Source organism: Pseudomonas sp. 28 E 9 (assembly GCF_900004785.1).
GTDB lineage: Bacteria > Pseudomonadota > Gammaproteobacteria > Pseudomonadales > Pseudomonadaceae > Aquipseudomonas > Aquipseudomonas orientalis_A.
Genome location: NZ_CVTK01000042.1, coordinates 11,750 through 127,092, shown reverse-complemented (window position 1 = coordinate 127,092; position 115,343 = coordinate 11,750). Strand labels below are relative to the sequence as shown.

Genomic DNA, 115,343 nt, shown 5'->3' with positions numbered 1-115,343 from the left:
TCGAAGTGCACGGCCAGCGGCTTGTCGTTGGCAATCAATTCGGCGCCCAGGCTCAGCACGAACAGGATCAGGAACAGCCACAGCGACCACCAGCCACGCTTGTTCGCCTTGAACCGCTCGAACCGGCGGCGATTGAGGGGGGACAGGTTCATCTCAATGCTCCCGGCTGGCGAAGTCGATCCGCGGATCGACCAGGGTGTAGGTGAGGTCGCCGATCAGTTTCACGATCAGCCCCAGCAGGGTAAAGATAAACAGCGTACCGAACACCACCGGATAGTCGCGGTTGATCGCCGCTTCAAAGCTCATCAGGCCCAGGCCGTCGAGGGAGAAGATCACTTCCACCAGCAACGAGCCGGTAAAGAAGATGCCGATAAAGGCCGAGGGGAAACCGGCGATCACCAGCAGCATCGCGTTGCGAAACACATGGCCGTAGAGCACGCGGTGGTTGGTCAGGCCCTTGGCCTTGGCGGTGACCACGTACTGTTTGTTGATCTCGTCGAGAAAGCTGTTCTTGGTCAGCAGGGTCATGGTGGCGAAGTTGCCGATCACCAGGGCGGTCACCGGCAGGGCCAGGTGCCAGAAGTAATCGAGAATTTTGCCGCCCCAGCTCAATTCGTCGAAGTTGTTCGACGTGAGCCCGCGCAAGGGGAACCAGTCCAGGTAACTGCCGCCGGCAAACACCACGATCAGCAGGATGGCGAACAGGAACGCCGGGATCGCATAGCCGACAATGATTGCCGAACTGGTCCACACATCGAAGTGACTGCCGTGACGCGTGGCCTTGGCGATGCCCAGGGGGATCGACACCAGGTACATGATCAGGGTGCTCCACAACCCGAGGGAAATCGACACCGGCATCTTCTCCTTGATCAGGTCGATGACCTTGGCGTCACGGAAGAAGCTGTCGCCGAAGTCCAGCCGGGCGTAGTTCTTGACCATGATCCACAAGCGTTCCGGCGCCGACTTGTCGAAACCGTACATTTTCTCGATTTCCTTGATCAGCGCCGGGTCCAGGCCCTGGGCGCCACGGTAGCTGCTGGAGCCGGCCACCGAAACCTCGGCGCCGCCACCGGCAATGCGGCTGGTGGCACCGTCAAAGCCTTCGAGCTTGGCGATCATCTGCTCCACCGGGCCGCCCGGGGCGGCCTGGATGATGACGAAGTTGATCAGCAGAATCCCGAACAGCGTGGGGATGATCAGCAACAGGCGACGAACAATATAGGCCAGCATTCAATCGCCTCCGCTCGCCGCTTCGGCGCTTTGCGTGGTGTCCAGGGGAACCGCCGGTTTGACGTCGGGTTTGGCCCACCAGGTGGCGGTGCCGACGTCATAGCGCGGTGAGACTTTCGGGTGGCCGAGGTGGTCCCAGTACGCCACACGGAACGTCTTGATGTGCCAGTTGGGAATCACGTAGTAGCCAAACTGCAGCACGCGGTCCAGTGCCCTGGCGTGGGCAATCAGGCTTTTGCGCGAGTCGGCGTCGATCAGTTGCTCGACCAACTGATCGACGGCGGGGTCCTTGAGCCCCATGTAGTTGCGGCTGCCCGGTTTGTCGGCGCTGGACGACTTCCAGAACTCACGCTGCTCATTACCCGGCGAAGTGGATTGCGGAAAGCTGCCGACCAGCATGTCAAAGTCCCTTGAGCGCAGGCGGTTGACGAACTGCGACACGTCGACCCGGCGAATCACCAGGTCGATACCCAGGTCGGCCAGATTGCGCTTGAACGGTAACAGGATGCGCTCGAACTCGGTCTGGGCCAGCAGGAATTCGATGGTCACCGGTTTGCCGGTGGTGTCGACCATCTTGTCATCGACGATCTTCCAGCCGGCTTCCTGCAGCAACTGGTACGCCTGGCGCTGCTGCGCGCGGATCATGCCGCTGCCGTCGGTTTTGGGCGGTTCGAACGCCTGGGTGAAGACGTCGGCGGGGATCTTGTCGCGCAGCGGTTCGAGAATGGCCAGTTCATCCGGGCCGGGCAAGCCGGTGGCGGCCATTTCCGAGTTCTCGAAGTAACTGCGGGTGCGCGTGTAGGCACCGTTGAACAGCTGTTTGTTGCTCCATTCGAAATCCAGCAACAGGCTGATGGCCTTGCGTACCCGCACGTCCTGGAACATCGGTTTGCGCGTATTGAACACGAAACCCTGCATGCCGGTGGGGTTGCCGTTGGGGATTTCTTCCTTGATCAAGCGGCCCTGGGCCACGGCCGGAATGTTGTAGGCGTTGGCCCAGTTTTTCGCGCTGAACTCCAGCCAATAGTCGAACTGCCCGGCTTTCAGGGCTTCCAGGGACACCGTGCTGTCGCGGTAATAATCAGTGATGCGGTTATCGAAGTTATAGAAACCCTTGGCCACCGGCAGGTCCCTGGCCCAGTAGTCCTTGACCCGCTCGTAGCGAATCATGCGCCCGGCCTTGACCTCGGCCACCTTGTACGGGCCGCTGCCCAGCGGTATTTCCAGATTGCCTTTGGAAAAGTCGCGGTTGGCCCACCAGTGCTTGGGCAGCACCGGCAATTGCCCGAGGATCAGTGGCAGCTCGCGGTTGTTGGTGCGCTTGAATTTGAACAGCACCCGCAGCGGGTCTTCGGCAACCACTTCATCCACGTCGGCGTAGTAGGTGCGGTAGAGCGGGGTGCCGTCCTTGATCAGGGTCTGGAAGGTGAACACCACGTCTTCGGCGCGGATCGGGTGGCCGTCATGGAAGCGTGCCTCGGGGCGCAGGTAGAAGCGCACCCAGCTGTTGTCGGGGGCCTTCTCGATCTTGCCGGCCACCAGGCCGTATTCGGTAATGGGCTCGTCCAGGCTCTGCATCGCCAGCGTGTCGTAGATCAGCGGCAGATTGTCCGCGGGCACGCCCTTACTGATATACGGGTTGAGACTGTCGAAGCCGCCCATGGCCGATTCGCGGAAGGTGCCGCCTTTGGGGGCGTCGGGGTTCACGTAGTCGAAATGCTTGAAGTCGGCGGGGTACTTGGGGGGCTCGTTATAGAGCGTCAACGCATGTTGCGGGGCGGCCTGGGCCGCGCCGCACAGCAACAGGCCGGCCAATACAGTACTGCGCAAGGACATCATTGGGCTTTCTCCGAAGCTTTCAGCCACCACGCGCTCAAGCCCAGGCTGTAGGGCGGCGTGGTGACAAAGGCGAACCGGTTGCGGTACGCCAGGCGATGATAGTTGATGTACCAGTTGGGAATGCTGTAGTGCTGCCAGAGCAGCACCCGGTCCAGGGCGCGACCGGCAGCCAGTTGTTCTTCGCGGGTCTGTGCCGCGAGCAGTTGTTCGAGCAGGTGATCGACCACGGGGTTGGCGATGCCCGCGTAATTCTTGCTGCCCTTGATGGTGGCCTGGCTGGAATGAAAATACTGCCATTGTTCCAGCCCCGGGCTGAGGGTCTGGTTGAGGGTGACCAGGACCATGTCGAAGTCGAACTGATCCAGGCGCTGCTTGTACTGTGCGCGGTCAACGGTGCGCAGGCGCGCGTCGATGCCGATACTGATCAGGTTCTCGACATAGGGCTGCAGGATGCGCTCCAGGTTCGGATTGACCAGCAGGATTTCCAGGCGCAGCGGTTGCCCGTCCTTGTTCAGCAGGCGTTGGCCGGACAGCTTCCATCCGGCCTCGCCAAGCAGGGCCAGGGCACGGCGCAGGGTTTCACGCGGGATGCCGCGACCGTCGGTCTGCGGCAGGCTGAAGGCCTGGGTAAACAGGTTGGCCGGCAACTGCTCGCGGTACGGCGAAAGCATCAGCCACTCGTGCCCGACCGGCACGCCCGTGGCCGAGAACTCGCTGTTGGGGTAGTAGCTCAAGGCGCGTTTGTAGGCGCTGCTGAACAGGGTGCGATTGGTCCACTCGAAGTCGAACATCAACCCCAGGGCTTCGCGCACCCTGGTCTGGCTGAAGGCCGGTCGCCGGGTGTTGATGAACAGGCCCTGGCTCTGGGTGGGAATCCGGTGGGCGATCTGCGCCTTGATGACCTCACCGCGATTCACTGCCGGGAAGTTGTAGCCGGTGGTCCAGTTTTTTGCCTGGTGCTCGATATAAATGTCGAATTCGCCCGCCTTGAAGGCTTCAAAGGCGACGTCGCTGTCGCGGTAGAACTCCACCTCGACCTTGTTGTAGTTATACAACCCCTGGTTGACCGGCAGGTCCTTGCCCCAGTAATCCTTGACCCGTTCGAACACCAACTGGCGACCAGGAGTGACCTTGCTGATACGGTACGGCCCGCTGCCCAGCGGCGGTTCGAAGGTGGTGGCCTTGAAGTCGCGATGTTTCCAGTAATGCTGGGGCAGCACGGGCAGCTCGCCCAGGCGCAGGATCAGCAGCGGGTTGCCGGCGCGCTTGAATACAAAGCGGATGCGATGGCGATTGAGCACATCGACCCGCGCCACTTCCTGCAGGTTGGTACGGTACTGCGGGTGGCCTTCGGTCAACAGGGTGCGATAGGAAAATGCCACGTCATCGGCGGTAATTGGCGTGCCATCGTGAAAACGCGCTTCGTGGCGCAGGTTGAACACCACCCAGCTGCGGTCTTCGCTGTATTCCACCGACTGGGCAATCAGGCCGTAGCTGGAAGTCGGCTCGTCACCGGACGGCGCGTACTGGCCGGTGCCGACCATCAGCGGCTCGTTGAGCTCGTTGACGCCGTATTGCAGGAAGTTGGGGGTGGAAACCGGGCTGGAGCCCTTGAAGGTGTAGGGGTTGAGGGTGTCGAACGTGCCAAAGGCCATCACCCGCAGTGTGCCGCCTTTGGGCGCTGCAGGGTTTACCCAATCGTAATGGGTGAATTTGGCCGGGTACTTGAGCGTGCCGAACTGCGCGTAACCGTGGCTCTCGGTAATCGTCGCGTTCGCCGCAAAGCTCAAGGCCAGACTTATTAGTAGAAGGAGGGGACGCTTCAAGTCAGAGATCCGATCCGGGCGGCTTGGGCTTTATGATCGGTACAGTAACAGCTTGTTCCGGTTGGAAAAAGCCAGTTGGGACGATGGAGATCAATGTGGGAGGGGGCTTGCCCCCGATGGCGACCATAGGGCCGACCAAGATGCTGGATCAGACCGAGTACATATCCGTTTCTGCGGTAACGGCTGCTATGGGTTCCGCTTTTACAGCGGCTCACTTTTGAAAAGCCGGAATGCCGGCCCAGTCAAAAGTAAGCAAAACGCTCTTGCCCCACCACTCGGCACCTCGCTTGGGCTCGGTGTGCCCTCCCTCCGGCTGGAATCCGTGGGCCGCCGCAATGGGCCATCCATGGCCCAGTGCGGCTAACCCGGCGTCCTGCCGGGTTGCCCACGGATTCAAGCCTGCGTTCGGCCAGCGTGGTTTAACGGGGCGCCTAAGATCAAAAGCAGATCAAGATCAAGAGCGACTCGCTTCGCATCGTGGTTACCGTCGGCTGCTACGGTCTGAAACGTTGTGTAGATACCTATGCCCCGATAGCAGGCAGCCAGACAGCGATGTGTAAGCTGACACACCACCATCGGGGGCAAGCCCCCTCCCACATAGGTTCCTCGGTGTTTCTGAGGCCTCAGCGCGGGCCCGACACCACCAGCATCTGCCCAGGCTTCAATGCCTGGCCGGTACGCGGGTTCCAGCGCTTGAGGTGTTGCATCTCGACATTGAAGCGCTTGGCGACCATGTACAGCGAGTCGCCTTTCTTGACCTTGTACTGCACCGGCTTTTTCGCGGCGGCTTTGCGCGTGTCCTGCATCACCAGGGTCTGGCCGACCTTGAGCGCCTGGCCGTTGAGCTTGTTCCAACGCTGCAGGTCGTGCACATCGACCTTGTTGGCCTTGGCGATCAGCGTGAGGTTGTCGCCGTTGCGCACTTTGTAGCTGCGGGTACGCCCGGCAACCGTCTTGGTCTCGACTTCGTCGAACACCGGCTTTTTCGGGCGCATGCTCAACAACTCTTCGGGCTTCATCATCGACAGGGTGCTGGTGAGCAGTTGCGCCTTGGAGGTGGGCACCAGCAGATGCTGGGGGCCATCCAGGGTAGTGCGTTGTTTCAGGGCCGGGTTGAGCTGGAACAGCTCGTCTTCATCGATTTCCGCCAGCGCGGCGACCCGGGACAGGTCCATGCTTTGCTTGACTTCAACCACTTCGAAATAAGGCGTGTTGGCGATCGGGTTCAGGTTGACGCCATAGGCCTCGGGGGCCAGCACCACCTGGGACAGCGCCAGGAATTTGGGCACGTAGTCCTTGGTTTCCTGGGGCAGGGGCAGGTTCCAGTAGTCTGTCGGCAGGCCAAGCTTCTCGTTGCGCTCGATGGCCCGGCTGACCGTACCTTCACCCGCATTGTAGGCCGCCAGGGCCAGCAGCCAGTCACCGTTGAACATGTCATGCAGACGGGTCAGGTAGTCCAGGGCGGCAGTAGTGGAGGCGGTGATATCGCGGCGGCCATCGTAGGCGCGGGTCTGGCGCAGGTTGAAGTAGCGCCCGGTGGAGGGGATGAACTGCCACAAGCCGACCGCATCGCTGCGCGAATAGGCCATTGGGTTGTAGGCACTTTCAATCACCGGCAGCAGCGCCAGTTCCAGGGGCATGTTGCGCTCTTCAAGGCGCTCGACGATGTAATGAATGTAGAGGCTGCCGCGTTCCCCGGCGTTCTCCAGGAAGGACGGGTTGCTGGCGAACCACAGGCGCTGTTGCTCGATGCGCGGGTTGACGCCGACGCCGTCCTGCAATTGAAAGCCCCGACGCATGCGTTCCCAGACATCCTGGGGCACTTCGGGGCTGGGCTTCTCTGAAAGCCAGATAGGTTTTTGCTTGATCTTGGCAGCAAGATTGGGTTTGGGTTGCACGGTGGATTGTGCAGCGTAATGAGTCGATTGGCAGCCCGCCAGAGTTGCGGAAACGGCCACCGCCACGGCTTGAGCCAGGCGGGTCAATGCGTCTGAAGAAATGGATTTACGAATAGATGACGACATTGGCTGGAAGTAAGTTCCGGGCAAAAATGTCGGGCGATTCTAGAAAGCGCTTTGGTTCCGGTCAACCATTCAGAAATTTCGTATCAGATCGCTTCGGCTTAGAACTTATCTTTCCAGGCCCTCAAGCTAGCAAACACCTCGGCCCCAGAGCGGTTGTCGCGTCCATTCCGTTCGTCCGCTTTTTGTTTAACGGATGTTTCAGAGGTGCGCAGGAAAGGGTTAGTACGTTTTTCAAGCGCCAGGTTGGACGGCAGGGTCATCTCGCCACGCGCCCGCAACTGAGCGACTTGCGCCACCCGTTCAGCGATGTCGGTGTTATGCGGTTCCACGGCTTGGGCAAACTTGAGGTTACTTTGTGTGTATTCATGGGTGCAGTACACCAGGGTGTCGGCGGGCAGGGCGGCCAGGCGCTCGAGCGAGGTATGCATCTGCTCCGGCGTGCCTTCGAACAGGCGACCGCAACCGGCGGCAAACAGCGTGTCGCCACACAACAACACGCCTTGATGGTAATAAGCGATGTGGCCGAGGGTGTGGCCGGGCACGGCGTACACGGCGAAGTCCAGGCCGAGCACGGTGATGTGGTCGTTGTCCTGCAAGTCGACGTCCCGGGCCGGGATATTTTCGTTCGCGGGGCCGTAGACCTTGGCGCCGGTGAGCTTTTTGAGTTGCTCGACACCGCCGACATGATCATGGTGATGGTGAGTGACCAGGATGTCGCCGAGTACCCAGGAAGGGTTCTGCTCAAGCCAGGCGATGACCGGCGCGGCGTCACCGGGATCGACCACGGCGCAACGTTGGGTTCGCTCATCCTGTAACAACCAGATGTAGTTATCGGTGAAGGCGGGCAGGGCACTGATCTGTATCATTCTTCGATTCGCCAAGCTGAACACATTGGTGCATCTTAGAACGTCTAGGCGAATTGGAGAATGCAATGACTGATAAAGCGTTCGCCCAGGCCGATCCCGAGTGGCTGGCTCTGATCGGTGCCGCCCGCGAATGGCTGTCCGGGCCGCTGGGGCAATTGCTGCTGGATGAAGAGCGGCGCATGCTCGAACACGAGTTGGGCCGGTTCTTTGGCGGCTACCTGGTGCATTACGGCCCCTCGGCCGATTCGCCACCGAGCGCTCCGCAGGTACAACGCAATGTACGCCTGGGGGCGCCGTTGCCGGGCGTGGAAATCGTCTGCGAGGAACAGGCCTGGCCGTTGAGCGAACACGCCGCCGATGTGGTGGTGTTGCAGCACGGCCTGGATTTCTGCCTGTCTCCCCACGGTTTGTTGCGCGAAGCCGCGAGCAGCGTGCGCCCGGGTGGTCATTTGCTGATTATTGGCATCAACCCCTGGAGCAGTTGGGGCCTGCGCCACCTGTTCGCCCATGACGGTTTGCGCCAGGCGCGTTGCATTGCGCCTTCGCGGGTCGGCGACTGGTTGAACCTGCTGGGCTTCGCGCTGGAGAAACGCCGCTTCGGGTGCTATCGTCCGCCGCTTGCGTCCGCCAAGTGGCAGGGCCGTCTCGCTGGCTGGGAACGCCGCGCAGGCGCCTGGCAACTGTCGGGTGGCGGCTTCTATTTATTGGTCGCACGCAAGATCGTGGTCGGCCTGCGCCCGGTGCAGCAAGTGCGCCGCGAGCCGCTCGGCAAGCTGGTGCCAATGCCGCTGGCCAAGGTCAACCGCGAACAACGTCAACCGTAAAACCTCATTTTGATTCAGGCCGAATAACCGATGACCGATAGTGTAGAACTCTTCACCGATGGCGCCTGCAAGGGCAACCCCGGCCCCGGCGGCTGGGGCGCATTGCTGGTGTGCAAGGGCGTGGAGAAGGAGTTGTGGGGCGGCGAAGCCAATACCACCAACAACCGCATGGAACTGATGGGCGCCATTCGCGGCCTCGAAGAGCTGAAGCGGCGCTGCAACGTCCTGCTGGTGACCGACTCGCAATATGTGATGAAGGGCATCAACGAGTGGATGGTCAACTGGAAGAAGCGCGGTTGGAAAACGGCGTCCAAGGAGCCGGTCAAGAATGCCGACCTGTGGCAATTGCTCGATGAGCAATGCAACCGCCATGACATCACCTGGAAATGGGTGCGTGGGCATATCGGCCATCCAGGCAACGAGCGTGCCGACCAACTGGCCAACCGTGGCGTGGATGAAGTGCGCGGCTACAAGCAGAGCTGATGCCAGCTGACGTGTTAACATCGCGCCCCTTGAACACACTACACCGTTGAGAGCTGAACCCTGATGGCCATCCGATCCGTTGTACTCGATACCGAAACCACCGGCATGCCGGTGACCGATGGTCACCGGATCATCGAAATCGGTTGTGTCGAACTGATGGGGCGCCGTCTGACCGGTCGTCACTTCCACGTTTACCTGCAACCGGACCGCGACAGTGACGAAGGCGCGATCGGCGTCCACGGCATCACCGACGAATTCCTCAAGGGCAAGCCGCGCTTTGCCGAAGTGGCCGATGAGTTTTTCGAGTTCATCAACGGCGCCCAACTGATCATCCATAACGCGGCGTTCGACGTCGGCTTCATCAATAATGAATTTGCCCTGATGGGGCAGATGGACCGAGCGGATATTTCCCGGCACTGCTCGATCCTCGACACCTTGATGATGGCCCGCGAGCGTCACCCCGGCCAACGCAACAGCCTTGATGCCTTGTGCAAGCGGTATGGCGTCGACAACTCCGGGCGTGAACTGCACGGCGCCTTGCTCGACTCCGAGATCCTGGCTGACGTTTACCTGACCATGACCGGTGGGCAGACCAGCCTGTCGCTGGCCGGTAATGCAACCGATGGCAGCGGTTCGGCGGAAGGCTCGGGCAATCGCCCCTCGGAGATCCGTCGCCTGCCGGCAGACCGCAGGCCCACGCCTGTCATCCGAGCCAGCGAGCAGGATCTGGCCGAGCATGTCGCGCGGTTGGAAGCGATTGCCAAGGCGGCGGGCGCGCCGGCGTTGTGGACTCAGTTGACCCAACAGTAACCTTGGTTCAACGCAGTAAAATGTGGGAGGGGGCTTGCCCCCGATAGCGGTGGGTCAACCGACCTCAGTGTATGCTGGGCCGACGTCTTCGGGGGCAAGCCCCCTCCCACATTTGATCTTTGCTGCTTTAAGCATTTCGTTCGCTTACTGACTGGTATTAGGGCTTGCCCCCGATTACGGTGTGTGCGATCAACAGTTGATCCCCACCGTCTTCAAAATCTTCATTCGCCACATTCGCTTCCAGCCTCTACCCTGAGTGCAAGCCCTCAGGAGTAGGCGCGCTCATGTACAAAGACCTGAAGTTTCCCGTCCTTATCGTGCACCGTGACATCAAGGCCGACACCGTTGCCGGAGACCGGGTTCGAGGCATCGCCAGGGAGTTGGAGCAGGAAGGCTTCAGTATCTTTTCTGCCGTGGACTACGCCGAAGGGCGGTTGGTGGCGTCCACCCACCATGGTCTGGCGTGCATGCTGATCGCAGCGGAAGGCGCCGGGGAAAACACCCACTTGCTGCAAAACATGGTCGAGCTGATCCGCCTGGCGCGGGTGAGGGCGCCCAACCTGCCGATCTTCGCCCTGGGCGAACAAGTCACCCTGGAAAACGCCCCGGCTGACGCCATGAGCGAACTCAACCAGCTGCGCGGCATTCTGTATCTGTTCGAAGACACCGTGCCGTTTCTGGCGCGCCAGGTCGCCCGCGCTGCGCGCACCTACCTCGATGGCCTGCTGCCGCCGTTCTTCAAGGCCCTGGTGCAACACACCGCCGACTCCAATTACTCATGGCATACCCCGGGCCATGGCGGTGGCGTGGCCTATCGCAAAAGCCCGGTGGGGCAGGCGTTTCATCAGTTCTTCGGGGAGAACACCCTGCGCTCGGACCTGTCTGTTTCCGTCCCCGAACTGGGCTCGCTGCTCGATCACACCGGGCCGCTGGCCGAAGCCGAAGCCCGCGCCGCCCGCAATTTCGGCGCCGACCATACGTTCTTCGTGATCAACGGCACCTCCACCGCCAACAAAATTGTCTGGCACTCCATGGTAGGCCGCGACGATCTGGTACTGGTGGACCGCAATTGCCACAAGTCGGTGCTGCATTCGATCATCATGACCGGCGCGATCCCGTTGTACCTGTGCCCGGAACGCAACGAACTGGGGATCATCGGCCCCATCCCCTTGAGTGAGTTCAGCCCCGAATCGATCCGCGCCAAGATCGACGCCAGCCCGCTGGCCCGGGGCCGCCCGGCAAAGGTCAAGCTGGCGGTGGTGACCAATTCCACCTACGACGGCCTGTGCTACAACGCTGAACTGATCAAGCAGCAATTGGGCAACAGTGTGGAGGTGCTGCACTTCGATGAGGCCTGGTATGCCTATGCGGCGTTCCACGAGTTTTTCGCCGGGCGCTATGGCATGGGCACGTTGCGTACGCCGGACAGCCCATTGGTGTTCACCACGCACTCCACCCACAAGTTGCTGGCGGCCTTCAGTCAGGCATCGATGATCCATGTGCAGGATGGCGGTGCGCGGCAGCTGGACCGCGACCGTTTCAACGAAGCGTTCATGATGCATATCTCCACGTCGCCGCAATACAGCATCATCGCCTCGCTGGACGTAGCCTCGGCGATGATGGAAGGGCCGGCGGGTCGCTCGCTGTTGCAGGAAATGTTCGACGAGGCCCTGAGTTTCCGCCGTGCACTGGCCAATCTGCGTCAGCATATTGCCGCCGATGATTGGTGGTTTTCCATCTGGCAGCCGCCCTCGGTGGCCGGTATCGACCGGGTCGCAACGGCTGACTGGCTGCTGCACCCCCAGGACGACTGGCATGGTTTCGGCGACGTGGCTGAAGATTATGTGTTGCTGGACCCGATCAAGGTCACGCTGGTGATGCCCGGCCTCAACGCCGGTGGCGCCTTGAGCGATTGCGGGATTCCCGCCGCCGTGGTCAGCAAGTTCCTCTGGGAGCGTGGCCTGGTGGTGGAGAAGACCGGGCTGTATTCTTTCCTGGTGCTGTTTTCGATGGGCATCACCAAAGGCAAGTGGAGTACCTTGCTCACCGAGTTGCTGGAGTTCAAGCGCAGCTATGATGCCAATGCCAGCCTGGCCAGTTGCCTGCCTTCGGTATATGCCCAGGGCCCGGTCCGTTATCAAGGCCTGGGGTTGCGCGATCTGTGCAACCAGTTGCACAGTTGCTATCGCAGCAATGCGACAGCCCGGCACCTCAAGCGTATGTACACGGTGTTGCCGCAGATCGCGATGAAACCGGCCGACGCCTACGATCAGTTGGTCAGGGGGGAAGTGGAAGCCGTTTCCATCGATGCCTTGCCAGGACGCATCGCAGCCGTGATGCTGGTGCCCTATCCGCCGGGCATCCCGTTGATCATGCCGGGCGAGCGCTTTACCGAGTCAACGCGTTCGATCGTCGATTACCTGGCGTTCGCCCGCACGTTCGATAGCAGTTTCCCCGGCTTTGTCGCTGATGTGCATGGGCTGCAACATGAAGATGACGGCAGTGGTCGTTGTTACACCGTCGATTGCATCAAAGGTTAAGGAACGTTATGCAAGCTGTCATGAACCCGAAGTATCCAGGGCTCAGTGTGCGCGTCGCCGATGAAGGCTTCGACGCTTATGTATGGGGCAATGACTTCAGCTTCGAGGTCAGTGCCTATGGTGTGCCGCAGATGGACAAGCGTGTCGATCAGTGGCCGCTCGAACGCATCCTGCCGTACCGCAAGTGCTACGGCATCGACCCGGAAGAATTCGCCAGCTTTCGCAACGCGCCCGACAGCGCGATCTTCATGGCCTATCTGGATGATCGTGCCGTCGGACACGTCGTGGTCAGTACCAACTGGAACGGCTTTGCCCACGTTGACGAGCTGGCGGTGGCGCTGCCTGCACGGCGTCACGGTGTCGCCAAGGCGCTGTTGGATGTGGCGCAGTTCTGGGCACGCAAGAAAAACCTGCCGGGCATGATGCTTGAAACCCAGAACAACAACCTCGGTGCCTGTCGCCTGTATGAGCGTAGCGGGTATGTCATGGGGGGCATCGATCAACTGCGCTATCGCGGAATCGACCCGCAAACCCGTGAAGTGGCGATTTTCTGGTATCGGCTGTTCAAGACTGAAGTCGGCTCGATCTGAGGCGGCGTCTACACGGGTTTCATGTCGTTGGACAGCAGGTTTTCGGCCTTGTGGGTCACGATCTCCAGCAATGCGCTCAGGGCCGGTGACGGGGCTGCGCCGTACAGGGTCAGTGCATACAGGTTGACACAGATCGGTGGTGAAATCGGGCACACATCCAGCCCCGCGTCCCGTGCACCGAAGGCGGTGAACGGGTCGACCACCGCCAGGCCTTCGCCCGCCTCGACCATGCTGCGCATCATCTGGTACGTCTGCACCCGCGTCTGCACCACCGGCAGTGGGCGCAGGGCTTGCAGCTTGGCGTCCAGCAGGCGGCTCAACGGGTCCTGGCCCTCCAGGCCAATCATCGACTGCCCGGCCAGATCCTGCAGCGCGATGTACTTCTGCCTGGGTTTGAGCCAGCCATGGGGGGCGAGCAATTGCAGTTTGCCCTGGGCCAGTACGTTGCCTTGAATGTGCGGGTGCTCCGGATCGTGCAGGCTCAGGCCCACATCGGTTTCATGCAGCAACAGGCTGCGCACGATTTCCCGGGTCGGCTGGCTCGACAGGTTGCACGGCGTGTCCTGGAAGCGTCGGCGCAGCAGGGCGATGCTCTGTGGCAACAACTGGTTTGCCAGCGGCGGGGTGCACAGCACGCGCAAGGTCGGCGCGTGATGGTGTTTCAAGCGGCTGGCCAGGCGCTGTATCGGCTCCAGCGCTTCGTACAGGGGCGCGATCTGCGTCTGCAACTCCAGGGTTTCACGGGTGGCTTGCAGGCGCCCGCGGACACTGGCAAACAGCATGAAGCCCAGTTGCAGCTCGGCATCCCTGAGGGTGGCGTCTACCTCGCCCACGGGCAGTTGCAGCCACTCGGCGGCCGTGCCGAGGTGCCCGGTCTGCAAGATGGCCTGAATCACTTCGATATGACGTAAACGCATGGCCGGAGTCTATGTGCAGCGCGTTGGGGATTCAATGGCGCAGGCCTTTGTGCGCAAAAAAGACTGCGAGCGTCGCCCCGGTCTATGGCGTTGCGTCACGACCCTACTAGAATGCGGTGTCTGATCAGCAACGACCAATGCCGGTGACCCGGTACTTACAACAAAAACAGGTCTGGTCTCAAATGCCTCTACCCTCGACGCTCTTCGGGGTAACGGCCAAGCAACTCCTGGTCCTGGTGACCGTGGGGTGCATGGCGGCTTACTTCTTCAATAATCACGCCGAACACGCACCGGAGGACCTCGCACTTGAAGCGTTTATTCGCTCCCAGGAACAGGTCGGCGAGCAGGTGGGCGCCGTGTTGGGTATCACGTTGATCAGGCAGGTGCAGGCCTATCCCGCTTACGACCGGCCGGGCTACACGCGCTCGATGTATGCGGTTGAGGGGGAGAGGGGGCAGGTGGTGGTAACGCTCAAGCAAGGTGAGCAGGGCATTGAGGTGACGCAAATCCATAGCCCGTAGCAACCCCGGCCCGGTCGCCTGGACCGGACAGGAGGTCAGGGCCAAGTCTTATGAGGCGAGGGTGGTCTTCGATTCGCGTACGAGGATGGTGCCCGACTGAACCAATCTGAACTCATCACCCTCCAGCTTCTCCATCCGGTCGCCAATGGCCAGCTTGTAGGTGGTGGTAGGCGCCGAGCCAGCCAGGTCGCCGTGCGCCGGGTTGGATTCCTGGAACTCATGCACCGAATACACGCGGCCTTCCGCGTCTCTGGCATGAAACTGTCCGACTAGTACTGCTGCCATCTGTTTAGAACCTCTGGAGATAAACACTCGATTTGCGGTTCTGTAGACCGTCAGGGAGCGGGGTAGTTTACCTATAAGAAAAAAATACTATTCGTTTAACGTTTCAGACATTTCCCACACATGGGATTGCGCATCAACCTGTGCGGCATTCTCAAAACCCGCTGGTGCACGCGCAATGAAATCTTTATAACTACAGGCTCCTTTAGTCAGACGTCGGGAAACCTCAATGAGCAAGGTCTACACGATTGCCGTCCTGGTTGGCAGCTTGAGAAAAGACTCGATCAACCGCAAAGTCGCCTTGGCACTGGCCGAGTTGGCGCCTGCCAACCTGAAGCTGAACATTGTTGAAATTGGCGATTTGCCGCTCTACAACGAGGACATAGACGGGCCGGGCGCGCCGCAAGCCTACAGCACTTTCCGGCAACAGGTGAGTTCATCCGACGCGGTGTTGTTCGTGACGCCCGAATACAACCGTTCCGTGCCGGCGCCGTTGAAGAATGCCATCGATGTCGGGTCCCGTCCGTATGGGCAGAGTGCCTGGAGCGGCAAGCCCGGCGCGATCATCAGCGTATCGCCAGGCGCCATTGGTGGCTTTGGTGCCAACCATCACCTGCGCCAGTCCCTGGTGTTTCTTGATGTGTGGTGCATGCAACAGCCTGAAGCCTACCTGGGCGGAGCGGGCAGCGTGTTCGATGAGGCCGGCAAGCTGTCGGAAAAAACCCGGCCGTTCCTGCAGGCGTTTATCGATGCCTTCGGCAAATGGGTCGAAAAACAACAGGGCTGAATCGGACCATGAGTGCGGGGGCGGGAGGGGTTTGCCCCTCCCGCCGCTGGATCAGCGCAGCCAGTTGGTGCGCGCCAGCTCGATCACTTCATCGCCACGCCCGCTCATTACCGCCTTGAGCATATACAGGCTGAACCCCTTGGCCTGTTCGAGTTTGATCGTCGGCGGCATCACCAACTCCTGGGTGGCCGTCACCACATCCACCAGCACCGGGCCGTTGTGGGCCAGCGCTTGGCGCAGGGCCGGCTCCAGATCTTCGGATTGTTCAACGCGAATCCCCAGGATCCCCATGGCATTGGACATGGCCGCGAAATCCGGGTTTTTCAGCTCGGTGCCCGTGTCCAGATAGCCTGCGGCCTTCATCTCCATGGCGACGAAACCCAGTGATGCGTTATTGAACACGATCACTTTGACGGGCAGGTTCAATTGCGCCAGCGAAATGAAGTCCCCCATCAACATGGTGAAACCGCCGTCACCCGACATCGAGATGACCTGCCGACCCGGGAACGCCGCCTGCGCGCCGATGGCCTGGGGCATGGCGTTGGCCATGGAACCGTGGTTGAACGAGCCGATCAGGCGGCGCTTGCCGTTCATCTTCAGGTAGCGCGCGGCCCATACGGTCGGTGAACCGACATCGGCGGTGAAGATCGCATCATCATCGGCCAGCTCGCTGAGCAGGCGTGCCACGTATTGAGGGTGGATCGGTCGATCCGCCTTGGACGGTTGCGCCAGGTCATCCAGGCCCTGGCGCGCTTTCTCGTAATGCTTGAGGGAAGTTTCGAGGAAGCTGCGATCGGTCTTGCGGGTCAGGCGCGGCAACAGCGCGCCGATGGTCTCACTGACATCGGCGGCGATGCCCAGGTCCAGGGTGGCGCGTCGGCCCAGGGCCTGGGGGTCGCGGTCAACCTGGATAATTCTGGCGTCGGTCGGATAGAACTGACGGTAAGGGAAGTCGGTGCCGAGCATGATCAGCGTGTCGCAGTCGAGCATCGCGTGGTAGCCGGAGCTGAAACCGATCAGGCCGGTCATGCCCACATCGAACGGGTTATCCCACTCCACATGCTCCTTGCCGCGAAGCGCATGCACCACCGGCGCGCCGAGGGCGTCGGCCAACGCCACCACCTGGTCATGGGCACCGGCGCAACCGCTGCCGCACAGCAGCGTGACTTTCTCGCTGCTCTGGAGCATATCGCTCAAGCGCTGCAAGTCGGCCTCGGCCGGCAATGTGCGCGGTGCATGCAGCGCCGGCCAGGGCTTGAGCTTGTCGTCTACCTCCAGCAGCGACACGTCTCCCGGAATCACCACCACCGCCACGCCCCGATTGAGGATCGCCGAGCGCATGGCGCGATGCAGCACCTGGGGCATCTGCTCGGGGTTGCTCACCAGCTCGATAAAGTGGCTGCATTCCTTGAACAGTTCCTGGGGATGGGTTTCCTGAAAATAATTCAGGCCGATCTCCGAGGACGGAATCTGCGCAGCAATCGCCAGTACCGGCACATGGTTGCGATGGCAGTCGAACAGACCATTGATCAAATGCAGGTTGCCCGGCCCGCAACTGCCGGCACACACGGTCAGCTCCCCGGTGGCGGCGGCCTCGGCGCCGGCGGCGAACGCGGCCACTTCTTCGTGGCGCACATGCATCCACTCGATGCTGTCCATGCTGCGCAGGGCGTCGGTGAGCCCATTGAGGCTATCGCCGGTCAGGCCCCAGATGCGCTTGATGCCGGCCTGTTCAAGGGTGGTCGCCAGCTGCTGGGCCAGGTTGATTTTCGCCATGAAGCACTCCAATCGTCAGTGAGGTTGAAAAACTGCTGATCAGTAGGGGACAGTTCAATCACGGCGAATGCTCCGCGTTTAATGTGAAGATTGCGTCATGCTGGCGTGGTCAGTGAATCAAACCTGCACCAGCCCTAGCCAGCGCCAGACCACTTTTTCATTGTCTACGCGCGGCATCGGGGTGGCGTATTCAAATAGCCTCTCGGTACCGGGCTTGTAGTCGCATACCCATTTGCCCGGATAAGGACAGGCTTCGCCGCTGCGCGCGCGCATGCCGCTGACGGTCCACAGCCAGCGCACGTTCTGGCTTTCATGCCACGGTAGGCGTTCATTCAGTTGGACGGTGCACTCAACGCAGCGATCCGCCTCCATTTCCCAGCGACCGGCGCGCGGAGCGGGTTCGCCACTTTGGGCATGTCGGGCTGGCTCTGGGGGTGTTTGATCGGGATCGCGCTGCCACAGTGCCAGGCTGTCACTGGATTGCTGGGGGAGCGCTGGCAGCATTTCGCCTTGCTTGAACTCGCGGCGCGAATCAGCGACGCCGGGCACAAGCCACCAGCCGGCTTGAGTGCACGGCATGCCTGCAACCAGGTTGAGCGGCTGGGAGGCTTGAGCGGGGGCGGGCGGCTTTGGCTTGATCAATCGCGATGCTGATGTCGGCCAGTCGCTGTTGGCATCGAAGCGTGCCATCCAGCGTCGGCTGTCGGCGTCGGTGAAGCGCTCATTCGGGTCGCCGTCCCATTGGCCGAAGCCCAGTAAGCCCAGGTCGTCGTAGCGAATGGGCTTGAGCAGCTTGTTCAAGCGCATGGGCAGTTCGGGCACGCCGTGTTCGACGGGGTAAAGCTCGGGCTGTTCACCCAGCTCGATCCATTGGCCGCTGTGCAGTTCGGTGATGCTGATGCGGGGGTGGGCGAGTGCTTCACGTATCTGTTCACGGGTCAGGTCGAGTTTTTCGCGCCAGTGATCGGCCAGCAGGAAGGCCCAGGTGGGAGGGCGGATGCCGTTGGGTAGTTCGTCGTCCATGCCATAGGCGTAGTCGATATCAAGTCCGTAGAACGCTGGTGTAAGCGCTCTTTCCCAGGAGGTGACTTCCGCCCGCGTGCCATATTCCATTGGGTTGGCCATGGCGAAACCACTGTAGACCTGATGGGCCTTGAGCAGGTCAATGGTCTTGAGCACGAACTGACGCCAGGCATCACGATTGTCCAGCCACCATTGCCAGCGGTAATAAAAGACAATCCAGGAGTAAGCAGGAGTTCTTCCGTTACTTGCGTGCCGGCTACGCCAGAAGTGGCCCGATGTGGTGGGTGAGCTGGCATGGTTTGCTTCGTCGGTAAACCAGAATTCGAAGTAATCGTTGGCGTCGACATCCATCACTTGCACGCGAAGATCGGGTTCTTCCTCGGGATAAGGGTGAGGACGATCTGTGTCTTCATGCATGGTCATGGTGTAAGGATGACCAAGCAGTTGTTCGAAGGCTTCATGGATATCCACCATCAGCAGGGCGGCATCACGAGGGTTGTCGGGGGTGAAGTAGAAGCTAATGAAGGGGCTGACGCTATGACGGGCTACCTCATCAGTACCCCAGTCGGTGTTGGGCCACTCTTTAAGCTCTGCTATAAACTCATCACGCTCTTCTTCATCAAATAGTCTATGAGTGGTACTCACGTCTATCTCCTGTTTTTGTTGCCTTTAATTGTTGAGCTGTTCTTCTCATCTGCTGCGAAACCAACGCAGTCCTCCGGTACCCTAAGCAGCGCCACTTTTTCCTTGCCAATTTTCTCCGGGTTTATTCCCGACTCAGGTGTCATGAGGGCTACATACCTTTTCATTTGTTTTGAAACTGCCCAATCCCCCGGAAACTTGATCTCCACCGCCGCAAACACATTCTCGGTTTCAAACGGCTCCTGCCGGTACTCAACGACCACCAGGTCCGGCGCAAGCAAGCCCTTGGGCCGCGGCCAAAAAGGTTGCACGGCACTTCCAAAGCGCTTGGGCCGCGTGGACGGATCACCCAACAACGCCTTCCTGCTGTTGCCGTTGTAGTTGGGTTCCGCCTTGAGCGGGCTGCGCCACGCCAGCGCTTCGTCCACGGCCTCAAAAAACAACGAGGCGGTGAACTGCTTGAGGGCGATCTCGATGGTGGTTTGCACCGAATTGCCGGCGATTTTCTTGCGGATACGACGCGGCACCTTGATCGGCATCTGCAGCGCAACGGTGCAGACCTGACTGATCGCCGGGCGAAAAGGCACCTTGCGTTCGATGTACTCCTTGAACGTGATGTTCTCCTGGCCTCGTCGGGAAACCGTGCTGTTGCCGCCGCGATCCACCACGGCAAAGGTCGAACTCTTGACCTCGATTTCGCGGGTCATCGCTTCAATGGTGGCGCGAAGGGTTTGCTTGATCTGCTTTCTGCGCTCGGCAATCTGCAAGGCGAGCTGGGCCAGTTCGGCGGCGGTCTTGGTGTTTTCGAAGGCTTGATTGGCACGATAGGCGCGGTAGGCACCGTCGATAATCCGAGCGACAGCGGGGGCTAGGGGGCCGGGCATCAGTCGAGGTCTCCCCTGTGTTGATCCAGAAAGTCGTCGGGGAAAATAGCGGCGGCTTCGATGGATGAGCCTTCATCATCGAGGGCCATCAGATACGACTGCCAGGTCTCGGTGATTTGCTGGTCGTCGCGCATGATGGCCTTGTGGGCCTGCACGGGTCTGGATGCCTCGGTCACCGTCCACTCAGTTGCGCCCAAGGGACAGGTCAGGCCTTCGGCAAGGAGTGCCGCGCCATCGGTGATGCGATATCGATAGCCCGCAAAAGCACGTTGATCGTTTTTAAGTAATGTGTAGCGTCCCAGGAAGGCTCCTGGCGGTATCGGAGGTTGTGCTGGAATGCCCAGGGGATTGCCCGTACCGACCGAATCTGTGGCCACAGGGCCTTTGATCCTGATGGCCAGTCCATCGAGCGTAATGCCATTGCCATCGATCGTGATGCTGCCGCCGGGCGCTCTCAGCACAAGGCGCTCGCCCGACGCCACATCGAACACTCGGGTTTTTTGCTCAATGCGTTGTCCTGCCCGGAGGTGGTAACGGTTGCCCACGGTTTGCTCAACGTTGCCGCCAATCTGAACGTCATGGTCAGCAGCAATCCTGTCATGTCGATTGTTGGAGATTTCTTCGACTCGATTCCCGCCAATGCTGATGTGATGGTTGCGCCCCAGGTTGTCTGTTCGATCACGGCCCACTTCCAGATGCACGTCCTGAACGACCACAACGTGCTCGTCGTTGCCAACGCGTTCGCTGCGGTCACGACCGATCTCAATACGCTCGTTATGCTCGACCTTTTCGCTTCGGTCGTTACCCACGAAAGTGGTGGTGTTGTGCTTGATGTGAACGTTCTTGTCTTTTTCGGCATGGATAAACACTTCTTCCTGGCCGAGTTCATCTTCAAAGCGCAGCTCATTGAAGCCAGAGCCTTTATGCGTACGGCTTTTGATGGTCATGCGTGTTTTGTGTTTGGGCAGTTCATACGGCGGCAGATTGGTCTCGCGGTATGCACGGCCGGTGGCAATCGGCTGGTCCGGGTCGCCGTCGAGATAGCTGATGATCAGTTCCTGCCCGACTCGCGGTATCGCCATCGCGCCCCAGGTCGCCCCGGCCCAGCCTTGGGCCACACGAATCCAGCACGAACTCTGATCGTTGTTTTTGTCCGCGCGGTCCCATGGGAACTGCACCTTGACCCGGCCCCATTCATCGCAATAAATCTCCTCACCTGGCGGCCCAACCACCGTCGCGACCTGCGGGCCGTCGATGCGGGGTTTGTCACGTGGCGGCGCTTTCCAATCGGAGGTCCAGCGGATGGCGCTGGCGGTCATTTCATAAGAGGTGCCGTGGTCGCTGCCGAACGTCTCTTCCTCCAGGCTGGTGTGCTGTTTGCCTTCGTGGGTGACGGCAATGGTGCGCCAACGGTCGTTGAAGTCTTCGCGGGGATGCTCGTTGAGATCGAACGCCAGCCCCGGTTGCAGGCGTGCATCGTCACCGGCCAGGTGCGCGAGTTTGGCGTCATTGCGTAGCGCGGTCAGCCGGGTCTTGGTGAAGGGCTTGCCGGCAATATCGCGTTTGTAGCGGCCGGGGTAGTCGTAGCGTTCGTAGTCCTTGTGCTGGTTGTTCAGGTCCTGGTCGCCGGTGGCGGTGTGCTGTTGGTTGTAGCGCGGGTGGGTGAAGGTGTAGTCGCGCTGTACCTGGCGTGCGGTGCGTACTTGTTCGGTGTAGTGAAAACGGGTCAAAACCGGTTCCGTGGCATCGCCGCCGGCCATGGGTTGGTAGATCACGGGGCAATGTTTGTGCGTGCCGATAGTGCCCAGGCCGCCGACGCGGTCGGTGAGGACGAAGGTGTGGCCGTCGGCGCGGTGTTCGAAGGTGTAGAGCAGGCCTTCTTCGGCGGCGAGGCGGGCGATGAAATCGAGGTCGGTTTCGCCGGCCTGTACGCAGTAGTCGCGGCGTTGATGATCGAAGCAGATTTCGCTGCGCATGTCCGTCAGCCGATGCTCGGCCAGCACGCTGGTGATGATGTCGGGCACGGCCTGGCCCTGGAAGATGCGCCAGTTGGAACGCAGGTTGAAGCGTGCCAGGGTGGGTTCGATTACAGCGGTGTAACGGGTGCGGCGAAAGCCGGTGTCGCCCTGGGTGAACAGGCTGACCAGGCCGTGGACGTAACGCACGGGGGCTTCGCCACGCCAGATGGTGAACAGCCCAGCCAGATCCAGTACGCGATTGAAGTCGATAGCGCAATTGTGGCTGGCTAATTCAAGGGTGAGCTTGAACGGCTGGGACAAGCCTTCTTGAAGGCTGAAGGACACCACATCGAAGGCGTCGCCTTTCAAGGGTTCGAAGGTAAAACGCAGGTCATTTTGGCGTGGCATGGCGGCCTTCCTGGTCGGCTATGACTGAACAAGGCGCTACATCGCGAGGATTTTGTTCAGGGATACCAGCACTTCCTGAGTGATAGCATCCAGGCGAATGGAGTAGATCGTGTAGGCGACCGTCAGCACCACGGCGGCCATGGCCCATGGCGTCCACAGGGGCCAGGTGCGTTTGATTCGGTAGTTGCGCGGCGCGACGTTTTTCAGCGGGTCGGTCAGACGCTTGGGCGTTTCGCCGCGCAGGGGCCGTAATAGGCCGTGCAGTTGGTCGATGATCTTCTGTATTTCGTCATCGCCCTTGGCGTGGGCACCGTATTTGCCCTTCAGGCCGGTGATCAGGCATTGGTACATGAACTCCAACACATGCTGGTATCTGGCCGCTTCGGGAATCATGTTATTCATCACGATGAAGAATCGTTCCCCGCCCCAGGTTTCATGATGAAAGGCGTTGAGGAGCGAGTCCTGGCTCCACTCTGAAGATCTTCCCCATGGAGTACCCATGACCACTTCATCCACTAACAAACAAAGGCTGTAGGAGTAAGCCTTGAGCATGCCGGCGTCGTAGTCGAGCTGGTTGACCTCCTCCATGATTGCAGTGATATGGCTACGCACCGCCTGGTAAAGCGCAGGTACATTGTCATGCTGGTCCAAGCGACGCAGGCGAATAACCAACCCGATAAGGGGGCTGGCCGCATCGCACAAGGGGTTCCATGCCACGCCGCGAATGTCGAATTCGGGGTCCGACAAGAGCGTAGGGATGTCAACCGAGACCGGAGTGTACGGTCTGGTCAGCTGCGCAGGCGCAGTACGGGGTTGAGGGGCTTGGGTGTTGTATGGTTCCGACATGAGGCAGACCCTGTTCTAAGGTACTGCTATTAGAAACTTCGGCTTTATGACTTGTCATGTCGGACGGATTCGCTTCGTTTCGTGGCTCTTGGATGTAAGAAGTATCTCTATTTCAATGCGTTTGATTGGGATGTTAACGACAGTGCCGGGTCTGTCAGGTAATGCCGTAGTTCGTTTGCCAGCTAAGGCCGCATGCTCGCGCGGTACTGCCGCGTACGCCGCGCGGTAAACCACTGGTCACACACCAGCGCCAGCCACGGAGCGGCCTTGGCGTTGGGCAGGCGACCGCGGCTCAGGCGGCGCATCTGGTCGCGCACCAGGGCGAGGGTGGCGAGGGCGGCCAGGGGTTTGCGTTTCCAGTCGATGGGTTTGAGCTGCGGGTTGAGGTCGCGGCCCTCGCGCCAGTGCCTGATCAGTTGCGGCTCGAGGGTCAGGGCGGTGGCGATGCCGGCCATGGCAATGCCGCTGTCGAGCACGTGTTGCACGACGGGCAGACGACGGATACCGCCGGTGACCATCAACGGCATCCTGGCGATCGTGGCCAGTTCCTTGGCGAACTCCAGGAAGTACGCCTCACGGGCCAGGGTGCGGCCGTCCCGTGCTTCGCCCTGCATGGCCGGCGCTTCGTAGCTGCCACCGGACAATTCCAGCAGGTCGATGGGCAGCGGGTTGAGCAGTTCGACCACGGCGCGCGCATCGGCGGCATCGAACCCGCCGCGTTGGAAGTCGGCGGAGTTGAGTTTTACCGCCACGCAAAAGGATGGGCTGACGCTGGCGCGCACGGCGTGGATCACCTCGAGCAGCAGGCGTGGGCGGTTTTCCAGTGAGCCGCCCCAGCGGTCGGTGCGATGGTTGCTCAAGGGTGAGAGAAACTGACTCAGCAGGTAACCGTGGGCACCGTGGATCTGCACCCCGGTGAACCCGGCTTTCTCGGCCAGGCGGGCGCTGGTGGCGAAGCGTTGGATCACGTCCTGGATGTCGTCTTCGGTCATGGCCCTGGGCGTGGCGAACATCCTGGAAAAGCTGCCCAGGTCCAGCGCGATGGCAGACGGCGCCAGTGCCTGTTGGCCCAGATTGGCCATGGTCTGGCGCCCCGGATGGCTGAGCTGCACCCAGAAGTGCACGCCCTTGGCCCGCGCCACATCGGCCCATTCGCGGAAGCTGTCCAGGTGTTGCTCGTTTTCCAGCGCAACGCCACCGGGGCCGGTCATGGCGCGGCGGTCGACCATGACGTTGCCAGTGAGCAGCAGGCCGGGTTCACCCTCGGCCCAGGTCGTGTACAACTGCTTCAATTCGCGAGACGGTGCCTGATTCAGATCAGCCATATTTTCTTCCATCGCCGCCTTGGCGATGCGATTGGAAATAACCTGGCCGTTGGGCAGTTGCAAAGCTTCAAAAGGTGACATGAGTTGACTCCTGAGCGGGGGAGGCCTCAGGCTAAGCTTAAAGTTAACTTTAATGTCAAGCGGGCGTTTCGATGAATATTGGTGAGCTGGCAAAACAGAGCGGGTTGGCGGCGTCACGCATCCGCTTTTATGAGGCTGAGGGGTTGATCAGTCAGGTCGGGCGCCAGGCCAATGGTTATCGGCGCTATGCCCCTGAGGCGCTGCAGACGCTGCAATTGATCCAGAGCGCGCAGCAGGCCGGCTTTACCTTGCAGGAACTCAAGGCGTTGATGCCCGCGCCGGGGGAGCACAAGCGTGATGAGTTGATCGAGGCATTGGAGCGCAAGGTGGCGCAGATCGAGGTGATGCAGGCGCAGTTGGCCCATAGCAAGGCGCAGTTGCTGGGTGTGATTGATGCGGTGCGGGCGCAGCCGGAAGGCGTGCCTTGTTCCATGGGGCAGAAGCAGGTGCTGGCCTCGATTAAGCTGCCATCCTTGTAGGAGCGAGCTTGCTCGCGAAAAACTCACAGGCGCCGCGTTCATTCAGGAAGCACGCGTTATCGTTGAGGTTTTTCGCGAGCAAGCTCGCTCCTACAGTTGGGGCTCAGCGGCGGCGGAACAGTGGTAGCGGCTCGTCCGTTGCCGCCTGGTAGGTCACCGAAAAGTCCTTGAGGCTTTCCAGCGCTTCGTACGGGTCTTTGTCGGCGCGCAAGGCGAAGGCATCGAACCCGCAGCGGCGCAGGTAGAACAGCTGGTCGCGCAGCACATCGCCAATCGCGCGCAATTCGCCTTTGTACCCATAACGTTCACGCAGCAGGCGCGCGTTGGAGTAGTTGCGCCCGTCGGTGAAGGCCGGGAAGTTCAGGGCGATGACCTGGAAATGCTCGACGTCTTCACCGATTTCTTCGGCTTCTTCATCGGCATCCAGCCATACGCCCAGGCCGCCGTCGCGGGCCTTGAGGGCGTGGCCGTGTTCGCGCCACAGCGCCAACGGCACGATCAGGTCGTCGCAGTTGGAGATGCCGTCGAAGCTCGCGTCCTTGGGCAGCAGGTGCCAGGTTTCGTCGAGGACTTCGTTGTTCTTAATGATTCGCTGCATAGACGCGCTCCTTGAACAGGTCGATGCCGATGCGCTGGTAGGTGTCGATGAAACGCTCATCTTCGGTGCGCTGTTCGATGTAGACGTCGATCAGCTTGCCGATCACCTCGGGCATGGCTTCCTGGGCGAAGGATGGGCCGAGGATCTTGCCCAGGCTCGCATCGCGGCTGGCGCTGCCACCCAGGGACACTTGGTAGAATTCTTCGCCTTTCTTGTCCACGCCCAGGATGCCGATGTGGCCGACGTGGTGGTGACCACAGGCGTTCATGCAACCGGAAATGTTCAGGTCCAGCTCGCCGATGTCGAACAGGTAGTCCAGGTCGTCGAAACGGCGCTGGATCGATTCGGCAATCGGGATCGACTTGGCGTTGGCCAGGGAGCAGAAATCGCCGCCCGGGCAGCAGATGATATCGGTCAACAGGCCGATGTTCGGCGTGGCAAAACCACCTTCGCGCAGCTCGCCCCACAGGGTGAACAGCTGGCTCTGCTCGACGTCCGCAAGAATGATGTTCTGCTCGTGGGACGTGCGCAGTTGGCCGAAGCTGTAGCGTTCGGCCAGGTCGGCGACGGCGTCCAGCTGCTTGTCGGTGATGTCGCCAGGGGCCACACCGGTAGGCTTGAGCGATAGGGTCACCGCCACGTAGCCCGGCTGTTTGTGCGCCAGGGTGTTGCGCGTACGCCAGCGGGCAAAGCCCGGATGCTGTTGGTCGAGTGCGGCCAGCTCGGCGTCCTGGTTGGCCAAAGCCTTGTACTCAGGGTCGACGAAGTGCTTGGCGACGCGATGCACTTCGGCTTCGGTCAGGGTGGTCTGGCCGCCGCGCAGGTGTTCCATTTCGGCGTCGACCTTCTGGGCGAATACCTCAGGGGTCAGCGCCTTGACCAGGATCTTGATCCGGGCCTTGTATTTGTTGTCACGACGACCATAGCGGTTGTAGACCCGCAGGATGGCATCGAGGTAGCTCAACAGGTCCTGCCACGGCAGGAACTCGTTGATGAACGCACCGACCACCGGCGTACGGCCCAGGCCACCGCCGACCAGCACGCGGAAACCCAGCTCGCCGGCAGCGTTGTGCACCGGCTCAAGGCCGATATCGTGCACTTCGATGGCGGCGCGGTCCGAGGTCGAGCCATTGATGGCGATCTTGAACTTGCGCGGCAGGTAGGCGAATTCCGGGTGGAAGGTGGTCCACTGGCGGACGATTTCGCACCACGGCCGTGGGTCGATCAACTCGTCGGCGGCGACGCCGGCAAACTGGTCGGTGGTCACGTTGCGCAGGCAGTTACCGCTGGTCTGAATGGCGTGCATCTGCACGGTGGCCAGTTCAGCCAGGATGTCCGGCACGTCTTCCAGGGCCGGCCAGTTGAACTGTACGTTCTGGCGGGTACTGATGTGGGCATAGCCTTTGTCGAAGTCGCGGGCAATCTTGGCCATCATCCGCGCCTGGCGCGAAGTCAGTTGGCCGTAGGGCACGGCCACCCGCAGCATCGGCGCAAAGCGCTGAACATAAAGGCCATTTTGCAGGCGCAGAGGGCGGAACTCTTCTTCGCTCAGTTCACCTGCTAAGTAGCGTCGGGTCTGATCACGGAACTGCTTGACGCGGTCCTCGATGATGCGCTGATCGTATTCGTCGTATACGTACATATAGGTCCTGTTCTCGGCAAATCTGCGCGCACGGCCGCGCACTCCCAACGGAGCCGGCGCACGATACCAGTTTGCGTATATGCGCAAAAGTGATGTTTGGGTATATGTAAATAACCAAACTGACTAATGAGAACCGTTATCACGATACCCACATTTGTCATGCGGGCAATCATGATCTTTACTGTCGTTGAGCCGTGATGCAGTCACCTATAAAACCGACAAGAGGCGATGCGATGAGCAATTCCACCAAAGTGCGTAAACCTGACAGTACCGTGGATGCGTGGGCGATTTTGTTCCTGATCATCCTGGTGGTCGGAACCGCCGTGTTCTGGGTCAGCCACCAGTGAACAAGGGGCGTTGACCGCGCTGCACGTGGCCGCTGCATCACACCCCGGCGAAGTGCAGCACCAGCTTGACGATACCGAACAAGGTCAAGGCAAATACCAGCGTGAACAGAATGCCCAGCGCTACAAAATGGCTGGGCTTGCCGTGGGTGAAATCGCGGGCGCGGTTCTTGCCGCTCTGCACACCGAAGGCCGCCGCGACCACGCTGTGCAGCATCTGCCAGAAGGTCGGTGGTTTGTTATCGATGGGATCGTCCATAGCGCCCTCGTCAGCCAGGTTGTCCTACACAGCATAGACAATCCTTTGGCTATCTCACGCCAGCACCTCCAGCCCGAGGAACAACTCTCGGTCCAACGGGGCTTTGATCTCGGCTTTATCCAGATTGACCACTGCGCGGTTGTCGGCACGCGCCTGTTCGATCAGTTCGCGGCGCGTAAACCGACGCTCTGCCTTGGTTTTCAGATGGCCGAAAGTGGGTTCCAGAGGCGATGTGTCGATGGCCGGGTAATGGAAGTGGGCGTACCACAGGTCGGCGTCTTCGAGCGGCATTGCGGCGCGGATTTTGTCCGTGTCGCGGATCGCGTACTCAGTGAGATAGTCACCGGCCAGCAGTTGAAAGCGCTCGCGCCGCAGGTTGATATCGACAAAACCGTGTTTCCACAAATAGGCGATGTTCGAGGCGTTGGGGCGCTGAAGCTTATACCCCTGGCTGCACAGCTTGTGGGCCAGGCGGTTAACGGTGCGGGCCTCTTCAAGGTATTCGTCGCGCAACGCCTTGGCGGCTGCCTCCTCGGGCCGGTCGCGTTTGAGCTCTTCAGCCAGGGCGTCGAATTTTTCTGCGTGTTGGGTCAGCATGACTTCCCACTCTCGAGGGTTGATGCTTTCGGCGCGCAGGCCCTGCGAGAGTTTTTTCTGTTGGTATTCAATGCTGCGTTCAATCCCGACTCGCTCACTCCTGATGGTGAGCGCTTGTGCCTTGATGGTCTTCAGGGAGCGACGTACCGGCGCAGGCGCAGGCACTCGCGCCGCACTCGCAGGCTTGATCACCTGCCAGAAGCCGCTGTCGGCGTGTTCGTGGTAACTGGCGACGGTTTCGCCGGTGAGAGGGTCGGTTACGTCAACCACGTTGCCGGGGGTATCGGCCCGACCCTGGCGCAACTCGCCCACTACGCTCTTGCTGTCCAGGGTTTTGATCACCCGTCGGTTGGCAGACTTGTGCCGGATGGGTTTGTCGAGGAGGCCCGCCGGAGCGAACCCTTCGTCCACCAGAATCAAGTTGGCCAGTTGGGTATCCAGGCTGGATCGCGCCGCGGCCAAACCTTCCAGAAATTCGTCTCGGTAGTCTTCCCGCACGAAATTGGAGCCCTGTTCTCCCAATGACTTGACCGCGTTTTCCAGTCGTTCATAGCGTTCGAGCACATTCTTGAGCACGTCAATCTGTTCCGCTCGGGAGTAGCCGGAGGTCGTACGCATTTCGGTATGCGCCAGTACGCTGACTGCCGTCTGCGGGTCGTTGAGGTCGCGTACAAAAGGAAATTCGGTCAGGCTTCGGGAGGGGTGGCTGAGGTCGAGGACCAGGTCGATAAGAAATATCAACCTGTGTTGTTTTATGGTGATCGTGGAGATGTATTGGTCGGCGGGCCTTTCATGCAATAAAAACTGACGCAGTACCGGGGATGCCTGTTCCAGAAGCGTCTCCATTTTCCCTGCCGGCTCCAGCATTTGTTTGAGCAAGGCTATTTGCTCTTTCCTGATGGCGAGAATTTCCTGGTAGGCGTCTGCAATGTTTTGGGCGAGTTGGCTATTGGAGCGCTCAGCGAGTTCACTTGCGCTCTCACCGCGCTCGGTTTCAAGGGTGTCCAGGAGTTTTTGCAGCAGGATCTCGTAGTGGGCGCCCGAGGCGTCGTACATGGATTTGACCGCGATATTGCGTCGCCTTTCGTATGCAGGTTCGCTTCTGTCGGCTTCCATCAGTGCTTCGGCTTTGGCGGCGATCTTTTGCATGGTGACCATCGAGGCCTGTGCGTCTTCCAGATAGATATCGAGCGCTGCATTCCACCGCGCCCTTGCGATTGCCGTGGCAAGTCGCCGTTGCTCATGGCGCTCCACGATTTTTTCGCGCAGGCCTGGAACGGTGATGTGCGTGGCGAGCAGTAACCAATCCTTTCTCAGGCCTTCTCTCTGTTTGATCAGGTTTTTACGGGCATCATCCATTGCTGCTTTGCGCCTGATGGAAGGGCCCATCGATTGTACGACTTGTGTGTTGAGCTGCTTCAATTCACCGTTCAGCACCTTCAATCGCTCATTACGGTCGTGGTCGCGTTTACTCAAGCGCTCCCGGGGCATGCCCCCCTCCAGCCGTGCTCCTCGGTCCAGACGCCAGTGCCCTTGGCCATCGCTGACCAATTTGAAACCGGGATGCTGCGGATGTTGCGGATGAACCACATACACCTCGCCGAACCCCGGCACGACGCTGACCTGAAACAGCAGCCCGCCGACGCTGGCATGCCAGGTGCCGTTGATTAGGTACAGCCCCTGGAGTGGGCCGCTTGCCTGAGCGATTGGCAGGTCGTCGGGCCAGGGAACGTGGACGTCGCTCAGCGCCTTGAACAGTTTCGCACTGGCCTGGGGGCTGGCCAGTGAGCGGCTGAAGTCCAGCGCAGTGTGGCCGGAGGCCGGGGGTTCACCGGGTAACGACACGGCGCCATGACGCACCGCAGTGGTGCCGGGTGAGTAGGGCAGCCCAACCGGGCGCCGCCAAGCCGCCAGGTGCAGCCCGCGATCGACTGCTGCGCGCTCCGGCAACGGTTGGCTCGGCCTGCCCGACGGCGTGGCAGCATGCAACAGCACCATCGCGGTGTTGAGCAACAGATCGATCAACGCCAGTTCACGGGTAGTCGGGTCGTCGCTGTCCAGACCTGCCAGATCCTGCTCCAGGCTGGCGACCAGCACCATGAACCAACCCACCAACATGGCGGGTCCCTGTACCAATGGCAACAGCAAGGTATTGAACAGCAACCAGGCGCCTTCCATCGCGATGGCCCAGCGGCTCTCGCTGTTGGAAACCGACTCGCGATCAGCCAGGTCGACCAGTGCCCGTGCGGTGCTGCCATATAAATGGTTCAGCAGTCGGCCGTTGACCTGTGATTGAAGCCACTCTCCAGCGCCTTCATCGATCGCCAGGCTTGCGGAAACAGGTTGCCGGGGCGGGCTGAACTCATCCCCCGGCAGGAAGCGGATGAGGTGGGGTTCTTTGATGCCGTTGTGGTCGTAGATCGGACGGGCCTTGTCGGTCAGCCAGGTCAGCACGCTGTCTTGCAACTCGCCGGGTTCGGCCAGCGCGTCCAGCAGTGCCTGGCGTGTCGGGTATTCATGCAGACAGTCGGTATACAGCGGCTGATACAGCAGGTGCGGGCCAGCACTGGCATCTTTGGGTTCGATGATAAACGCGTTGTTGACTTCATCGGGCTGGGCACCGGGCTTGCGACACAAGGCCAGGGGGCGCAGGACGATTTCATGTCCATCGACAAGCCGGTCGGAGGGCATCTCGCCCATCAACGCTTTCACATAGCGATAACCCGTCACGGTGATGCCATGCTGCTGTCGGATCTTGTATTCCAGTGCCTGCCTCGGCAGCTTGACCTTGAGTTCGCGAGTAAACAGCGTTTCCCGACGCCGCGCGTCGGCACTGTCGGACAGCAGCAGGTCCTTGATTTTTTGAGGGTAGGTGCTGCCTATGTCGACACGCTGAATCAGGCCGGTGCTGCCCAGCAGGTAGTTTTCGTCAAGCCATGTCGGCAGCGCCTGGGCGCCCTTGGTCGAGAGCTTCAGGGTTCCTTTGGGTTTGCCGGCCAGGTTCTTCAGGGCCAGTTGCGTCAGCGACATGTGCACATGGTCGATAATACCGGCGCCTCCCGGATAGCCGGCAGCGACGGAAAAGTCCAGTACCACCTCGTCGGGGTCGAAATCGCCATGATCGATTTGCATCTGCTTGCGCAATGCAGCGCGGCTGAAGCTGTGGATGTTTTCAATGCCCTCGTCGAACGAGCGCCCCTGGTTCTGTCGCAGCACGCTTGCCATGTCCTGTTGGTGCCTGTGGTAGGCAAAACGATCATCGGCGCTGGCTTGCGTGAGCCATTCAGGCAGTTGGTCGACTATCTTCTGCAGGGACGGGGCCGCAGGTGTCTTGACCTGGGTAAAGAAAACCGCCGGGTCCGTGAACGTGTTCAGGCGTTGCTCAAGCGTTTTTTCGTCCTGGCCCTGGAACGTCAGCGCCGCGAGATCTTCCAGCTGCTGATTGAGGATCAGGCCGGCCTGTTGTTCGAACACGTTGCCATCAGGCTCGTTGCGTCTCCAGGTGAGGTGGTCAAACTGGAATTGGCGCTGCATCCTGGCGCCCCAGGCTTCACTGAAGTCCTCGATGGAGGCAAACGCCTCAATCACGCCGTCCACGCTGTACAGCAGAACGGTTTGATCGCGTACCAACAACAGGTCCGGGGTCAGCAGACGTGTTTCTTCTGCGCCTTTGGACAGTGTGCTTTCAATGAAATAGGCATAGGTGGTGGGGGATGAGTGGGGCAGGCGCTCGACTCGCACCGGCCAGGTGGCGACGGCTGTCAGCATGTCCTGCTGGTTTTTGCCCAGGCTTGATTGACCGGCCGCTGCGGCAGTCATTTGGCCGTTGAGAAACTCGCTCAGCCATTGCCAGCGACTGCGGACGTGGCTGTCGATGGCGCTCCAGTAATCAGCCAGGTCGTGCTGGAAATGCAGGTACAGCGAAGCGCGCACCTGGTCGACGATGCCCGCGACGACCTGCATGTCAATAAGGGGTAGCGCTGCAGGCTTGAGGATTGCAGGCGGCCGTTGCGTCAGGTAGTACGGCAGCTCGCGCTTTGAGCGCCAGTCGAGCAGTTGCGGGTCCAGTACCTGCGCGATAGCGACTTCCATCAGCGGTCTGTAGGTATAAGCGCCGGAGGGGGTTGGGCTGGCCAGCTTGACCGCGAGCAGGTCCAGCTCCAGGGACGGGTAGCGCTCCAGAAGGCGGCTGCGCAGCGCATTGAATACCACTGAGTATAAGGCCGGGCGCGTGGCGAAGCGTTGATGGACCGCCTGGGCAGGTAATTGGCCCAGAGGCGTGGAGGTGTTTGGGGTGGGCATGACGAAGTCCTTTCCTGTCCTGAAGTCGATGATGGAGAGGCCATCAGGAAATCGACTTTCGCCATTGGCGGTGCGGTATTCGGATACCGCGAACAGGTCCGAGGCGGCGACCGCTCGCATGCGGTGCCGACCATATATGCACCACCTGGCACCTTGAGCCCCGTGATGTTCTGTCATTCCATTTCAAAGGAGTGACACCATGCCGGATTCATCCCCTGGTTCCGCCGTTGACAAGCCGCGCGCAGCGACTTTGAGTATTCACGGCGACTTTATCGAAAAGGCCGTACCCCAATGGCTGGTCGAGGCAACGCCTGCCCGTCGGTTGGCGCTCAAAGACACCGTCCCGGTATTGCCGCAATGGTACAAGGACGCCACGCCTGCACAGCGCGACAGCATCAACGCAAGCTTCAAAGCCAGCACGGTTGCCCAGGTCCAATTGGACACAACCATGGCGACGTTCAAGGACGTCGACGCATTCACCAGGCCTTTGCTGCTCAAGGCGTTGAAAGACCAGTACCAGGTGCAGGCCGATGTCGACAAGACCTTCCTCTGTCTGCGCCGACCACTGCAGATCAGTGTTGCCGAAGTGGAACTCGCCTCGTTCGAAGTCCTGAAACTGTCGATGCTGCAGGCGGCTCAACACAACTTCGAAGCCTGGGAGTGCAAGTCTGGCGCTTACCACAAGAGCTCAAGGTTTGTGCTGGAGACCGACACACCTGGCACCTTTGAGTCGGCCACCCTGGGCCTGACGGTCAGCCAGTTCATGACCCTGTGCCGCAACCTTGATATTGGCGCGCAGTACCAGACTTACCTGAAGTCGTTCTTTGCCCCGGTCGACACACGCCCTGAACCACCTCTCCAGCAGCACTTCATCGCCAGCCAGAAGGCGGCCATGAAGGCGGCCGCCGACAACGCCGTGGTAAGTGGGGATATCGAGCCTGCGGATCACACCATGATCCTTTCGGTGATCAACGGTAACGTTTATCCCACGATCGGCAGCAAGCGGGTCTGGCTTCTCGACATGAGCCTGATGAAAAAAAGGCTGACGGGCTGCGTCTATTTTTCGATCGGTGATCGGTACAGCGACGAGTTGATCCTCTACATCCCCAATGACCCGGCTCACCCACTCAAACGCTATACCTCCCGCCAAGGCATGCGCGACGAGTTGGAGCGCCAGTTCACTGACCGTGCGGGCATGGCAGCTGACGACCCCGCGCCAACGGCATACCAGAAGTTTTTCAGTCAGTTCCTGCCCTATGATCAGAGGCCTTACTATTTCAGCCAGTTCACGCAAAAGTCTGCCGATTCTCCGAGTGGGCCATTGACCTCGCCCTGGCGATCGGTCGTGGAGTTCGTGTCCGGATTGTCGTCGATCACTCGTATCAAAGAACTGCCCCCTGAAAAGCCGGCGAAGATGGAGCCGGTAAGCGACCCTTACCTGGCGCCCGGTAACTTGATGCCTTACCGCGGTACAGGCACCTTTTCCGGGCTGCTCGACCTTTGGCCCTTCCTGTATGAAAAGCACCGTGACAAGGTCCTGGCCGACGCCCGTGCCCATGCGGTGCCTACCGCTGACGTGGATGCCAAGGCGCGCGAGGCCAAACTGGCGCACCTGTTCGAAATCGGCATGCTGGCGCTCAACGCAATCTCCATGTTCGTGCCCGTGTTGGGTGAAGTCATGCTGGCAGTGATGGCTGAGCAATTGCTCTCGGAGACCATCGAAGGTGTGGCCGACTGGGCCGAGGGTGATAAACGGGCGGCCAAGGCGCATCTGGTGGATGTGGCGGAAAATCTCGCCCAGATCGCCGTCATGGCCGGTGTGGGAGTGGCGGTGAGCAAATTCCGGGCTGTCAAGGTTGAACCGGTCATCGAAAACCTCAGTCCCGTGACCCTGCCCAATGGCGAGATGCGCCTGTGGAAGCCGGATTTGACCGGCTATGAAAGCCCCGTGACGCTGGAGGCGGCGTCAGGGCCCAATGCGAGGGGCCAATACACGCTCGATGGCAAGACCTATGTTCGCCAGGGTGGTCAGGTTTATGAGCAGGTTTTCGATGAGTCGATCAAGCAGTGGCGGATCAAGCACCCGACCCGCTCCGAGGTGTACCAGCCGATTCTGCAAAGCAACGCCCGGGGGGCCTGGCGTCATACCCTCGAGCGACCTGCCGAGTGGGACCGCTTGACGCTGTTGCGGCGCATGGGGCATGAAACCGAAGCGTTTTCCGATGCCGAGTTGCTCAAGATCGCGGATGTCAGCGGGGTGAGCGACAGTGCCTTGCGTAAGATGCACACGGACCTCGCGGCTCCGCCGCCGGAACTGCTGGACGCCATGCGCCTGTTCAAGGCCGACGCAGACAGTTCGCAGGTGATCGCGCAGTTGCGGGGCAGTCAACCGATCGACGACCGTTATTTATTTGCCCTGCCTTTGGTCACCGAGATGCCACGTTGGCCAAGGACCCGGGTACTGGAGGTATTCGAAGGGCCTGAATTCGCTGGCGACTCGGTGAAGTATGGCTCTGGTCGCCTGGCGCGTGGAGCGGTTGCGCAGGCGCCGATCCGGGTCACCCGCGCCGATGTACTGGGCGGGAAACTGCCCTCGGTGATTCTGGCCGCGCTGGATGAAGCGCAGGTGACCCGTCTGCTGGGCGGCGAAGGTGCTCGCCTACGTGATCTGCGGCCGCAGGAGTTCAGCAAGCAACTCGCCGAGTATGCCCAGGCCCGCAAACCGGATATTTTTGACAGCATTTACGCGGGTACCGAGCCACCGGACAGCCAGGTCAAACTGCTGCAACGTATCTGTCCCGGGCTCAGCGAAGCTGCCGCCGAGGACACCCTGGCCCACGCTGCCGCGCTTGACCTCAAACGTCTGGAAGCGACGCGCCGGGCGCCTTTGACCATGCTCGAGGAAGCGCGCTGGTACGCGCTTCAAGGGCGACAGACGCGGGCGTATGCCGGTTTACGCAGCGAAACCATGGCCTCGGCGGACAGCCGTCGGCTGGCGCTGCACACCCTCGAGAAACTGCCCGGTTGGCCGGACACCTTGCGCCTGGAAGTACGCGAAGACACTGACAGTGGCGTGCTGCTGGACAGCATTGGCAGTGATACGGCCCGAAACAAGAAGTACCTGGTGAAAAAAGGCCCGCGCTTCCAGGCGCTCAATGAGCGTGGAGAAGAACTCAACAGCCTGCCCACCCAGGGCGATAACTTTTATGCCTCGCTCATGCATGCCATGCCCGATGAGGTGCGTCAGGGCCTGGGTGTGCCGGATGTGAGTCAAAACGCGCTGCTGCGCGACAAGATCATCGAGTCCGCAGACCTTTATCGTAACCAGACAGTACGGCTGCTGGAGCCGCAGCGCACAGGGTTCAAACCGCCTGTACGGGTCAAGGACAAGTTGCTGGGCTATTACGCCAGCGGACGAGGTGCGGGCCTGGGCCCGAGCCTTGAGTCACGCGTGCAGGATCTGTATGGCTTGAGCGAGGAACCGGCCGCGGACTATATCCGACGCCTGCGAGCGCAGGGCAAGGACAGCAGGGCAATCTACAACTATCTGCGAAACCGTCAGAGTGAATACGACACGCTGGTGACGACACTCGACGAGTGGGCCGGTACCCAGGGCGGCACGGCTGCCGGCTCTACCCTCTTCAATGAAAAAGCCCGCTTGGCACATCAGTTGAAGGAGGCCTGGCGGATGGAGCCGCTGGCAGGAAAGGTGGCTGGCGCCGATCGCTTGCATCTCTATATTGAAGAGCATCTGCCGCCCTTGACGGCCGATTTTTCCCATATTCGTGATTTGACAATACTCGGAAGGGCGATGAACGATGCTGCGGTTGACGCTTTCCTCGTGCGGTTTCCTGAAGTGCAGACGCTGTCGATTGGCGATATGTCCCAATCTTGGGGGTCGTTCTTCCAGACGGCCCGATCATCGCTGACGACACTGCCCCCGGCGGTCTCCAGGATGACCAGTCTCAAAAGCCTGACGTTCAGTTCGGCAGCGCAGCACCTGGCGCCGGAGTTTCTCCCAAGGCTCAATACCTTGACTTCGCTGGAGGCGTTGCATATCGAATACCGCGGCTTCTCCATGGACGCACTCAAACCCCTTGACGTGTCCGCGTTGACGCAGTTGCGACGGTTGAAAATCGACGCGCCTCTAGGCCTTTCCCAGTGGCCGACCAATGTCGAGAACCTGCCTCATCTGGAGCGTCTCGATTTGAGCCGTACCTCAATCGGCGCTCTGCCTGACACGCTGTATAGCGGGCATGAGCGACTGTGGGCGGGGCTGTCGATGGACTGGTCGAAGTTCACCCGGGAAACCTTCCGACCGGCGTTTGAGTACGTCAGCGCTTATCAGGGCGAGCTCGGGCACCTGGTTGATTTGCACCAGATGGTCAGTAGCTATGCCAAGGGGGAGTTGGCCTCCCTGAGTAGCAGTAGTGTTTTGGCTGACGCACTGAATGAAAAAATAATGGCCGCCGCGAAAACCCCAGAGGCACGGATGGCCCTGATTGACGGCCTTAGCGATCAGTACGCCAACATTTTCGAGACGTTCTACTACCCGCCGTTCAATAAGACCGGGCGGCAGATGAGGTTGCGGTCCGGGCGATGGCAGGAGGGACCGAGTGCGCATCTGCTGACCGAGCTTCAAGCCAATTGGTGGGAGGCGGTGGGTGAACGATATGGCATAGCGGGCAAGGCGTCAGTGCTCGAATTACCAGGACCGGTGTATCCACTGATGGGCTCTGGGGGGCAAGTGAGCACCGTTGAGCTGCCCCAGTTACCGGCAGGCAGTTTTGCTCATGTACGCACGTTACGCATGAACTGGGTGGGGGAAACGCCCGAGCAGACGCGCGCGTTCATCGGTACATTCAGCGGCGTGCAATCTTTGGAACTCAACGGGCTTGGCTTGACTGAAATACCCATTGGTGCTGGCGATCTTCCCGGCTTGACCCGGCTCGACATGGCCGATAACAGCCTGGTAATGCCGGCACTGCAGGCACAGCTCAATGAGCTGGGCAGCCTGGAACTGCTGGATTTGAGCCGTAGCAACACGCCGCTCGAAGGCCTTGATGTGAGCGCGTTGACGCAGCTCAAGGCCCTGAATATGCGCGGTTCAACCTTGCAGACCTGGCCGAGCGGCGCAGAGAGTCTGCCGCAATTGGCCTGGCTGGACCTGCGGGACAATGCGCTGGTGACCTTGCCGCCCCAGGTGTTGGCCAACGATACGATCCTGATGAAAACCAACGTGGCAGGGAATCCCTTCAGTGCCTCGGGTGAGGCTGCGCTGGCGGCTGCGCGCGAGCGGGTCGAGAGCGCCCAGGGCTTACCGGCCGGCGCATTGGCAGGTTTTGAAGCGCAACATGTACAGCAGGTGTTTCCCCCGCAGGAAACAGCCATGACGATGACCCGTTATCTGTTGCCATTGCCTGAGCCGATTGCAGTGGCCGAAGGGGCTGAGGGGTTTGCCCCACGACTGCAGCAGGTGAGCCCATCGATGACTGAACAAAGCGCGCGGCAATGGTTCGAGAAACTGCGCGAGGCCGGCATGAGTGACTCACAGATTGATAGCCTGCTGACTACTTTTCACGAGGAATACAGGTCTTTGACGCGCCAGCTGAACGGCTGGCTGTATAAATACGAATTGGCCGATACCGATCTTGCCGACTTCAGCCAGATGGCCGACCAACGTCGACGGATCGCGCTCAATATCGTTGAGTGCTTTCAAACCGGTGTGTCAGCCGAAGACGGTTATGCGTTGAGCCTGCACGGCCTGCAAGCCCGTGACCTGCCCGCCCTGACGCTGCAGTTCAATAATGTGCATACGCTGAACTTAACCGGTGTGCAGTGCACCGTGTCGGGCGCCGAAGGTTTTCTCCTCAGTTTCCCCGCGTTGCGCAAACTGGTGCTCAGTGGTAACAGCCTTGACGCCGTTCCTGAAGCCGTGGCGCTCATGACTCAGCTTGAGGAGCTGGAGCTGGCTTCCAATGCCATCAGCGATCCTCAGCCTTTGTATCGTCAAGTGGGGGGCGATCACTTGCGCCGGTTGGACCTGTCCAGAAATGACCTGCGCGAGTTCAGCACCGAGGCCTTCACTCGGCTTGAGCAACTGGACCTCAGGTACAATCGCCTTGCGAACTGGCCAGCTGGCGCATTGGATGCGCCGAGTCTGCGCACGCTGAACCTGTGCGGCAATCACCTGGAAGCATTTCCCGACGAATTGCTCGATGGCAGCCACGACGCACTGGTACAGGGCACCGACCTGTCCGAAAATGGGGCCCTTTCACTTGAAAGTTTCGAACGGCTAAGGGGGTATGGCACGGGCGATGTGATGGGGTGGAGCAGGAGCGAGATCGACGGATGGATTGAAGGGTTTGAGGGGGAAGCCCATCGGTATGACGACGATGATTACCAACCGCTGGAAGTTATTCTTGATCCGGTTGGAGATACAGGGGAGACGGTGTTGACGTCGTGGCTGGCACACTCGCCGCAGGACCTGGCCGCCTCCAGGCGGCAGTTGTGGCAGCAATTGGTCGATGAGCCGGGCCATGAGCGGTTTTTCCATCTGCTCGAACGACTGCGCGATACCGATGAGTACCGGTATGTGGCGGCTGATCTGACCCGGCGGGTATGGACGGTGATCGAGGCGGCTGCCGGCGATGCGCAGATGCGCGAGTTGTTGTTCGTGGCCTCTGAAACCCACGGCACCTGTATCGACGGACGCATCCTCACGTTCAGCTCAATGGAAGTGCTGGTGTTCGAATCGAATGTGCTGAGTACGGTTCCGACGCTCGACTTGCAAACAAGGGGCCAACGCCTGCTGGAATTGTCCCGGCAATTGTTCCGCTTGGACCGGGTAGATTCATTGGCCGAGACCAAGGCCGAAGGACTGGACCGGGCCGAAGTGAGGCTGCAATACCGGATCGGCATGACGCGTGGCTGGCCCGACGGGCTTGAGCTGCCGGGTCAACCCAGGCACATGACCTATGCTCGACCGATCAGCGGGCAGTTGGTGACCAAGACCCGTGCCCGGGTGCTTGCGGCCGAAGCGTCCGATGCGTTCTATGACAGCCTGGTTGCCCGCGACTATTGGGTCAAATACCTGGAGGAACGCTACCCCGATGAGTTTCAGACCCTGCAGAGCAATGCTGTCGCGGGTCATGAGGAGTTGGAGACCAAGTATGAGGACAGGAAGCCGAACACCGATAGCGAGAAGTCCTACTATGACGAACTGTTCGACTTGGCCGCTAAACGAACTGGCGCACGGGTGAGTCTGCTGCTGGAGTTGTCGCGCAGAGAGGTCGAGGCGTTGCAGGCCGCAGGCGCGGCGTTACCACAGCCAGGCCCGGCGTCGCCACAGCCGGGTCCGTCGTCGCGGCAGTGACGAGCCGGGCAGGCCGTCAGTTGTCGTAGCCCAGGTTCGGCGCCAGCCAGCGCTCCGTCACGCTCAGGTCCTGGCCCTTGCGCGCGGTGTAGCTGGCAACCTGATCCTTGTCGACTTTGCCCACCGCAAAATACTGTGCCTGCGGGTGGGCAAAATACCAGCCGCTGACCGCTGCCGCCGGGAACATCGCGTAGTGCTCGGTAAGAAAAACACCGCTGCGCCCTGCATGCATTTCGCGGGCTTCGGGGTCCAGCAGCTGGAACAGCTGGGCTTTTTCAGTGTGATCCGGGCACGCCGGGTAGCCGGGGGCAGGGCGGATGCCGCTGTACTGCTCCTTGATCAGCGCGTCGTTGTCCAGTTGCTCGTCCCTGGCGTAGCCCCAATAATGCTTGCGCACTTGCTGGTGCAGCCATTCGGCGCAGGCTTCGGCGAGGCGGTCGGCGAGGGCCTTGACCATGATCGAGTTGTAGTCGTCGCCGGCGTCCTGGTAGGCCTTGGCCACTTCCTCGGCGCCGATGCCGGCGGTGGTGATAAAGCCACCGATGTAGTCGGTCACGCCACTGTCTTTAGGCGCGACGAAGTCGGCCAGGGAGAAGTTCGGCTTGCCGTCGGTCTTGATGATCTGCTGGCGCAGGTGATGCAATTTGGCAATCGGCTGGCCGTCGTCACCGTAGACTTCCAGGTCATCGTCCTGCACCTGGTTGGTCGGCCAGAAACCGAACACGGCGCGGGCGCTGATGAGTTTTTCGTCGATCAGCTTCCTGAGCATTTCCCGGGCGTCGGCGTACAGCGCGGTGGCGGCTTCACCCACCACTTCGTCGTCAAGGATGCGCGGGAATTTGCCGGCCAGGTCCCAGGAGATGAAGAACGGTGTCCAGTCGATGTACTCGGCCAGGACGTTGAGGTCGATATTGTCCAGCACTTTGGCGCCGGTAAAGGTCGGCACCACCGGGGTGTAGCTGCTCCAGTCGAACTGCGGCTTCTTGGCGATGGCCGCCGGGTAGCTCAGGCGCTCAGTGCGGGCGCTGCGGTTGGAGGTGCGCTCGCGCACGTCGATGTATTCCAGGCGGGTCTTCTCGACGAAACCGGCCTTCAGTTCCTTGGACAGCAGCTGGGTGGCCACGCCCACGGCACGGGAGGCATCGGTGACGTAGATCACCGCGTCATTGCTGTACTTGGGCTCGATCTTCACCGCCGTATGCGCCTTGGAGGTGGTGGCGCCACCGATCATCAGCGGCAGGTGGAAGTCCTGGCGCTGCATCTCGCGGGCCACGTGCACCATCTCATCCAGGGACGGCGTGATCAGGCCGGACAGACCGATAATGTCGCACTTCTGCTCTTTGGCGACCTGCAGGATCTTCTCCGCCGGCACCATCACGCCGAGGTCGACGATGTCATAGCCGTTGCACCCGAGCACCACGCCGACGATGTTCTTGCCAATGTCGTGCACGTCGCCCTTGACCGTGGCCATCAGGATCTTGCCCTTGGCCTCCGGCTTGTCGCCTTTCTCCAGCTCGATGAACGGGATCAGGTGGGCCACGGCCTGTTTCATCACCCGGGCCGATTTCACCACTTGTGGCAGGAACATCTTGCCGGCGCCGAACAGGTCGCCAACGATGTTCATGCCCGACATCAGCGGGCCTTCGATCACTTCGATCGGGCGCGCGAACGACAGGCGCGACTCCTCGGTGTCCTCAACGATATGGGTAGTGATGCCCTTGACCAGCGCATGTTCCAGGCGCTTGTTGACGTCCCAGCCGCGCCACTCTTCGGTCTCGGCTTCCTTGACGCTGCCGTCGCCCTTGTACTTGTCGGCAATGGCGAGGAGGGCGTCGGTGCCGTCCGGGGTGCGGTTGAGCACCACGTCTTCCACTGCATCGCGCAGCTCGGCCGGGATCTGGTCGTAGATCTCCAACTGGCCGGCGTTGACGATGCCCATGGTCAGGCCGTTGCGGATCGCATACAGCAGGAACACCGAGTGGATCGCCTCGCGCACCGGGTTGTTGCCGCGGAACGAGAACGACACGTTGGACACGCCACCGGAGGTCAGCGCATAGGGCAGCTCGTCACGGATATAGGCGCAGGCGTTGATGAAGTCGACGGCATAGTTGTTGTGCTCCTCGATGCCGGTGGCGACCGCGAAGATATTCGGGTCGAAGATGATGTCTTCCGGCGGGAAGCCGACTTCATTGACCAGGATGTCGTAGGAGCGCTTGCAGATTTCTTTCTTGCGCGCCTCGGTGTCGGCCTGGCCGGCTTCGTCGAACGCCATCACCACCACGGCGGCGCCATAGCGCTTGCACAGTTTGGCGTGGTGAATGAACTGCTCGACGCCTTCCTTCATGCTGATGGAGTTGACGATGCCCTTGCCCTGGATGCACTTGAGGCCGGCTTCGATCACTTCCCACTTGGAGGAGTCGATCATGATCGGGACGCGGGAGATGTCCGGCTCGCCGGCAATCAGATTGAGGAAGGTCACCATCGCCTTCTTCGAATCGAGCATGCCCTCGTCCATGTTGATGTCGATCACCTGGGCGCCGGCTTCCACCTGCTGCAGGGCGACTTCGAGGGCTTCGGTGTAGTTGTCTTCACGGATCAGGCGGGCGAACTTGGCCGAGCCGGTGATGTTGGTGCGCTCGCCGACGTTGACGAACAACGAACTGCGATCAATGGTGAACGGCTCCAGGCCAGACAGGCGGCAGGCCTTGGGAATGTCCGGGATCGGCCGTGGTGCGTAGCCGGCCACGGCCTTGGCGATGGCCTCGATATGGCCCGGCGTGGTACCGCAGCAACCGCCGACGATATTCAGGAAACCGCTCTGGGCGAACTCTTCGATGACCTTGGCGGTTTCCGAGGGCAGTTCGTCGTACTCGCCGAATTCGTTGGGCAGGCCGGCGTTCGGGTGGGCGGATACGTGAGTGTTGGCCTTGTTCGACAGCTCTTCCAGGTAGGGGCGCAGTTCGCTGGCACCGAGGGCGCAGTTCAAGCCGACCGAGATCGGCTTGGCGTGGGCCACGGAGTTCCAGAACGCTTCGGTGGTCTGGCCCGACAGGGTACGGCCGGAGGCATCGGTGATGGTGCCGGAAATCATGATCGGCAGTTCGACGCCCAGTTCCTCGAATACGCCTTGCACGGCGAAGATCGCGGCCTTGGCGTTGAGCGTATCGAAGATGGTTTCGATCAGGATCAGGTCGGCGCCGCCTTCGATCAGGCCCTTGGTGGCCTCGGTGTAGTTTTCCACCAGTTCGTCGAAGGTCACGTTGCGGTAGCCGGGGTTGTTCACGTCCGGCGACAGCGAGCAGGTGCGGCTGGTGGGGCCGAGTACGCCAGCGACAAAGCGCGGCTTGGCCGGGTTCTCGGCGGTCTTGGCGTCGGCGATCCTGCGGGCCAGGCGTGCGCCTTCAACGTTCAGTTCATAGGCCAGCTCTTCCATGCCGTAGTCGGCCATGGAAATCCGCGTGGCGTTGAAGGTGTTGGTTTCGAGAATATCCGCACCCGCATCCAGATAGGCCTTTTCGATTCCACCGATCACATCGGGGCGGGTGAGTACCAGCAGATCGTTATTACCCTTGACGTCGCTCGGCCAGTCGGCGAAGCGTTTGCCACGGTAGTCCTGTTCCTCGAGCTTGTAGCTCTGGATCATCGTGCCCATGCCACCGTCCAGGATCAGGATGCGTTCCTTGAGGGCGTGGTGAAGGGCTTGCAGACGAGCGCTACGATCGGACATGGGACTACTCTGGTCAGGCATTTCGGGGGGGGCGTGAATGATAACAAACCTGTGCCGGATTTGAGCATGCGGGGTTCTGCATGAATATCGCTCATGTTGCAGGCGGTCATGGCTCGGTAGAATCACCGCCACTTCACATCGCACGCCTTGAATCGGGACCGGATACATGTCAGTTCGTTTAATTGTCAGCGCCGTTCTGGCCTTGATGGCCAGTACCGTGCAGGCAGAGGCTGTGCCGGTAGACCGCCCCGCTTCGGCAATTTCCTACACCCGCGATATCCAGCCGATCTTCACCGAGAAGTGCGTGGCATGCCATGCCTGCTACGACTCCGCCTGCCAGCTCAACCTGGGCAGTGCCGAGGGTGCGGTGCGGGCTGTGGTTGTTCGACTATCCGCTGCTGGAGCCGCACCTATTACCAGTCGGCGGTCAACTTCGATGTGTTCGGCAATAAGGCTCTCTCAACGCGAGCCCCGATCCGATCAACCGCTGCACCGGCGCGTTCTGTTCCCGCGCCGGCATCGACCCGGCCTTGCAGGACGCGGAGCAAGCGCTGAGCCGCCTGACCTCCAGGCCTGCGGCGGGGCTCAAGGTGATCGACCAATTGCCGGAAGCCACGATGCTGAGGATCGAAACCACCAGCGGCAAGCGCGTGGTCTACAGCCTGCTGCGTAACCGGGCCCACAGTAACGTAGCGTTTTTGTTGGGCGAGGCCTATCGCTACCAGCCGGGCCTGGACACCGTAACTATCTACCCGGGTGTGCTCAGCAGCTACCCGAACTTCATGTTCAATATCCCGGCCCGGCAAGTGCCGGAATTTGTCACAGCGATGGAAAACGCCAGGGATGCCAAGCGCTTTGAGCACATTGTCGACCGCTGGGGTATTCGTCGCAGCCATCCGCAGTTCTGGCAGTACTTCCATGACGTGTCGCAGTACATCCACGAAACCACGCCGGTGGAGGAGGGCGTATTGGACATGAATCGCTACGAGAACCTCTGACGCGGCGGCCGGGGGACGATCAGGGGCGATGGCCTTGGGGTTTTATGTACTTCCAGTAATCTTTCCCATAGTCCATCAGCAACTCCGTCCCCGCAGGAATATCCCTCCATGCGAGCAGGAACACCATGTACTTTCCTACATGCAAGGAACCCACGTTCTCGATGCCGACGTTGGGGATGCCCGGCACATTGACCGCGTTAACCAGGCTAAGGATATTGCTGTTGCCGTGACCGCTGATAAACGCGCCGTTGGTGTTTGTCCTGAATAGATAAGTACCGACGGCCTCTTTACTTTTTTCCATTATCTCGGCATCCATCGACGCCTTATTCAAGTGCAACTTGCCGGTGTAGGGGCCGAGGACGTCGAAGCGTTTGATATCGGTCCTGGCGACTACCGACAGACCCCGTTCCGGGCCCTCACCGAGCTTCTTGACCTCAAGCAATCGATCCAGCGTGCGATGGTGACTGCCTTCCCTGGCGATCCAGTCGCGAATGCTTTTGGTTGCAGCGCTCTTGACCTCCATATGTTGGTGGCCCATGAACTCATCAAAAAAATGATTGGCATCGGTGATCTTGATTTTCTCAGGTGCGCCTTCAAGCTCCCGGGTCAGGCTGTGCCGGACATCGTTCGGGTCCTGAAGGATCGGCGCGTTATTGTTGATTCTGTGATCGTAGGAAGCGGTGATAGACGTGGATCGGCGCCGTAAGGGCGGCGTATCGTTTTCCAGGCGCGGCCGCTTCGAACCGCCCGGCCGGGGCTCGGGCGGGGCTGGGCGTTTCCTGGCGATCGGTTCGTCGACGATGTCTCCCGAGCCGAAAACCCGCATTTCTCTTCCCGCACGGGTCAGGCTGCCGTTGTCGTTGACATAGGTGCGCCAGATCAACGGGTTGAGATCGTTTGCTTCAACAAAGGTGGCCATGGAAGAGCTTGAATTATTGGAGTTGTAGAGGGTGTGCCACGCTTGCAGATGGGTGTAGTTCACCGGGGTGAACTGCCCGCCGCCGGCATGCCGGGCGAGTACCTTTCCGGCTGCCCGATAGCTGCCATCCAGGTTTACATACTCTGCAAAGGCCCTCGGGTCCAGGTTGTGGTCGGCGGCGAATCCCTCCAGGGTCAGCGTGTTGCGGTTTTTCTGGGAGGTCGTGCGCCAACTTTCCAGATGATCAAAGGTGACTTCCGTGCGCGCGGTGCCTGCTCGGTCCAGCATCGCGCGCCCACGACTCGCCAGGTTGTCGCCGGTATGTACAAACTGCCTGAATGCGTCGGGGTGCAGGTTGTAGGTCCTCACAAAGTCATCCATGGTTTTTTTCAGGGCGCTTTCACTGGCTTGCGTCCATTTCGTCAGGATCAGGGGCGTGACGAAGTCGGGCTTTTCCGGAGCGCCACCCGTGACTTTGATCTGGCTTGAATACCAGTGTCCCGGCTCCACGGACGATAGCGTGACCGACAGGTCCCGGTTTTTCCTGGGGTTGACCAACACCACGGAAAAACTGTTGTCGGCGCCGGCGGCGGTCTCCTGGATAAAACCGTAGGAGTTGTCCCGCACCTGATACACCGAGATCGTGCCTCTGTCATCGATATTGCAGATGAACCGCTGGTTGTACTCCGCACGGAAAAAGATCCCGCGGGAGTCGGGCTTGAGTCCGGCAATCCAGTGAGGGTCCACGGCGTACTTGCGGATCAGCGGGCTTGTGTTGCTGATAACCGTGACCGGCTCGCGAAAGCGTGGCCCGAAAACGCGGTTGGAGCCGGCGTCAATCAGCCGATAGTCCGGTGCTTCCAGGCTGCCGACATTGCGCATGGGGATGTTGGGGAAACCGTCCACCGTAAACAAGCGGTCGCCGGCCTGGCCCGGTGACCAGATGCGCGGGTCGACGGAGATCATGTGGCGAGCGGCGACACTCCCGTCGCGCAACTGCGCGAGCCCCTTGCTGGCCTGGCGCAGGGCTGCGGTGCCGAGTTTGATCAGGGCGAATCGACCCAGTTTCAATACCGCGGCCACGGCAGCCAGGGGGTTGAGTTCCTGCAACGTGGCGGTGATCAGCTTTCTGGTCAGCGCGGTGAAGCGCGGCAACGCAAGGCGGATACCGGCCTTGCCCGCCTGGACCACTACGCGCGTGCAGCCGGCAATGTACTTGCCGATGGGCACACCGAACGACACGATATCGGTAAAAAGGCCGAGCCCACCTGACTCGATACGTTGAGGATCGCCTGAGGCCAGGTCGTCGATGGAGCCCCAGAACGGCACGAACATTTTTCCCCAGTAAGAAATGTCTTCAAGAAAGTCACGGCCGATATCCATGGTCCGTGAGGCTTTACGGGTTTTCTCCAGCAGGATCTTTTCATCGCAAAAGAACAACTCACGCGCGATCATCTCAGCCAGTGCCTCAATCCTGGGGGATTGGCGGAAATTGGCGGCCCGTGACAGGGGTTGCGCAGGGGGCAGCGGCGGTGGGGCTTGTGGCGCTTGCTCATCCTGGGATGCGATGAGCGCCGGCATCACCTGCCCGACTTGCTCGACGATCAGGGTGGCTGTCTGGTCGGGCTCAGGCTTCACGGCGTCTTTATAAGCTTTCCAGTCAAATGGCAGTTCGGTACCTTTTCTGAAACTGCCTCGACTTGAGCGGGTGGCCCCGCCAACACGTTCGACTTTTACCTCGCCGCCCACCAACAGGGTTTTGAGGTCTTCGCGCACGCGAACAATGCCGGCGTTCGGAAATACCTCGATGTAGCGCAGGGTGTACGGATGGTCAGCGCTCGCCAGACGCAGGATAAACCCCGAGCGCCCGCGAACGGCGTCAGTGTTGTGCTTGTTTTCATGCTCGACCTGGACGTCATGCAGCGGTTGGCGTAACGAATACACCGTGATCTCGTCACGGTCGCTATTGCCCGGCCATAACGGCGCAAACTGCGCCAGCAAGCCTGTTATCAGGGTTTTGTAGGCCGCTCTTGGGGTTTGCAGGTAGTCATTGAAAGCCTGGTCATACTCAGTGTCCGAGTTGAAACGAAAACGACTGGGTGGTTGCAGTACGAGGTTTTGCGTCGCCGTCACCGTCTCGCTTTCATGCTGCTCCAGGGCAGCCAATGCGTGTTCGATATCTTTGCTGGAGTGGCCGTACCGGCTTACCGGCAGCAGGCCAGTGTTTACTGCCCAACTGAGCGTCGGTTGGATTTTTGCCGCAACCACCAGCGTTTGTTGTGCTGGTTCGTCGGCATACACACGAAGGAACTCACCTGGCAGATTGAGCAGTTGCTCGAACGTCATATGCCTTGATGAGCCCGGGGCGACCGACTCGGCCAGGATAAATCCGCTTTTGAAGTTGACCCATGCGCTGGAGGTTCCGTAAGGCAATTCATCTGGAATGCCCTCGACCCATACTTCACTGGGAATATTGGCCTTGAGCACGCAGACGGCCAGGCGCGCCGTCGAGGCATTGAGGCGTAATGAGCGCTCATACTCCTTGTTCAACGACTGACGAATGAACCCATAGTTGATCGCCGGGGGGATGAACGCTTTGAGTTCGTTGTCGTTGAGTGAATGGGCGTCTGGCGTGATCGTCAGCCAGAGTGCGCGCCAGAGCAGTTTGACCTTGACGGCTTGCAGGCACGCTTGGTCATCGCTGGCGCCATACCAGTCCAGGGCCACGGCGATGGATTGGCCCAATGCCAGGTTTTCGGGGGTATTGAGGATCTGTTCCAGGAGTACGGTGGGGGTGGTGTCGAGTGCTGCTTGTTGCGCAGGGGTCAACCGCTGGGGGACGACTTGTGCGAACAACGACCGGGCATTGTCGCGCTCGAGGTCGCGCACGACTTGTTTGATGATTCTGTCATCCTCAGGCCCCAGCAAGTGTTCCAGGTCGCTGACATGGCCATTGTGACCCAGTTGGCAAAGCGCCCGATATTCCTGCAGGTAATATTGCACAGCTTTCCACTGGGCCAGGGTTGCTGGGGCGGCGGGTATGATTGCGTAATAGGCCAATACCAGATCAAGGCGCACTGAGCCGTCGCTTTTGACGCCGTTGCCGACTTTGCGGTAGACGTCCAGCAGGATGTCTAGCTGGTTGGCCCAGTAGAGCGGCGCTTTGCGCAACACAACCGGATGACCGCCAATGTCGAACACTTCCGCCGGGTCAGGGATGGGTGATTTCGGCGTACTGAGCAGGTCGGACAGAAAGTCGTAAGGGAAATCGCCGAGCGGAGAGTGGTTGGGCGAGGGTTTTGCACTGAGGAACGCCTTGAAGTCGTCATCCTCTTCCAGGATTTTAAGCACGCGAACAGCGGCTTTGCATTCACGGCCCAGTGCCGAGTCTGCTGGAGGGCAGTAGTAAGACTTCAGCGCGTTCTCAAGTGTCGGGCCCTGGATCAGGCTCGCCAGATGGTCCAGCAGGTGATCGAGGTCCGACAGGCGCGCAGGTGGGCTCTTGGACATGAGTCGGGAAAGTGTGGGCTTCATTAAAACCTCGCGAGTGAGCAATTAAGATCGCGATGTCATGCTAGAGAGATGTGCATCCTCGCAAGTGCTACATAGATAGGTATTGCTGAAGGACTCAGCAGGACGCGGCCCCCGGGATGCTTTTCCGACAAAAACACTCGGACTTTGTACCTGCGTAATAATTTGGCGTAAACTGCCGGTAAGCCTGTGAGGAGTTTCCATGACTGCCATAACCATTACCGACGCCGCCCACGATTACCTGGCTGACCTGCTGTCCAAGCAGAACACCCCGGGTATCGGTATCCGCGTCTTTATTACCCAGCCTGGCACCCAGTACGCCGAGACTTGCATTGCCTACTGCAAGCCTGGGGAAGAGAAGCCTGAAGACACCGCCCTGGGGCTCAAGAGCTTCACCGCGTACATCGATGCCTTCAGTGAAGCCTTCCTTGACGATGCCGTGGTCGACTACGCCACTGATCGTATGGGCGGCCAATTGACCATCAAGGCGCCCAATGCCAAGGTGCCGAACGTCAACGCCGACAGCCCGGTCAACGAGCGTATCAACTACTACCTGCAAACCGAGATCAACCCGGGGCTGGCCAGCCACGGCGGCCAGGTGAGCCTGATCGACGTAGTGGATGACGGTATCGCCGTATTGAAGTTCGGCGGCGGTTGCCAGGGCTGCGGCCAGGCGGACGTGACCCTGCGTGAAGGCATCGAGCGCACCCTGCTCGAACGCATTCCCGAGCTCAAGGGTGTACGTGACGTGACCGACCACACGCAGAAAGAAAACGCCTACTACTGAGTAAGGTGTTCACTGCGACGAAAAAACGGCGCCCCGTGAGCGCCGTTTTTTTATGCTTGAAAAAACAAGGATCAAGTGTGGGAGGGGGCTTGCCCAATAGTGTAGGAGCGAGCTTGCTCGCGAAAAACTCACAGGCGCCGCGTTGATTCAGGAAGCGCGCGTTATCGTTGAGGTTTTTCGCGAGCAAGCTCGCTCCTACAAAAAGCCTTAACTGATTGGCATTAGCCCCGTGAGCGCCGTTTTTTTATGCTTGAAAAAACAAGGATTAAGTGTGGGAGGGGGCTTGCCCAATAGTGTAGGAGCGAGCTTGCTCGCGAAAAACTCACAGGCGCCGCGTTGATTCAGGAAGCGCGCGTTATCGTTTACGTTTTTCGCGAGCAAGCTCGCTCCTACAAAAAGCCTTAACTGATTGGCATTAGCCCCGTGAGCGCCGTTTTTTTATGCTTAAAAAAACAAGGATCAAGTGTGGGAGGGGGCTTGCCCAATATTGTAGGAGCGAGCTTGCTCGCGAAAAACTCACAGGCGTCGCGTTGATTCAGGAAGCGCGCGTTATCGTTGAGGTTTTTCGCGAGCAAGCTCGCTCCTACAGTTTTATTGGATTTATTCATTTGAATCAGCGGATTAATTGGGTTTTGTGAAGTGGAAACTCAAGGTCGGTACAGGTGCGCATGCCCCGCCCGATACAGTGACGACTCACTGAACGTGTCACTGGCCAGCACTCGACCCACCACAATCAACGCGGTACGCCGAAACCCCTTGGCCGCGACTTTTTCGGCGATATCCGCCAATGTTCCCACCATCCAATCCTGATCCGGCCAGGTCGCACGGTGCACCACGGCGATCGGGCAATCGGCGCCATAGTGCGGCAGCAGCTCGGCGACGATCTTCTCCAGGTGATTGACCCCCAGGTGAATCGCCATGGTCGTGCCGTGGCGGGCCAGGCTGTCGAAGTCCTCGCCGGCGGGCATGCTGGTTTTGTCGGCATAGCGGGTCAGGATCACGCTCTGGGCGATGTCCGGCAGGGTCAGCTCGGTTTCCAGCAGCGCCGCGCAGGCCGCCACTGCGGTGACACCGGGAATGATCTGGAAGGGGATGCCCAGCTCACGCAAATGGCGAATCTGCTCGCCAATCGCCCCATACAGGCTTGGGTCGCCGGAGTGCACGCGCGCCACATCCTGGCCTTGCGCATGGGCGGCCTTGATCAAGTCGATGATCTGTTCCAGGTGCAGCTCGGCGCTGTTGACCACCTGGTGCGCCTGATGACCTTCGAGCACCGCCGCAGGCACCAGCGAGCCGGCGTAGATGATCACCGGGCAACTGCGGATCAGCCGCTGGCCCTTGACGGTAATCAGTTCCGGGTCGCCGGGGCCGGCGCCGATGAAGTAGACGGTCATGGGGATTTCCTGTTGTAAAACGGGCGAGCATGAAGATTGCTCATGATCGAGAGCGGCAATTATCGGGATTTTAACCGGCGCAGGCTAATGCAAAGGTAGCCTGGGCGGTTTTCCTGCGGGTAATCAGCAGGCGGGCCGGGCCGTGGGCGAGTTGTTCGGCCAGGGCCAGCGCGGCGCTTTCGGCGATGCCGTAACAGCCGGTATGGCTGAACGCGACGGCTGATTTGTGGCTCAGCCGATGTTCATAGCCCGCCAGCTCTTCGGCGCTGAAACACTGCAAGGGCAGGTTCAGCAACCGGGCCAGGGCCAGCAACCCTGGCTCAGCCTGTTTGCGATCAATGCTCGCCAGCGCGGTAATGCGCTGGCGTTCAATGCCACTCTCGGCGAGGGCGCTATCAAGGAGCTCCAGCAGGGTGCGCACGTCACAACCGCGCTGGCAACCCAGGCCGACGACGAGGGTCATGCCGCGTAGTGTTCATCGCGGTTACGGCGAAACAGCCAGGCACTGATCAAGCCAAGGGCCAGCCAGAACGCCACATTGGTCAACTGCGATGCGATCTTGAACTGGGCTTCGAGGGCCTCCGGGGCCAGCATGGCGTGGACTTCCGGCTGCGGAGCGCCGATTAGGTGGGGTACGGCAAGGATCGCCACACCCAGCACTTTGAGCAACCCGCCGCGACCGAACACCAGCAAGGCAATACCGGCAGCGGTAGACGCAGCCGTGCCGATCCACCAGATCTGCCGTTGCGCCAGATCAGCGGCGGCGGTGCCCGGCAGCTCAGGCGGCAGGCCCAGGGTCGGCGCGAGTACGAAGGTGGCATAACCGGCCAGGCCCCACAGCAGCCCTTGAGCTGTGCGGGTCGGAGCGCGCAGGGTGTACAGGCCGGCCAGCATCAGCGCAAAACCGACCGCCACGACCAGGTTGCCACCGGTGGTCGACAGCACGCGCTGCCAGCCATCTTCCGGCTCCCAGGCTTCGGCGTCATGGGTGTGGGCAGCAGCCCCTGCGGCATGTTCATGGGGCACTTCTGCCACGGCTGGAGCCTTTTCAAAGGTCTCCGCCTGCAAAATCAACGGCGCGACCCACAGGCTTTGCAGCAGGGTCAGCAGCAGGGCGGCCAACAAGCCGGTGAAGCCTGCGGTTTGGGCAATACGCTTGATCATGTCGGCAGGTCTCAGTGGCACGGGAACGCGGCGCTGTGGCGGGTATCGTGGGCCGCGTTGTGCACGGCCTCGATGTGGGAGAAGCCGGCGAAATACACCAGGCACGCGCCGAGGATCGACGCACCGATGGCGGCGGTCAGGCGTTGGCTCAAGGTGGCAGTGCCGCTGGCTGCGGGCGAAGTGCTGCTGATGATCGACATGGCGCGTCCCTTTCAAGTGTCAGGGTGAAACGAGCGCATGCAAACCCCACGCGCCAGGCACGCAGGGTTTCGAACAGCGCCCGCCCACCGCGGGTTTGTTATCTGATTTTTTCGGGCCGGTCTCCGGGCTTGCGAGGGGCGCTCTTGAACAAAGAGTGGGCCTTATCAAGCATCTCCTTCCCATGCACAGGCACAGTGGATTTGACGCTTCGCTCGCTTACCGTTGCGGGGGCAGCACCGGACTTGCCATGGGTCTATGGCGCACCGGTTTCCCGTTTCACCCTGTGAAGGGCACCCGAAACAAGATGAGTAGGAGAGCATGGGCCAGGGACGGTAGTCAAATGCCGCGAGCCCCTGTAGCCTTGCACGTTCGAGGTTCTTCGGCTGCGGCCGAAGCTAAGAAGGGAACGCGGTTCAAGCCGCGGCTGCCCCCGCAACTGTGAAGGGTTCAGTTGACTGCCACGCCACTGCCGAGACGGCGGGAAGGCGCAGTCAGCATGGGTCGCAAGACCTGCACGCCCCAAGCCAGGAGACCTGCCTCGTCACTGATTTTTCAATTCAACCGGGCGGGGTGATCCGGTGACGAAATCCGCTGCTGCGCGTCGCCGCAGGGCCTGTCGTCCCGTATGCCCGCCCCAAAGGGCATCCGATGAAAACACTGGCCAAACTCCCCGTCACCATCGTTACCGGCTTTCTCGGTTCGGGCAAAACCACCTTGCTGCGCCATATGCTCGACAACGCCCAGGGCCGTCGCATTGCCGTGATCGTCAACGAGTTCGGCGAGTTGGGCATTGACGGCGAAATCCTCAAGCAGTGCTCCATCGGATGCACCGAAGAAGAAGCCAACGGCCGCGTCTACGAACTGGCCAACGGCTGCCTATGCTGCACCGTGCAGGAAGAGTTCTTCCCGGTGATGCGCGAGCTGGTCGCCCGTCGCGGTGACCTTGACCACATTCTCATCGAAACCTCGGGCCTGGCCCTGCCAAAACCGCTGGTACAGGCTTTCCAGTGGCCGGAAATCCGCAGCGCCTGCACCGTCGACGCGGTGATCACCGTGGTCGACAGCCCGGCCGTGGCCGCCGGCACCTTCGCCGCGTTCCCCGACCAGGTCGATGCCCAGCGCAAGCTCGACCCGAACCTGGACCACGAGTCGCCGTTGCACGAGCTGTTCGCCGACCAATTGGCCAGTGCCGACCTGGTGATCCTCAACAAAGCCGACCTGATCAGCGCCGAAGACCTGGCCCGCGTGCGCCTGGAAGTGGCTGAAGAGCTGCCGCCGGCGGTGAAGATCATCGAAGCCAGCAGCGGTCGCCTGCCGTTGGACGTGCTGATTGGCCTGGGCGCCGGCTCCGAGGAGCATATCGACGCGCGCCACAGCCATCATGATCAGCACCACGACGGTGAGGACGACCACGATCACGATGCCTTCGACTCCATTTCCATCGACCTGCCTCAAGCCGACGAAGCCCTGTTGCTCGACGCCTTGACCCAATTGGTGGTGCAGCACGGCATCCTGCGCGTCAAAGGTTTCGCCGCGATCCCGAACAAACCGATGCGCCTGCTGATCCAGGGCGTGGGCACGCGCTTCGACAAGCACTTCGACCGTGCCTGGGGCGTGGAAGAAGCACGCACCACGCGCCTGGTGCTGATCGGCCAGGAACTGGATGCCGTGGGCCTTGAAGCGCAACTGCGCGCCGCCCTCAGCGTTTAACCATGCACCTGCTCAGGACCCAACCCGGTGGCTTCGTCGCGGACGACAATATCGCCGACCTTGGCCAAACCCCCGCCGAGCTGGTGATCCTGTGCAGCGGCGATTCCAGCCTGGCGCTGCTCGCCGAAGCGGCGCAGCAGTTGCCCGAGGATTACCCCAGCCTGCGCCTGGCCAACCCGATGCAGGTGCAGAACCACGCCTCGGTCGACCTGTACGTCGATGAGGTGCTGCGCCACGCCAGGGTCATCCTGATTTCCCTGCATGGCGGCATCGGTTATTGGCGCTACGGCATCGAGCGCCTGGTGGAACTGGCCGGGCGCGGCGTCACGCTGATCCTGGTGCCGGGGGATGATCGTCCGGACCCGGAACTCAGCGGCCTGAGCACCGTCGCTGGCGAACAGCGCGAGCGTCTGTGGCACTTTCTGCGCCAGGGTGGCCTGGGCAATGCGCTGGACTTTTATCGCTGCCTGGCCAGTGCCCATCTGGGCCGCGACTATGCCTGGGCCGAACCGCAAGCCTTGCCGCGTACGGCGATCTATCACCCGCACACCGCCAATGCCCGCCTCAATGACTGGCAGGCGCAGTGGCACGCCGACTTCCCCGTTGCGGCGGTGCTGTTCTACCGCTCCCACTTGCAGGCGGCCAATACCGGGTTTATCGATGTGTTCTGCCAGCGCTTGCAGGCTGCGGGCCTGAACCCGTTGCCCATCGCAGTGGCGAGTTTGAAAGAGCCCGGTTGCCTCACGGTGGTCGAAGACCTGTTGGACGATGTGCAAGCCGCAGTGATACTCAACACCACAGGCTTTGCCCAATCCAGCCCGGAAGCACCGCACCTGCGCCCGTTTCGGCGCAATATCCCGGTGATCCAGGCGATCTGCGCCCAGGATAACCAACCCGGCTGGGAGGCCAGCGCACAGGGGCTCGGCCCCCGCGACCTGGCGATGCACATTGCCTTGCCGGAGCTGGACGGGCGCATCATCAGCCGGCCGATCAGCTTCAAGGACCTGGCCTGGCGCAGTGAGCGCAGCCAGTCGGACGTGGTGTGCTACCGCGCGGCGCCCGAGCGCATGGATTTTGTCGCCGAACTGGCGCGCCGCTGGGTCGAGTTGGCGCGGCTGCCGAATGCGCACAAGCGTGTGGCGCTGATCCTGGCCAATTATCCAACCCGCGACGGCCGTATCGGCAACGGCGTGGGCCTGGATACGCCGGCGGCAGCGCTGAACATCCTGCGCGCGTTGCAAGCCGAAGGGTACCCGGTGCCGTCCACCTTGCCGGACAGCGGCACCGCTTTGATCCACGCCTTGCTGGGCGGCGTCACCAACGACCTGGACAGCCTGGACCTGCGCCCGTGCCATCAAAGCCTGGGCCTGGACGACTATGACGCGATGTTCCAGCGCCTGCCCGAGGCCAATCGTCAAGCCGTACTCGAGCGCTGGGGCGCGCCGCATCAGGACCCGATGTGCCGCGACGGCCGCCTGATGATCGCCGGCCTGCGCCTGGACCAGACCTTCGTCGGCATTCAACCGGCGCGCGGTTATCAGGTTGATCAGAGCGCGGTGTATCACGACCCTGACCTGGTCCCGCCCCACGGCTATCTGGCGTTCTACTTCTGGCTGCGCCAGACCTATGGCGCCCACGCGCTGATTCATGTGGGCAAGCACGGCAACCTTGAATGGCTGCCGGGCAAGGGCGTGGGCCTGTCGGAAAACTGCTGGCCGGACGTGCTGCTCGGCCCGCTGCCGAATATCTACCCGTTTATCGTCAATGACCCGGGCGAGGGCGCCCAGGCCAAGCGGCGCACCCAGGCGGTGATCATCGACCACCTGATGCCGCCCCTGACCCGCGCCGAAACCTACGGCCCGCTACGCGACCTGGAATTGCTGGCCGACGAATATTACGAAGCGCAGTTGCTCGACCCACGACGTGCGTTGGAATTGCAGAAAGACATCCTCAAGCTGGTGCGCGAAACCCGTATCGACCAGGAACTCGAGCTGGACGGCGAGGCCGATGCCGACATCTGGTTACCACGCCTGGACACCTACTTGTGTGACCTGAAGGAATCACAGATCCGCGACGGCCTGCATATCTTTGGCGAGTCGCCGGCGGGGCGCTTGCGTATCGATACCTTACTGGCCTTGCTGCGTATTCCCCGTGGCGATGGCCGTGGCGCGCAATCGAGCCTGTTGCGGGTGCTGGCCAAGGCGTTCGAGCTGGGTTTCGATCCGCTGGACTGCGCACTCGCAGAACCGTGGACCGGGCGGCAGCCCGAGGTGTTGCGCAAGCTCGACGCACAGCTGTGGCGCACCGCCGGTGACACCCGCGAACGCCTGGAGCTCTACGCGTCGCGCTTGATCGAGCAGGCGCTGGAGGGGCCGCTGGAACAGTTGGAAGAAGCCGGCTGGGAAGAGGTGAAGGCGGTGGTCGAGAGTCTGCGCATTGTTGTGGCACCGCGCCTGGACGCCTGCGGCCCGGCAGAAATGCGCGGCCTGCTGGATGCCCTGGGCGGTCGCTTTGTGCCGGCCGGCGCCAGTGGCGCGCCGAGTCGCGGCCGCCTGGATGTGTTGCCCACGGGGCGTAATTTCTTCACCGTGGATGTGCGCAACCTGCCGACCACGACGGCCTGGCGCATCGGTTTCCAGTCGGCCAGTCTGTTGCTTGAGCGGCACCTGCAGGACCACGGCGACCATCTGCGCCAGCTGGGCCTGTCGGTGTGGGGAACTGCCACCATGCGCACCGGTGGCGACGACATCGCCCAGGCCATGGCGCTGATGGGCGTGCGCCCGGTATGGGCCACCGGCAGCCAGCGCGTGGACGACTTCGAGATTCTGCCGATCAGCCTGTTGGATCGTCCGCGTGTTGACGTGACGCTGCGCGTCTCCGGTTTCTTTCGCGATGCGTTCGCCAACCTGATCCGCCTGTTCGATGCGGCGGTGCAAGCGGTGGCGGCCCTCGACGAGCCGGATGACATGAATCCGCTGGCCGCCAAGGTGCGCAGCGAGCGCCAGGCGTTGCTTGAGTCGGGCCTGGACGAAGCGGCCGCAGCGAAACAGGCCGGTTGGCGCATTTTCGGCGCCAAGCCAGGCGCCTATGGCGCGGGCGTGCAGGGCGCAATTGACGGTCGCCTGTGGCAAAGCCGCGAGGACCTGGCCGAGGTCTACCTCAATTGGGGTGGCTACGCCTATGGCGGCGCCGACGAGGGCACCGCCGCCCGTGGGCAATTCGCCCAGCGCTTGAGCCAGGTGCAGGCGGTGCTGCAGAACCAGGACAATCGCGAACACGATGTGCTCGACTCCAACGATTACTACCAATTCCAGGGCGGCATGCTCGCCGCCGTGGAAACCCTGAGCGGCAACAAGGCCGCCAGCTATCATGGCGATCACAGCCAGCCGGACCTGCCGAAAATCCGCACCTTGAAGGAAGAGCTCAATCGGGTGGTGCGCTCCCGTGCGGCCAACCCGAAGTGGATCGAAGGTGTGAAGCGTCATGGCTATAAAGGCGCGTTTGAAATGGCCGCGACCGTGGACAACCTGTTCGCCTTCGACGCCACCACCGCGTTGATCGATGATCACCAATACGCGCTGCTCGCCGACGCCTACCTGCTTGACCCTGACACCCGCGCGTTTGTGCAGCAGCACAACCCCGACGCCCTGCGCGACATGACCGAGCGCATGCTCGAAGCCCAGCAGCGCGGCATGTGGCAAGAGCCCGGCGCTTACCGCGAAGCGTTGGAAAACCTGTTGCTGGATATGGAAGAAGACAACTGATGACCGATATTGCGCATTTCCCGCTGGCCGCCGTGGTCGGCGCCGATGAGCTGAAACTGGCGCTGTGCCTGAACGCGATCGATCCCAGGATCGGTGGTGTGCTGATCGAAGGCCCGCGCGGCATGGCCAAGTCCACCCTGGCCCGTGGCCTGGCGGACCTGCTCGCCAGCGGGCAGTTTGTCACCTTGCCCCTGGGCGCAACCGAGGAGCGCCTGGTCGGCACCCTGGACCTGGACGCCGCGCTCGGCGAGGGCCGTGCACAATTTTCCCCTGGCGTGCTGGCCAAAGCCGATGGTGGCGTGTTGTACGTTGATGAAGTCAACCTGCTGCCTGATCATTTGGTCGATCTGTTGCTCGATGTGGCCGCCAGCGGCACCAACCTGATCGAACGTGATGGCATCTCCCATCGGCATGCGGCGCGTTTTGTGCTGATCGGCACGATGAACCCGGAAGAGGGGGAGTTGCGCCCGCAGTTGCTCGACCGTTTTGGTTTCAATGTGGCCTTGAGCGGGCAGACGGTGCCGGCCGAGCGCGGGCAGATTATCCGTCGTCGCCTGGATTTCGACAGTGACCCCGTCGCGTTCTGTGAACAGTGGGCCGAGCCGCAAGCCGCTTTGCGTGAGCGCTGCATTCAGGCGCGCGCACGCCTGGACAGTATCGAGCTGGATGACCAGGCCCTGGCGCAGATTACCCAGCGTTGCTTTGCCGCAGGCGTGGACGGGATGCGCGCCGACCTCGTGTGGCTGCGCGGTGCCAGGGCCCATGCCGCCTGGCGCGGGGCCGACGCTATCGCCGAGGAAGATATAGACGCGGTCGCGGAATTTGCCTTGCGTCATCGACGCCAGGAGCAGGCACCTGCGGCCAGTCCGCCCAACCCGACCCAAGCCCCGCAACCCTCGGACCCCTCGCCGGGCCAGGGCCAATGGGGCGATATGCCCGCGCCAGCGCTGCCCACCGGCCCGCGCCGCGATGTGCCCGCCTGGCCAAAAAAGCCCTAGGCATTCGCCCTCGACCTGACGCGGGGGCGGATGCGCGGCCCCAGGCGGGGCAATTGGAAAACGGCAGGCAAGGCAAGGCGCGCAGTGCGCGACAGGGCCTGGTCAATTGGCCGGGCACCTTGCTCGGTGGCAGGCCGCAGCGCCGTGAAGATTTACGTTGGCATCTGCGCAGCCGCTCGGCTCATGAACTCTGGCTGGTGATTGTCGACGCCTCGGCTTCCACTCGGCGGCACCGGGCCTTGAGCGATGCCAAGGGCCTGCTGGCGCAGGTGTTTGATGACGCCTACCGGCAACGTACGCGCCTGGCCTTGCTGACGGCCAGCGGGCAATCGCCGCAGTGGCAGGTGCAAGGCTTGAAAGCGGCAAAAAGTTTGGCGCACTGGCTTGAACAACTGGGCGCCGGTGGCGGTACGCCGCTGCTGGCAGCCTTGACCGAGGCGGGGCATTGGCTGGTAGCGCGACGCAAGCGTTACCCGGCAGAGCAGCAGCGTTTGCTGGTGATTACCGATGGGCGGCTCAAGGCGATTGAAGGGTTGCCACCGCTGGCGTGCCCGGGATTGCTGGTGGATATCGAGCGCGGGCCGATCAGGTTGGGACGGGCGCGAGAGCTGGCTATCGGGTTGCAGCTGGATTATCGGCATATCGATGATGAGTAGTGCCTGGCCAGCCGCCATCGGGGGCAAGCCCCCTCCCACAGTTGGAATGCATTTTCCTGGGGGAAGGGGGCTTGCCCCCAATAGTGGCCTTCAATCCACCAGCCCGGCCCACACACTTCCCCTGTGGGAGGGGCTTGCCCCCGATGGCGGCCTTCAATCCACTACAAATTGATCAGCCTGCCCCCGGTACATTGGGCCAAAGGTCTGCCACAAGAAACAGCCGCTCGGCCTCTTCCCAGTCCTCCCCGCTCTGCACCAGCCGCACCAGCAATTGCGCGGGCGCCATCGGGTCCAGGTCTGCCAGCCAGCCGGCCATCTGCTCCTCACGCCACACCTCATCCGCCGGGTAATGCGCCGGCGCCAGCCATGCATGGCGAGGCAGGGGTTGCCAGCGACCGGCGGGGCGGGTGCTCACAAAGTCCGGCCAATCGCGCTGATGCAACCAGCGCCCACGCAAATGCTGCGGGTGGGCGCCCAGCGGTGGCTCGGCCTGGCCCGGCCACGGGTAAAGCAGGTACCCGCCCAGCCACAGGTGCGCATCGAACTGCTGGATATCCAGCGCCGCCAGGGCTTCACGGCTCTCCGGGCGTGCCGAGATCGGTAATTGATGCTGGGCCAGGTGCGCCAGCTTGCGGTCCAGCCGGTCATGGCAGCCGGGGCCGAGCCATTGCGCAGTGTCCTGGCCGTTGCCGTCCTGTGGGCCAAGATAGAGTTTGATCGCCAATTCCAGGTGATGCACGCCATCGCGGTCGCGCAGCAGCATGTCCAGCTCGCCCAGGGTGTGTCCGGCACGGCGGATCGGCAGGTTGGCCGCCAGCAGCTCCACGCCGGGCGCATGCCGCACGGCGAACTGCCACAGGCGCTCATAGTAGAGGCCCAGGCGCCGGGTGCGCGACAGGCTCAGCCACTGCTGTAATGCGCGGCTGTCCTGATCGAGCGCACGTAACCAGGCGTCGAGCACGTGCGGCGCCTGTACCCAGTCACTGCCCGCCAGCGGGTGGCGTTGCGGCCACGGTGTCTGTGCGAGCATCGGTGGCGCGAGCATCACCCACGCCAGGTCGCGCACCTCGGGGTGTCGCAGTTGGCGGGGCAGGGCGTGCAGGTCAGGGAACAGAGTCATGGTGCGAGCATAGCCTCTTAAGTCGCGTGCAGGTGCCTGAGGGGCGCCTGAGAACCATTGTCATCACAGCCGGGCGGCGACAAAGGATTTTGCCTGACGCGGCCTTTCGCCCATAATCCTTTCTTTTTGCCACACCCCTACGCCCGCAGGAGCCCCATGGAGCAATTTCGCAATATCGGCATTATCGGTCGCCTGGGCAGTACCCAGGTGCTGGACACCGTCCGCCGACTGAAAAAATTCCTGCTGGAACGCCACCTGCATGTGATCCTCGAAGACACCATCGGCGAAATCCTGCCGGGCCATGGCCTGCAGACCTCGTCGCGCAAAATGCTCGGCGAAGTGTGCGACATGGTCATCGTGGTCGGCGGTGACGGCAGCCTGCTCGGCGCGGCCCGTGCCCTGGCGCGGCATAACGTGCCGGTGCTGGGGATCAACCGTGGCAGCCTGGGGTTTCTCACCGATATTCGCCCCGACGAGCTGGAAGTCGAAGTGGCCAAGGTGCTCGACGGCCACTACCTGGTGGAAAACCGCTTCCTGCTGCAGGCCGAAGTGCGTCGCCACGGCGAAGCCATCGGCCAGGGCGATGCCCTCAATGACGTGGTGCTGCATCCCGGCAAATCCACGCGGATGATCGAGTTCGAGCTGTATATCGACGGCCAGTTCGTGTGCAGCCAGAAGGCCGACGGCCTGATCGTCGCCACGCCCACCGGCTCCACCGCGTATGCACTGTCGGCGGGTGGCCCGATCATGCATCCCAAGCTCGATGCCATTGTGATCGTGCCGATGTATCCCCATATGTTGTCGAGTCGGCCGATTGTGGTCGATGGCAACAGTGAGCTGAAGATCGTGGTGTCCAAAGACATGCAAATCTATCCGCAAGTCTCCTGCGACGGGCAGAACCATTTCACCTGCGCCCCCGGTGACACCATCACCGTGAGCAAGAAGGCACAGAAGTTGCGTTTGATCCATCCGCTGGACCACAACTACTACGAAGTGTGCCGCACCAAGCTGGGCTGGGGCAGCCGCTTGGGGGGCGGAGGCGACTGATGCTCGATCCCGCGCGCAGCTACGACCTGATTGGTGACGTGCACGGTTGCGCCCATACGCTGGAGCATTTGCTTGACCGGATGGGTTACCACAAGCAGGGCGGCACCTGGCGTCATCCGTCGCGCATGGCGGTGTTTCTCGGCGATATCATCGACCGTGGGCCACGCATACGCGAAGCGCTGCACATCGTCCACGACATGACCGAGGCCGGCCAGGCGCTGTGCATCATGGGCAACCATGAGTTCAATGCGCTGGGTTGGACCACGCCGGCACCGCCGGGCAGCGGCAAGCAGTTCGTGCGCGAGCACAACCCACGTCATGCGCGGTTGATCCAGGAGACGCTGACCCAGTTCGAACAGCACCCGGCCGACTGGCACGACTTCCTTGGCTGGTTCTACGACATGCCGCTGTTTGTCGACGCCGGGCGTTTCCGTGTGGTGCATGCGTGCTGGGACGAGGGCTTTATCCAGCCGCTGCGCGCGACCTTCCCGGATGGCTGCATCGATCAGCATTTCCTGCAGGCCGCCGCCGTACCGGGCAGCTTTGCCTGCAACGCGTTCGATCGCCTGTTGCGCGGCACCGACATGCGCCTGCCCCACGGACTCACTTTGACCGGTGGCGATGGCCTGACGCGCTCGTTCTTTCGCACCAAGTTCTGGGAAGACGACCCGAAAACCTACGGCGACATCGTGTTCCAGCCCGACGCCTTGCCCGAGCCCGTGGCGCGCACGCCGTTGTCCTCCACCGAAAAGAATTCCCTGCTGCGCTATGGCGTCGACGAGCCGCTGTTGTTCGTCGGTCATTACTGGCGCAGCGGCAATCCGGCGCCGATTCGCCCGAACCTGGCCTGCCTGGACTACAGCGCGGTGCTGTACGGCAAGCTGGTGGCGTATCGCCTGGACCAGGAAACCCGACTGGATCCGCATAAATTCGTCTGGGTCGACGTTGAGCGACCTGAGGTTATCCAATGAGTACCGTGGCTGTATTGCGCCTGCCCCTGAGCGTCGACCTGGGCGGTTTCGTCAAATTGCTGCAACGCATGCAGGTGCCCCATCGCGTCAGCGAGGAAGCGGGCGAGCAAGTGCTGTGGGTGCCCGAAAGCATCAGTGACGACGTGCGCGTGTTGTACCAGCGCTTTCCCGCCGGCGACATGGACCTGCAACTGGATATTCCCGAGCAGGCGCCGGTTGCGCGCCCCGGCTTTATCCAGCAGGTCCGGCATAGCCCGGTCACAGCCCTGGTGCTGCTGGCAAGCCTGATCGTGGGCGCGGTGACGCTGCTCGGCGAAAACCTGCAAACCATGGCCTGGCTGACGTTCCTGCCGTTCCGGGTGCTGGGCGAGTACATCCAGTTCACGCCGTTGGCCGACAGCCTGGCGTCCGGGCAGTGGTGGCGGTTGGTCACGCCGATGCTGATCCACTTCGGCATCCTGCACCTGGCCATGAACGGCATGTGGTACTGGGAACTGGGCCGACGCATTGAAGCGCGCCAGGGCGGCATCAACCTGCTGGGCCTGACCCTGTTGTTCAGCCTGGTCTCCAATTACGCGCAGTACGCTTACGGCGGCCCGGGCCTGTTTGGCGGTTTGTCCGGCGTGTTGTACGGCCTGCTCGGGCATTGCTGGATCTTTCAGTTACTCGCCCCCAACCCGGCGTATCGTCTGCCCCGTGGGGTGCTGGTGATGATGCTGGTGTGGCTGGTGCTTTGCCTGTCGGGGCTGGTCTCGATGATCGGCTTCGGTGAAATCGCCAACGCGGCCCATGTGGGCGGCCTGGTTATCGGTTGCCTGACCGGTTTGCTCGGCGGGCTGTACAACCGCCGCAAATCGTCTATTTGATAAGGAAGATCCTTATGTCCTCTTTTGCTGCAATGATCGAAAACATCACCCCGGACATCTACGAGAGCCTCAAGCTCGCCGTGGAAATCGGCAAGTGGTCCGATGGCCGCAAGCTCACCGCCGAACAGCGTGAGCTGTCGTTGCAGGCGATGATCGCCTGGGAACTGCAGAACCTGCCCGAAGACCAGCGCACCGGTTACATGGGCCCGCAGGAATGCGCGTCGAAATCGGCGCCGGTGCCGAACATCCTGTTCAAGTCGGATGCGATCCATTGATTGAAATCGGTCGCGGTGCAGTCAGCAAAATGTCGGCGAAACTCGGTGAGCCGACCGTTCAATACGCGTTTCGTCTTGGCGACACCGAGGTTGCGGTCAACCCGTTGATCGGTACCCATATTCGCCTGGAATACCTGGGTGCCATTCATTGCAGCCATTGCGGCCGCAAGACCAAGAACAGCTTCAGCCAGGGTTATTGCTACCCGTGCATGACCAAGCTGGCCCAGTGTGACCTGTGCATCATGAGCCCCGAGCGCTGCCATTACGACGCCGGCACCTGCCGCGATCCGGGCTGGGGTGAAACATTCTGCATGACCGACCATGTGGTGTACCTGGCCAACTCGTCGGGGATCAAGGTCGGCATCACCCGCGCCACGCAGTTGCCGACCCGCTGGCTCGACCAGGGCGCCAGCCAGGCGCTGCCGATCATGCGCGTGGCCACGCGCCAGCAGTCGGGCTTTGTCGAAGATCTGTTTCGCAGCCAGGTGGCCGACAAGATCAACTGGCGCGCGCTGCTCAAGGGCGATGCGCAGTCCGTCGACCTCAAGCAGGTGCGCGATGAACTGTTCGCCACCTGCGCCGAAGGCTTGCTCGGTTTGCAGGAACGCTTTGGCCTGCAGGCCATCCAAACCATTGCCGACGTCGAGCCGCTCGAGATCCGCTACCCGGTGGAGCAGTACCCGGCCAAGATCGTCAGCTTCAACCTGGACAAGAATCCGATTGCCGAAGGCACGCTGCTGGGAATCAAGGGCCAATACCTGATCTTCGACACCGGCGTGATCAATATTCGTAAATACACGGCCTACCAGCTCGCCGTGCATCAGTAGAAGGATGCCACCCATGCGCACCGAACAACCGAAGATGATTTACCTGAAGGACTATCAGGCGCCGGACTACCTGATCGACGAGACGCACCTGACCTTCGAGTTGTTCGAGGACCACAGCCTGGTCCACGCGCAACTGGTGATGCGCCGCAATCCCGAGCGTGGCGCCGGTTTGCCGCCGTTGGTGCTGGATGGCCAGCAATTGGAGCTGTTGAGTGTCAACCTGGCCGACCAGCCGTTGACGGACGCCGATTACCAGTTGAACGACAGCCACCTGACCGTGCAGCCCACGCGTGAAACCTTCACCCTCGATACCACGGTCAAGATTCACCCGGAAACCAACACCGCCCTGGAAGGCCTGTACAAGTCCGGCGGCATGTTCTGCACCCAGTGCGAGGCCGAGGGTTTTCGCAAGATCACTTACTACCTCGACCGCCCCGACGTGATGAGCGTGTTCACCACCACGGTGATCGCCGAGCAGCACCGCTATCCGGTGCTGCTGTCCAACGGCAACCCGATTGCCAGCGGCCCCGGCGAAGACGGTCGGCACTGGGCGACCTGGGAAGACCCGTTCAAGAAACCCGCCTACCTGTTTGCCCTGGTGGCCGGCGACCTGTGGTGTGTCGAAGACAGCTTCACCACCATGACCGACCGCGAGGTCGCGCTGCGCATCTACGTCGAGCCGGAAAACATCGACAAGTGTCAGCACGCCATGACCAGCCTGAAAAAATCCATGCGCTGGGATGAACAAACCTACGGTCGCGAGTACGACCTCGACATCTTCATGATCGTGGCGGTGAACGACTTCAATATGGGCGCCATGGAGAACAAGGGCCTCAATATCTTCAACTCCAGCGCCGTGCTGGCCCGCGCCGAAACCGCCACCGACGCCGCGCACCAGCGCGTCGAGGCCATCGTCGCCCACGAATACTTCCACAACTGGTCGGGCAACCGCGTGACCTGCCGCGACTGGTTCCAGTTGTCGCTCAAAGAAGGTTTCACCGTGTTCCGCGACTCGGGCTTTTCCGCCGACATGAACTCGGCCACGGTCAAGCGCATCCAGGACGTGGCGTACCTGCGTACCCACCAGTTCGCCGAAGACGCCGGGCCGATGGCCCACGCGGTGCGCCCGGACAGCTTTATCGAAATCTCCAACTTCTACACCCTGACCGTGTACGAAAAGGGCTCGGAAGTGGTCGGCATGATCCACACCTTGCTTGGCGCCGAAGGCTTTCGCAAAGGCAGCGACCTGTACTTCGAGCGCCATGACGGCCAGGCCGTGACCTGCGACGATTTCATCAAGGCCATGGAAGACGCCAATGGCGTCGACCTCAGCCAGTTCAAGCGCTGGTACAGCCAGGCCGGCACGCCGCGTTTGGCGGTGAGCGAGTCCTACGATGCGGCAGCCAGGACCTACAGCCTGACGTTCCGCCAGAGCTGCCCGCCGACCCCGGACAAGGTGGAAAAACTGCCCTTCGTGATCCCGGTCGAACTGGGCCTGCTGGACGGGCAGGGCGGCGCTATCCCCTTGCGCCTGGCCGATGAACCGGCGGCTGGCGCTACCTCACGGGTGATCTCGGTGACGCAAGCCGAGCAGACGTTCACCTTCGTCGATATCGCTGAAAAGCCGTTGCCTTCTCTGCTGCGCGGTTTCTCGGCGCCGGTGAAACTGAGCTTCGCCTACACCCGCGACCAACTGATGTTCCTGATGCAGCACGACAGCGACGGTTTCAACCGCTGGGATGCCGGTCAGCAACTGTCGGTGCAGGTGTTGCAGGAGCTGATCGGCCAGCATCAGGCCGGGCAACCGCTCAAGCTCGATCAACGCCTGATCGACGCGCTGCGCACCGTGTTGAGCGACGAAAGCCTGGACCAGGCCATGGTCGCCGAAATGCTCTCGTTGCCGAGCGAAGCCTACCTGAGCGAAATCAGCGACGTGGCGGATGTGGATGCCATTCACGCTGCCCGTGAGTACGCCCGCAAGCAACTGGCCGAGAACCTGTTCGAAGGCCTCTGGCTGCGCTACCAGGCCAACCGTGAGCTGTCCCGGCAAACGCCGTACGTGGCCGAGGCCGAGCACTTTGCCCGGCGTGCCCTGCAGAACATTGCGTTGTCGTACCTGATGCTCAGCGGCAAGCCCGAAGTCTTGACGGCCACCCTGGATCAGTTCGACACCAGCGATAACATGACCGAGCGCCTGACGGCCCTGGCCGTGCTGGTGAACTCGCCGTTCGAAGCGGAAAAGGCCCAGGCCCTGGCGGTGTTTGCCGAGAACTTCAAGGACAACCCGCTGGTCATGGACCAATGGTTCAGCGTGCAGGCCGGCAGCACCCTGCCGGGCGGGCTGGCACGGGTCAAGGCGCTGATGGAGCACCCCGCGTTCACGATCAAGAACCCGAACAAGGTACGCGCCCTTATCGGCGCATTTGCCGGGCAGAACCTGATCAACTTCCATGCCGCGGACGGTTCGGGCTACCGTTTCCTGGCGGACCTGGTGATCCAGCTCAATACGCTGAACCCGCAGATCGCGTCGCGCCAATTGGCGCCCCTGACGCGCTGGCGTAAATACGACGCCGCGCGACAAGCGCTGATGAAAGCGGAGCTGGAACGCATTCGTGGCTCGGGCGAGTTGTCCAGCGATGTGTTCGAGGTGGTCAGCAAGAGCCTTGCCTGACCTGGCTATCTTCCTGAAGATGGGTGCCAATGTGGGAGGGGGCTTGCCCTAATGCCAGTCTGTAGGAGCGAGCAAGCTCGCTCCTACAAAAAGCCAGGGCAAGCCCCCTCCCACATTGATCAGAACGGGATTACCAACGTGCCGCTTATGGGGCAAGCGGCGTCAACACCTCGGCCTTGTCATCCAGCACCATCACCACCAGTAGCCTGGCGGGCCGGGTCTGGCTGGCGTTGCTCGATTCGAAGTGCCGCGAGCCGGCGGGCTCGTAGAACGAGTCACCGGCCTTGTAGGTAATGGCTTTCTCATCGTTGACCCGTGAGGTGATTTCGCCTTCCAGCACATACGCCACCGCGGTGCCGGTGTGGCTGTGGGGCACGGTGGCCTGGCCGGGCGCGTAGTCCACGGTAAGCATGATGGTTTTCTTGCCGGGCACGTTGGCCAAGGCGTGCTCCTGCAGCACCTTGAGCGTTTCCTGGTGGTACACCGGTTCGTGGGCGTAAGCATTGAGCGAGGCCAGTATCGCAGCGGTGGCGAGCAGTCGTTTCATGGGGATTTCCACGTAGTTCGAGACCCGTTCACCCTACGCTGGCGGTCTTGTTCGACCAATGACCAATCCTGCGCAAAAACACCTAGCCAATCTGCCGCAGAATGTCGCGGACCTTGTCCAGCGCCGGGTCGATATCGAGGGTTTCGATGGCGCCGAAGCCGAGAATCAGCCCGGCGCGTGGCGCCGTGTCGTGAAAAAACACCTCCAGGGGGTACAGCCCCACTTGGGCCTTGCGCGCCAGTTGCATCAGCAACGGGATATCCACCGGCACCTTGCACAGCGCGGCCAGATGAAACCCGGCCACCGTCGGTACCGCCTCGAACCAGGGCGACAGGTCACCTGTCAGGCGCTGCAGAATCCGTTCGCGGCGCCCCGCATACACGCTGTGACAGCGGCGAATATGTTTGAGCAGATAGCCTTCGCTGATGAACTTGGCCAGCGCCCATTGCGGCAGGGTAGAGCTGTGCTGGTCGGTCAATTGCTTGGCCTTGAGTACCGCGCCATGGATCGCCGGCGGCAGTACCGCGTAGCCCAGGCGCAACTCGGGCAGCAGGGTTTTGGAAAAGGTCCCGACGTAGGTCACCACGCCTCGCGTGTCCATGCTTTGCAGGGAGTCGGTGGGACGGCCTTCGTAGCGGAACTCACTGTCGTAGTCGTCTTCGATGATGATGGCGCCCAGCGCGATGGCGCGGTCGAGCAGGGCCTCGCGCCGCGCCAGGCTCATGGGCATGCCGAGGGGGAACTGGTGCGACGGAGTCACATAGATCAGGCGGGTGCCGTCGGGGATCTGGTCGACCTGTATGCCCTGCGCATCGACCGGCACGCTGGCGACCCTGGCCCCCATCGCCACGAACAACTGGCGCGCCGGGCTGTAGCCGGGGTCTTCCATGGCGACGATGCTGCCTGGCTCCAGTACCACGCGGGCGATGAGGTCCAGCGCCTGTTGCGCGCCATTGGTCACCACGATGTCGCCGGCGCGACCTTTCACCCCGCGGGAAAAGGCGATATGCCCGGCGATGGCCTCGCGCAGCGCCGGCAAGCCTTCCGGTTGGCTGTAGAGTCCACTGTTCTGGGCGATACGCCGCAGCGCATCCAGCGTGCAGCGCCGCCATTCCTCCTGGGGAAACTGATTGCGCGCGGTGGCCCCGCCGATGAATTCGTAGCGCAGGACTTCGTCGTGGGCGGGATGATGCATGGGCGAGGGCAGTGCGGCCCATCTGCCCAGGTGGGCGGCGCAGGCCAGGTCGGTGGCGGTCTGCACGCGGTCAGGCCGGGGGGGCCACGCATTGACGAAGGTGCCCCGGCCAATCCTGCCGATCAGCAGGCCTTCGTACGTCAAGGTGGCGTAGGTGTCCGACACGGTTTTGCGCGAGACCCCCAGTTGCTCGGCGAGCAGCCGGCTGGGCGGCAATTGCGCGCCGGCTGAAAGGCGCCCGCCGGTGATGGCTTCGCGCAGTTGCTGGTAGAGCTGGGCAGCCAGGTCCTTGCGGCCGTTGATGACGAGGTGCAGTTCCATGTTTCATCCCGGGACAGATCGATCTGCGCCAAGGTTACGCGCAAATCGATCTGAAGAAACCAGGCGGGGTCAGGACAGGAAACCACCGTCCACATTCAGCGACACCCCGGTGGTGTAGCTGGACGCATCGCTGGCCAGGAACAACACGGCGCCGGCCATTTCGCTGGGGTCGGCCACGCGCTTGAGCGGGATCTGCGCCAGGGCCATCTTCAGGATCGCGTCGTTCTTGACCAGCGCCGAGGCGAACTTGGTGTCGGTCAGGCCCGGCAGCAATGCGTTGCAACGGATGCCGAACGCGGCGCATTCCTTGGCGAACACCTTGGTCATATTGATCACGGCGGCCTTGGTCACCGAATAGATGCCCTGGAATACACCTGGGGAAATGCCGTTGATCGAAGCCACGTTGATAATGCTGCCGCCGCCGTTGTCGCGCATCAGCTTGCCGGCTTCCACCGACATGAAGAAGTAGCCGCGGATGTTCACGTCGACGGTCTTCTGGAACGCACCGAGGTCAGTGTCCAGCACGTTGCAGAACTGGGGGTTGGTCGCGGCGTTGTTGACCAGGATGTCGAGACGGCCGAACTGTTCACGGATGCCGGCGAACACCTGGGTGATCTGTTCCATTTCACCGATATGGCAGGCGATCGCAGTGGCCTTGCCGCCGTCGGCGATGATCGCGTCGGCAACGTGCTGGCAGCCCTCCAGTTTGCGGCTCGAGACAATCACGTGGGCGCCTTGCTGGGCCAGCAACTTGGCGATGGCCTCGCCGATGCCACGGCTGGCGCCGGAAACGAAAGCAATCTTGCCGTCGAGGTCGAACAGGTGGGTCTTGGACATGAGCGGTTCCTTGTGATTGTTATCAGAGCGCGGATTTGCCGATGACCGCCAGGCTCATCTGCTCCAGCAGCTTGTTCATGTGGATGAACTGGGCAAAGCGTTTGTCCTGGGTCTGGCCGTGGAAGAAACGGTAATAAATCTGCTGCACGATGCCGGCCAGACGAAACAGGCCGTAGGTGTAGTAGAAGTCGAAATTGTCGATGCGGATGCCCGAACGTTCGGCGTAGTAGTCGACGAACTGGCGGCGGGTGAGCATGCCGGGTGCATTGCTCGGCTGACGCCGCATCAACTGCACGGGCGCAGGGTCGGCGGCTTCGATCCAGTAGGCGAGGGTGTTGCCCAGGTCCATCAACGGGTCGCCGAGGGTGGTCAGTTCCCAGTCCAGCACGCCGATGATCTGCATCGGGTTGTGCGGGTCGAGGATCACGTTGTCGAAGCGATAGTCGTTGTGCACGATGCTGGAGGTCGGGTGGTCGCCCGGCATCTTGTCGTTGAGCCAGGCGCGCACGGCTTCCCAGCGCGGGGCATCGGGGGTCAGGGCTTTTTCGTAGCGCTCGCTCCAGCCACGGATCTGACGCTCCACATAGCCATGCGGCTTGCCCAGGTCGGCCAGGCCGCAGGCGCTGTAGTCGACCTGATGCAGTTCGACGAACTTGTCGATAAAGCTTTTGCACAGGGCTTCGGTGCGCGCCGCGTCCAGGCCCAGCTCGGCGGGCAGGTCCGAGCGCAGGATGATGCCGTTGACGCGCTCCATCACGTAGAACTCGGCACCGATCACCGACTCATCGGTGCAATGCACGTAGGCCTTGGGGCAGTAGGGAAAGCCGTCCTTGAGCTGATTGAGAATGCGGTATTCGCGGCCCATGTCATGGGCGGATTTGGCCTTGTGCCCGAACGGCGGGCGACGCAATACGAATTCCTGGTCCGGGTATTCCAGCAGATACGTCAGGTTGGAGGCGCCGCCGGGGAACTGGCTGATCTTGACGGTGCCGTGCAGGCCGGGAATATGGGCCTTGAGGTAGGGATCGATCAGGCTGGCATCAAGCTCTTCGCCGGGGCGAATCTGGGTCGATTGGTCGTTAAGCGCCATGCTTATCCCTTCTGCTTATTCTAAAGGCCTTGGACTATTGGCTAATCTAATGCGCGTCGACATGCATCGACAAGGTTGGGGCGGCTTAATAGGCTAGCGTGTTGAAGCAGGATCAGCGTGCCTGATGGGTCATTTATCGGGCGTCGGCAAGGCTACCGGCGTAAGCACCGGGCGGCCTGCAAAGTATTCCACCAGGTTGTCCGCGACCCGTTGCACGGTATCGTGGGCGGCTTCCGGCGACAGGCCGGCCACATGGGAGGTCAGCACGGTGTTGCTCAGGTGCTTGAGGGCGTCGGGCACCTTGGGTTCGTCATCGAATACGTCCAGCGCGGCGCCGCCGATGCGCCGCTGTTGCAGGGCCGCTACCAGGTCGGCGGTGACCACCACACTGCCGCGGCCGATGTTGACCAAAAAGCCGTTCGGCCCCAGGGCGTCGAGGGCGTGCCGATCAATCAGGTGCCGAGTGCTGGCGCCGCCGGGCGTGGCCAGGATCAGGAAGTCCGAGGTGCGCGCCAGCTCCACGGCGGTTGAGCAGTAGGTGTAGTCCACGTCATCGCGAGGTTGGCGGTTGTGGTAACTCACCTCCATGCCAAAGCCCAGCGCCGCGCGCTTGGCGATCTCCAGGCCGACGGCGCCCAGCCCGAGAATGCCCAGCTGCTTGCCGCCCAGGGAAGGGTGCATTACCTTCGGCCATTCGCTGCGGCGCACGGCGGCGTCAGTCTGGGTGATACCGCGCACCAGCGACAGCAGCAACGCCATGGCGTGGTCGGCCACCGACGGCGCATTCACCCCTGCACCGTTAGTCACCACAATGCCACGGTTGGCCGCTGCCTGCAGGTCCACATGTTCGTAGCCGGCACCGATCACGCAGATGATTTCCAACAGCGGCAGCGCGGCGATTTCTTCGGCATACAGCCCCAGCGGCCCACGGGTCAAAACGGCCTTGATCTGCCCGCCGTGGAGCTTGATTGCCTGCGCGCGTTCAGCGGGTGTAGGCGCCAGGATCACATGGAAATCATTGCTCTCGATGATTTGCAGGTATTCATTGATGGTTTCAACCAGGACTAGAACGGTGGTGGGCATCGCAAGGTTCTTCCCTAAATACTTGAGTGCATGAGTATGCGGGATTTGTCGGAAGGAGCGTAGGGCGCCGTAGGAGCGAGCAGCTCGCTCCTGGAGCATTCAAAAACCGACTTCGACGGCGCGCATGCGCTTCACAAGGCACCGGCCAAGGTCTCATTGGGCGCGAGGGTGTCGAGCGTCGCGGGTATCGTGTGGCGCAATCAGCGCCTGCGGCCCCGCTCGGACGGCTGCACCGCGGGACCATTCCTCAGCCAAGTCTTTGCTTATTCTCAATAATCCCGGACAATCGCGCCCCTGTTGAGGTCGGGGCGCTGCCTGTCAGGTTTTTCTGACTCGTCCCGGCCGTGTGAATGCGGAGATCCGACCGGATGAATGATCAGGCCAATAGCGTCAATGATCGCTATGCAACGACACCTGCAACGCTCACTAGCTGGAGCCGCCAGGACACCACCTGGATGCTTGGGCTGTTCGGCACCGCCATCGGCGCCGGCACTTTGTTCTTGCCGATCAACGCGGGCCTGGGGGGCTTCTGGCCGCTGGTGATCCTCGCGCTGCTGGCCTTCCCGATGACGTTCTTTGCCCACCGTGGGCTGACGCGTTTCGTTTTGTCCGGCCGCGAAGGTTCCGACATCACCGATGTGGTCGAAGAGCATTTCGGCCTCAAGGCCGGTGCCCTGATTACCTTGCTGTACTTCTTCGCGATCTTTCCGATCCTGCTGATCTACAGCGTGGCCTTGACCAACACCGTCAGCAGTTTCATGGAACATCAACTGCATATCATGCCGCCGCCGCGAGCTGTCCTGGCGTTTGTGCTGATCCTTGGCCTGTTGGCGGTGGTGCGTTGCGGTGAACAGGTGATCGTCAAGGCCATGAGCCTGATGGTGTATCCGTTTATCGTGGCCTTGCTGTTCCTCGCCGTCTACCTGGTGCCGCATTGGAATGGCGGCATCCTCAGCACCGCCAGTGAAATTCCGGCGCCGTCGGCCTTGCTCAACACCTTGTGGCTGGCGATTCCGGTGATGGTGTTTTCGTTCAACCATTCGCCAATCATCTCGGCCTTTGCGGTGGACCAGAAGCGTCAGTACGGCGCACATGCCGACGAGCGCAGTTCACAGATCCTGTGCCGCGCACACCTGTTGATGGTGGCAATGGTGCTGTTCTTCGTGTTCAGCTGCGTGCTGACCCTGTCCCCGGCGCAGTTGGCCGAGGCGAAGGCGCAGAACCTGTCGATCCTGTCGTACCTGGCCAACCATTTCGATAACCCGACCATCGCCTTCGCCGCGCCGTTGATTGCGTTCGTGGCGATTGCCAAGTCGTTCCTGGGCCACTACATCGGTGCCAGCGAGGGCCTCAAGGGCCTGGTGCTCAAGACCGGTCGCCGCCCGGCTGCCAAGTCGCTGGACCGCATGACCGCCGCGTTCATGCTGGTGGTCTGCTGGATCGTCGCCACGCTGAACCCGAGCATCCTCGGCATGATCGAGACCCTCGGTGGGCCGGTGATTGCGTCGATCCTGTTCCTGATGCCGATGTACGCGATCCGCAAGGTGCCGGCCATGGCCAGGTACCGTGGGCAGGCGTCGAATGTGTTTGTCACCGCCGTCGGCCTGGTGGCGATTACCGCGTTGGTATATTCGCTGATTGTCTAAGTGCTGACACACGCTTCAAAATCGGCAGAGATCCCAATGTGGGAGGGGGCTTGCCCCCGATAGCGGAGTATCAGTCACTCGTGAGTTGACTGAACCCCTGCTATCGGGGGCAAGCCCCCTCCCACATGTGTTTTGTGGTGTTGCTGATACTTTATTCCAGGCATAAAAAACGCCGCGTACCTTGCGATACGCGGCGTTAGCTACATCAACACACCGTTAAGCTTGAATTACCGGGATGTTGGCGCTTGCTGCGATCTTGCGGAACTCGGCGATCTGGTCGAAGTTCAGGTAGCGGTAGACGTCACTGGCCATGGTGTCCAGTTTCGCTGCGTAGCCCATGTACTCTTCCACAGTCGGCAGGCGACCCAGGGTAGAAGCAACTGCCGCCAGCTCGGCCGAAGCCAGGTAGACGTTGGCGCCGTCACCCAGACGGTTCGGGAAGTTACGGGTCGACGTCGACACTACAGTCGAGTTCGGCTCTACGCGTGCCTGGTTACCCATGCACAGCGAGCAGCCCGGCATTTCCATGCGTGCGCCAGCCTTGCCGTAGATGCCGTAGTAGCCTTCTTCGGTCAGCTGGTGAGCGTCCATCTTAGTCGGCGGCGACAGCCACAGACGGGTTGGCAACTGGCCCTTGACCTGCTCCAGCAGTTTGCCGGCAGCGCGGAAGTGACCGATGTTGGTCATGCACGAGCCGATAAACACTTCGTCGATCTTCTCACCGGCAACGCTGGACAGCAGACGGGCGTCGTCCGGGTCGTTCGGTGCGCAGAGGATCGGCTCGTTGATTTCGGCCAGGTCGATCTCGATGACTTCGGCGTATTCGGCGTCGGCATCGGCTTCCATCAGCTCCGGATTGGCCACCCAGGCTTCCATCGCTTGGGCGCGACGTTCCAGGGTACGCGCATCACCGTAGCCTTCACCGATCATCCAGCGCAGCAGGGTGATGTTGGAGTTCAGGTACTCGGTGACGGAGTCCTTGGACAGCTTGATGGTGCAACCGGCAGCCGAACGCTCAGCCGAGGCGTCGGACAGCTCGAAAGCCTGCTCCAGCGTCAGATCGTTCAGGCCTTCGATTTCCAGGATGCGGCCGGAGAAGGCGTTTTTCTTGCCTTTCTTCTCTACGGTCAGCAGGCCAGCCTGGATCGCGTAGTAAGGAATGGCGTGCACCAGGTCACGCAGGGTGATGCCAGGCTTCATCTTGCCTTTGAAGCGCACCAGGATCGATTCCGGCATGTCCAGTGGCATCACGCCAGTGGCAGCGGCGAACGCCACCAGGCCGGAACCGGCCGGGAAGGAGATGCCCATCGGGAAGCGGGTGTGGGAGTCACCACCGGTACCCACGGTGTCCGGCAGCAGCATGCGGTTCAGCCAGCTGTGGATAATGCCGTCGCCCGGACGCAGCGATACACCGCCACGGGTCATGATGAAGTCAGGCAGGGTGTGGTGGGTGGTCACGTCGATCGGCTTGGGATAGGCCGCGGTGTGGCAGAACGACTGCATCACCAGGTCGGTCGAGAAGCCCAGGCACGCCAGGTCTTTGAGTTCATCACGGGTCATTGGACCGGTGGTGTCCTGGGAACCGACGGTGGTCATCTTCGGTTCGCAGTACGTACCTGGACGAACGCCTTTGCCTTCCGGCAGGCCGCATGCCTTGCCGACCATTTTCTGTGCCAGGGTGAAGCCTTTGCCGGTGTCGACTGGCGCTTCAGGCAACTTGAACAGGTCGGTAGGGCCCAGGCCCAGTTCGGCACGGGCCTTGTCGGTCAGGCCGCGACCGATGATCAGCGGAATACGGCCGCCGGCGCGCACTTCGTCCAACAGCACCGGGGTCTTCATTTCGAAGGTGGTGATGACTTCGTCGGTGCCGTGCTTGCAGACTTTGCCAGCATGGGGGTACAGGTCGATCACGTCGCCCATGTTCATGTTGCTGACGTCGAACTCGATCGGCAGTGCGCCCGCATCTTCCATGGTGTTGTAGAAGATCGGCGCGATCTTGCTGCCGAAGCAGAAGCCGCCGGCGCGCTTGTTCGGCACGTAAGGTACGTCGTCGCCGAAGAACCACAGCACCGAGTTGGTGGCCGATTTACGCGACGAACCGGTACCGACCACGTCACCGACGTAGGCGATCGGGAAGCCCTGGCCGCGCATTTCTTCGATCTGTTTCATCGGGCCGGTCTTGCCTTGCTCGTCCGGCACGATGCCTTCGCGGGCCATTTTCAGCATGGCCAGGGCGTGCAGCGGGATGTCAGGGCGGGACCAGGCGTCCGGGGCAGGGGACAGGTCGTCGGTGTTGGTTTCGCCGGTGACCTTGAACACGCGCAGGCTGATCTTGTCGGCCAGGGTCGGGCGGTTGCGGAACCACTCGCCGTCAGCCCAGGACTGGATCACGCCCTTGGCGTGTTCGTTGCCGTTGCGGGCTTTTTCCGCGACGTCGTGGAAGGCGTCGAACATCAGCAGGGTGTGCTTGAGCTGGGCGGCCGCGACAGGCGCCAGGGTGGCGTCGTCCAGCAGCTCGACCAGCGTCACGATGTTGTAGCCGCCCTGCATGGTGCCAAGCAGTTCAACCGCGCGTTTTTTGTCGATCAGGGGGGAGGTGGCTTCGCCTTTGGCCAGGGCGGACAGGAAGCCGGCCTTGACGTAGGCCGCTTCGTCAACGCCTGGTGGAATGCGGTTGGTGATCAGGTCAACGAGGAATTCTTCTTCGCCAGCCGGAGGATTTTTCAGCAGCTCGACCAGGCCTGCGGTTTGTTCGGCGTTAAGCGGCTGGGGAACGATACCCAGGGCGGCACGCTCTTCGATATGTTTGCGGTAGGCTTCAAGCACAGTTATTACCCTCATCAGTGGTCCCACGGGACGCTCATCCAGGAATGACCGGCACGCGTGCGCTCGGGGGCTTTTTGGGCCGCAAAGCCAGCGCTGCCGGCATTCCTTACAGAAGCTGCTTTCAAAGTTTTACGCCTGCAGAACGGAGCTGATGAGGGTTGGCGCAAGCATTGACCTACCGGGGTCAAACCTGCGCCAACACCGTTCTGAAGGAACGACTGTGCTCGTGACGCTTTGAAAACAGCTTCCAGCGGATTATTGGCGCCTTACAAGGCCGGGTGATTCTACGGCAAAAAAAATCTAAAGGTAAGTTGCGTCGCCAAGTTTGCAGGGTGATCAACCTTAGACAAAGGGCTAACATGGCGCACTGTTTCGCTGATTTGCGTGTTTTCGCCCATGCCCAACCAAACCATCAAGACCCCCTGCGTCGGCCTGTGCTCCACGGTCTACGGCGATCTCGTGTGCCGCGGCTGCAAGCGCTTTCACCACGAGGTGATCCAGTGGAATGGCTATAACGAAGAAGAAAAGCGCGCGGTCTGGCTCAGGCTCGAGCAGTTGCTGGTGCAGGTGATGGCCGGCAAAGTCGAGGTTTTCGACCCCAGGACACTGCGCGGGCAACTGGAACAGCGCAAGATTCGCTTTGTGCCGCACCAGTCCGAATATTGCTGGGCCTACCAATTGATTGCGCGTGGGGCGCGGGTGATCAATAACCTGGAGGCCTACGGCATGGTGCTGCTACCGGAGTTTCGCGATTGGGCGCTGCCGCAGTTGCGTGATGCCATTGACCGGGAGTTCTTTATTCTTTCCGAAGCACATTACCAGCGCTATATCGCGCCGGGCTTCCTGAAAGATGCATTCGCTGACTGACCATACAAATCCAAAGTGTGGGAGGGGGCTTGCTCCCGATGGCTGAGTGTCAGTTACCAGATGCATTGGCTGACACACTGTCATCGGGGGCAAGCCCCCTCCCACATTGGGTTCTCGGTGCCTGAAGGAGCGATGTCAGGACTGGGTGGCGAGTTCTTCGAGGTGATCCATCAATGTCTGCGGCTTGAGCACCAGCACGTCGCTTTCCACCGCGTCGAGCACCACCTCCGCCGTATTGCCGATCAACGCCCCGGAAAGCCCGGTACGCGCCACGGTGCCGATGATGGTCACGGCCGCTTGCCATTTATGCGCCGCGAAGGGAATCAACACATCCGCCGGCCCTTCTTCGATATGCAGGTGTGCGTCATCCACGTCGAATTCGGCCTGGAAGGCTTTGCATTGCTCGCGATAACGCGCCGCGATGGTTTCCCTGAGCTGGAAGGTCGGGTCCGCCGCCGACAGCATCGGCGATGGATGCGCGCTGATGACGTGCAACTGCGCCTTGGCCAGGCTCGCGATATCGAAACCGTGGTCGATGATGGCGTTATGCAGCGCGCGGTGTTCGCTGTCGGTATTGCCCACGTCGATGGCCGCCAGAATCACCCGTTCGGCCCAGGGCGTAGCGGTCTTGACCAGCAGCACGGGCGTTGGGCAGTAGCGCAGCAGTTTCCAGTCCGCCGGGGCCAGCAGGGCCTTTTTCAACGGGCTGTCGGGAACGTGCTGCTTGATCACCAGCCCGCAGCCCTCCGCCTGCTGCACCTCGATGATGGTTTCATGCAGGCTGTCGTTCCACGCCTGTTCGGTGGAAACGCTATACCCATCCTCCTGCAGACCGGACTTGAGCAGGCTCAGCAGCGCCGAATGCTCATGCTTCCTGTCACACACCAGCAGATGCAAGTGCGCGCCGGTGACCCCGGCGATCAGCCTGGCGCGCTTGAGGGCCAGGCTTTCGGAATGCTCGGGCTCGATGACCACCAGGATGCTGCGGATGGCTTGCATGGTCGGATCTCCAGGAAGGGGCCTGGAACAACTATAGTTGCTGCTGGCCTGGTGTCATCTTGATGTACATCAAGGCCCATGGCTGGCGGTCTGCAGCGGGGTCGGTATAATCGGCGGCCTTTTGTGATCCTTTGCCCGTGAGCCCGATGATCCTGCCCGAAATCCACGAATTCCTCGGCTGCCGCACCCCTGATGCCTGGGTGCAGGCCGCGCTGGCCGATCAGGACACCCTGCTGATCGATCACAAGAACTGCGAATTCAAAGCCGCCAGCACCGCCCTGAGCCTGATCGCCAAGTACCACGGCCACGTCGACCTGATCAATATGATGTCGCGCCTGGCCCGTGAAGAACTGGTGCATCATGAGCAGGTCATGCGCCTGATCAAGAAACGCAAGGTCGAGCTGCGTCAATTGTCCGCCGGCCGCTACGCCTCGGGCTTGCGCAAGGTGGTGCGCAACCATGAGCCGGTCAAACTGGTGGACACCCTGGTGGTGGGTGCCTTCATCGAAGCGCGCAGTTGCGAGCGTTTCGAAGCGCTGGTGCCGCATTTGGATGAAGAACTCGGCAAGTTCTACTTCGGTTTGCTCAAAAGCGAAGCACGGCACTTCCAGGGCTACCTGAAATTGGCGTACCAGTACGGTGACGCCAAGGACATCGCCCAGGTGATCGAGCGGGTGAGGGCGGCCGAGCAGGCACTGATCGAGTCACCCGACGTCGAGTTCCGCTTTCACAGTGGCGTGCCAGCCTGAGGCCACCGCCACGCCGATCAGGGCGCTGATTGCGCTCAGCAGCAGGATGACCGTTTGCGTGCCGAAGGGTGCGGCCAGCACGGCAATCATCAGGCCCGCCAAGGGCTGGGCCAGATTGTTGAGCAAGGTGATCACGCCCACTGTCTTGCCGAAATCCTGCACCGGTATGACCCGCTGACGCATGCTGCGCATGTACACGTTGAACATCTTGTCGAACCCGCTCACCAGCAGGAAGCCCACGGCGTACGCCCACAGGCCGGGGCTGATGGCGGTGATCAGCGCGCCGATGGCAATCATCGAATACGACAGCCCGCCGAGCACCTTCAGCGCCAGGGTCGAACGCGCCAGGTAAAACAGAATCACCAGGGTCACCACCGCGCTGGCGGCCTGCAGCAGGGCGTAGGCGTCTTTGTCGGCCGCGTATTGCCCGGCGACCATCGCCGCCGATGTGGCCAGCGTGACCCCGACAATCAGGTTCACACCCACCGCCAGGGTAATGATGCGTTTCAACGCCATCCGGTTGCGGATGTGGCCGAAGGCGGTACGCAAGGGTTGCAGCCAGATACCTGCGGGTTGTTCGTGGAGGGGCAGGTCCACCGTGGTGTTGCGCTGCCAGACCCGCATCGCCAGGTCCGCCAGCACAAACAGCGCGGCGATTGCCAGCACCACCCAGGGCCACTGCCAGACTTCCAGCATCAACGCCGCCACCAAAGGCCCGAGTACCAGGCCGCTCTGGTCGGCGATCTGTGAATAGGACAAGGTCTTGGCGTAGGTGTAGTGTTGGAAGATATGCGGCATCACCACTTCCCGCGCCATGATGCCCTGGGTGGTCAATACCCCGCACACCGCAGACAGGATCACCAGCCAATGGATACCGTCGAACAGCCCGTACAGTGCAACCGCCATCGCGCAGGCCAGGGCCCGATACACTTGACTGACATGCAGGATGCGCACCGGGGAAAACCGGTCGCACAAGGCCCCGCATACGGGGAATGCCAGGTAGCGCGGCAGCGATTCGACGAAGAACGCCAGGCCTGCCCACGACACACTCCGGGTCGTCTGGAACACCACCAGCGGCACGATGAACAACAGGATCTGGTCCGCCAGCCGCGACAGGAACATCGAAACGAAGAACGCCAGGTAATCCCTGCGCATATGACTCCCTGTAAGTGGCGTAAAAGATTGCAGGCTATTTGTTAAAAACTCTTAAAAGCATGAAGCTTGCCGGCACGGTACACGGGCGCTGCTCTTCTCGACCAGCTTGCCACCTATAATGCCGGCCTTTCAATCTGCGTTCGTACACTGGGAACTTATGGAAAACCTGGGTCTGGGCAAGGTCCTGCTCGTTGAGGACGACGAGAGGCTGGCAGGGCTGATCGCGCATTTTCTGTCGCAACACGGTTTCGAGGTGCGGGTGGTGCACCGGGGCGACCTGGCCTTGGCGGCGTTTATGGCGTTCAAGCCGAAAATGGTCGTGCTCGACTTGATGCTGCCGGGCCAGAGCGGGTTGCATGTGTGCCGCGAGATTCGCAGTGTGTCGGATACGCCCATCGTGATCCTGACGGCCAGGGAAGATGATCTGGACCATATCCTCGGCCTTGAGTCCGGCGCTGACGATTACGTGATCAAGCCGATCAAGCCACCGGTGCTGCTCGCCCGTTTGCGCGCGTTGCAACGGCGCCAGGCGCCCGAGCCCGTGGTGCGCGGCGCCCTGGCGTTTGGCCGGTTGTCGATCGATCGCAGTTGTCGGGTGGTCAGGCTGGGCGATGAGCAGATCGACCTCACCACCATGGAGTTCGAGTTGCTGTGGCTGCTGGCGAGCAACGCCGGAACCACCCTTTCGCGCGACGACATTCTCAACCGTATGCGCGGTATTGCCTTCGATGGCCTGAATCGCAGCGTCGACGTGTATATCAGCAAACTGCGCGGCAAGCTCAATGACAATCCGCGTGAGCCGGTGTGCATCAAGACCATCTGGGGCAAGGGTTACCTGTTCAATGCGTTCGCGTGGGAGGTTTAGGTGCTGCGCCTGTACCTGCGCCTCTATGTGATCCTCGCGCTCGGCCTGGCCGGGGCAATCTGGCTGGTCAATTACGGCCTGGACGCGTACATGCCCGAGTCCAACGAGATCTATAACCGAGAGGCCTTGCGGGGTCCGGCGTGGGCCCTGGTGGAGCAACTGCGGCCGGTGCAGGGCGCGGCGCGCCAGGTACGCCTGGATGAGCTGCAACCGCATTATGGCCTGCGCCTGAAACTGGTGCAGCGTGGCGCCCAGCACCTGAGCGAGCGTGAACAGAGGCTGCTGGCCAATGATCAGGTGGTGGTGCGCGAGGACTTCATGAAGTTTCTCGCGCCTATCGACGACGGCGCGCAATTGCTTGAGATCCGACTGCCGGAAGAGCCCAAGTGGCTGTACCTGTGGGCCTATGGCTTGCTCGGCGTGAGCCTGGCTATCGTCCTGTACTTCTGGGTGCGCCCGCACTGGCGCGACCTGGAGCACATCCGCCTGGCGGCGCAGCGCTTCGGCGACAACGACCTCGGCTCGCGCATCCTGCTGCCGCGCCGCTCTACCGTGCGCGCACTGGCCGGGCACTTCAATCAGATGGCCGAGCGCATCGAGAGCCTGATCGCCAACCAGCGCGAGCTGACCAACGCGGTGTCCCACGAACTGCGCACGCCGATTGCGCGCTTGTCCTTTGAACTGGATCAGCTCAAGCAGCAGGCCGATCCACGCCAAAGCCGCCAGTTGATCGCCGATATGTACGCCGACCTTGGCGAGCTGGAAGAGATGGTCTCCGAACTGCTGACCTACGCCAGCCTGGAGCGCGGCGCGACCCAGGTTACCCGCGAAAATATCGAGGCCCAGAGCTGGCTGGACAGCGTGATCGGCAGCGTGACGCTGGAGGCCGAGGCGGCGGGCGTGCAATTGTCGCTGCGCACCTGTGAAGTCGATGTTATTCAGATCGAACCGCGCTTCATGGCGCGGGCGCTGATCAACCTGCTGCGCAATGCGATCCGTTATGCCGATCGCCGCGTGGAAGTGTCGCTGGTGAAGTTCGGCAGCGGCTATGAAGTGCGGGTCGATGACGACGGCCCGGGCGTGCCGTTGGAGGGGCGCACCAAGATCTTCGAACCCTTCCTGCGCCTGGATACCAGCCGCGACCGCCGCACGGGCGGCTTTGGCCTGGGCCTGGCGCTGGTCAAGCGGGTCAGCCAGTGGCACGGCGGGCAGGTGCACGTGCTGGATTCGGAGTGGGGCGGGGCGTCGTTTCGGATGACGTGGGCGTATGCGGATCAGGCAAATAAAAATGCCAGTCTTTAAAGACTGGCATGTGATCAGCGTGTGAACCAGCGTGGTTGGTAGTTAACGACGCCGTTTATGATAACAGGCGGTTGGTTGACTTCAGCAATGTTGATTGGGATGGTTGCGCCATGATTTTTTTTAATATCGGGAATGACTTTATTGACGAAATCCTTTTGCACCTTTCTATCCGCGAGAAAGTCGATGGTCTTCGCGTCGGCTCCTTTATAGGCTAGCGCAGTATTCATGCGTTCGATATTTTGTTGGGTGGTCATGTAGGTTGAACCCGGATTCAGGGTCACCGTTCCTTCAAATGCCTTGACGGGTTTTCCAATTTCTTTTTGAAATAAACGCCCAAAAGCCCTGCTTTTACCTTCTGCCGAGTGACATACCAGCAACCGAACATTGTCGAAACTGGCTGGATCAACTCCCTTGCTTCGCAGTAACTTTATTAAATCTTTAGCGCTATAAAGTTTTTTATCTATGAAGACTTGTGTACCTGAGGCGAAGAGTTTGTCAACCCAATCCCGCTCGACGCCATGGGCCACGATGTTTAACCGTTTTAAATTTTTATATTCATCTGCAAAGGTATATATTTCCTTGCCGATCAACTTGAGATCTTTCATTTTTCCGCCCATCTGGATCACGTTATCGCGCCCCAACGCCGTATCCAGTGCACGCTCCCTGCGTGTAACGCCACCTCCACTTGCACCCGGCAGTGCATCATCCAGTTGCGCATGAGGTGTGTAATTCTCAAGTGGCTTGCCATAGGACCTGTTCTTCACAGGATCGAATGCATGCCACTTTCCGGTTTTTCCGTCCAGTTTTGCGGGTGCAGACAAGGTCGCACTGCCTCTTTTATAGGTGCCTTCGGCGATATCGGCACGCGAGGCAAACTTGGACAGTTCATAGCGTCCGGTCCGGGCGCGGGTCAGGTTCCTGAGTGGCCCATTGGAGGCATAAGCAGGAATATTGCGTGCGTTTTTGAACAGTTGGCCACCGAATGTTCGAGCGCTCCTGAGCTGGGTGGGCACTGAGGATAACCCCCTGACTGTTTTCGGCAAAACAAGTGTCATAAGCATGACGCCATCAAATATAAATCCGATGGTTGCTTCTTGCCAGTCGCCCTGAATCGCCTTCCGGGTCGCGTTTGCGAATGGAATGACACCCAGCAAAGTGGTGGTGTTCGTTTCGTGCTCGCCGTCTTCTTCGTCAAACTTGGTGGTGTGATGGGCGGCGGCGGTCAGGGCTTTCAAGTCGCAGTCCTGATAGGAATAACGGGTAACCAGGTTGGCGAGAAACTGGCTGCGCGGACTGTTGTAGGAGTAAGGAATAGCCGATTCTCCTGGAACCCTGGCGTGTAAATCCTGATCCCCTATCCGGGCGTCGACGAGCGGCTCGACAATCATGTTTTGGTAGGTGAATCCTGTCACCGAGTTTGTATTTTTCTCTTCCCATTCGCCTTGCAAACCAGGGTTGATGGAGCTTGGGCGTATGTAATTTTTTGCCGGATTGAATTCGTAGGTAATGGTGCGCCCTTGATGGGTTGCCTTGATCAGCAGGGGTTCCTCGATGTTGCTTTTCTGCGGTGTGGGGTAGGAAATGCTCGTGTAACTTCCGATTCCGGTAGGTGTGAATTTTTCAATCGGTCTTCTACGCAGTATTTCGAGGCGCCCGTATTCCAGCCGCTGTCTATCGGCCAAGGGCAATTGTGCAATCAGATGCTTGGTGAGGTTGGTCAATGAAGTCGTTCTGCGGCGATCGAAATCCGCCAGTTCGGTTTTGTGAATGTCTTTTATATCCGGAAGGATGCTGAGCGACTGGATCGCCGCTGTCGGGACCTTCTGCTGGTCGAACGAGTACCACGCTTGATTGTCTTTCAGGTCCTCGAGGTTCTGGGAGAGACTCAGGTCCAGCAGCGAATACGGGCCATAAGTGACGTCCCACGGCGCCGTATTCAGTGCATTACTGGTTCTATCCGCGGCTCGGGTGATGACCTTGGCGGTGAGGTCGACATTTTTAATATGCTTGCCCATCAGTTCCAACGCCTTGTCCTTCAAAAGGGGCAAGGGCGCGCTCAAGTCGGTGCTGATAGTAGTCAGCCCGGCCATTACCCCGGAGAACGTGCTGTGCGCCGCGTTCAATTGCTGGGCCGAATAGTCGCCCGTCGTGGAGGCCGGCAGGACCCCGAACATCAATGCCCAGTCGATCAATGCGTCCTGCTTGACCTCATCGAGCAGCTGTTCATCCTCGTCCGTGATGGCTTCCAGACTGCCGTAGTTTGCCACCTGGGCAAAGGTCATGTTTGCGCAACTGCCGGGGCTCTTTGCCTCGATGAAGGCTGCCGTGACTTTCAGGCTGAACCAGCTGGGCGAGCCGTAGGTCACGTAGTTGGGAATATCTTTGACCAGCAGTTCTGGCGGGGCCAACAGATAGGCGGCCGTGGGCGCCAAATCAGGGTTTGCGCGCCCGCTGGACACCAGGTGTTGCTCAAGGCCTTTGCGGATAGTCTGCAACGGCTTGCCGTAAAAGGCTTTGTCGGCCAGATCATAGCCGGCCACTTCGTTTCTCTTGGCGGGTTCCATCCAGGATGGAGAGCCCAGTCCCAGCACCATCGCTGCCAAGACCCAGTCGGAACTGTCTTTATCCTCTGCGGCCCCCATCTTCTTTTGGAGGGCGGCTTCCAACTCCCTGGCTTTGGGTGAAGCGAGAATCTCCCTCAATATTTGGCGAGGATATTGAAGCTGCTGGGAGGTGAAGTGCAGGTTTTTTGTCAGGTAATTAAAGGCCCCCCCGGTTCTATCGCTGGCGTGCGTGCCGCCGAGTCCTGGCAGCTGCAAATTGTTATAGGCGATGTGCGAGTAAACCTGCTTTTGTTCATACAGGCTCAGGGGCACCGCCCAACCCAAGGCACCTTTGAAGTTGCCATCGGGCGGGGCCAGCAGGATGTCATGCTTGAGGTGTTCAATAAGGATTTTTATCTCATCTTCCGTTTCCGGAATCTTACGGCCGCTATCGGCGATGAATTTTTCAATGCTGACGTTATCCTCGGGCGTCAACTGCGCGTCCTGGAAGTACCAGGAAGCGGGGTCGATCTGTACGTGGTTACTCTGCAGAAACTCCTTGATCCGGGCTTTTTCGATACGCTCGGCAGCCTCGGGCGTCTGCGGCTCGGCGATGAAAAGCGGCCGGGTGTCAGCGGGCTCGGGCGCGGGGCGGAGTGCCTTGCTCAGCTGCTGAAACAGTTGGTTTTTATTGTTGATATCGCCCAGCGTCCTTTGTTGCCGCTCGAGCGTCTCTTCAGATCCTCTCTCAAGCTGTGCGCTTGACAGGGAGGTATCGGGCATCGGAAACGCGCCTTCCTGTTTCAGCTCATTTGCGCGGTCCACGGCCTGCTGCCGGGTATCAGGAAAAGATTCGCCGTAAAACTTGGCGATCTCGGAAAGCGTGGCAGGACGCTCGGCGTGTGCGCTGGGCGAAGACTGGCCAGGGGCAGGCACTACGACGGAGCTGCGATCGCCTGTCAAGGTGCTCGCGGTTTGCATGATCAGCCGCCAGGAGTCCGGCATCGGCTTGCCCTGTCCAGGGCTGAACACCTGCAGTTGCGCAGGATAATGATGGGACCGGGGTTTGAGCGTCGCGGTGATGTGTTCCTGCGACCCGCCCGATTGAGGGGAGATGCGAATGGGCTTGGAACGATCAATTTTATTGAAGTCCGCCCATTGCTGAAAGTCGGGCCCTGCGAGCAGGTCATCCAGGTGCTGGCGCCATTGTCCGAACTTCGAGGCGCCAGGGACGGGTAACACCGGGGTATCGTATTTGCCTCCACTCGCGTCAACTGCCGCATTGACCAGCTCAGCCGCATACGCGGCGGCGAGTTGGCTTTCCGCTTTGTAACCTGGCGAGCGCTTGACCAGCTCAATCCACGAAGGGGTCGGGGTATCGTGCTCGGCAGGCGAAACCGCCGTGGCCGTATTCGCTGCAGCAGGTTCGGTGGATGCGGGTTGCTCGGTAGGAAGGTGTTCTGTGGGGCGTTGAGAGATAACGGGCATCGATGAACTCCGGAAAGACGACTTAGCTGCCGCACGTTTCGTACGTGCGGCAGTGCTGATCCGTCGTCGATTTCCGAAAGCACGTTCCCGCTTTGACTATTGCAAGATTTTTATCGGGCTACCCAACCCCATTCGTACAGGTTTTGTGCCAGGCGTCAGTGATCAATCGCACTCAAGATCGCATGGGCCACTTTCACCCGCTCGGCATTCGGGTAGTTCCTGTTCGCCAGGATCACCACGCCGATGTCCCTGCTGGGCACATAGGCCACGTAGGCGCCGAATCCACTGGTAGAACCGGTCTTGTTATACAACACGTTGCCGGGTTGCGCCTGTGGCGGGTTCAGCCAGTTGACCCGGTGCGGCTCCATCGCCATCGGCGTTGAGTTGCCGTCGATCAACGTTTGCACGGTGATGGGGTAGGGGTAGCGTTCCCAGCCCAGGCCCTGGGTCATGTCGCCGACCGTGTAGTAACCGGTGTGGGTGGTGGCGATCGCCTGCTGCAGTGGCTTGCTCAAGGTCTCGGGGTGCATGTTCAGCATCACGTAGCCCGCCAGGTCCTGGGTGCTGGTCTTGATACCGTAGGCTTCACTGTCCAGGGCCCCGGCGCCCACGCGCACCGGTTTTTCCTGTTTGTCGTAGCCTTGGGCATACCGGCCGAGCTGGTCGGCGGGCACGTTGATATGGGTGTTTTTCAGGCCCAGCGCCGGGAGCAGCGTCTGTTCCATGGCGACGTTGAACGGCTGGCCCAGGCTTCTGGCTGCGAGGTAGCCGAACAGGCCTATGCTCGGATTGGAGTAGAGACGCTGTGTACCGGGGCTGTAACCGGGTTGCCAGTGGGTGTAGTAACCGAGCATGGTCGCGGCGCTGTCAGCCGCCGGCGGGAATTGCAACGGCAGGCCGCCCGCTGTGTAGGTCGCCAGTTGCAACAGGCTGATGCGGTCGAACGCGCTGCCGGCCAGTTCGGCCCAGTGCTCGCTGGCGCTGTCCGACAGCTTCAGCTTGCCGCTGGCCAGGGCATAGCCGCCGAGCGTGGCGGTGAAGGTCTTGGTCACCGAGCCGACTTCGAACAGCGTGTCTTGAGTGACAGGTTGCTGGCTCTCCCTGGACGCTACGCCGTAGTTAAAGTATTGCGCCTGACCGTTCCTGACCACGGCCACCGCCAGTCCGGTAATGTGCTGCTGCTGCATGAGCGGTTTCACATGGCTGTCGACCACATTGCGCAGGTCAGCATCGGCCATGCAAGGGCCGGAGACCAGCAATAACCAGAAAATCAGGAGGTTTCGTACGCTAAGACAGGATTTTTCGTGCATGTTATTTTCGCTTCCATGTAACGGGTTGACGAATGCCGGGGGCCTGCGCGGGCGTCGCCAATCTAGGCGTTAACGGGAAGCGGTACAAACGATGATATCTTGCACGAGCCATTAGAAAAAATAGGGCCAAGCATGCTGCGCTCCCATCTCCCCCTCAATGCCCTGCGCGCTTTCGAGGCATCCGCCCGGCACCTGAGCTTCACCCGGGCTGCCATCGAGTTATGTGTGACCCAGGCGGCGGTCAGCCACCAGGTTAAAAGCCTGGAAGCGCAGCTCAATGTCACCCTGTTCAAACGCCTGCCGCGCGGGCTGATGCTCACGAGCGAAGGCGAAACCCTGCTGCCGGTGCTGCGCGAATCGTTCGACCGCATTGCCCATACGCTGGGACAGTTCGAGGCCGGGCATTACCGCGAGGTGCTGACGGTCGGCGCCGTCGGAACCTTTGCGGTGGGCTGGCTGTTGGCGCGCCTGCCGGACTTCCAAAGCCGCTACCCGTTTATCGATCTGCGCCTGTCCACGCACAACAACCGCGTCGATGTTGCCGCCGAAGGACTGGATTACGCGATCCGTTTCGGGTCCGGCGCCTGGCACGGCACCGACGCCTGCCAACTGCTGGAAGCACCGCTCAGCGTGCTCTGCGTGCCGCACCTTGCCGAACAGTTGCACACCCCGGCCGACCTGTTGAAACACACGTTGCTGCGCTCCTATCGCGCCGATGAATGGAGCCTGTGGTTCCAGGCCGCCGGGTTACCCGCAGACACTTTATTGCCGCGCAGCATTGTGTTCGATTCGTCGTTGGCAATGATGGATGCGGCGTTGCAGGGCGTCGGCGTGGCACTGGCGCCGGCGCTGATGTTTTCGCGGCAACTGGAGCGCGATGTGATTCGCCAGCCCTTCGAGGTGCAGATCAGCACCGGCAGTTACTGGCTGACGCGCCTGCAGTCACGGGCCGAAACCTCGGCCATGCTGGCGTTCAAGCAGTGGCTGGGAACACTTGTAGTAGAGCCCTGAGCGATATCGCTGAAACAAAATGAAACATTTTCGCGGGCCGATCCTCTACCGTAGCCCCGCACATGAGTCAATTCATGAAAATTCCGCGTCCGTCAGCTCGCATGCCTCACCTTACCCAACTGCGTAACTTGAAAATGGCCCGGTCGGCCCACGCCTACGTGCGTGGCAGTACGGTGCAATTTTACGAGTGGCTGCACAGTCAGTCAGGTCGCCGTCTGCCCCATGGGCCGGCGATCTGGATCTGCGGTGACTGCCATGCCGGCAACCTCGGCCCGACCGGCGACAACAATGGGCGCATCGACATGCACATCCGCGATCTCGACCAGACCGTGATCGGCAACCCCGCGCACGACCTGGTCCGCCTGGCGCTTTCGTTGGCGACCGCCGCGCGCGGGTCCGATTTGCCCGGTGTCACCACTGCGCGCATGCTCGAAGAAATGATGGTGGGCTATGCGCAGGCGTTCAAGGATAAGCCCGATGAGGCACCACCACGCCCTTCTCAAGTCAAGGCCGGGATGCGCAGCGCGGTCGAGCGCACCTGGAAGAACCTGGCCCGGGAACGCATGGACGCGGTGCGCCCTACCATTCCCCTGGGCAAGCACTTCTGGTCGCTGTCGCGTGCGGAAAAAAGCGCGTTGGCGGCGGTCTGCGCCTCCGATGACATCCAGCAACTGGTGACGTCGTTGAAGGGGCGACCCAAGGACGCCAATGTCGAATTGCTGGACTCGGCCTATTGGGTCAAGGGCTGCAGTTCGCTCGGCTTACTGCGCTATGCCGCATTGCTCGGGGTGGGCGACAAAGACGATCGGGAATATTGCCTGATCGATATCAAGGAAGCTGTGGGCGCTGCCGCTCCACGGGCGGCCCGCGCCAAAATGCCGCGCGACAATGCGCGCCGGGTGGTGGAGGGCGCTCGTCAGTTGTCGCCCGGATTGGGCGGGCGCATGCTGGCGACACGGTTCCTGGACCACGGTTTTTTCATCCGCGAACTGTTGCCCCAGGACATGAAGCTGGAGCTGGATCAATTGAGTGAAATCGACGCCATGCATGCCGCCGGTTACCTGGCCCGCGTTGTCGGTGTGGCCCACGCCCGCCAGATGGACCGAGCCACGCGCAGGGCCTGGATGGCCGTGTTGCAGGAAAATCGCTCGCGTCAGCTGGATGCGCCGTCGTGGCTCTGGACCAGCGTGGTGCAGTTGGTGGGCAGCCATGAGCAGGGCTACCTCGACCACTGCCGTCGTTACGCACTGGAACACTAGGCCAGGTATTGGCGAAACCACCCCAGGGTGCGTTCCCAGGCCAGGTTCGCCGCAGCCTCGTCATAACGTGGCGTCGAATCATTATGAAAACCGTGGTTGGCGCCCTTGTAGATATACGCCTCGTAGGTCGTGCCTGCGGCCTTCAGCGCCTGCTCGTAGGCCGGCCAACCTTCATTGATGCGCGTATCCAGCTCACCGTAATGCAGCATGATCGGCGCCTTGATGCGCGGCACGTCCCTGGCCTCGGGCTGGCGTCCGTAGAACGACACCGCTGCGCCCAGCTCCGGGTAGGCGACTGCCGCTGCGTTGGTCACGCCGCCGCCATAACAGAAGCCGGTGATGCCGACTTTGCCGGTGCTGCTGTCGTGGTGCATCAGCCATTCGATGGCGGCGAAGAAGTCGTTCATCAGCTTGGTCGGGTCGACAGTCTGCTGCAGGGCCACGCCTTTTTCATCGTTACCGGGGTAGCCGCCCACCGAGGTCAGGCCATCCGGCGCCAGGGCGATAAAGCCGGCCTTGGCCAGGCGCCGCGCGACGTCTTCGATATACGGGTTCAGGCCACGGTTTTCATGCACCACCACCACCGCAGGTAACTTGCCGACGGCCTTGGCCGGCCGCACCAGGTAGGCGCGCACCGTGCCGTTACCCTTGGCTGACGGGTAGGTGATGTAGTCGGCGACGATATCGGGATCGGTGAATTTCACCTGCTCGGCCAGCGCATAGTTGGGGCTCAGGGCTGCGAGCAGGGCCGAGGCGGTCAGGCCACCCAGGGTAAACAGTGCGGCGCGGTCGAGAAATTCGCGGCGGTTAAGCGTGCCGTGGGCGTAGCCGTCGTAGAGTTCCAGCAGTTCGGGCGCAAAGTCTTTGGCGGTGAGACGCGTCATCGGTGCAGTCCTCGATTGGCAATAGGGCGGGGGACGACACTTCTGTTTAGCAGGCCTTGGGCCGTCGCGCTAGCGTGCGAACCTTTTGGCTGCGGCCACGCAACCGATCACCGCCACCGTGACCAGCAGCATCCCCAGGCTCACCTGCTCATGCAGCAGGCCCGCCGCCAGGGCCAGGCCGAAGAACGGTTGCAGCAGCTGCAACTGGCCGACCGCGGCGATGCCTCCCTGGGCAAGGCCGCGATACCAGAACACAAAGCCGATCAACATGCTGAACAATGCTACGTAACCCAGGCTCAGCCAGGCCGGCAGGCTGATGCCGGTGAACGAGACGGGTGCCAGCAGCAGGCTCAACGGCGCGACGATGGGCAGCGCCGCCACCAGGGCCCAGCAAATCACCTGCCAGCCGCCGAGGCTACGTGACAGCGTGGCGCCTTCGGCATAGCCCAGGCCGCAGACCAGCACCGCCAACAGCATCAGCACATCCCCGGCGGGCGCGGCGCTCAGGCCCTGGGCGAAGGCGTAACCCACCACCAGCGCACTGCCCAGCAGCGAAAACAACCAGAATACCCGCCCTGGCCGCTCACCGCCGCGCAGCACAGCGAAAAGGGCCGTTGCCAGTGGCAGCAGGCCGATAAACACAATCGAGTGCGCCGAGGTCACGTATTGCAGCGCGAGCGCGGTCAGCAGCGGAAACCCGATCACCACGCCGAGCGCGACGATGGCCAAGGGCGCCCATTGTTGGCGGGTGGGGCGTTTTTCCCTGAGCAACCGCAGCAGGCACATGCCCAGGATGGCCGCGAGTGTCGCGCGGACCATGGTCAGGAACACCGGGTCGAACTCCATCACCGCCAGGCGCGTGGCCGGCAATGAGCCGCTGAAAATCACCACGCCGATAAAACCGTTGATCCAGCCCTGGGTGCGGGTGTCCAGGCTGTCGAACAGGGAGGTGCGTTGCATGGCGATGTCCGAAAAAGGAAAGTTGCGTAGGCGCCATCCTAGGGACGAAGATTGGAGCAATCAAAAAATTGTCATGGATACAGCGACTATGCCGCGTGCGCGCTACAAATCCTTGGTCGATACGTTCGCCGAGGCCATTCGTTCTGGGAAGATGCCACCCGGCACACGCCTGCCCACCCACCGTCAACTCGCCGCCGACCATGGGCTGGCGCTGGCGACGGCGAGCCGGGTGTACAGCGAGTTGGAGGCGATGGGACTGGTCAGTGGGGAGACCGGGCGTGGCACCTTTGTGCGCGAGATAGCGTTGCCGCCGGGGCAGGGCAGCGGGCAGATGCCTGTGGCGACCGGCATGCTCGACCTGAATTTCAACTACCCGTCATTGCCCGGCCAAGCGGACTTGCTGCGCAACGCCCTGCGCCAACTGGCGTTGTCCGGCGACCTTGAAGCGCTGTTGCGTTATCAACCCCATGCCGGCCGCCTGCATGAGCGCGCGGTGGTCGCGCGGCACCTGGTGGATCGCGGGCTGGCAGCGCAGGCAGAGCAGGTATTGCTCGTCAGCGGGGCCCAGCATGGCCTGGCAGTGACGATGATGGCGCTGCTCAAACCCGGCGACGTGATTGCCGTCGACGCGTTGACCTATTCGGGTTTGAAAGTGCTGGCCGAAACCCTGCACCTGGAAATCGTCGCAATCCCGGCCGGCGCCACCGGCCCGGACCTGGATCACTTGCAGGCCCTGTGCCGCAAGCGCCCGGTGCGCGCGGTCTACAGCATGCCGACCATGCATAACCCGCTGGGCTGGGTGATGAGCCTGGCCCAGCGCGAGCGCCTGGTGGCGATCGCCCGACAGCATCAACTGATGATCATCGAGGACGCCGCCTACGCGTTTCTCGCCGAACACGCACCGCCGCCGCTGGCGACGCTGGCGCCTGAGCGCACGGTGTACGTGGGTGGGTTTTCCAAGAGCGTCGCCACTGGCTTGCGCGTGGGTTTTGTCGCGGCGCCCCTGGCGTGGGTCAAGCGCCTGGAGCGCAGCCTGATGGCAACCACCTGGAACGTACCGGGAGTGATGAGCGCGATCGCCGTGGCCTGGATCGAAGATGGCACCGTCGCGCGGCTGGAGGCGCAAAAACGCGAGGATGCCCAGGCACGGCAACGCCTGGCGGCGCAGGTGCTCACGGGGTTGACCTGCATCAGCCATCCTTCGTCGTATTTCCTGTGGCTACCGCTGACCGAAGACACCCGCGCCGACCAGGTGGCCATGAGCTTGCAGCGCGAGGGCATCTGCGTATCCACCGCTGAACCCTTTGCCGTCTCCGCCCATGTACCCCATGCGCTGCGCCTGGCCCTGGGGTCGGTGTCGATGATGGCGTTACGCCAGGCATTGATGACCGTGCGCAAGGTGGTGCAATGGTGAGCCGTGGCTGAACGGCTCACCGGCATTGGTCAGTATTTATAAGCCTGGCGACCGATCAGCAGCCATTTGCCGTGCTGCTTCTGCCAGACCTGGAAATTGTCGATATCGGTCGGCACTTCCACACCACTGTTCACCGCCAGGGCATGAAAGTGGTTGCGCACCAGTGCAGTGTCGCCGTTCAGGGTGATGGTCTGGTTTTGCATTTCCAGGGTCTTGAACGCGCTGGTGTGGGTTTCCAGATCAGCGATGAACTGCGCCTTGTTCTGCACTTTGCAGCTGGAATGACCGTAGGTGAGGGTGTCCGAGGTCAACGCGTGAAGTTGCTTGAGATCCAGGTGCAACATGGCCTGGGTCAGTTGATCGACTGCCTGGGCCACCTCCTTCTCGGCAGGTGCCGGCGCGGCTATGACGTAGCTGGAGAACAGGCACAGAAAAGCGATCAGCACTTTGACGTTGGGCATGGGTGTTTCCTTATTTTTGTGGGCGTAGAGACGATGAGGTCTGTCGTCGTACAACCATGCATTAATTGCAAGGGAGAAGGAAAGTGAAATTTCGCTCAGATCCGACCTCCTTTGAGGTTATGTTGGTGACCGGCATCCCCATCCGCGAGGCATAAAATGGAATTTGACTGGCACAGTGGCGTCATCACCCGCGCCACACCCGTAACCCCGAGCTACAGGAATACCCAGAACGTGCGCCGCTTCATGCTTGAACACTGCGGCCCGGCGTTCAAGTTCAACCGTCCATTCATGGCCTGGATACGCAACGGCGCGCCCAAGACACTGGGCGATGTGGTGGACGAGTGGCAGCGTCGCACTGCTTGAGGTGAATACAGCAAAATCGTACACCGCTGTCTGTAGAAGCGAGCTTGCTCGCGAAAAACGTCAACGATACCGCGTGCTTCCTGAATCAACGCGGCGCCTGTGCGTTTTTCGCGAGCAAGCTCGCTCCTACACAAAGCAGCCGCCCCCACCCGTAACCACGATGCGCAGCGAGTCGCTCTTGATCTTGATCTGCTTTTGATCTCAGGCGCCCCGTTAAACCACGCTGGCCGGAGAGAGGGCACACCGAGCCCAGGCGAGGTGCCGAGTGGTGGGGCAAGAGCGTTTTGCTTACTTTTGCGCTTTTCAAAAGTGAGCCGCTGTAAAAGCGGAACCCTAAGTGGCCGTGACCTAAATAACGGATATGTACTCGGTCTGATCCAAGATACTGGCCAGCCCTGAGGTCGCCATCGGGGGCAAGCCCCCTCCCACATTTGAACCTCGGAACACGACAACTAATCGGCCTACAGCGGCGGTGTCCGCGGCGGAATTACGCGTTTGCTGCCAGTGGCTTCAAACCCGGCGGCAAAGCGCAGCAGCGCCGAATCGTCATAGGCTCTACCGGCAAACGTCAGCCCGACCGGCATGCCAATATCCGCCATCACCCCCATCGGGACGGTGACCGTAGGCACGCCGAGGTGGCGAATGGCAAGGTTGCCATTGGCCACCCACACGCCATTGCTCCAGGCGATATCGGCAGAAGCTTCGTTGACATCCGCATCAGCGGGCCCAACATCAGCCACGGTCGGAAACAGCACCGCGTCGAGGCGCAGGGTGTCCATCCAGTCTTCCAGGTCCAGGCGACGGGTTTGCTCAAGACCGCGCAAGCCGTCGGGCAATGTGCCGATCTCGTTCCACGGCGTGATGCCGCGCTGGGCCATGCGCACGTATTCGTCCATGCCGGCGGCCAGGTCGTCTTCGCGGTTGGGCAGGGTGCCGGGGTCATGGGGGAAAATTTTCGGGCCATCGACATCCGCCAGGCGGTTCAGGGCCGGGTCGCCGTTGGCGCGCAGGAAATCATCAAAGGCCCAGGCCGACAGTTCCCACAACTCATTGTGCAGAAACTGCCTGGACACCAGGCCACGGGTGAACACTGTCGGCGCGCCGGGGCGGTCGCCTTCGCAATTGGACACCAAGGGGAAATCCACCTCGATGACTTCCGCGCCGGCGGCTTCCAGAGCCTGGCGCGCGGCCTGCCACAGCTCGATCACCGAGGCGCGGGTGTGGATTTTCTGCCCGGTCGGCCCGCCGATCCCCGGTTTTTCGCTGGTGCCGGCCTCGGGGTCGGCGTTGATGTACATGCGCGGCACACCGAAGCGCTTGCCGGCGAGGGCCGTTTTGCCTTCTGCGAGTTCGGCATAAGACGCCGGACGTACCGAGCTGACGCTGGGAATCGGCACCCAGGGTTGCAGGCGCCACAGGTCGCCACGGGTTTCCGGGTCATCGGCGACCACCACGTCGAGCACTTCCAGCAGGTCCGCCATGGTGCGCGCATAGGGCACCACCACGTCCATGGTCGGGGTCAGCGGCCAGTTGCCGCGCACCGAAATCACCCCGCGCGAAGGCGTATACGCACACAAGCCGTTGTTGGAGGCCGGGCCGCGACCGCTCGACCAGGTTTCTTCAGCCAGGCCAAACGCGGCGAAGCTTGCCGCCGTCGCCGTGCCGGCGCCATTGGACGAGCCCGAGGCGAACGGTGCAGTGAGGTAGGCGGCGTTATACGGGCTTTCGGCACGGCCATAGACACCGCGCTGCATGCCGCCGTTGGCCATGGGCGGCATATTGGTCTTGCCCAGGCAGATGGCGCCGCCGGCGCGCAGGCGCTCGATGGTGAACGCATCGCGTTGGGCGACCAGCCTGGCAAATGCCGGGCTGCCGGACGCGGCGGTGAGGCCCTTGACCAGGTAACTGTCCTTGGCGGTATAGGGAATGCCATCCAGCGGCCCCAGGGTCTGGCCTTGCGCCCGGCGTGCATCGGACGCTTCGGCTTCCTTCAAGGCGTCGGGATTGCGCACCACCACAGCATTCAGCGCGGTAGCGGTCTGCGGGCCGTCATAGGCGTCGATCCGCGCCAGGTAGGCGCGCACCAGTTCAACGGCAGTGGTGTGGCCGGATTCAAGCGCAGCGCGCAATTGGGCAATGGAGACTTCGGTAACTTGCATTACGTTTTTTCGCCGTCTTCAAGTGAGGGTATGACGGCAGTCTACGTACAGATATTTACCAGTGCCAGCTTACTGCTAAGGTAAGCGGCCTGATCATCCACATTGCACTCCAAGGAGGAGAACATGCCTAAACCCTACATCGCCCTGGCCGCTTTGCTCGGCTTTTCGTTGTATACCGTGGCGACGATGCTGACGGCCGAGCAATCGCTCATTGCGTTCGGCCAGGAACTGATGTCGCGGCCGGACACCGCGCAGGTGGTGATCGACCTGTACCTGATGGCGATCCTGGCGTGTGTGTGGATGTACCGGGACGCGCGCGGGCGAGGGCGCTCCGTGGCGTCGTTGATTCCCTATTTCCTGTTGACGGCGGTCTTCGTGTCGGTGGGGCCGCTGCTGTATATCGTCGTCAATGGGTTTACGCGACGCACCTAGACGACACGTACCAATGTGGGAGGGGGCAAGCCCCCTCCCACAGAGTCAGACGCCTTTGGTCGAAGGCAAAAAGATCGTCAGGATGCCCGCCAGCGGCAGGAACGAGCAGATTTTGTAGACGTATTCGATGCCATGGTGATCCGCGAGCAAGCCCAGCAATGCTGCGCCAATCCCGCTGAAACCGAACATCAGGCCGAAGAATATCCCGGCGATCATGCCGACATTGCCCGGCACCAGTTCCTGGGCGAACACCACGATGGCCGAGAACGCCGAGGCGATGATAAAGCCGATGACCACGCTGAGTACGGCAGTCCAGAACAGGTCGACATAGGGCAGGGCGAGGGTGAACGGCGCGGCGCCGAGAATCGAGAACCAGATGACTTTCTTGCGCCCGATCCGGTCGCCGATCGGTCCGCCGGCGAAGGTGCCCACGGCCACCGCGCCGAGGAACAGGAACAGGTACATCTGGGAGCTGGCGACCGACAGCTGGAATTTTTCGATCAGGTAGAACGTGAAGTAGCTGGTCAGGCTGGTCATGTACCAATATTTGGAGAACACCAGCAGCGCCAGTACCACCAGGGCAAAGGTCACGCGGCCTTTGGACAAGCCGTGGGTCGCCTGGCCGCCTTGCTTGAGCTTGAACAGGTTGAGGTGGTGGCGGTACCAGCGGCTCAAGCCGTACAGCACCCCGATTGCGAACACCGCGAACAGGCCGAACCAGGCGATATGGGACTGGCCGTAGGGAATGATGATGGCCGCCGCCAGCAACGGGCCGAAGGCGCTGCCGGTGTTGCCGCCGACCTGGAAGGTCGATTGCGCCAAACCGTAGCGGCCGCCGGAGGCCAGGCGTGCCACGCGGGACGTTTCCGGATGAAACGTCGACGAGCCGACTCCCACCAACGCCGCCGCCAGCAGAATCGCGGGGAAGCTGCCGACGAATGCCAGCATCAGGATGCCGATCAAAGTGCAGACCATGCCCGCCGGTAACAGCCAGGGCTTTGGGTGACGGTCGGTGTGGTAGCCGATCCACGGTTGCAGCAGGGAAGCGGTCAGTTGGAAGGTCAGGGTGATCAGGCCGACCTGGGTAAACGTCAGGCCATAGTTGGCCTTGAGCATCGGGTAGATCGACGGCAGCACGGCCTGGATCAAGTCATTGATCAGGTGCGCCAGGGCACAGGCGCCGAGCACGCGCATGACCAGCGGGCTTATCTGGGGCGTGGTGGTTGCAGCGGCGGGTGTCGCGGTGAGGGTCGACATTCAGGCATTCCATACAAGGCAGCTAACAAGGGCAGACAGTACGTGAGCCGACGGCCCATTTCTAATTGTTTCGAGCGCTATGCTAGAGTCGGCAAAAATGCCTGTCTCGCGAAATTCGGGCAGAAAACCTCGCAAAAAGGGCGAAATCATCAAATCCCTCGACAAATTCCTTCAGGAGATCGATGAAGGCGATTGGGCCGTCATCAGCGATGCGTCCACGGTCGCTGACTGGAGCGCGCGTTTGGACCTGGATCAAACCACCATCCAGCGCCTGTTCCGTCGCGAAACCGGCATGACCTTCGGCCAGTGGCGCCAACAGGCACGCTTGCTGTTGGCGCTGGAGCGCATCGCGGTGGGCGAGAAGATTATCAATGTGGCCCTGGAGCTGGGCTATGACAGCCCGAGCGCCTTTACCAGCATGTTCAAGAAACAGTTTGGCAAGACGCCGAGTCATTTCTTCAAGTAGCGCTGTTGGCAACACGAGGATGCAGCGAGCAATGTTGGACGGGCAGGGCGGCGGTCACTGATCGGCCGGGGCCAGGTTAGCGTAGAAGATGCAGCCGATCAGTCGGGCGAACAGGCTCAGGGTTTCCGGCAGGTTGGGATCGTCGAACAGCATGGCGCGTGAATCGAGCGCGCACAGCGCACCGAACAGGCGCCCGTCGGGCAGGAAAATCGGCGCGCCGGCATAGCTTTCGATGGCGTATTTCTTGACCACCGGGCGCGACGCAAAGCGTCCGTCGACGCTGATCTGCGGCACGAACAGGGTTTGGGGATTGATGCAGAATTCACTGCACAGGGTGGTTTCCAGGTCGAGTACGTCGTCGACGTGGATGCCCATCTGCAGAGGGTCATAGGCCGAGCACACCACCCACTCCAGGTCGGTGAATTTGGCGATGCCGGCAAAGCGCATACCGGTCAGGCGGGTGACCAGCTTGAGAATATTGGTGCTCGCTTCGATTTCGGCGATGGCCGCGCGTTCGTCGGCGCTCAGGAGCGATTGTGCATAGGTGACGCTTGGAACCATGTGATCACTCCAATGTGCGTGGCCACAGGCCGCGACCACGCACAGTCAGGTCTTAATTAATCCGTGGGTGCTGCTGCACCAGGTTTTCCCGCTTGGCCTGGAGGGCTGCAATTTCGGCATCGATGTCCTCGATTTTCTGCTCGATATTATCATGATGCTCTTGCAGCAATTCCTTGGCCTCTTCCATATCCGACGCCGCCGGGGCCGCGCCGCGCAGGGGTTTATTGGCGGTTTCCTTCATGGTCAGGCCGGTAACCAGGCCTACCACGGCGAATACCATCAAGTAATAAGCCGGCATGTACAGGTCGTTGGTGCTTTCCACCAGCCACGCCACTGCGGTGGGCGTGACGCCGGCAATCAGTACCGAGACGTTGAACGCACTGGCCAATGCACTGTAGCGCAGATGTGTAGGAAACATAGCTGGCAGCGTGGAGGCCATTACGCCGATAAAGAAGTTCAGCACGATCGCCAGGATCAGCAGGCCGCTGAAGATCAGCCCGGTCTTGCCGCTGGTAATCAGCATGAACGCCGGAATCGACAGGCACAGCAGGCCGATGCTGCCGGCGATGATGAAGGGTTTGCGGCCGATCTTGTCGCTGACAAAACCGATGAACGGTTGTACGAACAGCATGCCGACCATGATCGCAATGATGATCAACACGCCGCTGTTTTCGGCGTAATGCAGGTTGTGCGACAGGTAGCTGGGCATGTACGTGAGCAGCATGTAGTAGGTCACGTTGGTGGCCGCGACGATACCGATGCAGGTCAGCAGGCTGCGCCAGTGCTTGGTGGCGATCTCTTTGAACGACACCTTGGGGCCATGGCTGAGGCCCTCGCGGTCACCCTGTTCGAGCTTGTCGACATGTTGCTGGAACGCCGGGGTCTCTTCCAGGGCGTGACGCAGGTACAGGCCGATGATGCCCAGCGGCAGGGCCAGAAAGAACGGCAGGCGCCAGCCCCAGGCCTCGAATTCCGCTTCACCGAGCACTGTGGAAATCAACACCACCACGCCCGCGCCCAGCACGAAGCCGGCAATCGAGCCGAAGTCCAACCAACTGCCCAGGAAACCGCGTTTGCGGTCCGGGGCGTATTCGGCAACGAAAATCGACGCGCCGGTGTATTCGCCGCCCACCGAGAAGCCCTGGGCCATTTTGCACAGCAGCAACAGGATCGGCGCCCAGATACCAATGGACGCGTAGCCGGGAATCAGGCCGATGGCGAAGGTGCTCAGGGACATGATCACGATGGTGGCGGCAAGGACCTTCTGCCGCCCGTATTTGTCACCCAGGGCGCCAAAGAACAGACCGCCCAGTGGACGGATCAGGAAGGGCACGGAGAAAGTGGCCAGTGCAGCGATCATTTGTACGCTGGGGGACGCGTCCGGGAAGAACACCTTGCCCAGCACATAGGCGACAAAACCATAGACGCCAAAGTCGAACCATTCCATGGCGTTGCCCAATGCGGCGGCGGTGATCGCCTTGCGCATCTTGTTGTCGTCGACGATGGTGATGTCGTTCAATCCGATCGGACTGACGCGTTTCTTACGTAATTTCATGCGGGCCACTCTAGAAGCTGAACGGGAGGTGCCATCGCTGCGATGGCACCGCTCTGTCACTTCAGATACAAGCGGACACGAAATAATTCACCCATCGGCAGATTTTTTCTCATGGCGGGCGCCGCAAGCGTCAGTGACGCCGTGAAAACCTGCGCGCTGACGTATGAATCGAGCGTCGCCCAGCACCTGGCAAAGCCACCAATTTGACGTCAGAAAAATCAGCCCGCCGTCTGTAAGCAATTAATCGCCAGCCCTGAAATATTCTCGCTACAATCCGCCGCTTTGCCACCCGGCCCGGGCTGTCAAACCGCGAGATACCCCATGCTGACCGGTAGCTACACCATCTCCCTTGTCGTGATGTCCCTGTGCGTCGCCATCCTGGCGTCCTATACCGCGCTGGACCTGGCGGGGCGGATCGCGACCGCCAAGGGACGTACGGTTTATCTATGGATCACCGGCGGTGCCGTCGCGATGGGCGTGGGGGTGTGGTCGATGCACTTTATCGGCATGCTGGCCCTGCGCCTGCCGTTCGAAATGGGCTTCGACCTGGACATTACCGCGCTGTCATTGCTGATTGCCGTGTTATCCAGCGGTTTTGCCTTATGGCTGGTCAGCCAGCCACGCTTGCCGGCCTGGCAACTGGCATTCGGCGCGTTGGTCATGGGCGCAGGCATCGCCAGCATGCACTACACCGGCATGGCCGCGATGCGCATGACGCCGGGCATCGATTACGATCCGGCGTTGTTCGGCGCCTCGCTGTTGATCGCCGTGGTGGCTTCCGGCGCGGCGCTGTGGATCGCCTTCAACCTGCGCCGCAATACGCCCTATGTGCGCCTGGCGCGCGGCGGCGCGGCGGTGGTGATGGGCGTGGCCATCGTCGGTATGCATTACACCGGCATGGCCGCCGCGCGTTTTGCCGACGACAGCTTCTGCGCCGCCGCACAGACCGGCTTGAGCGGCAACGGCCTGGATAACCTGGTGCTGGTGACCTCATTGGCGGTGCTGGTCGTCGCCCTGTTGACCTCGCTGCTCGACGCGCGGCTGCAAGCGCGCACCGCCGTACTGGCCGACTCCCTGACCCTGGCCAACCAGGAACTGACCCACCTGGCCCTGCACGACATGCTCACCGGCCTGCCCAATCGCACGCTGCTGTCGGATCGGATTCAACAAGGTATCCAGGCGGTGAAGGAGCAGGGCGGTTGCTTTGCGCTGATGTTTATCGACCTGGATGGCTTCAAGCCGGTCAACGATGCCTTTGGTCACCACATGGGCGATCAGTTGCTGCGCGAAGTTGGCCTGCGCCTGCGCGAGGACCTGCGCAGCCAGGACACGTTGGCGCGCATCGGCGGTGACGAGTTTGTATTAATGGTGCACCTGACCCAGCCGGACGATGCCATGGGCCTGGCCGAACGCCAGGTCAGTCTGGTCAATCGCGCCTTCACGGTCGCCGAACACGAGCTGAAAATCTCCGCCAGCATCGGCATCGCCCTGTTCCCGGGCAACGGGACCAACCCCCAGGAGCTGTTGATGAATGCCGATGCGGCGATGTACCACGCCAAAGGCATGGGCAAGAACGGCTACCGGTTCTTCGATGTGTCGATGAACACCAACGCGCGTAAACAGCTGCAGTTATTGCAGGACCTGCGCAACGCCCTCGACAACGCGCAATTTCGTTTGCACTACCAGCCCAAGTTCGACGCGCTCAGCGGGGTTGCGGTGGGGGCAGAGGCGCTGCTGCGCTGGCAGCATCCACAGCACGGCGTGTTGCTGCCGGCCACGTTCATTGAGCTGGCGGAAAAAACCGGGCTGATCATTCCCATCGGCGAGTGGGTACTCAATGAGGCCTGTCGCCAGATGAGCCTGTGGTACGCCCAGGGTTATGAAAGTTGGCGCATTGCGGTGAACCTGTCGGCGCTGCAGTTCTGCCATCCCGGGCTGGTCGCCAGCGTGGCCGCCGCCCTGGAACGGCACCAACTGCCGGCCAACCGCCTGACCCTAGAGATCACCGAAACCACCGCCATGAGCGATGCCGACGCGAGCATGACCGTATTGCAGCAGCTCTCGGACATGGGCGTCGACCTGTCCATCGATGACTTCGGCACCGGCTATTCCAGCCTGATGTACCTCAAGCGCCTGCCGGCCAATGAACTGAAGATCGACCGTGGTTTCGTGCGCGACCTGGAGCATGACAGCGACGACGCCGCCATCGTCTCAGCCATCGTTGCGCTGGGCCAGGCCCTGGGTTTGCGGATCGTCGCCGAAGGCGTGGAGACCGAGGCGCAGCAGCGCTTCCTGACTCGACTGGGCTGTAACTCGCTGCAAGGCTATCTGCTGGGCCATCCACTGCCGGCCGACGGGTTCATGGCCGATATCCAGCGCACTCGGGAAGCGCCGGCGCCAGACGCAAGCCGTGGGTGATGGCGATGCTCGCGGCGACGACCTGCTGACCCTCAAAACGAGCGCACAATCCGCCCCAGCGTCTCCATCGCCTTCTCCGACACGTCGGTCCAAGGGCTGCCGTAGTTCAAGCGGATGCAGTTGCGAAAGCGCCGGGTCGCCGAAAAGATCGGGCCCGGTGCGATGCTGATGCCTTGCGCCAGGGCCATCTGGAACAGCTTCAATGAATCGGTTTGCTCCGGCAGTTCCAGCCACAGGAAATACCCGCCGGCCGGTTGGCTGACGCGGGTCTGCGCCGGGAAGTAACGGGCGATGGCGGCAAGCATCGCGCTTTGCTGTTCTTCCAGGGCGTAGCGCAGTTTGCGCAGGTGCCGGTCGTAGCCGCCGTGTTGCAGGTAGTCGGCAATCGCGGCCTGGGCCGGCATCGACGGGCACAGCGATGTCATCAGTTTCAGGCGCTCGACCTTCTGCGCGAAGCGGCCGGCCGCCACCCAGCCTACGCGGTACCCTGGCGCCAGGCTCTTGGCAAAGGAGCCGCAGTGCATCACCAACCCCTCGGTGTCGAAGGCCTTGGCCGGTTTCGGCGCGTGTTGTCCGTAATACAGCTCGGCATACACATCGTCTTCGATCAGCGGTACCTGATGGCTGCGCAGCAGCGCTACCAGCGCCTGCTTTTTTTCTTCCGGCACCGTCGCGCCCATCGGGTTCTGGAAGCTGGTCATGGTCCAGCAGGCCTTGATCGGGTAACGCGAAAGGCTTTGCGCCAGGGCGTTGAGGTCGATGCCGTCGCGCGGATGCACGGGGATTTCCACGGCCTTGAGCTTCAAGCGCTCGAGCACTTGCAGGCAGGCATAAAACGCCGGGGCTTCGATTGCTACCAGGTCGCCGGGCTCGGTCACCGCTTGCAGGCACAGGTTCAGCGCTTCGAGGGCGCCATTGGTGATCAGCAGTTCTTCCATGGGCAGCATCAGGCCGCCGACCATGTAGCGCAGCGCAATCTGACGGCGCAGTTGCGGGTTGCCGGGGGACATGTCGGTGACCACCAGGCGCGGGTCCATTGCGCGGCTGGCACTGGCCAGGGAGCGGGCCAGGCGCGGCAGCGGGAACAGCATGGGGCTGGGGAAGGCCGAGCCGAAGGGCACGGTGTTGGGGTCCTTGATCGAATCGAGCACCGAAAACACCAGCTCACTCACATCGACTTCGGTGGACTCGTGCACCTGCTCGCTCACCACCGGCTCGGAAAACGGGCTGGGCGCGTGGGTATTGACGAAGTAGCCGGAGCGCGGCCGCGCGCGGATCAGGCCGCGCCGCTCCAGCAGGTAGTAGGCCTGGAAGACCGTCGACGGGCTGACGCCGTAGGTCTGGCTGGCGTAACGCACCGACGGCACGCGCTGGCCGGGGCCGAGGACGCCGGAGCGGATCAGTTCTGCGATGTCATCGGCGAATTTTTCGTAGCGTTTCATGGGGGCCTTGAACGGTGTGTGCGTTGGGCAAATGTGGGAGGGGGCTTGCCCCCGATGGCGGTGGCTCAGTTGGTTATTCGGTGACTGATACACCGCAATCGGGGGCAAGCCCCCTCCCACATTGGATCTTTCTACATTGGAACTCTATACATTCAAGGGATTATCAGCGGTTCAGTGGTGCGACAAAACGGCTGTCGGCAGCGCTGTAAATCCACGATTTCCCCCGGCGCCAGGCTGATTCGGGTCTTACCCTGCAACTGGAATCCCTCGGCGTCCACCAGCTCCAGGCGATAATTGTGGTGCTGCTGAGTCTTGTTGATGACCTTGAGGCTGTAGATGTTTTCGATCAAGCCCAGTCAGCACGCTGATGCCCAGCCACAGCGTGTGCTTGGCCGAACGCCGTGCCAGCTTGTCAAGGCTCCAGGGTGCGGCGTGCAGCTTGATGCGTTGGTTGCGCTCGCCTTCGGTGATTTTTTCGCACCACATGAACAGCCAGGTGAACACGCTTTGCGGGCAGGTGTAGCCACACCACACACGGCCGGCAAACACGGTGATCGCAAACAGGCCAGGAACAACAACGCGCCGCCGCTCATGCGCAAGGTGCGGTAGAGGCCGGTGAAGCTGCGGGTGTGGATCAGGTTGTCGCGGGATGCGGCCTTCACCTTCTCTGGGTGAATGGGCACAAAAGTTTCCACGGTGGGGATTCGATCGCTCATGGTCGTTCGCTCATCAGCCTCCATCAGGCGGATGAACTATGGGCGGCGCGCTGTTTGCGTAACAGACTCAGGTTGGCGGTTAAAAAGCGGATCAGGGCCTCAATGCGAGACGTTGTAGGAGCGAGCTTGCTCGCGAAAAACCCACAGACACCGCGTTCTTGCAGGAAGCACGCGTTATCTTTGAGGTTTTTCGCGAGCAAGCTCGCTCCTACAGAGGCATCGATTAAATGACCGAACCCGGTTCGTCGGCCTTCACATGCTGGCGTCCGTCATGGGCACCCGCGACGGTGAGTGCATCGGCCTCGGCTTCGGTGATGTAGATGCGTTCAGCCGCCAGTTCCACGTACGACATGAATTTTTCGCTATCGGTCACGATATTGACGCGGGTCGCAGGCACGCTTTGTTCCTGGCCATTGTCATTCAGCGTGAAATAACACAGATGGTTGTCGATACGGATAGGCATACCGGTCTCCTTTTCATGGGCTCTGATCATTTAGGAGCCAATGAGCATTGAGGGTTCCACGCAACTGACTGACGGTCGCCGCTGTCCATCTTCTATCAATAATCACAAAAAGGATGGCATTGATGGACGCTTGGCTACATGAAGCATGGTTAACCCTGCAGGCTGAGTTTGCCGATATCGGCGACGCCCGGCAGGTCACCCAGATCACCGTGCGCCTGCTGATGGCCGCGTTCCTCGGCGGAATCCTGGGGTTTGAACGCGAGAGCAAGGGCAAGGCCGCCGGCGTGCGCACCCACATGCTGGTGGCGCTGGGGGCTGCGCTGTTTGTGATGGTGCCGCAGATGTCCGGCAATCAGGCCGATGCCATGAGCCGGGTGGTGCAGGGCGTGATTGCCGGGATCGGCTTCCTCGGGGCCGGCACCATTATCAAGGGCAAGGATGAGGACGCCGGCCACGTCAAAGGCCTGACCACCGCCGCCGGGCTGTGGATGACCGCTGCGATTGGGGTCTCGGCCGGTTTGGGTCGGGAATCGACAGCGGTCCTGAGTACGTTGCTGGCGTTGGTGGTGTTCAGCGTGATGCCGAAAATCGTCAAGCGTTTCGAGAAGGACTGACGATAACCGGCGGCATGGTGGTTGGCGGTTCCTGCACCGGTGGCGGCTCGTTCTCCGGCGGTTCCTGTTCCGGAACCGGTGCAGGCTCGGTGGGTGGCAGGGTCGGGTTGTCGATATTCGGGTCGGGCGTCTCCGCCGGGATCGGGATAGTCATGGGTGTGGCCTCCTTTGTGCTTTGCTCTATCGGTGGACAGCCACGGGTGGGAATTGATTCCCCGCCCGGTGGCGACATATCCGCCTGAACTTTTGCCCGCACCCCGGGCTCGGACCTAATACAGGCCTGCTCAGGGAGTGCGCCGCCATGTTACGAATTCGGATCAAGCACAGAGCGTCCACTGGGCGTAAGGGGAATATGCTCGATGACTGCTGAAACACTGGTTCCAGAACATTCCTTATTGCCGTTGTCCCAGGCACTGCTGTTACCCAGAATCGCCATTGAAAGCACCATGCCGGTGATTGACGGCGGCGAATTCGCCGTTAAGGCCGTGGTGGGCCAGCAGGTCAATGTCACCAGTAAAGTGTTCGCCGATGGCCATGACAAGCTGGCGGTGTTGGTGCGCTGGCGCCCGCTGGGCCAGGAAAACTGGCACAGCGTGGTCATGAATGATGTGGGCAACAACGGCTGGGAAGGTGCGTTTACCGTCACCACCCAGGGGCCCCATGAGTTTTGCATTGAAGCCTGGATCGATACCTTCGCCAGCTTCTGCTATGAACTGCGTAAAAAGCATGAAGCCGGGGTGCCGGTCAGCCTGGAGCTGCAGGAAGGCCGCAGCCTGGTGTTGCAGGCCGCCGAGCGCAGTGACAACGAACTGCGCGACCGCTTGATGCTGCTGCACCACGAACTCTCCGGCCTGCTGGAAACCGAGCAGGTCGCGCAGTTCCTGCACGAAGACAGTGCACACCTGATGACCCAGGCCGACCACCGTGCCTATTTGAGCATCAGCACGGTGTACCCGATCGACGTGGAGCGTGAGCGTGCCCAGTTCGCCAGCTGGTACGAGCTGTTTCCCCGCTCGATTACCGATGATCCGGCCCGTCATGGCACCTTTAACGATGTGCATTCACGCCTGTCGATGATCCACGACATGGGGTTTGACGTGCTGTATTTCCCGCCGATCCATCCCATCGGCCGCAGCCATCGCAAGGGCAAGAACAACTCCCTGACCGCCGGTTCCGACGATCCCGGCAGCCCTTACGCCATTGGCAGCGAGGAGGGCGGACACGAAGCGATTCACCCGCAACTGGGTAGCCGCGAGGATTTCCGTCGCCTGGTCAAGGCCGCCGCCGACCACGGCCTGGAAATCGCCCTGGATTTCGCCATCCAGTGCTCCCAGGACCACCCGTGGCTCAAAGAGCATCCGGGCTGGTTCAACTGGCGCCCGGACGGCACGATCAAATACGCGGAAAATCCACCGAAAAAGTACCAGGACATCGTCAACGTCGATTTCTATGCGGCGGACGCAATTCCCGGCCTGTGGACCGAACTGCGCGACATCGTGGTGGGCTGGGTGGAAGAGGGCGTGAAGACCTTTCGCGTGGACAACCCGCACACCAAGCCGCTGCCCTTCTGGCAATGGTTGATCAGCGACGTGCGCAGCAAATACCCGGAAGTGATCTTCCTCGCCGAAGCCTTTACCACCCCGGCCATGATGGCGCGCCTGGGCAAGGTCGGTTATTCCCAGAGCTACACCTATTTCACCTGGCGCAACACCAAGGCCGAGCTGAGTGAGTATTTCACCCAGTTGAACCAGTCGCCGTGGCGCGAGTGCTACCGCCCGAATTTCTTCGTCAATACGCCGGACATCAATCCAGGCTTCCTGCATGAGTGCGGCCGGGCGGGCTTTCTGATCCGCGCCGCGCTGGCCACCATGGGCTCGGGCTTGTGGGGCATGTACTCCGGGTTTGAACTGTGCGAGTCCGCACCGGTGCCGGGCAAGGAGGAATACCTGGACTCGGAGAAATACGAGATCCGCCCGCGCGACTTCACCGCGCCCGGCAACATCATTGCCGAGATCGCCCAGCTCAACCGCATCCGCCGCCAGAACCCGGCGTTGCAGACGCACCTGGGGCTCAAGCTCTACAACGCCTGGAACGACAACATCCTGTACTTCGGCAAGCGCAGCGAGGACGGCAGCAATTTCGTGCTGGTGGCCGTCAACCTCGACCCGCACAACGCCCAGGAAGCGCACTTCGAGCTGCCGCTGTGGGAGATGGGCCTGCCGGACGATGCCCAGACCCAGGGTGAAGACTTGATGAACGGCCATCGCTGGACCTGGTACGGCAAGACTCAATGGACCCGACTGGACCCGCAGATGCCGTTCGGAATCTGGCGCATCACTGCTCAATAGACGAGTGGAGAACAGAGTGTGGGAGGGGGCTTGCCCCCGATTGCGGTGTATCAGTCACAGAATGACCAATTGAGCCACCGCCATCGGGGGCAAGCCCCCTCCCACATTGATGGCATTTGCGTCTGCAGCATTTCAGGAGTTTCAAATGGCGAAGAAACCCAAGGCAGCCACCTTCATCAAAGACCCGCTCTGGTACAAGGACGCGGTGATCTATCAGGTGCACGTCAAATCCTATTTCGACTCCAACAACGACGGCATTGGTGACTTTCCCGGGTTGATCGCCAAGCTCGACTACATTGCCGACCTTGGCGTCAACACCATTTGGCTGCTGCCGTTCTACCCCTCGCCGCGCCGCGATGACGGCTACGACATCGCCGAATACCGTGGCGTGCACAGCGACTACGGGACCATGGCCGATGCCAAACGCTTCATCGCCGAGGCCCATAAACGCGGGCTGCGGGTGATTACCGAACTGGTGATCAACCACACCTCCGACCAGCACCCCTGGTTCCAGCGGGCGCGCAAGGCCAAGCCGGGCTCGGCGGCGCGGGACTTTTACGTCTGGTCCGATGACGAGCAGAAATACGACGGCACGCGGATCATTTTCCTCGACACCGAGAAGTCCAACTGGACCTGGGACCCGGTGGCCGGCCAGTACTTCTGGCACCGTTTCTATTCGCACCAGCCGGACCTGAACTTCGACAACCCGCAGGTCATGAAAGCGGTGCTGTCGGTGATGCGCTACTGGCTCGACCTGGGCATCGACGGCCTGCGCCTCGACGCGATTCCCTACCTGATCGAGCGTGACGGCACCAACAACGAGAACCTGCCCGAGACTCACGGGGTGCTCAAGCAGATCCGCGCCGAAATAGACGCCAATTACCCTGATCGCATGCTGCTGGCCGAGGCCAACCAATGGCCCGAGGACACGCAACTCTACTTCGGTGACCGCAAGGGCGACGACGGCGATGAATGCCATATGGCCTTCCACTTCCCGTTGATGCCGCGCATGTACATGGCCCTGGCCCAGGAAGATCGTTTCCCCATCACTGACATCCTGCGCCAGACCCCGGAAATTCCGGCCAATTGCCAGTGGGCGATCTTCCTGCGCAATCATGATGAATTGACCCTGGAAATGGTCACCGACAAAGAGCGCGACTACCTGTGGAACTACTACGCCGCAGATCGCCGCGCGCGCATCAACCTGGGCATTCGCCGACGCCTGGCGCCCCTGGTGGAGCGTGACCGGCGCCGCGTGGAACTGCTCAACAGCCTGTTGCTGTCGATGCCCGGCACGCCGACCCTCTACTACGGCGACGAAATCGGCATGGGCGACAACATTTACCTGGGCGACCGTGATGGCGTACGTACGCCGATGCAATGGTCCATCGACCGCAATGGCGGCTTTTCCCGCGCCGATCCGGCCAGCCTGGTATTGCCGCCGATCATGGACGCGCAGTACGGCTACCAATCGGTCAACGTCGAAACCCAGGCCCAGGACCCGCATTCATTGCTGAACTGGACGCGGCGCATGCTGGCGGTGCGCAAGCAGTCCAAGGCATTCGGTCGCGGCAGCCTGAAAATGCTCTCGCCGAGCAACCGCCGCATCCTGGCGTATACCCGCGAATACACCGGGGAGGACGGCCGCAGCGAAATCATCCTGTGCGTGGCCAACGTCTCGCGCAGCGCCCAGGCCGCGGAACTGGACCTGTCGGCATTCGCCGGGATGGTGCCGGTGGAGATGCTGGGCGGTAACGCCTTCCCGCCCATCGGCCAGCTGAATTTCCTCCTGACCCTGGCGCCCTATGGCTTTTATTGGTTCGTGCTGGCGGCGGAAAACCAGATGCCCAGTTGGCATGTGGAACCGGCCCAGAGCATTCCCGACTTCACGACATTGGTGTTGAAAAAACGTATGGAAGAGTTGCTCGAAGAACCCGGTCGCACCACCCTGGAACAGACCTCGTTGCCGGCCTGGCTGCCCAAGCGCCGCTGGTTCGCCGGCAAGGACGCCACCATCGACAGCGTGCATATTGCCTATGGCGTGCGCTTCGGCGATGCGCAGCATCCTGTGCTGCTCAGCGAAATCGACGTCACCAGCGCGGGGCAGACCAGCCGCTATCAATTGCCGTTCGGTTTCCTCGGCGAAGACCAGCTCACCAGCGCCTTGCCGCAGCAACTGGCATTGGCGCGGGTACGGCGCAGCCGCCAGGTGGGGCTGGTCACCGACGCGTTCAGCCTCGAGCATTTTATTCGCAGTGTGATTCAAGGCATGCAGGCAGCTACCGTGCTCAATTGCAGCGAGGGTGACCTGCGCTTCGAGGCGACACCGCACCTGGCCGCCTTGCAACTGACGGACGAATCAGCAGTGCGCTACCTGTCTGCCGAGCAGTCCAACAGTTCGGTGGTGGTAGGCGAGAGCCTGGTGCTCAAGTTGATCCGCAAAGTCAGCGCCGGGGTCCACCCGGAACTGGAGATGAGCGCCTACCTGACCGAAGCCGCCTACCCGAACATTTCGCCGCTGATGGGCTCAATGAGCCGGCGCGACGCACAGGGCGAGGACAGCCTGCTGATGATTGCCCAGGGCTATCTGAGCAACCAGGGCGATGCCTGGAGCTGGACCCAGAACAACCTTGAGCGGGCCATTCGCGACGAGTTGGCCGAAGCGATGTCCGAACAGGAACAGCACTACAACGCCCTCGGCGAGCTGGCGGACTTCGCCGGCCTGCTCGGTCAGCGCCTGGGTGAAATGCACGTGGTGTTGGGCGCGCCTACCCAGAACAAGGACTTCAAGCCCGAAGTCACCTCGGCCAGGGACACCCAGGCCTGGGCCAAGGATGTGGGCGCGCAGATCGAGCGTGCCTTGCACTTGCTCAAACTAAATCAAAGCCAGTTGAACCCCGCCGATCAGGCGCTGGTCAGTGAATTACTGGCGCAGAAAAAAGCCATCGGCAGCCACGTCCAGTCATTGGCGAAGGCCACGCTGGGCGGATTGCGGATTCGCGTCCACGGTGACTTGCACCTCGGCCAGGTATTGGTCGTCAAGGGCGACGCCTATTTGATCGACTTTGAAGGCGAGCCGGCGCGACCGTTGCATGAACGGCGTGGCAAGCACAGCCCGTACAAGGATGTCAGCGGGGTGTTGCGCTCCTTTGATTACGCGGCGGCCATGGCCCTGAATGTGCAGGGGGTTGATCATTCGCCGGAGGCGGACGCCGCGCGTCGGCGTGTGACCGAGCGTTACCTGAGTGAAGCCCGCCAGGCATTTACCCAGGCTTATCAGGCAGCGACGGCTACACTGGCGCATGACTGGCAGGATGCCAACGGCCAGGACGCCGCGCTGACCTTGTTCAGCCTGGAGAAGGCCGCGTATGAAGTGGCCTACGAAGCGGAAAATCGCCCGAGCTGGTTGCCGGTGCCCTTGCAAGGGTTGCACGGTTTGCTCAGCGGGCTTACACCTGAATCGAAAACTGCACGCGGTGGGGAGACGTCATGAGTTTTACGCATAGAGAACCGCTGCAGCCCAAGTTGACTGCAATGCCGGCATCCAGGGACGTCGAAGCGCTGGTGCGCGCCGAGCACCCTGATCCATTCTCGATCCTTGGGCCGCACGATGATGAGCAGGGCGGGCAGTTTATCCGTGCGTTCCTGCCTGAAGCCCTGAGTGTCCAGGTCCTGGCGCGTGACGGCGGTGAGCCGATCGGCAGCCTCGACGCGACCCAGGTGCCGGGGCTGTTCGTCGGGCACTTCGGCACGCGCCAGGATTACCTGCTGAAGATCCAGTGGGCCGGCGGCGAGCAGATCACCGAAGACCCGTACAGCTTCAGCCAACTGCTGCTCGGTGAAATGGACCTGTACCTGTTTGCCGAAGGCAACCACCGTGACCTGGGCAATTGCCTGGGCGCCCAAGTCACCACGGTGGACGGCGTGCAGGGCGTACGGTTTGCCGTGTGGGCACCGAATGCCCGACGCGTTTCAGTGGTCGGCGACTTCAACGTCTGGGACGGTCGCCGTCACCCGATGCGCCTGCGTCATCCTTCGGGCGTGTGGGAAATCTTTGTCCCACGCCTGCAACCGGGCGCGGCCTACAAATATGAAATTCTCGGCGCCCACGGCATCTTGCCGCTCAAGGCCGACCCGATGGCCCTGGCCACCCAACTGCCGCCGGATACCGCCTCGAAAGTCGCTGCGCCGTTGCAAGTGCAGTGGCAGGACCATGAGTGGATGCGGGCGCGTGGCGACAAGCAGAAATCCACTGCGCCGCTGTCTATCTATGAGTTGCACGTCGGGTCCTGGCAGTGCGAGCTGGACGAGGCCGGCGAAGTGTCACGCCAATACGGCTGGCGCGAACTGGCCGAGCGGCTGATCCCCTATGTGGAGCAATTGGGCTTCACGCACATCGAACTGATGCCGATCATGGAGCATCCATTTGGCGGTTCCTGGGGTTATCAGGCCTTGTCCCAGTTCGCACCGAGCGCACGCTTCGGCTCGCCGGAAGATTTCGCCTACTTCGTCGACGCCTGCCACCGGGCGGATATTGGCGTGATCCTCGACTGGGTGCCGGCGCATTTTCCTACCGACACCCACGGCCTGGCGCAATTCGACGGCACTGCGCTGTACGAATACGCCAACCCGCTGGAGGGTTTCCACCAGGATTGGGACACGCTGATCTACAACCTGGGCCGCACCGAGGTGCACGGTTTCATGCTGGCGTCGGCGTTGCACTGGCTCAAGCATTTCCATATCGACGGCCTGCGCGTGGATGCGGTGGCCTCGATGCTGTATCGCGATTATTCACGCAAAGCCGGTGAGTGGGTGCCCAACCGCCACGGCGGCCGGGAGAACCTGGAAGCCATCGATTTCCTGCGCCATCTGAACGACGTGGTCGCGCTGGAAGCGCCGGGTGCGCTGGTGATTGCCGAGGAGTCCACTGCGTGGCCAGGCGTGAGTCAAAGCACCCAGCAAGGGGGCCTGGGCTTCAACTACAAATGGAACATGGGCTGGATGCACGACTCGCTGCATTACATCCAGCAAGACCCGGTCTACCGCGCCCATCACCACAACGAACTGAGTTTCGGCCTGGTGTACGCCTGGTCCGAGCGCTTTATCCTGCCGATTTCCCATGATGAGGTGGTGCACGGCAAGCACTCGCTGATCGACAAGATGCCCGGCGACCGCTGGCAGAAATTCGCTAACCTGCGCGCCTACTTGAGTTTCATGTGGATGCACCCGGGCAAGAAGCTCTTGTTCATGGGCTGCGAGTTCGGCCAGTGGCGCGAGTGGAACCACGACCAGCAACTGGACTGGTACCTGCTGCAATACCCGGAACACCGTGGCGTGCAGAAATTGGTGGGCGATCTGAACCGCCTGTACCGCGAGGAACCGGCGCTGCACGAGCAGGACGACGCGCCCCAGGGCTTCCAGTGGCTGATCGGTGACGACGCCATCAACAGCGTCTACGCCTGGCTGCGCTGGAGCAAGGACGGCAAGCCGGTGCTGGTGGTCGCCAACTTCACGCCGGTGCCTCGTGAGGCCTACGCCGTCGGCGTACCGTTTGCCGGACGCTGGAGCGAAGTGATCAACAGTGACGCCGATATGTATGCCGGGTCCAACTACGGTAATGGCGGTGCGGTGCAGACCGTGGATGAACCTCGCCATGGTCAGCCGGTGTCGCTGTCATTGAACCTGCCGCCTTTGGGCGTGCTGATTCTGCGGCCACAAGAGTCATAGGTATCTACACAACGCTGCAGCGCCAAACGTAACCACGCTGGCCGAACGCAGGCTTGAATCCGTGGGCAACCCGACAGGATGCCGGGTTAGCCGCACTGGGCAAGGGATGACCCATCGCGGCGGCCCAGAGGCCGCCATCGGGGGCAAGCCCCCTCCCACATTTGGACCGGGGCCGACACAAAATACCGGTCGGCTCCAAGGCCGCCGCGCTATTGATCTTGATCTCAGGCGCCCCGTTAAACCACGCTGGCCGAACGCAGGCTTGAATCCGTGGGCAACCCGGCAGGACGCCGGGTTAGCCGCACT

81 protein-coding genes, 3 pseudogenes and 2 riboswitches (1 of these 86 cut by a window edge) are annotated in these 115,343 nt (G+C 61.3%); of the genes and pseudogenes, 37 read left to right on the top strand and 47 right to left on the bottom strand.

Annotated elements, in window-relative coordinates:
* The 6 genes from BFQ00_RS10990 to gloB form a co-directional block, all read right to left on the bottom strand.
* Positions 1 to 152: the 5' end (the start) of an ABC transporter permease gene (locus tag BFQ00_RS10990; protein WP_017738565.1), read on the bottom strand. The gene continues 868 nt to the left of window position 1, outside the view; only the first 152 of its 1,020 coding nucleotides appear in the window; the start codon lies at positions 150 to 152; the stop codon falls past the left edge of the window.
* A gap of 1 nt (position 153) precedes the next feature.
* Positions 154 to 1,230: a microcin C ABC transporter permease YejB gene (locus tag BFQ00_RS10985; protein ID WP_057725155.1), complete on the bottom strand. Its 1,077-nt coding sequence runs from the start codon at positions 1,228 to 1,230 to the stop codon at positions 154 to 156.
* Entirely contained in the window at positions 1,231 to 3,069 is a 1,839-nt protein-coding gene (locus BFQ00_RS10980; protein WP_065933537.1) for an extracellular solute-binding protein, read from the bottom strand.
* A complete protein-coding gene (locus tag BFQ00_RS10975) occupies positions 3,066 to 4,895 on the bottom strand; it encodes an extracellular solute-binding protein (RefSeq protein WP_065933536.1) in 1,830 nt (609 codons plus the stop codon). Before BFQ00_RS10975 ends, BFQ00_RS10980 begins: the two co-directional genes overlap by 4 nt.
* Positions 4,896 to 5,518: 623 nt before the next feature.
* Entirely contained in the window at positions 5,519 to 6,919 is a 1,401-nt protein-coding gene (locus BFQ00_RS10970) for a transglycosylase SLT domain-containing protein (protein ID WP_065895368.1), read from the bottom strand.
* Positions 6,920 to 7,017: 98 nt separating this feature from the next.
* Positions 7,018 to 7,785, bottom strand: coding sequence for a hydroxyacylglutathione hydrolase (gloB, locus tag BFQ00_RS10965; protein ID WP_065933535.1), 768 nt, complete (start codon positions 7,783 to 7,785; stop codon positions 7,018 to 7,020).
* A gap of 65 nt (positions 7,786 to 7,850) precedes the next feature.
* Between gloB and BFQ00_RS10960 the strand changes: the two genes are divergently transcribed.
* From BFQ00_RS10960 to BFQ00_RS10940, 5 genes are all read left to right on the top strand, one after another.
* Entirely contained in the window at positions 7,851 to 8,609 is a 759-nt protein-coding gene (locus BFQ00_RS10960) for a class I SAM-dependent methyltransferase (protein WP_065933534.1), read from the top strand.
* A 30-nt stretch (positions 8,610 to 8,639) separates the two neighbouring features.
* The gene (rnhA, locus tag BFQ00_RS10955) at positions 8,640 to 9,092 is read left to right on the top strand and encodes a ribonuclease HI (protein WP_057725161.1); all 453 of its coding nucleotides are present in this window, start codon (positions 8,640 to 8,642) and stop codon (positions 9,090 to 9,092) included.
* 69 nt (positions 9,093 to 9,161) lie between these two features.
* Entirely contained in the window at positions 9,162 to 9,902 is a 741-nt protein-coding gene (gene dnaQ / locus BFQ00_RS10950; RefSeq protein ID WP_163001637.1) for a DNA polymerase III subunit epsilon, read from the top strand.
* Positions 9,903 to 10,186: 284 nt separating this feature from the next.
* Entirely contained in the window at positions 10,187 to 12,442 is a 2,256-nt protein-coding gene (locus BFQ00_RS10945) for an Orn/Lys/Arg family decarboxylase (protein ID WP_065933533.1), read from the top strand.
* Between the two features lie 8 nt (positions 12,443 to 12,450).
* A complete protein-coding gene (locus tag BFQ00_RS10940; RefSeq protein WP_065933532.1) occupies positions 12,451 to 13,032 on the top strand; it encodes a GNAT family N-acetyltransferase in 582 nt (193 codons plus the stop codon).
* 8 nt (positions 13,033 to 13,040) lie between these two features.
* Here BFQ00_RS10940 and BFQ00_RS10935 read toward each other — a convergent pair whose 3' ends face one another.
* On the bottom strand, positions 13,041 to 13,949 hold the full coding sequence (locus tag BFQ00_RS10935) for a LysR substrate-binding domain-containing protein (RefSeq protein WP_065933531.1): 909 nt from the start codon (positions 13,947 to 13,949) through the stop codon (positions 13,041 to 13,043).
* 182 nt (positions 13,950 to 14,131) lie between these two features.
* Between BFQ00_RS10935 and BFQ00_RS10930 the strand changes: the two genes are divergently transcribed.
* Positions 14,132 to 14,470, top strand: coding sequence for a hypothetical protein (locus BFQ00_RS10930; protein ID WP_065933568.1), 339 nt, complete (start codon positions 14,132 to 14,134; stop codon positions 14,468 to 14,470).
* A 48-nt stretch (positions 14,471 to 14,518) separates the two neighbouring features.
* On the opposite strand, the gene BFQ00_RS10925 is transcribed toward BFQ00_RS10930, so the two are convergent.
* Positions 14,519 to 14,755, bottom strand: coding sequence for a hypothetical protein (locus tag BFQ00_RS10925; RefSeq protein WP_065885254.1), 237 nt, complete (start codon positions 14,753 to 14,755; stop codon positions 14,519 to 14,521).
* 226 nt (positions 14,756 to 14,981) lie between these two features.
* Here BFQ00_RS10925 and BFQ00_RS10920 point away from each other — a divergent pair, with 226 nt between their 5' ends.
* On the top strand, positions 14,982 to 15,539 hold the full coding sequence (locus BFQ00_RS10920; RefSeq protein ID WP_065885255.1) for an NADPH-dependent FMN reductase: 558 nt from the start codon (positions 14,982 to 14,984) through the stop codon (positions 15,537 to 15,539).
* Positions 15,540 to 15,590: 51 nt separating this feature from the next.
* On the opposite strand, the gene poxB is transcribed toward BFQ00_RS10920, so the two are convergent.
* The 6 genes from poxB to BFQ00_RS10890 all read right to left on the bottom strand — a co-directional run bounded on the left by poxB (position 15,591) and on the right by BFQ00_RS10890 (position 24,482).
* Positions 15,591 to 17,315 (bottom strand): ubiquinone-dependent pyruvate dehydrogenase, encoded by a 1,725-nt coding sequence (gene poxB, locus BFQ00_RS10915; RefSeq protein ID WP_065885256.1) that lies wholly within the window; start codon positions 17,313 to 17,315, stop codon positions 15,591 to 15,593.
* A 117-nt stretch (positions 17,316 to 17,432) separates the two neighbouring features.
* A complete protein-coding gene (locus BFQ00_RS10910) occupies positions 17,433 to 18,983 on the bottom strand; it encodes a type VI immunity family protein (protein ID WP_065933530.1) in 1,551 nt (516 codons plus the stop codon).
* A gap of 2 nt (positions 18,984 to 18,985) precedes the next feature.
* Entirely contained in the window at positions 18,986 to 19,864 is an 879-nt protein-coding gene (locus BFQ00_RS10905; protein WP_065933529.1) for a VRR-NUC domain protein, read from the bottom strand.
* A complete protein-coding gene (locus BFQ00_RS10900) occupies positions 19,864 to 22,230 on the bottom strand; it encodes a type VI secretion system Vgr family protein (protein ID WP_065933528.1) in 2,367 nt (788 codons plus the stop codon). Before BFQ00_RS10900 ends, BFQ00_RS10905 begins: the two co-directional genes overlap by 1 nt.
* 36 nt (positions 22,231 to 22,266) lie before the next feature.
* A complete protein-coding gene (icmH, locus tag BFQ00_RS10895; RefSeq protein ID WP_083227358.1) occupies positions 22,267 to 23,076 on the bottom strand; it encodes a type IVB secretion system protein IcmH/DotU in 810 nt (269 codons plus the stop codon).
* A gap of 182 nt (positions 23,077 to 23,258) precedes the next feature.
* A complete protein-coding gene (locus tag BFQ00_RS10890; protein WP_065933527.1) occupies positions 23,259 to 24,482 on the bottom strand; it encodes an NADH:flavin oxidoreductase/NADH oxidase family protein in 1,224 nt (407 codons plus the stop codon).
* A 71-nt stretch (positions 24,483 to 24,553) separates the two neighbouring features.
* Here BFQ00_RS10890 and BFQ00_RS10885 point away from each other — a divergent pair, with 71 nt between their 5' ends.
* The gene (locus BFQ00_RS10885) at positions 24,554 to 24,961 is read left to right on the top strand and encodes a MerR family transcriptional regulator (RefSeq protein WP_065933526.1); all 408 of its coding nucleotides are present in this window, start codon (positions 24,554 to 24,556) and stop codon (positions 24,959 to 24,961) included.
* Between the two features lie 103 nt (positions 24,962 to 25,064).
* Here the strand turns inward: BFQ00_RS10885 and BFQ00_RS10880 are convergent, their stop codons facing one another.
* The 4 genes from BFQ00_RS10880 to BFQ00_RS10865 all read right to left on the bottom strand — a co-directional run bounded on the left by BFQ00_RS10880 (position 25,065) and on the right by BFQ00_RS10865 (position 32,703).
* Entirely contained in the window at positions 25,065 to 25,559 is a 495-nt protein-coding gene (locus tag BFQ00_RS10880) for a DUF934 domain-containing protein (protein ID WP_065885257.1), read from the bottom strand.
* The gene (locus tag BFQ00_RS10875; protein WP_065933525.1) at positions 25,543 to 27,201 is read right to left on the bottom strand and encodes a nitrite/sulfite reductase; all 1,659 of its coding nucleotides are present in this window, start codon (positions 27,199 to 27,201) and stop codon (positions 25,543 to 25,545) included. Before BFQ00_RS10875 ends, BFQ00_RS10880 begins: the two co-directional genes overlap by 17 nt.
* 384 nt (positions 27,202 to 27,585) lie before the next feature.
* Positions 27,586 to 27,804: a DUF2970 domain-containing protein gene (locus BFQ00_RS10870; protein WP_065933524.1), complete on the bottom strand. Its 219-nt coding sequence runs from the start codon at positions 27,802 to 27,804 to the stop codon at positions 27,586 to 27,588.
* A gap of 54 nt (positions 27,805 to 27,858) precedes the next feature.
* On the bottom strand, positions 27,859 to 32,703 hold the full coding sequence (locus tag BFQ00_RS10865; RefSeq protein WP_065933566.1) for a dermonecrotic toxin domain-containing protein: 4,845 nt from the start codon (positions 32,701 to 32,703) through the stop codon (positions 27,859 to 27,861).
* Positions 32,704 to 32,902: 199 nt separating this feature from the next.
* On the opposite strand from BFQ00_RS10865, the gene BFQ00_RS10860 reads away from it, so the two are divergent.
* Positions 32,903 to 40,078, top strand: a complete 7,176-nt coding sequence (locus BFQ00_RS10860) for an NEL-type E3 ubiquitin ligase domain-containing protein (protein WP_065933523.1) — start codon at positions 32,903 to 32,905, stop codon at positions 40,076 to 40,078.
* A gap of 16 nt (positions 40,079 to 40,094) precedes the next feature.
* Here BFQ00_RS10860 and metH read toward each other — a convergent pair whose 3' ends face one another.
* A complete protein-coding gene (gene metH / locus BFQ00_RS10855; protein WP_065933522.1) occupies positions 40,095 to 43,805 on the bottom strand; it encodes a methionine synthase in 3,711 nt (1,236 codons plus the stop codon).
* A 452-nt stretch (positions 43,806 to 44,257) separates the two neighbouring features.
* Here metH and BFQ00_RS10850 point away from each other — a divergent pair.
* Positions 44,258 to 44,803 (top strand): annotated as a pseudogene (locus tag BFQ00_RS10850) (fatty acid cis/trans isomerase); the annotation flags it as partial.
* A gap of 19 nt (positions 44,804 to 44,822) precedes the next feature.
* Here the strand turns inward: BFQ00_RS10850 and BFQ00_RS10845 are convergent.
* A complete protein-coding gene (locus BFQ00_RS10845) occupies positions 44,823 to 49,256 on the bottom strand; it encodes an SET domain-containing protein-lysine N-methyltransferase (RefSeq protein ID WP_065933520.1) in 4,434 nt (1,477 codons plus the stop codon).
* A gap of 199 nt (positions 49,257 to 49,455) precedes the next feature.
* Between BFQ00_RS10845 and nfuA the strand changes: the two genes are divergently transcribed.
* Positions 49,456 to 50,040, top strand: a complete 585-nt coding sequence (gene nfuA / locus BFQ00_RS10840; RefSeq protein ID WP_003190728.1) for a Fe-S biogenesis protein NfuA — start codon at positions 49,456 to 49,458, stop codon at positions 50,038 to 50,040.
* Between the two features lie 647 nt (positions 50,041 to 50,687).
* Here nfuA and cobM read toward each other — a convergent pair.
* The 4 genes from cobM to BFQ00_RS10820 form a co-directional block, all read right to left on the bottom strand.
* A complete protein-coding gene (cobM, locus tag BFQ00_RS10835) occupies positions 50,688 to 51,434 on the bottom strand; it encodes a precorrin-4 C(11)-methyltransferase (RefSeq protein ID WP_065933519.1) in 747 nt (248 codons plus the stop codon).
* A 70-nt stretch (positions 51,435 to 51,504) separates the two neighbouring features.
* Positions 51,505 to 51,897 (bottom strand): cobalamin biosynthesis protein, encoded by a 393-nt coding sequence (locus BFQ00_RS10830; RefSeq protein WP_065885265.1) that lies wholly within the window; start codon positions 51,895 to 51,897, stop codon positions 51,505 to 51,507.
* Positions 51,894 to 52,598 (bottom strand): CbtA family protein, encoded by a 705-nt coding sequence (locus tag BFQ00_RS10825; RefSeq protein WP_065885266.1) that lies wholly within the window; start codon positions 52,596 to 52,598, stop codon positions 51,894 to 51,896. Before BFQ00_RS10825 ends, BFQ00_RS10830 begins: the two co-directional genes overlap by 4 nt.
* Positions 52,599 to 52,609: 11 nt before the next feature.
* Positions 52,610 to 52,798, bottom strand: coding sequence for a CbtB domain-containing protein (locus BFQ00_RS10820; RefSeq protein WP_065885267.1), 189 nt, complete (start codon positions 52,796 to 52,798; stop codon positions 52,610 to 52,612).
* A gap of 96 nt (positions 52,799 to 52,894) precedes the next feature.
* Positions 52,895 to 53,112: riboswitch (cobalamin riboswitch) on the bottom strand.
* A 42-nt stretch (positions 53,113 to 53,154) separates the two neighbouring features.
* Positions 53,155 to 53,355: riboswitch (cobalamin riboswitch) on the top strand.
* Between the two features lie 92 nt (positions 53,356 to 53,447).
* On the opposite strand from BFQ00_RS10820, the gene cobW reads away from it, so the two are divergent.
* Genes cobW through BFQ00_RS10800 form a run of 4 tightly spaced genes read left to right on the top strand, consistent with a single transcriptional unit; the run spans position 53,448 to position 59,927 of the window.
* The gene (gene cobW, locus BFQ00_RS10815) at positions 53,448 to 54,509 is read left to right on the top strand and encodes a cobalamin biosynthesis protein CobW (RefSeq protein ID WP_065933518.1); all 1,062 of its coding nucleotides are present in this window, start codon (positions 53,448 to 53,450) and stop codon (positions 54,507 to 54,509) included.
* Between the two features lie 2 nt (positions 54,510 to 54,511).
* The gene (gene cobN, locus BFQ00_RS10810; RefSeq protein WP_065933517.1) at positions 54,512 to 58,273 is read left to right on the top strand and encodes a cobaltochelatase subunit CobN; all 3,762 of its coding nucleotides are present in this window, start codon (positions 54,512 to 54,514) and stop codon (positions 58,271 to 58,273) included.
* The gene (locus BFQ00_RS10805) at positions 58,273 to 59,271 is read left to right on the top strand and encodes an ATP-binding protein (protein WP_065933516.1); all 999 of its coding nucleotides are present in this window, start codon (positions 58,273 to 58,275) and stop codon (positions 59,269 to 59,271) included. Before cobN ends, BFQ00_RS10805 begins: the two co-directional genes overlap by 1 nt.
* A 53-nt stretch (positions 59,272 to 59,324) precedes the next feature.
* Positions 59,325 to 59,927 carry a vWA domain-containing protein gene (locus BFQ00_RS10800; protein WP_065933515.1) on the top strand — a complete coding sequence of 201 codons (603 nt, stop codon included), beginning with the start codon at positions 59,325 to 59,327 and terminating at the stop codon, positions 59,925 to 59,927.
* A 172-nt stretch (positions 59,928 to 60,099) separates the two neighbouring features.
* Here BFQ00_RS10800 and BFQ00_RS10795 read toward each other — a convergent pair whose 3' ends face one another.
* Positions 60,100 to 61,047, bottom strand: coding sequence for a DUF1853 family protein (locus BFQ00_RS10795; protein WP_065933514.1), 948 nt, complete (start codon positions 61,045 to 61,047; stop codon positions 60,100 to 60,102).
* A 156-nt stretch (positions 61,048 to 61,203) separates the two neighbouring features.
* Here BFQ00_RS10795 and BFQ00_RS10790 point away from each other — a divergent pair, with 156 nt between their 5' ends.
* From BFQ00_RS10790 to pepN, 6 genes are read left to right on the top strand one after another with little or no spacing between them, the layout of a single operon-like run.
* Positions 61,204 to 62,094 carry an NAD(+) kinase gene (locus BFQ00_RS10790; protein WP_057725186.1) on the top strand — a complete coding sequence of 297 codons (891 nt, stop codon included), beginning with the start codon at positions 61,204 to 61,206 and terminating at the stop codon, positions 62,092 to 62,094.
* On the top strand, positions 62,091 to 63,065 hold the full coding sequence (locus BFQ00_RS10785) for a metallophosphoesterase (protein ID WP_163001615.1): 975 nt from the start codon (positions 62,091 to 62,093) through the stop codon (positions 63,063 to 63,065). The genes BFQ00_RS10790 and BFQ00_RS10785 overlap by 4 nt, the downstream gene beginning before the upstream one ends.
* Entirely contained in the window at positions 63,062 to 63,931 is an 870-nt protein-coding gene (locus BFQ00_RS10780; RefSeq protein ID WP_065933513.1) for a rhomboid family intramembrane serine protease, read from the top strand. The genes BFQ00_RS10785 and BFQ00_RS10780 overlap by 4 nt, the downstream gene beginning before the upstream one ends.
* 14 nt (positions 63,932 to 63,945) lie before the next feature.
* Positions 63,946 to 64,206 carry a YeaC family protein gene (locus tag BFQ00_RS10775; RefSeq protein ID WP_065885275.1) on the top strand — a complete coding sequence of 87 codons (261 nt, stop codon included), beginning with the start codon at positions 63,946 to 63,948 and terminating at the stop codon, positions 64,204 to 64,206.
* The gene (locus BFQ00_RS10770) at positions 64,203 to 65,033 is read left to right on the top strand and encodes a DUF2797 domain-containing protein (RefSeq protein ID WP_065933512.1); all 831 of its coding nucleotides are present in this window, start codon (positions 64,203 to 64,205) and stop codon (positions 65,031 to 65,033) included. Before BFQ00_RS10775 ends, BFQ00_RS10770 begins: the two co-directional genes overlap by 4 nt.
* A gap of 13 nt (positions 65,034 to 65,046) precedes the next feature.
* Positions 65,047 to 67,704: an aminopeptidase N gene (gene pepN / locus BFQ00_RS10765; protein ID WP_065933511.1), complete on the top strand. Its 2,658-nt coding sequence runs from the start codon at positions 65,047 to 65,049 to the stop codon at positions 67,702 to 67,704.
* 145 nt (positions 67,705 to 67,849) lie between these two features.
* On the opposite strand, the gene BFQ00_RS10760 is transcribed toward pepN, so the two are convergent.
* The 5 genes from BFQ00_RS10760 to BFQ00_RS10740 form a co-directional block, all read right to left on the bottom strand.
* A complete protein-coding gene (locus tag BFQ00_RS10760) occupies positions 67,850 to 68,251 on the bottom strand; it encodes a cupin domain-containing protein (RefSeq protein WP_065895396.1) in 402 nt (133 codons plus the stop codon).
* An 82-nt stretch (positions 68,252 to 68,333) separates the two neighbouring features.
* Positions 68,334 to 69,767 (bottom strand): MocR-like pyridoxine biosynthesis transcription factor PdxR, encoded by a 1,434-nt coding sequence (locus BFQ00_RS10755; protein ID WP_065933510.1) that lies wholly within the window; start codon positions 69,765 to 69,767, stop codon positions 68,334 to 68,336.
* Positions 69,768 to 69,836: 69 nt separating this feature from the next.
* On the bottom strand, positions 69,837 to 70,604 hold the full coding sequence (locus tag BFQ00_RS10750) for an SDR family oxidoreductase (protein WP_065885280.1): 768 nt from the start codon (positions 70,602 to 70,604) through the stop codon (positions 69,837 to 69,839).
* Positions 70,605 to 70,626: 22 nt separating this feature from the next.
* Positions 70,627 to 71,694: a phosphotransferase family protein gene (locus tag BFQ00_RS10745; protein ID WP_065933509.1), complete on the bottom strand. Its 1,068-nt coding sequence runs from the start codon at positions 71,692 to 71,694 to the stop codon at positions 70,627 to 70,629.
* Between the two features lie 129 nt (positions 71,695 to 71,823).
* On the bottom strand, positions 71,824 to 72,777 hold the full coding sequence (locus tag BFQ00_RS10740; protein ID WP_065933508.1) for a 2-hydroxyacid dehydrogenase: 954 nt from the start codon (positions 72,775 to 72,777) through the stop codon (positions 71,824 to 71,826).
* 368 nt (positions 72,778 to 73,145) lie between these two features.
* Between BFQ00_RS10740 and BFQ00_RS10735 the strand changes: the two genes are divergently transcribed.
* Complete coding sequence (locus BFQ00_RS10735; protein WP_065933507.1) at positions 73,146 to 74,423, top strand: serine/threonine transporter; 1,278 nt, start codon at positions 73,146 to 73,148, stop codon at positions 74,421 to 74,423.
* Between the two features lie 216 nt (positions 74,424 to 74,639).
* On the opposite strand, the gene acnB is transcribed toward BFQ00_RS10735, so the two are convergent.
* On the bottom strand, positions 74,640 to 77,249 hold the full coding sequence (acnB, locus tag BFQ00_RS10730; protein WP_065885284.1) for a bifunctional aconitate hydratase 2/2-methylisocitrate dehydratase: 2,610 nt from the start codon (positions 77,247 to 77,249) through the stop codon (positions 74,640 to 74,642).
* Between the two features lie 396 nt (positions 77,250 to 77,645).
* On the opposite strand from acnB, the gene BFQ00_RS10725 reads away from it, so the two are divergent.
* A complete protein-coding gene (locus tag BFQ00_RS10725) occupies positions 77,646 to 78,116 on the top strand; it encodes a DUF1289 domain-containing protein (protein WP_065933506.1) in 471 nt (156 codons plus the stop codon).
* 135 nt (positions 78,117 to 78,251) lie between these two features.
* Here BFQ00_RS10725 and BFQ00_RS10720 read toward each other — a convergent pair whose 3' ends face one another.
* On the bottom strand, positions 78,252 to 79,115 hold the full coding sequence (locus tag BFQ00_RS10720) for a universal stress protein (RefSeq protein ID WP_065933505.1): 864 nt from the start codon (positions 79,113 to 79,115) through the stop codon (positions 78,252 to 78,254).
* 146 nt (positions 79,116 to 79,261) lie between these two features.
* Here BFQ00_RS10720 and BFQ00_RS10715 point away from each other — a divergent pair, with 146 nt between their 5' ends.
* Positions 79,262 to 79,864: a tRNA-(ms[2]io[6]A)-hydroxylase gene (locus tag BFQ00_RS10715; RefSeq protein ID WP_065885287.1), complete on the top strand. Its 603-nt coding sequence runs from the start codon at positions 79,262 to 79,264 to the stop codon at positions 79,862 to 79,864.
* Here BFQ00_RS10715 and BFQ00_RS10710 read toward each other — a convergent pair.
* Positions 79,820 to 81,019, bottom strand: a complete 1,200-nt coding sequence (locus tag BFQ00_RS10710; RefSeq protein WP_065933504.1) for an MFS transporter — start codon at positions 81,017 to 81,019, stop codon at positions 79,820 to 79,822. The two genes, BFQ00_RS10715 and BFQ00_RS10710, sit on opposite strands and share 45 nt — an antisense overlap.
* 157 nt (positions 81,020 to 81,176) lie before the next feature.
* Between BFQ00_RS10710 and BFQ00_RS10705 the strand changes: the two genes are divergently transcribed.
* The gene (locus BFQ00_RS10705; RefSeq protein WP_065933503.1) at positions 81,177 to 81,884 is read left to right on the top strand and encodes a winged helix-turn-helix domain-containing protein; all 708 of its coding nucleotides are present in this window, start codon (positions 81,177 to 81,179) and stop codon (positions 81,882 to 81,884) included.
* Positions 81,885 to 83,186: an ATP-binding protein gene (locus tag BFQ00_RS10700; protein WP_065933502.1), complete on the top strand. Its 1,302-nt coding sequence runs from the start codon at positions 81,885 to 81,887 to the stop codon at positions 83,184 to 83,186.
* A 14-nt stretch (positions 83,187 to 83,200) separates the two neighbouring features.
* Here the strand turns inward: BFQ00_RS10700 and BFQ00_RS10695 are convergent, their stop codons facing one another.
* Both BFQ00_RS10695 and ampC read right to left on the bottom strand, forming a co-directional pair.
* A complete protein-coding gene (locus tag BFQ00_RS10695; protein WP_065933501.1) occupies positions 83,201 to 87,217 on the bottom strand; it encodes a hypothetical protein in 4,017 nt (1,338 codons plus the stop codon).
* A gap of 155 nt (positions 87,218 to 87,372) precedes the next feature.
* Positions 87,373 to 88,527, bottom strand: a complete 1,155-nt coding sequence (ampC, locus tag BFQ00_RS10690) for a class C beta-lactamase (RefSeq protein WP_065933500.1) — start codon at positions 88,525 to 88,527, stop codon at positions 87,373 to 87,375.
* Positions 88,528 to 88,659: 132 nt separating this feature from the next.
* Here ampC and BFQ00_RS10685 point away from each other — a divergent pair, with 132 nt between their 5' ends.
* Together BFQ00_RS10685 and BFQ00_RS10680 are read left to right on the top strand one after the other, a co-directional pair.
* Complete coding sequence (locus BFQ00_RS10685) at positions 88,660 to 89,538, top strand: LysR family transcriptional regulator (protein ID WP_065885293.1); 879 nt, start codon at positions 88,660 to 88,662, stop codon at positions 89,536 to 89,538.
* A 74-nt stretch (positions 89,539 to 89,612) separates the two neighbouring features.
* Positions 89,613 to 90,797, top strand: coding sequence for a DUF2252 family protein (locus tag BFQ00_RS10680; RefSeq protein WP_065933499.1), 1,185 nt, complete (start codon positions 89,613 to 89,615; stop codon positions 90,795 to 90,797).
* Here the strand turns inward: BFQ00_RS10680 and yghX are convergent.
* Together yghX and BFQ00_RS10670 are read right to left on the bottom strand one after the other, a co-directional pair.
* Complete coding sequence (gene yghX / locus BFQ00_RS10675) at positions 90,794 to 91,681, bottom strand: YghX family hydrolase (RefSeq protein ID WP_065933498.1); 888 nt, start codon at positions 91,679 to 91,681, stop codon at positions 90,794 to 90,796. The genes BFQ00_RS10680 and yghX overlap by 4 nt on opposite strands.
* 69 nt (positions 91,682 to 91,750) lie before the next feature.
* A complete protein-coding gene (locus BFQ00_RS10670) occupies positions 91,751 to 92,641 on the bottom strand; it encodes a DMT family transporter (protein WP_065933497.1) in 891 nt (296 codons plus the stop codon).
* An 88-nt stretch (positions 92,642 to 92,729) separates the two neighbouring features.
* On the opposite strand from BFQ00_RS10670, the gene BFQ00_RS10665 reads away from it, so the two are divergent.
* Positions 92,730 to 94,055, top strand: coding sequence for an aminotransferase-like domain-containing protein (locus BFQ00_RS10665; RefSeq protein ID WP_065885297.1), 1,326 nt, complete (start codon positions 92,730 to 92,732; stop codon positions 94,053 to 94,055).
* Between the two features lie 29 nt (positions 94,056 to 94,084).
* Here BFQ00_RS10665 and BFQ00_RS10660 read toward each other — a convergent pair whose 3' ends face one another.
* Positions 94,085 to 94,516 (bottom strand): nuclear transport factor 2 family protein, encoded by a 432-nt coding sequence (locus tag BFQ00_RS10660; RefSeq protein ID WP_065933496.1) that lies wholly within the window; start codon positions 94,514 to 94,516, stop codon positions 94,085 to 94,087.
* Positions 94,517 to 94,672: 156 nt separating this feature from the next.
* On the opposite strand from BFQ00_RS10660, the gene BFQ00_RS10655 reads away from it, so the two are divergent.
* Positions 94,673 to 94,879, top strand: coding sequence for a DUF6434 domain-containing protein (locus BFQ00_RS10655; protein ID WP_065885299.1), 207 nt, complete (start codon positions 94,673 to 94,675; stop codon positions 94,877 to 94,879).
* A 461-nt stretch (positions 94,880 to 95,340) separates the two neighbouring features.
* Here the strand turns inward: BFQ00_RS10655 and BFQ00_RS10650 are convergent, their stop codons facing one another.
* Positions 95,341 to 97,038 (bottom strand): amidase, encoded by a 1,698-nt coding sequence (locus tag BFQ00_RS10650; RefSeq protein ID WP_065933495.1) that lies wholly within the window; start codon positions 97,036 to 97,038, stop codon positions 95,341 to 95,343.
* 123 nt (positions 97,039 to 97,161) lie between these two features.
* Between BFQ00_RS10650 and BFQ00_RS10645 the strand changes: the two genes are divergently transcribed.
* Positions 97,162 to 97,470, top strand: a complete 309-nt coding sequence (locus BFQ00_RS10645; protein WP_065898317.1) for a DUF2834 domain-containing protein — start codon at positions 97,162 to 97,164, stop codon at positions 97,468 to 97,470.
* 45 nt (positions 97,471 to 97,515) lie between these two features.
* Here the strand turns inward: BFQ00_RS10645 and BFQ00_RS10640 are convergent, their stop codons facing one another.
* A complete protein-coding gene (locus BFQ00_RS10640) occupies positions 97,516 to 98,727 on the bottom strand; it encodes an MFS transporter (protein ID WP_065885307.1) in 1,212 nt (403 codons plus the stop codon).
* 208 nt (positions 98,728 to 98,935) lie between these two features.
* Between BFQ00_RS10640 and BFQ00_RS10635 the strand changes: the two are divergent.
* Positions 98,936 to 99,193 (top strand): annotated as a pseudogene (locus tag BFQ00_RS10635) (helix-turn-helix domain-containing protein); the annotation flags it as partial.
* Positions 99,194 to 99,247: 54 nt separating this feature from the next.
* Here the strand turns inward: BFQ00_RS10635 and BFQ00_RS10630 are convergent.
* Together BFQ00_RS10630 and proP are read right to left on the bottom strand one after the other, a co-directional pair.
* A complete protein-coding gene (locus BFQ00_RS10630) occupies positions 99,248 to 99,754 on the bottom strand; it encodes a GAF domain-containing protein (RefSeq protein WP_065885309.1) in 507 nt (168 codons plus the stop codon).
* Positions 99,755 to 99,806: 52 nt separating this feature from the next.
* On the bottom strand, positions 99,807 to 101,309 hold the full coding sequence (gene proP, locus BFQ00_RS10625) for a glycine betaine/L-proline transporter ProP (RefSeq protein ID WP_065885310.1): 1,503 nt from the start codon (positions 101,307 to 101,309) through the stop codon (positions 99,807 to 99,809).
* A 321-nt stretch (positions 101,310 to 101,630) separates the two neighbouring features.
* Here proP and BFQ00_RS10620 point away from each other — a divergent pair, with 321 nt between their 5' ends.
* Positions 101,631 to 103,727, top strand: coding sequence for a putative bifunctional diguanylate cyclase/phosphodiesterase (locus BFQ00_RS10620; RefSeq protein ID WP_065933493.1), 2,097 nt, complete (start codon positions 101,631 to 101,633; stop codon positions 103,725 to 103,727).
* 32 nt (positions 103,728 to 103,759) lie between these two features.
* On the opposite strand, the gene mapR is transcribed toward BFQ00_RS10620, so the two are convergent.
* From mapR to BFQ00_RS10605, 4 genes and pseudogenes are all read right to left on the bottom strand, one after another.
* Positions 103,760 to 105,169: a GntR family transcriptional regulator MpaR gene (mapR, locus tag BFQ00_RS10615; protein WP_065885312.1), complete on the bottom strand. Its 1,410-nt coding sequence runs from the start codon at positions 105,167 to 105,169 to the stop codon at positions 103,760 to 103,762.
* 152 nt (positions 105,170 to 105,321) lie between these two features.
* Positions 105,322 to 105,516 carry a FixG Ig-like domain-containing protein gene (locus BFQ00_RS30000; RefSeq protein WP_242527086.1) on the bottom strand — a complete coding sequence of 65 codons (195 nt, stop codon included), beginning with the start codon at positions 105,514 to 105,516 and terminating at the stop codon, positions 105,322 to 105,324.
* A 1-nt stretch (position 105,517) separates the two neighbouring features.
* Positions 105,518 to 105,885 (bottom strand): annotated as a pseudogene (locus tag BFQ00_RS27990) (4Fe-4S binding protein); the annotation flags it as partial.
* 223 nt (positions 105,886 to 106,108) lie between these two features.
* Positions 106,109 to 106,348, bottom strand: coding sequence for a DUF3203 family protein (locus BFQ00_RS10605; protein ID WP_065933491.1), 240 nt, complete (start codon positions 106,346 to 106,348; stop codon positions 106,109 to 106,111).
* A gap of 122 nt (positions 106,349 to 106,470) precedes the next feature.
* On the opposite strand from BFQ00_RS10605, the gene BFQ00_RS10600 reads away from it, so the two are divergent.
* Entirely contained in the window at positions 106,471 to 106,962 is a 492-nt protein-coding gene (locus BFQ00_RS10600; RefSeq protein ID WP_065933490.1) for an MgtC/SapB family protein, read from the top strand.
* On the opposite strand, the gene BFQ00_RS29625 is transcribed toward BFQ00_RS10600, so the two are convergent.
* On the bottom strand, positions 106,940 to 107,116 hold the full coding sequence (locus BFQ00_RS29625) for a hypothetical protein (protein ID WP_163003436.1): 177 nt from the start codon (positions 107,114 to 107,116) through the stop codon (positions 106,940 to 106,942). The two genes, BFQ00_RS10600 and BFQ00_RS29625, sit on opposite strands and share 23 nt — an antisense overlap.
* 205 nt (positions 107,117 to 107,321) lie before the next feature.
* On the opposite strand from BFQ00_RS29625, the gene BFQ00_RS10595 reads away from it, so the two are divergent.
* The 3 genes from BFQ00_RS10595 to glgB all read left to right on the top strand — a co-directional run bounded on the left by BFQ00_RS10595 (position 107,322) and on the right by glgB (position 115,037).
* Complete coding sequence (locus BFQ00_RS10595; protein WP_065933489.1) at positions 107,322 to 109,310, top strand: alpha-1,4-glucan--maltose-1-phosphate maltosyltransferase; 1,989 nt, start codon at positions 107,322 to 107,324, stop codon at positions 109,308 to 109,310.
* 145 nt (positions 109,311 to 109,455) lie between these two features.
* Positions 109,456 to 112,803: a maltose alpha-D-glucosyltransferase gene (gene treS / locus BFQ00_RS10590; protein WP_065933488.1), complete on the top strand. Its 3,348-nt coding sequence runs from the start codon at positions 109,456 to 109,458 to the stop codon at positions 112,801 to 112,803.
* Positions 112,800 to 115,037 (top strand): 1,4-alpha-glucan branching protein GlgB, encoded by a 2,238-nt coding sequence (glgB, locus tag BFQ00_RS10585; RefSeq protein WP_065933487.1) that lies wholly within the window; start codon positions 112,800 to 112,802, stop codon positions 115,035 to 115,037. Before treS ends, glgB begins: the two co-directional genes overlap by 4 nt.
* Positions 115,038 to 115,343: the final 306 nt, after the last annotated feature.

What these genes read in the sequence shown, in the direction of transcription:
- BFQ00_RS10945 (WP_065933533.1), top strand. Translation starts at nt 10,187, where the DNA reads ATGTACAAAGACCTGAAGTTTCCCGTCCTTATCGTGCACCGTGACATC.
- BFQ00_RS10655 (WP_065885299.1), top strand. Translation starts at nt 94,673, where the DNA reads ATGGAATTTGACTGGCACAGTGGCGTCATCACCCGCGCCACACCCGTA.
- BFQ00_RS10790 (WP_057725186.1), top strand. Translation starts at nt 61,204, where the DNA reads ATGGAGCAATTTCGCAATATCGGCATTATCGGTCGCCTGGGCAGTACC.
- BFQ00_RS10620 (WP_065933493.1), top strand. Translation starts at nt 101,631, where the DNA reads ATGCTGACCGGTAGCTACACCATCTCCCTTGTCGTGATGTCCCTGTGC.
- BFQ00_RS10870 (WP_065933524.1), bottom strand. Translation starts at nt 27,804, where the DNA reads ATGGACGATCCCATCGATAACAAACCACCGACCTTCTGGCAGATGCTG.
- ampC (WP_065933500.1), bottom strand. Translation starts at nt 88,527, where the DNA reads ATGCACGAAAAATCCTGTCTTAGCGTACGAAACCTCCTGATTTTCTGG.
- BFQ00_RS10750 (WP_065885280.1), bottom strand. Translation starts at nt 70,604, where the DNA reads ATGTCCAAGACCCACCTGTTCGACCTCGACGGCAAGATTGCTTTCGTT.
- BFQ00_RS10660 (WP_065933496.1), bottom strand. Translation starts at nt 94,516, where the DNA reads ATGCCCAACGTCAAAGTGCTGATCGCTTTTCTGTGCCTGTTCTCCAGC.
- BFQ00_RS10725 (WP_065933506.1), top strand. Translation starts at nt 77,646, where the DNA reads ATGCCCAACCAAACCATCAAGACCCCCTGCGTCGGCCTGTGCTCCACG.
- BFQ00_RS10680 (WP_065933499.1), top strand. Translation starts at nt 89,613, where the DNA reads ATGAAAATTCCGCGTCCGTCAGCTCGCATGCCTCACCTTACCCAACTG.
- BFQ00_RS10940 (WP_065933532.1), top strand. Translation starts at nt 12,451, where the DNA reads ATGCAAGCTGTCATGAACCCGAAGTATCCAGGGCTCAGTGTGCGCGTC.
- BFQ00_RS10710 (WP_065933504.1), bottom strand. Translation starts at nt 81,019, where the DNA reads ATGCGCAGGGATTACCTGGCGTTCTTCGTTTCGATGTTCCTGTCGCGG.
- BFQ00_RS10645 (WP_065898317.1), top strand. Translation starts at nt 97,162, where the DNA reads ATGCCTAAACCCTACATCGCCCTGGCCGCTTTGCTCGGCTTTTCGTTG.
- BFQ00_RS10880 (WP_065885257.1), bottom strand. Translation starts at nt 25,559, where the DNA reads ATGCAGCGAATCATTAAGAACAACGAAGTCCTCGACGAAACCTGGCAC.
- BFQ00_RS10885 (WP_065933526.1), top strand. Translation starts at nt 24,554, where the DNA reads ATGAATATTGGTGAGCTGGCAAAACAGAGCGGGTTGGCGGCGTCACGC.
- nfuA (WP_003190728.1), top strand. Translation starts at nt 49,456, where the DNA reads ATGACTGCCATAACCATTACCGACGCCGCCCACGATTACCTGGCTGAC.
- BFQ00_RS10760 (WP_065895396.1), bottom strand. Translation starts at nt 68,251, where the DNA reads ATGAAACGACTGCTCGCCACCGCTGCGATACTGGCCTCGCTCAATGCT.
- BFQ00_RS10755 (WP_065933510.1), bottom strand. Translation starts at nt 69,767, where the DNA reads ATGGAACTGCACCTCGTCATCAACGGCCGCAAGGACCTGGCTGCCCAG.
- BFQ00_RS10640 (WP_065885307.1), bottom strand. Translation starts at nt 98,727, where the DNA reads ATGTCGACCCTCACCGCGACACCCGCCGCTGCAACCACCACGCCCCAG.
- BFQ00_RS10865 (WP_065933566.1), bottom strand. Translation starts at nt 32,703, where the DNA reads ATGCCCACCCCAAACACCTCCACGCCTCTGGGCCAATTACCTGCCCAG.
- BFQ00_RS10665 (WP_065885297.1), top strand. Translation starts at nt 92,730, where the DNA reads ATGCCGCGTGCGCGCTACAAATCCTTGGTCGATACGTTCGCCGAGGCC.
- BFQ00_RS10980 (WP_065933537.1), bottom strand. Translation starts at nt 3,069, where the DNA reads ATGATGTCCTTGCGCAGTACTGTATTGGCCGGCCTGTTGCTGTGCGGC.
- cobN (WP_065933517.1), top strand. Translation starts at nt 54,512, where the DNA reads ATGCACCTGCTCAGGACCCAACCCGGTGGCTTCGTCGCGGACGACAAT.
- BFQ00_RS10795 (WP_065933514.1), bottom strand. Translation starts at nt 61,047, where the DNA reads ATGACTCTGTTCCCTGACCTGCACGCCCTGCCCCGCCAACTGCGACAC.
- yghX (WP_065933498.1), bottom strand. Translation starts at nt 91,681, where the DNA reads ATGACGCGTCTCACCGCCAAAGACTTTGCGCCCGAACTGCTGGAACTC.
- treS (WP_065933488.1), top strand. Translation starts at nt 109,456, where the DNA reads ATGGCGAAGAAACCCAAGGCAGCCACCTTCATCAAAGACCCGCTCTGG.
- BFQ00_RS29625 (WP_163003436.1), bottom strand. Translation starts at nt 107,116, where the DNA reads ATGACTATCCCGATCCCGGCGGAGACGCCCGACCCGAATATCGACAAC.
- pepN (WP_065933511.1), top strand. Translation starts at nt 65,047, where the DNA reads ATGCGCACCGAACAACCGAAGATGATTTACCTGAAGGACTATCAGGCG.
- BFQ00_RS10630 (WP_065885309.1), bottom strand. Translation starts at nt 99,754, where the DNA reads ATGGTTCCAAGCGTCACCTATGCACAATCGCTCCTGAGCGCCGACGAA.
- BFQ00_RS10925 (WP_065885254.1), bottom strand. Translation starts at nt 14,755, where the DNA reads ATGGCAGCAGTACTAGTCGGACAGTTTCATGCCAGAGACGCGGAAGGC.
- BFQ00_RS10740 (WP_065933508.1), bottom strand. Translation starts at nt 72,777, where the DNA reads ATGCCCACCACCGTTCTAGTCCTGGTTGAAACCATCAATGAATACCTG.
- BFQ00_RS10745 (WP_065933509.1), bottom strand. Translation starts at nt 71,694, where the DNA reads ATGGCGCTTAACGACCAATCGACCCAGATTCGCCCCGGCGAAGAGCTT.
- BFQ00_RS10595 (WP_065933489.1), top strand. Translation starts at nt 107,322, where the DNA reads ATGACTGCTGAAACACTGGTTCCAGAACATTCCTTATTGCCGTTGTCC.
- BFQ00_RS10920 (WP_065885255.1), top strand. Translation starts at nt 14,982, where the DNA reads ATGAGCAAGGTCTACACGATTGCCGTCCTGGTTGGCAGCTTGAGAAAA.
- BFQ00_RS10825 (WP_065885266.1), bottom strand. Translation starts at nt 52,598, where the DNA reads ATGATCAAGCGTATTGCCCAAACCGCAGGCTTCACCGGCTTGTTGGCC.
- BFQ00_RS10970 (WP_065895368.1), bottom strand. Translation starts at nt 6,919, where the DNA reads ATGTCGTCATCTATTCGTAAATCCATTTCTTCAGACGCATTGACCCGC.
- BFQ00_RS10605 (WP_065933491.1), bottom strand. Translation starts at nt 106,348, where the DNA reads ATGCCTATCCGTATCGACAACCATCTGTGTTATTTCACGCTGAATGAC.
- BFQ00_RS10720 (WP_065933505.1), bottom strand. Translation starts at nt 79,115, where the DNA reads ATGCAAGCCATCCGCAGCATCCTGGTGGTCATCGAGCCCGAGCATTCC.
- BFQ00_RS10890 (WP_065933527.1), bottom strand. Translation starts at nt 24,482, where the DNA reads ATGTCACCTTTTGAAGCTTTGCAACTGCCCAACGGCCAGGTTATTTCC.
- cobM (WP_065933519.1), bottom strand. Translation starts at nt 51,434, where the DNA reads ATGACCGTCTACTTCATCGGCGCCGGCCCCGGCGACCCGGAACTGATT.
- icmH (WP_083227358.1), bottom strand. Translation starts at nt 23,076, where the DNA reads ATGTCGGAACCATACAACACCCAAGCCCCTCAACCCCGTACTGCGCCT.
- gloB (WP_065933535.1), bottom strand. Translation starts at nt 7,785, where the DNA reads ATGATACAGATCAGTGCCCTGCCCGCCTTCACCGATAACTACATCTGG.
- poxB (WP_065885256.1), bottom strand. Translation starts at nt 17,315, where the DNA reads ATGGCGAAAATCAACCTGGCCCAGCAGCTGGCGACCACCCTTGAACAG.
- metH (WP_065933522.1), bottom strand. Translation starts at nt 43,805, where the DNA reads ATGTCCGATCGTAGCGCTCGTCTGCAAGCCCTTCACCACGCCCTCAAG.
- rnhA (WP_057725161.1), top strand. Translation starts at nt 8,640, where the DNA reads ATGACCGATAGTGTAGAACTCTTCACCGATGGCGCCTGCAAGGGCAAC.
- BFQ00_RS10600 (WP_065933490.1), top strand. Translation starts at nt 106,471, where the DNA reads ATGGACGCTTGGCTACATGAAGCATGGTTAACCCTGCAGGCTGAGTTT.
- BFQ00_RS10900 (WP_065933528.1), bottom strand. Translation starts at nt 22,230, where the DNA reads ATGCCACGCCAAAATGACCTGCGTTTTACCTTCGAACCCTTGAAAGGC.
- BFQ00_RS10875 (WP_065933525.1), bottom strand. Translation starts at nt 27,201, where the DNA reads ATGTACGTATACGACGAATACGATCAGCGCATCATCGAGGACCGCGTC.
- BFQ00_RS10780 (WP_065933513.1), top strand. Translation starts at nt 63,062, where the DNA reads ATGAGTACCGTGGCTGTATTGCGCCTGCCCCTGAGCGTCGACCTGGGC.
- BFQ00_RS10670 (WP_065933497.1), bottom strand. Translation starts at nt 92,641, where the DNA reads ATGCAACGCACCTCCCTGTTCGACAGCCTGGACACCCGCACCCAGGGC.
- BFQ00_RS10695 (WP_065933501.1), bottom strand. Translation starts at nt 87,217, where the DNA reads ATGCCCGTTATCTCTCAACGCCCCACAGAACACCTTCCTACCGAGCAA.
- BFQ00_RS10775 (WP_065885275.1), top strand. Translation starts at nt 63,946, where the DNA reads ATGTCCTCTTTTGCTGCAATGATCGAAAACATCACCCCGGACATCTAC.
- BFQ00_RS10935 (WP_065933531.1), bottom strand. Translation starts at nt 13,949, where the DNA reads ATGCGTTTACGTCATATCGAAGTGATTCAGGCCATCTTGCAGACCGGG.
- mapR (WP_065885312.1), bottom strand. Translation starts at nt 105,169, where the DNA reads ATGAAACGCTACGAAAAATTCGCCGATGACATCGCAGAACTGATCCGC.
- BFQ00_RS10860 (WP_065933523.1), top strand. Translation starts at nt 32,903, where the DNA reads ATGCCGGATTCATCCCCTGGTTCCGCCGTTGACAAGCCGCGCGCAGCG.
- BFQ00_RS10960 (WP_065933534.1), top strand. Translation starts at nt 7,851, where the DNA reads ATGACTGATAAAGCGTTCGCCCAGGCCGATCCCGAGTGGCTGGCTCTG.
- proP (WP_065885310.1), bottom strand. Translation starts at nt 101,309, where the DNA reads ATGAAATTACGTAAGAAACGCGTCAGTCCGATCGGATTGAACGACATC.
- BFQ00_RS10805 (WP_065933516.1), top strand. Translation starts at nt 58,273, where the DNA reads ATGACCGATATTGCGCATTTCCCGCTGGCCGCCGTGGTCGGCGCCGAT.
- BFQ00_RS10985 (WP_057725155.1), bottom strand. Translation starts at nt 1,230, where the DNA reads ATGCTGGCCTATATTGTTCGTCGCCTGTTGCTGATCATCCCCACGCTG.
- glgB (WP_065933487.1), top strand. Translation starts at nt 112,800, where the DNA reads ATGAGTTTTACGCATAGAGAACCGCTGCAGCCCAAGTTGACTGCAATG.
- BFQ00_RS10685 (WP_065885293.1), top strand. Translation starts at nt 88,660, where the DNA reads ATGCTGCGCTCCCATCTCCCCCTCAATGCCCTGCGCGCTTTCGAGGCA.
- BFQ00_RS10830 (WP_065885265.1), bottom strand. Translation starts at nt 51,897, where the DNA reads ATGACCCTCGTCGTCGGCCTGGGTTGCCAGCGCGGTTGTGACGTGCGC.
- BFQ00_RS10715 (WP_065885287.1), top strand. Translation starts at nt 79,262, where the DNA reads ATGATCCTGCCCGAAATCCACGAATTCCTCGGCTGCCGCACCCCTGAT.
- BFQ00_RS10705 (WP_065933503.1), top strand. Translation starts at nt 81,177, where the DNA reads ATGGAAAACCTGGGTCTGGGCAAGGTCCTGCTCGTTGAGGACGACGAG.
- BFQ00_RS10845 (WP_065933520.1), bottom strand. Translation starts at nt 49,256, where the DNA reads ATGAAGCCCACACTTTCCCGACTCATGTCCAAGAGCCCACCTGCGCGC.
- BFQ00_RS10735 (WP_065933507.1), top strand. Translation starts at nt 73,146, where the DNA reads ATGAATGATCAGGCCAATAGCGTCAATGATCGCTATGCAACGACACCT.
- BFQ00_RS10905 (WP_065933529.1), bottom strand. Translation starts at nt 19,864, where the DNA reads ATGCCCGGCCCCCTAGCCCCCGCTGTCGCTCGGATTATCGACGGTGCC.
- BFQ00_RS10930 (WP_065933568.1), top strand. Translation starts at nt 14,132, where the DNA reads ATGCCTCTACCCTCGACGCTCTTCGGGGTAACGGCCAAGCAACTCCTG.
- cobW (WP_065933518.1), top strand. Translation starts at nt 53,448, where the DNA reads ATGAAAACACTGGCCAAACTCCCCGTCACCATCGTTACCGGCTTTCTC.
- BFQ00_RS10820 (WP_065885267.1), bottom strand. Translation starts at nt 52,798, where the DNA reads ATGTCGATCATCAGCAGCACTTCGCCCGCAGCCAGCGGCACTGCCACC.
- BFQ00_RS10650 (WP_065933495.1), bottom strand. Translation starts at nt 97,038, where the DNA reads ATGCAAGTTACCGAAGTCTCCATTGCCCAATTGCGCGCTGCGCTTGAA.